The sequence below is a fragment of the Neobacillus niacini genome, assembly GCF_030817695.1.
GTDB classification, from domain to species: domain Bacteria; phylum Bacillota; class Bacilli; order Bacillales; family Cytobacillaceae; genus Neobacillus; species Neobacillus niacini_F.
In genome coordinates, this window is the sequence record NZ_JAUSZQ010000002.1 from 4,348,550 (window position 1) to 4,463,892 (window position 115,343).

Here is a 115,343-nt window from a genome sequence, read left to right on the forward strand (position 1 = left end):
TAACCGTGTCTGACAGTCCGTTTTCTAAGAAGTCATCTATTACATCTGCATTAAATCCAATAACACGTTTATTTTCTCTATCCTTCCTGCCACGTTCAACTTCATACTTTGACCACACTTCATAATCATCTAAATTTTCATTTCTTCCTTCCCAATCATGCCATTTGTTAAGGACATAATCAGATATGTTATCCAACCCTTTAGCAAGATACGTTTCCTCATAACGAGGATGTTTTTTCTTTTTATCTCCATTTTGCTTTCTGAAAACTGGACTACTTATGTATTCGAAAATTGACTCAATATTAATATCCTGATATTCATCTTCAGTATAGGTAACAACAAACTCATATGTAGTGTAGTCGAATTCTACTTTAACACCATTTTCCAATAATTTATTGACCAGTTCCATTCTCTCTTTAACTGATAAATCATTGTTCAAGTGTGACTGAATTTCCTTAAGCGCTTCTTTATAATTTAAATTTGACATTACAACATTCCTCCATTTTGATTAATTGATTACCTTGATTATGTAAAATTGAAACAATAACAAATTATGTAAATATTAAACTTTTCTACATGGTGTAGATTAGCTGATACAGAACAACAAACAAAACAAGTAAATTTATCCCAATGAGCAAACGGGTTTGCGAATTGTAAATACTGTATATTAATTATGTATCTAATAATGTATATATAATGTATATAACTGTTTCTCTTATTAGGGTTCAGATTATCTAGGATAGTTTTTTTATTATCTTGGATTTTTACTATCGTTATCTTGGATGAATTTTATTTATCTTGGATGAATTGAACTTAGATTAAATTACTAATTTACTGCCATTTTTCTCAGGGAATTCATCGATATTATCGTACAGTGGCGTATAGTGATTATTGTATTTGGTAAAAATTATCATCTGCCTGTCACCGACCCTTTTATATTCGTTGTTATGAGAAAGTTCGTGTGATTCAATCTTTAATAATTTGTGCTTCTTTAATTTTTTATTGTATTCAATCACTGTTGTTTTACTTATGCCTAAATCTTTTGCTATTAATTCTTCAGCTGGATGTGCGTATTGTTTCTTAGTGTCTTTTTCATTTATATAACTTTTGTAATAGTAAAGTAATCTGACCCCAATATACCCAACAGCAGATATTACCGACTTATCTAATACGTTTTTTGTAAGTTGAGTAAAGATACTTCCATCATTTAATTCTGGGATGATCTGAGGATTTATTTCGATATCTATCCCCCCTTTTCTAGGTAGATTAGTAATTTGGTTTAATACGTAACCTTGCTCATGCAATGTCTTGAGTGCTTCTTTTAACGTTTTATTGTCTTTGATATTTAAAAAATTCATTAATACTTTGTGATCAAGTCTATATACTTCATTACATCCAGATATGTAGTAGCCTTGTATCAATTTTGCAAGTGAGACAAACTCAGTTGCATTTATAGTACTGCTCCTCACAATTTCGGTAGGTATTTGAACCTTAAATTCATTGCTCATTTATCATTTCTCCTTTGTATAGTTGGTTATCTGTTTAATGGTATTTGCTTAATTGTTATTAACATGTTCCTTCATAATTTGCTCAATCTCTGTTGTTCTCGGATAAAGCCAAAACTTACGATCTGCTAAACTGATTGCAGATGTTAGCAACTCGTGTCCGGCTCTTTGAATCTTCCTATGTAATAGAACATCATAGACAAATAATAAGTCCTTTTTAGTTACATTCATTTTTATTCCACCTCCTCTCAATTTCATCTAATAAAATCAGTCTTTTAATTGAAGATAATCACCCCTTTCAAGGAACACGTTGTTAATATATTTTTGATTAAAATGAATCATCGTTCACGAATTACCGATAGAATAAAATTATATAAGCAATTCATGTTGACATTGATTTTTGTGCATGATATTATGTTATCAAGGAACAGTAGACTAGTAGTTTGATAAGTGACTATAAAAAAAAAGAAAAACTAGACATGCCAATTTACTGAAATAGTAAATAAGCACGTCTTATTTGCGTTAAGACGGTTCACTCTTCATTATAGCATGATTGTAGAATAAGAGAAATGGATATAATGAAATATTTTAATAATTTAATAACTTTTTATCTAACATAACCTTCCCTTTTGATCCAATCATGCATTTCTCTCTTCAGATTCATGATTTGATCCTGCTGCTCTTTACTACAACCAATCGAATTAGCAACAACAGAGCAATAACCGGCTATTGCTTCAGGTAATGTTTTGAATGACTTGATATCTGGAATCCTTAACTGATTTCCTTCCGTTTTAATTCCCACAAGAAATTCTTCCTTTTCTTTTTCAAACTTCTCCACAGATTTTTTATTCAACTTTTCAACTTTCCCTTTGTAAAAAGCCTAAAGTGTTATTGCCTTCTCCAAATGACCGAAAGTTGACGGTATTGCCTGTCCAGAATTTGACGATTATAATGTCAGTATACAATTCGAAACATTTCGACATTTTATAATTCTGGAGAAAGGAAAAGACGCCTCCCATAATGTATATCTGCGCCAACAGATATACGGGAGACGTCCTCTAAAAGAAACTATATGATTATTGTATCAGATTATAAATTAATTGAAAACAATGGAGTTTTTTGTTAGGGGTGCAGGGTTGATTCCTTCTCCCTGTTGCGGGAAAAGTATGAGCGTTATTGGTACTAGAAATAGAAAATCTAGAGAAAGGTCTGGAGAGACAAAATTATATAATATTCGGCGAATGCGTTGTGATCAATGTGGCCGGATTCATCATGAATTACCAGATTTCTTAGTTCCATATAAGAGGTATGAGGCTGAATGCATTGAGTCGGTTCTTACGAACCCTTCTACACATGATGTTCCAGCCGATGAATCTACACTATTTCGTTGGTTTGAATGGTTTAATCATTTCGTGGATTATTGGGCTAATTGCCTCATATCTATTGTGCTTCGAACGAAACAGGTGAAGGTCCCTTTGAATTTGACGTCCGCAAATTCAGAGACTGCACTTCATAGAATAGGACGACTGGTGGGGAATGCCTCGAGATGGCTACAAAGAATTGTCCGTCCAATAGTAAATATTAATTTGTGGCTACATACCCGTTCTGCATTCTTGTCCGGAGATAGCTGATTTACACTCATGATAATCACATATGTAGAGGAGTGTTATCATGAAAGATCAGAAAAAGGCAGAAGAAATTGCAGTTCAACGGTTCCAGCTGATCGCCCCTCTTTTGGAGGAAGGTTTAGATGCTGGAAAAGCAAAAGACTTAAAAAACCAATTATGTAGGACCAGCGGTCTTTCTGAAAGGACAATTAGACGTTACCTTGAAAAGTACCGTAATGAAGGGTTCGGAGGATTAAAACCAAAAGGAATATCGGAAAAAGGGAAAAAAGAGGCTATCCCTCCCCATTTATTAGAACAGGCGATACTCCTTAGGAAAGAAGCTCCTACTAGAAGTGTTGCACAAATTATTCAAATTCTTGAGTGGGAGGGGTTGGCCCAACCAGGGCAGATTAAACGTTCTACTCTTCAAGAAAAGTTAACCGAAAGAGGATACAGTACTCGTCAAATGAAGCTTTACTCTCAAACAGGAGTAGCTGCTAGACGATTTCAAAAGCGTCATCGTAATCAGCTGTGGCAATCGGATATTAAATTTGGACCATATTTGCCCATAGGGACAAATGGCACAAAAAAACAGGTTTATTTAGTCGCTATAATTGATGATGCAACTCGATTTATTTTACATGGAGCGTTCTATCCAACATTGGATTCTAGGATTATTGAGGATGCCTTTCGAAATGCGATTCAAAAATATGGATTACCTGAAGCTGTTTACTTTGATAATGGAAAACAGTATCGGACCAAATGGATGTCTCGTACCTGTTCCAAATTAGGGACAAGACTGATTTTTGCCAAACCGTATGCGGCAGAATCTAAAGGCAAGGTTGAACGTTTTAATAGAATCGTAGATTCGTTCTTAGGAGAAATAGCCCTGGAAAAGCCTAATTCTTTAGATCGGTTAAATGAGCTTTTTCAAGTATGGTTATCAGAGTGTTATCAAAATAAACCACACTCGGGTCTTGACAATATTAGTCCTGAAGCTGCGTTTCGAAGTGATAAAAAGGCCCTTCGCTTTATAGATTCAGATAAACTGGCTAATGCTTTCTTACATTGTGAAACAAGAAAAGTTGATAAATCGGGATGTATTAGTTTTATGGATCAGAAATATGAAGTGGGACTTTCCTTTATTGGGCGCAAAGTTGATGTTGTATATGATCCTGCGGATCTTGAAGAATTAACAATTGAATATGAAGGACATTCTCCGTGGAAGGCTAAAAAGCTAGTAATAGGTGAAAAGGCTGGAAAACGGCCAACATTGCCTTCGCATCTACAAGCACATAAAGCGGATTCATCTAGACTACTAAAAGCAGCTGAACAAAAACATGAAGACCGAAAAGTTGCACAAGCTCCGGCTGTGTCTTTCCGTGCTGTCTGGAAGGAGGATGGCGAGGATGTTTGAATCTTTTTACGGAATGAGGCAAACTCCTTTCACCAGGGATGTACCTACTGCTCAACTGTATGATTCCTTTACGATGCAGGAAGTATTAGGTCGTTTAAAGTATACAGCAGAAAGGCAGTTATTTGCAGTTTTAACAGGGGATTGTGGTACAGGTAAAACTACCACGATTCGGAAATTTGTCGATGGACTTGATCATGGGAAATTCCAAGTGCTTTATTTATCTGATTCCAAACTGACACCTAGGCATTTTTATAAAGGATTGTTAGAACAGCTAGGATCCGAATCAAAGTTTTATAGAGGAGATGCCAAACGACAGCTTCATCGAGAAATTGAGTTAATGAGGGGTATTCATGGAATCCAGCCAGTCGTTGTGGTCGATGAGTCACATCTTCTAGACCGTGAGATGCTTGAGGAAGTACGGTTCTTACTCAATTTTAAGATGGATGCACAAAGCCCAATGGCCCTTATCCTTGTAGGACAAAGTGAATTATGGGATCGTCTCCGTCTTCAATCATACGCAGCCATACGCCAAAGAATTGATATTCAGTTCAAATTAAGTCACTATGATCGATCACAAGTCGATCAGTATGTCTCTCGACATCTAGAATATGCCGGAGTTGACCAACAAATCTTTTCAGACGGTGCCTTAGAAGAAATACATCGTTTTTCTGGTGGCACCCCGAGACTTATTAATAAGGTTTGTACACATAGCCTCCTTTACGGAGCACAAAACGGACGTCGAATAATTGATGACCATATGATTAAGCATGTCATTCAGGGTGAACTGACATGAAAAAACGATGGAGAAACATGGTATACAATGATTTTCTTGATTGTTGGATGATCTTTTGGGACGAAGGTAAGAGTGATTACAAGATTCGACGCGGCGATTCGTTCGAACTGCATCTTGGCAATGGGGTACACCTTTTGTGCAGAATGGAACTCGGTAGTGACTGGTACATTCTTGTTGGAAAAAATGCGAAGTTTTATCTAAAACCAAATGAAATCTAGCAGGTTAATATTTAGTATAAGGGGAAGCCAGTGCGTGCTTCCCCTTTCTATTGGCCAACATTTCCGTCAGAATTTGGACAAATAAGCACGTCAATTTCTTGTCATAACAGGGTGTCAGTAACACTAAAGGACTATATGAGTGAATAGAAATAAGGTACACGTCTATTTTGTGTTTTGATGAATAATCAATTCACAGTAAACCTACTAGCAAAATTGAGAATTAGGTAACATCATTTTAAAAATATTTTTTCATGATACATTTTAAAATGAAACATCGGATAAATCTGTATCCTCAAAATTGCAAATGAAATCAAAAATTGTATAAATAGGTATAAAGTAATTCGTCTAATTCCCTTCATAATTTCATTTATTATCCAAATTTTATATTAATTGTTATATACTCAAATAGAGACATGTAAATTGTTAAGGAGGGTAATAATGGAGTTTGTAAATGAGCTTAAAAAACTATCCGATCAAGTTGGACAAAGGAAACAGTATATTACTAACGAAGAGGCTACAAAACAGTCACTTATAATTCCCTTTTTAAATGCTCTTGGATATGATGTGTTTAACCCCTATGAAGTTGAGCCAGAATACGGTGCTGATTTTGGTAGTAAAAAAGGGGAAAAGGTTGATTATGCTATTAAAAAAGATGGTATCCCTATAATATTTATTGAAGCAAAATCAATTCATGAAAAACTAGACAATCACAACGGACAACTATACAGATACTTTAACTCAAATCCGAATGTAAAATTTTCTATTTTAACGAATGGTGATTATTTTCATTTTTATACTGACCTAGATCAGGATAACATCATGGATAAGACTCCATTTTTCAGTTTTAGACTTTCAACAATATCAAATGTAGAGATTGAAACTCTTCAAAGATTTACTAAAGACAATTTTGAGAATGAAAGACTCGTAGAGTACGCTCAGGAACTTGTTTATATGACAAACATAAATATTACACTGAAGGAATTATTTAAAAATCCATCTGATGAATTTTTACGATTTCTAATTAAAGACTTTACAAACACAAGAATTACTAATAATGTTTTAGAGCGTTTTAGACCCATTATCAAAAAAGCAATAAACCAAACTATGTTAGGTATTATTTCTGATGGGTTATTCAAAGAAGAAAAAGTAACAGAAATATTCCAACAAGAAATTGCCACAAAAGAAGCAGCTGTTACTAACGAAAATCTAGTAGTGGAAGATATTGAAGATGAATTAGAAGAAGATAATATTAATCCAAACATTATTACAACCGTGGAAGAATTACGATCATTTGATATTGTTCGTGAAATTCTTTTAAAAGCTGATCGTGATGTTAGTGAGATAAGGTATAAGGATACAGTTCGATATTTCGGCATCCTAAATAAAGTCTCAACACGTTGGTTTATACGCATAAACTATGATGCTAAAATCCCTCATTTTAATTTAAGAATAGACAGCGAAACATGTAAGTCCATATTGCAGAATTGTAATCCAGATGTTCCAAGTAAAAAAGAGGGGCTTAGCAGAATCTATTTTGAAAAACCAGAGGATATATATCAATATGAAGCATTAATTGTGGCTTCTTTTGATTCCGTTTTTTAAAATAGGTAAAGCAATTTAGAATATACCTTAGTAAGTAAAAAGACGATGCTGTTAAATGCACCGTCTTTTTTATTTATACAGAACAGTTAAGAGCATTATTTTCGTGGTCACATTTTAGCTAGATTTGTGACCAAAAACCATTAAGCCAGTCGAAATACTATTCCATGTCCGCCTTTTGGATATTCCCATTTAATATTTTGATACGGGCAGCCAATACGGCAGCTGCCGCATTCGTGACAGCCTTCATAACCAACCTGCATCCGTAACCCTTCCCATTTGTACACTTCCGCAGGGCAGAAAATGGTGCAAATCTTATCAGGGCATTTTGTCATACAGATATCATTGTCCATAACAGTTAGATGGGATTTCGTATCAGCTTTAAAACGAAGAAGGTACTGTTTTTCCTCGATATTCTTCGTTGACATTATTTCACCGCCTTCCAAGCACGATAAATATCTTGTATCACCTTAAACGTTCCTCTTTCCGCCGTTACACTCTTCATAATTTCTTTTTGCTTATCACGTTTTGGTGTTCCATCTACTGTAAAGAATTTGCTCATAGCTTTGTTCATCATTGGAACATATTCTTTAAAATATTGTGGATTGTTTTCAAATGTGTGTGTAGCGTCTTTATATTTCTCTAAGTCCTTGATTATGAAGCTATCATAAAGCTTTTGGCGGTAAAGATTTAAACTAGACTCAGAGAAATCTCCACGGTACTTCGCCTCAATGACCGTTTCTGCAGCCAGTAAACCAGAGTGCATCGCCATGTTCGAACCTTCACGATGGATTGCGTTAACAAGCTGTGCGGCGTCTCCAACTACCACTACACCGTTCCCTGCTACCTTTGGTACTGAACGATATCCTCCCTCAGGAATGAGATGGGCAAGATACTCTGCTGATTCGCCGCCTGCGAGCATTGGCTTAACCATTGGATGTGTTTTTAGATAGTCTAAGAGATCATAAGGCTTCATTTTTGATTTAATCATACTTGATAGAGTGGTTCCCACCCCGATATTCAAACTATCCTTATTCGTATATAAAAATGCTGTTCCAAGATTCCCTTTGGTTGAATCACCAAAAATTTCTATTGTACAGCCTTGATTATCTTCTAAGTTAAATCGATCATTGATTTTTTCTTTTGGTAAATTAATAACTTCCATCACGGTTAATGCGACTTCATCAGGACGGAATTCTTTATGGAAGCCTAACTGCTTTGAAAGCAGGGAATTTACCCCATCTGCCAGAACAACAACATCAGCATAAACTTCCCCATTTGGGCGGTCAGTACGTACACCAATTACCTTACCGTTTTTAACGATACATTCCGTTACAACCGTTTCATTGATTAACAGAGCCCCTGCTTCAACCGCTTTTTTTGCAAACCACTGGTCGAATTGCGCCCGTAATACCGTAAAGTTGTTATATGGCTCTACTCCCCATTCGAGGCCTTTGTAGCCGAATTGAACCACTGACTCCTTATCCATCATCCAAAAACGCTGTTCGATAACGGGTCTTTCTAGCGGAGCTTCTTTCCAAAATTCAGGAATTAACTCTTCCATTTGCTTCCGATACAACACACCGCCCATTACGTTTTTGCTTCCAGGATATTCGCCTCTTTCGATAAGCAATACGTTTAAGCCTTTTTGAGCACATACAAGTGCACAAGAAGTTCCTGCTGGTCCTGCCCCAACAACAATAACATCAAATTTTTCTGGCATAGCTCATTTCACCGCCTTTTTCGTTTCGCAGCTGTTTAAATTGCTGTATTAATTTAGGGACAATTTCCAATGCGTCTCCTACAATTCCGTATGTGGCTACATCAAATATCGGTGCATTTGGATCCTTATTAATAGCGATGATTAAATCTGAATTTTTCATACCTACTACATGCTGGATAGCTCCGGATAGAGCAATCGCAAAATATATTTTTGGAGTTACAGTTTCACCAGTTTGACCAATCTGCAGTTCATGCGGTAACCATCCTGCCTCTACTACATCCCTTGTACCGCCGACCGTTGCACCAATCGTATCAGCTAGCTCATAAAGAATTTGGAAGTTTTGTACATCCCCCATTCCTTTTCCACCACAGACAATAACATGAGCGTCAGCTAAATTTGCCTTTTTTGTTACGTCATTCACAATTTGCAGCACTTTTGTGCGCATATCTTCTTCTCTTAGTGTAATGCTTTCCTCAATAATTTTCCCCGTTCTTCCTGTATCTGGAGGAAGAGCCTTCATTACCTTAGGTCTAACAGTTGCCATTTGCGGCCGATGCTTTTTACAGAGAATTGTTGCCATAATATTACCGCCAAATGCAGGTCGACTCGCTTCAAGCAAACGGTTATCTACGTCAACATCAAGCATGGTAGTATCAGCAGTCAGACCTGTAACTAAATCAGTTGCCACAGCGCTTGCTAAATCTTTTCCATTTGGTGTTGCTCCGTAAAGAATAATTTCAGGCTTATATTTTGGTACAAGCTGCATAACACCCTTCATATAGGATTCTGTCCGATAATCTTTCAGAACCAGGTGGTCAACAAGATATACTTCATCTGCACCATAGGCAATTACTTGATTAGCTAGTGATTTTATTCCACTCCCAAGTAAAAACCCGGCCAATGGAACTTGTAATTTATCAGCAAGCTTACGGCCAGCTCCAAGCAGTTCGAGTGAAACTCCTTCAATTTTACCGCCATTTTGTTCAATGAAGACCCAAACGCCACGGTAATCATCCAAATTCATGTAAACCCCTCCTCTGCAAAAAATAATCTTTATTGTTTAGATGACTGTAATGTTAAAACGTCTTTTTGCTCCAGCAAGATATCCAAAAGTTGTTTTACCTGTTCATCTGGGGAACCTTCAATTTTTTTCCCGCCTTCAGGACGTGGAGGAGTAAACATTTTTCCAACAATCGTTGGCGAACCCTTGAGTCCGAGCTGTACACGGTCAACATTTTCAAGATCACTAACAGCCCAGATGATTGGTTCATATCTAGCAGCTTTAATCATATTTGGCATAGGCGAATATTCAATCTGATTAATTTCTTTTTCAACTGTTAGAAGACATGGCATTTCTGCCTGAATAAGTTCATAGCCGCTGGATAACTTTCTTTTAATTAAGACAGTTTTTTCTTCTAAGTTTACTTCAGCAACCTCAATGACATTGGTTACTGGTGGAATATCAAGCCTTCTGGCAATACCAGGTCCTACCTGACCAGTGTCTCCATCAATGGCATGCTTGCCGCAAATAATCATATCAACAGGAATTTCCTTGTTGATTTTTTCTAATGCTTTGAATAAGGCATAGCTGGTGGCCAGTGTATCAGCCCCTGCGAAGGCACGATCAGTAATCAAATATCCCCGGTCTGCACCTATCTCAATACTTTTTTTAATAACTGCTGTTGCTTGTGGTGGTCCCATCGACAAAACTGAAATTGTACCGCCAGTTTTTTCACGAATGCTTACGGCCTCTTGTACAGCATGAGCATCATAAGGATTTAATATGGCTGGTGCGCTTCGTCGGTCGAGTGTGTTAGTTTTGGGATTGATTTTAATGATTTTTGTATCTGGTACTTGTTTTACACATACGACAATGTGCATGTAGTACTTTCCCTCCCCCATTTTTGCTATGTTTGTTTTGAAAGCGTTTGCCTTCCTTGGTTATAAAAAATGCCATATTACGATATATGTATCGCAACACAAGCATAGTACCAAACAATGATAGATTTCTTTTTCAAAATTGATAAATTTAACGGTTGAGGTAAAGTCTAGGAGTATAAGATTAGCTGATTTTCATAAGGTGAATAATATTAAAAATAGCACTAATTTAACTATAAGAAATATTCAGATATAAACAATGATAAAAATCACAGTTTCTGTCTAAATATGTAGTTAATTTCTTTTTTCACTATTTTTAATAGATGAAAGGTTTGAGGCGGGCATGATGGAAATGTTTGTAGGAAGTGTTCTTTCTGCTTTATCAACGGGTGCAGGTGCTCTAATCATTCTTTTTATAAATCAATCCCTGACACACCGCTGGATGGATATACTCTTGGCTTTTAGCGCTGGGATTATGATGGCAGCCTCAACAATAGGGCTTATTCCTGAAGCATTGAAGCTGGGTGGTTTTATTTCACTTTCAATTGGAGTATTCTTTGGGGTTTTAGCATTAACAACTCTCGAAAAAAAAATTCCGCATATTGACCTTGAACATAATCAGTATGGAATTCAATTTGATGAGAAGGCATTGTTAATCATTGCAGCAATTACACTACATAATATTCCAGAAGGTTTGTCGGTTGGTGTCAGCTATGCTTCGCAAACAGAGGATACGGGCAATTTAATTGCTTTGGCGATTGGGTTTCAGAATGCACCAGAAGGCCTTCTCGTTGCGCTGTTTTTAATCAATCAAAAAATAAGCAAATTCAAGGCCTTTTTACTGGCAACTCTAACGGGTGCAATTGAAATTGTTACATCCTTAATTGGGTTTTATTTAACCTCATTTGTTCAAGGGCTTGTCCCCTATGGTCTTTCATTTGCGGCTGGAGCGATGCTGTTTATTATTTATAAAGAGTTAATACCAGAAAGCCACGGAGATGGCAATGAACGAGTTTCAACTTATGCATTTATTACAGGTCTCTTAGTAATGGTGTTTTTAATAGACATTTTTTAAGACTTTTGTAAATCTTAAACAAATATTTTCGGCCAAATCATAATCATTTGATTAAATGCAAATTTCACTTCCTCGTTTGGCCGTGGAAATTGCTGAGAGGCTTTCTGATACTCATTTATTAAAACATCTAATTCTTGGCTGTATTTGATCGTTTCTTCACTGGTGAATCCTTTTTTATTAGCACAATTTATCATCATTGCGCGTTTAACTTTTATTGCATCAAGCATCTCAGAAGGGTTATTACTATCCATGTACAATTTCTCCACCTACTCCTTACTCATATACAAATAATTACTAAATAATTTGTTTACTTGATGAATTATGACAAGATTTCAGATAAAAGTAAACACTTTCGCAAAAGTAGACAAAACAAGCATTTTATTGCATTTTTCGACAAAATCCAAGTGTATTTTTTCGCTTTTGTGACAATTTTCATGCTCTTTTCGATAATGGTTAGTAATTAGATTTACTAAACGACACACAAAAACTGGCTGTCCAGCAGCCAGTTTTTGTGACGTTTTGATGAATTTTTTTCAAGGTGATATACTATATTTTACTTATCCCATTTTATTTTTTTTATCATTTTTAAAAATTTCTAACTGACTAATTCTTTTAACAACTTCCTCTAAACGTTCCTCACTTGTGAGCAGACCAACTCGGACATATCCTTCACCAAGTTCACCAAATGCAATCCCAGGTGCCACAGCGATATGTGCTTGTTCCAGGAGGATATTGGTAAATTCAGTGGAAGTAAGCCCTTTTGGTACCTTTAGCCAAGCAAAAAATGATCCCTTTGGTGCTGTCACATTCCAGCCAAGTGAACGAAGCCCATCTATTAAAACATTTCGTCTACCCTCATAGAGGTTATTCAATTCTCGAACACAATCCTGCGGACCAGTTAAAGCTTCGGCTGCTGCTTCCTGAATGCCGCCAAATATGCTGCAATATAGATGGTCTTGTAAAAGCTCAATTGCTGAAATAACACTGCTATTGCCTACAGCAAACCCGATTCGCCATCCGGCCATATTGTAGGTTTTCGAAAGAGTATATATTTCAATGCCTACTTCTTTTGCCCCATCAATTTGTAAAAAGCTTATTGGCTTTTCTCCATCGAAGCCTATTGCCCCATAAGCAAAATCGTGAACTACACAAATCTCATTAAGGCTTGCAAGTTTGACTGTTTCCTGAAAAAATTCCTTCGTTGCTTGGGCTCCTGTTGGATTGTTCGGATAATTAAGGAACATTAATTTGGCTCTCTCAATCTCCTCAGATGGCAACTCGTTATAATCTGGCAGAAAATGATTTTTTTCCCGTAACGGCATTCTTACCATTTCCGCATTCGCTAGTGCTACCCCAGATAAGTAATCGGGGTAACCTGGATCAGGAACAAGCACTGTGTCACCTTGATTTAATAGGCATTGTGGAATTTCCACTAACCCTGCCTTACCTCCAAATAAAATGGCTACTTCCTTATCAGGATCAATGGTTACATCATATTCTCTTTTGTAAAAATCTGCGGCGGCCTGCTTTAAATAACGATGTCCTTGAAAAGGAGAATACTTATGGTTCGCAGGATCAGCCGCAGCTTCCTGCATTTTTTTAACGATATGCGTTGGTGTAGGCTGATCAGGATTACCCTGTCCTAAATTGATTACATCATAGCCTGCCTCAATGTATTTACCTACCTTTTTTACTAAAGAAGCAAAGAACTGTTTCGGGAGATTATTTAAAGTATCGGAAGTTGAAAATTGTTTCATTTTTTCACCTGCTTTAATTCATTCATTTTATTGTTGAATTCTAGTCACAAATGATATAACTTTTAAGACAGCTTGTAAAGAAAAAATTCTGAAATTTCAAATGAGGTGAATAGTGTGAAATTTAAAGTAACTTGTTTGCAAATGGATATTGCTTTTGGGGATCCAATTAAAAACTACCAACACGCAGAAAAACTAATCGAAACAGCAATGAAAGATAATCCTGATATCATTGTTTTACCGGAGTTATGGACAACAGGGTATGATTTGACAAGACTTGATACCATTGCAGATAAGAATGCAGAAACAACAATTGAATTTTTAAAGAAAGCTGCGAAAAAACATCAAGTCCATTTTGTCGGAGGTTCGGTGGCAAATCGGGTTGAACAAGGAGTTAAAAATACCCTACTAATCATCAATAATGAAGGAAAGCTTGTTCAAAAATATAGTAAACTACATCTTTTTAAATTGATGGATGAACATCTTTACCTAGAGGCTGGGGAAAAGACAGGGTTATTTGAATTGGAAAATCGGAATTTTGGCGGAGTAATTTGTTATGATATTCGTTTCCCAGAATGGATTCGTGCACATACCGTAAGCGGAGCGGAAGCATTATTCGTTGTAGCAGAATGGCCTGCTCCCCGCTTATCGCACTGGAGATCTTTGCTAATTGCAAGAGCAATTGAAAATCAATGTTTCGTCATTGCTTGCAACCGCTCGGGATCTGATCCAAATAATGAATTTGCCGGACACTCGATGATTATTGACCCATGGGGAGAGGTAATTGCTGAAGCTGGAGCAAATGAAGAAATATTGTCTGCAGAAATTAAGTTAGACCTCGTAAAAGAAATCCGAAAACAAATTCCAATTTTTGAAGATAGAAGACCAGATTTGTACTAATCTAAAAAAACCACTTCCGTATCGGCAGTGGTTTTCTCACTTTTTAGTTAAATGATTTAAGGGTATCCTAATCTTAAATAAAGTTCCTATTCCCTCTTCACTTTCGACTTCCATACTTCCATTATGTTCCTCAATAATCCGATAACTGACCATTAATCCAAGCCCGGTACCTTTTTCTTTTGTCGTATAGAACGGTTCACCAAGTTTTTTTATTTTATCCTTAGGAATCCCCGTTCCTTCATCACGAATTGATATCACAATATATTGGTCTTTAATAGAATTAATCGCAATGGTAATTTCTCCGCCGTTCGGCATGACTTCAATTGCGTTTTTAATAAGATTTATGAAGACTTTTTTTAATTGATTGGGTTCACAATAAACGTACGGTAATTGATCTTCATAATGAGTATGGAATTGAACGTTATAAAGCACTGCTTGAGGGCTTAATAACTCAACTGTTTCCCTCATTATTTGACAAATGTCTTTCTCTTGAAATTTCGTTTCTTGAGGTTTTGCTAGAATTAAGAATTCATTAATAATAGAGTCCATTCTTGCTAACTCAGAGGTAATGACATCATAATACATAGAGTGCTGTGCTTTAATACTTGGCTCAAGTAATTGAATAAAACCTTTTAATGCGGTCATTGGATTTCTAATTTCATGAGCGATTCCAGCAGCAAGCTCGCCAATAAGATTCAGCCGGTCTGATTTTCTTAGCTGTTCCTGCATCTCAGCCTTTTCAGTTACATCGATAATAACCGTTAAATTCAGACCATCAATGATTCCTCGCGTGGTTGAGTAATCAAAATGTCTTACCTTCCCGTCAATCATTTTAATGGCCATTGAGGAACATTGCCTGTCTATATCCGTTACTTGTTTGATATGATTTAAAAATTCTTGTTGTTTTTTCTCATCTACAGTATTAAATAAATCTAGCAGGGACTGTCCTATCATTCTACCTTTTGAAAGACCAAAGATTCTTTGAGCAGAATAATTGATATCCACAATTTGTAGCTGGTTATTCCATAAGATTAGTCCGTCCATTGAGTCCTCAAATATTTTTCGGAATTTTTGTTCGCTTTTAAGCAATTCAATTTCCATTAAAACACCAGCCCCATGAAACCCAAAATAAGGTAATATCATTAATCCTATATTCTACATTATAATCTAAAATCCTTTTTACTTGACAAAAAAATGTTAACAATATGGTAATTCTGTTTAAGAAAAATAGAAAAAAGGTAAAGCGCTTATTTCCCGCTTTACCTTTTTTCTTTAGGCTGTGATAAATATGGCTGTTGATTTGTGCTCCACTAAGGAATGCTTCTTCGAATCATCATCGCAGTGACAGGCTCTCTCAGCCTGTCACGAGGTGCTTCGCTTTCCGCAGGCGGTTCGGGAAGCCTGTCTAGCTACAGCGCCTAGCCCCTCGAGTCGCTTCGGTCCTGACGATGAAGTCAAAGAGCGACTTCAACGCCAGGCCCTCCAGCGCTTGTCGGGGCTGGACAAGGCGCTTCCGCTTTTCCTTCTCCTCGGCGCTAAAGCGCCTGCGGGGTCTCCCCTGTCCCGTCCTCCTGCAGGAGTCTCGCACCTTCCGCACAAATCAACAGGTTCTGAAATCAATATTTACCTTTAACACAGCCTTTTTTTTAAAGGAATGGATTATCGTGCTTTGCTTTTAGACGCTGCCATCTTTTTTCTACTTCTGCTTCAAATTCTTCTAAAATTGATTTATTTTCTTCTTTTAGAAGATGTTTTGTTTTACCCATGTATCTTAGCCATTCAGAAATAGGGATACGTTTGTTTTTATCTTCTGGGTTGTACGTAATGCTGGTAACGCCCTGTTCGATCTCATACAGTGGGAAGAAGCAGGAATTTACTGCTTGCTCTAATATTGTTGCCCCATAACGATCTTCCGATTTCCAGTTAAGCGGACAGGTAATAAGGATTTTCCCATAAACCGTTCCTACGTTTTGTGCGTACCATTGTGCTTTCGTACCCTTTTTAATTAAGTCCTGTGGGAAGCTTTCAGCGCCTGTAAAAACGTAGGGAATATTGGTTGCCGCCATAATCTGCGCTGTATCCTTATGATGGAATCCTTTTCCCTTCTGTGCCTTACCAACTCCAGATGTGCTTGTCATATGACCAATTGGTGTAGAGTAAGACATTTGTGAGCCTGTATTCATATAACCTTCATTATCATATTCAAGCATAATAAGTTTATGCCCCCGAAGTGCTGTACCTATAGCAGAACCCATACCGATGTCCATACCGCCATCACCGGTAATCATAACAAACGTCGCCTCATCAGAGATCTCAATTTCACCGCGGCGTTTTAATTCAAGGAATGCTTCTAACGTTCCCGATAACGTAGCAGCACCATTTTGGAATAGGTTATGGATCATCGTTTGTTTGTGAGAACTGTGTGGGTATGAAGTTGTGGTTACATATGCACATCCTGTTTGGAATAATGTGACAATATCACCCTCAATACCTTTAAAGAATAGTTCCAAACCTGCAAATATTCCACAGCCTGGACAAGCTCCATGACCGGAAGCAATACGCTTAGGCTTACCAGTCAGCGCACGAAGCGGCGGGATTTTCACCTTTAGCTTATTACTTGCTTCGTCCATTTTCACATCGATTAGACCGGATTTATACACATCACCATGCTGTGGTGTAATGATAGGATTGAGCATTTTTTCCGGGCTACCAGGGACATGACCATAATAATCAAATGGCTTTTCAGCAGCCCCTTTTTCCATCGCTTCCAGAGTCATTTCGAAGAACTTTTCGGCGTCACTTGCGTAGAAATCTTTACCTCCCAGACCAAAAACACGGCTTAGGACAATAGTTTGATTATTTCGATCTTCTTGAAGAGCAGATTTGACTTCATGGGTTAAATTCGGCCCATTAGCACCATATGAATCAGCTCGTTCACCAACTAATAATGCTTTAACGTTTTTAAGTGCTCCACGAATTTCCTTTGCCGGGAAAGGACGAATAATATTCGGACTGATTACACCAGCCTTAATACCTTTTGCACGTAATTGATCAACAACATCTTTTGCTGATTCAGCTGCAGAATTTAATAAGAATAACGCAACTTCTGCGTCTTCCATTTTATATAAATCTAATACTGGATATTCACGCCCTGAAATACGTGCATATTCAGCCGCAGCCTCTTTAAATACTTTACCCGCAGCATAAATGGCTTCAGACTGTTGGAAATGGTTATTGATTAGGTCATCACCATTCATATGTGCACCAATCGTAACTGGTTTTTTTGGATCCCTAGCAAAATGATAATCTGTTGGACACTCACCTACAAATTGTTGAACAACTTTTCTATCTTTAAAGTATTCTACTCGACGCTTCTGGTGTGAAGTAAAGAATCCATCATAAGCCACAATAACTGGCAAACGAACTTTAGAGTGCTCAGCGATTTTAAGTGCCATAATGTTCATATCATAGACAGCCTGTGGTGTTCTTGCTGTTAATATCACCCAGCCTGTATTTAAAGCATAGTAAAGGTCAGAGTGATCTCCTCTTATATCAAGAGGACCGCTGACTGCACGCGTTACAAGGTTCATTACCATTGGAAAACGAGTCCCTGCTTGTACAGGAAGCTGTTCAATCATATATAGGAGTCCATTTGCACTAGTTGCATTAAATACCCTTGCACCCGCAGCAGATGCACCATAACAAATACCTGCAGAACCATGTTCACCATCCGCTGGGATCAGCTTAATATCATGCTCACCGCGGGATTTCATTTGATCTAAAAATTGTGCTACTTCCGTAGATGGCGTAATTGGGAAGTACCCCATAATATGATAATTAATTTGTGCCGCTGCCATTGCAGCCATTTCATTTCCTGATTCAAAGGTTGAAAGCTGTTCAGCTATTGTCTGTTTAGTAATTTGATCCTCTACCATTGCCATTATGAAATCCCCCCTGCTAGATACGGAAAGTTCTGTTTAACGCGGTTAGCTTCTGCGTAGCCAATCATCTCGCGAAGATCGCCTAAAGCGTCAGTTGGACATGCCTCCACACATTTTAAACAGCCCTTACAATATTGATAATCAATACCCTTTAGGAACATTTGCTTTCTGCCCTTCTTATCCTCGCCCGCTGCCCAGACAAAGCAATAATCAGGACAGACATTATCACAAGCAGCACAGTTGATACATTTATCCTGTTGGAACTGTGGAAGGAATCCTTGTCGAGACCCGCTTAAATCTTTTAGAATACTATTTGCCTGCGTGGTCATGACCCCGCCAAGTTCTTGTGTCAAGTACCCTAATTGTGGCAGTGGACGAGTGAAACTTTTGCCCTCTGCTCCGGCAGGGACTTCATAGGTTTTAAATTGAACTTCATTAAACCCGCGATCAAATGTACGTATATTAGGTTCAACTAAATGTGGATATTTCTTTTCAAATGTTTTTCGAATGACGTTCCTCATTGAATCAGGATCAAGGAAATCACAAATACGATACAAAGCACCCAGCATTGCGGTATTAACTTTCGTTTTTTCCTCAACCGCTATGGTTAAAGCATCAACTATCGCAAGTGTTCCATATTTTAATTTTAAATCTCTTCTGACTTCATCAAACTCTCTTGCAGTATTTACAAGAGCGATTCCATCCGCATTCAAACCGCTAACAACATCTACTGTTTTATATAGTGCTTCATGAAAAACAGCAACAATATGCGGCTGCTCAATGGGGCTATGATCTCTTATTTCAACTCCTGGTTCACAGTAACGAATAAAGCTTTTAACAGGTGACCCTTTCTTTTCAGAGCCATATGATGAAAAGTTAGACCCATTCAAACCAAGACCTAGTACTCCTGCTTCAGCCAGCATTTTTCCGGCTAAGTTTGCTCCAAGACCCCCAATTGATTCAAGGCGAATCTCAAAGAACCCAAGCTCATTTTTCTTCGGTAATATAGACATAATGTCCCTCCCCTTCCTTGTTCAAATAGACTGAAAATACATATAATATAATTTCCCCTCATTCATTGTAGGACATATGTTTTTTTCTTGCTGTGACAAATATCAAACATCTTCAAAAAAATTCTATAACACTTTTTAATTTCTTAAAAAACACGGCAATTTATATGGAACTATTGATGAAGAATTATAATATAACAGCAGTGCCACTGTAGTATAACAGTTGTATCACACCACTTCGATTATCGTTTTTTTCAAAAATGGGATATAATATACTATTGTTTTAATTTTGTCGAAGGAGTTTTATTATGAACGTTATTTGCAGTACCTTAAACGCTAAATACATACATACAAATTTAGCAATTCGCTACCTAAAGGCTTTTGCAGCTCCGGAATTCAATATCCAGCTGAAGGAATATACAATAAAAGATCCTGCTATGAACATCGTATCGGACCTCTATCAGCAAAAACCAACGATCATTGGATTTAGTTGTTACATTTGGAACATTGAAGAAACGATTAAAGTGGTCAATATGCTGAAAAAGATTGACCCTTCTATCCAAATTGTTTTAGGTGGACCTGAAGTTACTTACGATACTGTAGATTGGATGGAAAAACTTCCAAGTGTGGACTTTATTATTATTGGCGAAGGAGAGCATTCATTTAAACAGTTACTCACTGAAATGAATGGCGAAGGAGAGTATAGAAACGTCCACGGAATCGCCTACCGTGAAAATGGAAAAGTAAGAGTTACCCCTCAGATGAATAAACTCGACCTAAAAGAACTTCCTTCTCCATACAGATTTCCTGAAGATGTGGCTCATCTAGGTAAGCGTGTTACTTATATTGAGACAAGCAGAGGATGTCCATTTAACTGTCAATTTTGTCTTTCTTCCATTGAAATCGGAGTACGCTATTTCGACAGAGAAAAAATAAAGGCAGATATACGATATTTAATGGCAAACGGGGCAAAAACCATTAAATTTGTTGATCGTACCTTTAATATAAGCAGAAGCTATGCGATGGAAATGTTCCGCTTTCTAATAGATGAACATCTGCCTGGAACGGTTTTTCAATTTGAGATTACGGCTGACATCATGAGACCTGAGGTTATCGAATTCTTGAATAATGAAGCACCAAAAGGGCTGTTCCGTTTTGAAATTGGTGTACAATCAACTAATGATTATACAAATGAGCTTGTGATGAGGAAACAAAATTTTGAAAAACTGACGCGAACGGTCACGATGGTGAAAGATGGCGGAAAAATTGACCAGCATTTGGATTTAATCGCCGGGCTTCCCGAGGAAGATTATTCTTCGTTTCGTAAAACGTTTAATGATGTTTTTGAACTTCGCCCAGAAGAACTGCAGTTAGGGTTTTTAAAAATGTTAAGAGGGACTGGACTTAGACTTCGAGCTGCTGACCATGATTATATTTATATGGATCAATCGCCTTATGAAATTTTGGGCAATAATGTCCTGCCATTTAATGATATTCTCAGAATTAAACAGGTGGAGGATGTTTTAGAAAAATATTGGAATGACCATCGAATGAATCATACGATTGAGTATTTAGTAACGAAGGTGTTTCCTTCACCATTTGACTTTTTTCAGGAATTTGGAAGCTTTTGGGATGATCAGGGCTGGTCAAGAATCGGTCATCAATTAGAAGATTTATTCCGAAGATTATACTCTTTTTTAGAATCGAAATCCGTAAGCGAAATTGACATCATTGCTGGTCTTATGAAATATGATTATTTAATAAATCATAAGTACAAACCTCGTAAGCCTTGGTGGGAACAAAGCTCTAATAAACAGACAAGGACGGAAATTTATAAACAAATCCTAGAAAATCCATCACTTCTAGGACAAACTTATTTGGATCTGGCACTTGATGAGAAAGATTTATATAAACATACGATGATTGAAGACCTATCTTTTGATTTGTCCGCTTACTTATCAACAGGCAGCATTTTAAGAATGCCTTCAAGTTTATTAGCATATTTTGATCCAGCAAATAAAGGAACGATTATTTTTCCAGTTAATATTTAAAGAAAAATAAGCCGGCTGAATCAGCCGGCTTATTTTTCTTTTTTTGAAGACTTCTTATTGCTATCTCTGGCCTGAAGTATTTCATATAGCTTTATTCCATTTACGTCACCGAATTCAATGCTGAATTCCTCACGTGTGTTTTGCACACTTTTTTTATCTTTCATTAACTTCTACCTTTTTTTCCAAGCTTGGAATTACGGTTTTGAACCTTAATTGCGTCTTCTGTACCAGCGTATTCTGCGGAAAATTCACTTTCCTGAACATTTTTATGAGGAGTTTTTGAATACTTATTTACAGCGTCATGTTCTGCTTTACGTTTAGCCATTTTTTCATCCTCCCATTTTTGTGTTACATCATTAGTTTTAACAAAAGCGTAAATTCAATCACTTCCTTATTTTTCATAAATAAAATTGTCCATCAAGCGAAAAATAAAGAAAAATAGGAGTGAGGATAATGACCAAAGAAAATAAAGAGACAGATGAAAATTTAACAATCAATGAAACCATGCCGCATCAGATAAATGCACCGAGTTTTGAGGGTACAGGAATCGAAATGCAGCCGCCATTTGTAAATGAGCATGGTGTTGTAATTGGCGACAGCCACTATTCCTCTCCAAATTCACCATTAGAGAATTGGACAGAAAATACAGATCCTGAAATTATGGCTGGAGATGAATGGGTCCACCCCACAAACGATATCGGCTGGAATACAGCAGAAAATCGGGAGCTGCTTGAAAGCAAAAAGAAACCCAAAGCCTATCCCTTCATGCATCCAACAATCGATGTCAGCAAAGGCACCGATTAATAACCTGAAATATGGTGATTAATTAATTTTGGCACTCTGTTGATTGGAGCGGAAGGCACGAAGACTCCTGCAGGAGTACGGAGCAGGTGAGACCCCACAGGCGCTAGCGCCGAGGAGGCTCACCGCAACGCCTGCGGAAAGCGAAGTGCCTGGAGAGGAAATCAACAGACCTATTATAAGTATCCATCTCCGCAAAACATTACCACTTATTAAAATTTTTATTTGAATCATAATAAAAATACAGAGATATAAATCTCTGTAGAGATATTAAGGAGTTGACAATAATGGCTAACAGCAGCAATAAATTATTAGTTCCAGGAATAGAGCAATATCTTGATCAAGTTAAATATGAAATTGCCCAAGAGTTCGGAGTTAATTTAGGCTCTGATACAGTGTCCCGTGCAAATGGTTCTGTTGGCGGCGAAATCACGAAAAGATTAGTAAAACAAGCACAAGCTCAAATGGCAGGACAACAACAATAATTTAACTTAATAAACATGGAAAAGTCCGGCATTTTAGCCGGACTTATTTTTTACCATTTTTATCTAGTTTACTTGGTTTATTTTGATTATTGGTCTTTGGTATTTCTTGCTTGTAGTTCTCTCTATTTTGATTACCTTTGTCATTAGTTTCTTTGATTAACCCAGGTGGAATTTGATTCCCATTTCCTTCCTCTGTTGGTATAGGATGATTATTTTGAATATTTTCACCTTGGTTTTGGTATATCTGTTGGTTATTATTTGCATTGTTGTTCTCTGGTTCTTGTTTCTTGTGCTGTCCGGGAGGCAGTACTGTATTTGAAGAAGACTCTGATGGAATATTGTCTGTTTGCTTGATTTTTTCTTGTGTATTCTTTTTCTGTGCGGAGTTAGTTTTATTTCTATGATATACTCCGACTGGTACACCTTTGTCTTGGGCTTTTTCTACTTCTGCCTCAGTACTTGTATACATGTTTACTTCTACAAGATCTTTATCCACTGTTTGTTTGATTTTATCGATATTCTCCTGCAGTTTCGCGGTCCCACTCTCTTTTAACTCATCAGTTTTCACTGTTGAAATAACAACTGGCTCAGCTTGGGTTATAAGACCATCTTCTTTTAACTCTGTTAATAAAATTGAAGTTAACTTAGCAGCGTCCATTTTCCTCCAATTATCCAACTGAGAAATAATACTTTCTGCTCCTTTATTATATCCCTTTAATTCAACTACCTGCATATCTTTATTTAAACCCATTTCAATACTAGTGCTGCCATCAATAGACATATAAGCATAAGCTTTATTACTTTGATAAACTGGAATAATAGACCCTAAAGTTATTACAAGAACAGCCATCGTCATCCAAACTGTTTTTAAAGAAAGAAAGTTTTTTCTTTTTCTGGATAAATAATCAGTAACAGGAAAAAAGTCTATTTCTTCCCCTATAGAATAAACTCTATCCATTTTACGGGCACGCATGAACTCTCCTTCAGAAGTTAATAATGTCACATAAGGATCATTAACTTCCATTACTACTCCCCTTCTCATGTCTCTAGCACCCCCTTTAAATAATCATTTAAATACACATAGTCACTAGATAATATAAGTGCAATTGCGATTATATATTTCCGGTTTCGTTCAATCGTCTTTCTACTGACATTCACCATTTTTTCTAGCTGCTTAATTGGAAGACGCTTTTTCTCATATAAAGATTCTCTTAATTCCGTATTTTCAACTAATAGCTTTGCAACCTTTATGGCGTTCTCCCTTGCATCGGCATGCTTTGGGGAATTCTCAACTAAATCGCTGAAGCTTAAATCAAATAATGTTAGTAATGTTTGAAATTGAATAATTTCATCTTTTCTAACTTCCTCATCAGATTTTTTCTTATATTCCTCGAGTGATATCTCATTTACAATAACCGCACCTGCAGATTCTTCATCATATGAAGAATATGTTAAGTCAATGCTGACATGCGGGTATTTTGTTTGCTTACGAATATAATCAATTACCCTCCGTTTAATGATTACTTCCGCAAAACTCAGCAGGGAACTTCCCTTCTCTGCAGAGTATTTTTCAATTGCCTCATTAAATGCAATAAGACCAATACTAAATTCATCGTCGGTTTCATAAATATACCGTTTACATACGGAAGACACGTTTTTTGCAATAAATGGTTTATAAGCCTCTATAATTTCATTAAGTAAAGAGTGGTCACCTTGTTGAATTAACCGTACCGACTCTTCTAAAGTCCGCTTTTTATTTTTCGTTAAAAACAATAAACTCAGCATTGCCTCACCTCTCTATGAACCAATTATATCATACGGCTGACACATTGAATTTTATGAGGGTAATAGCATACTGATAAAATAGCCCCAAGAAAGGCTATGTTTTCCTGTTTATTGTTTCTATGATTCTATTAATTCCCTTTACTCTCTTGTTTCAATTCCTTAACAGCTTGCTTCATTTCTGCCTTTTTCTCTGTTCCTACAGACTTTGCTTCTTTCGTTTCTTGTTGTATTTCCTGTCTTGCTGATTTTTTCTCTTGCACTGCTGTTTGTTGGGTATCTTTCTTTGAAGGTTGTGGTGTTACGGGCAAGGTAACTTCAGGTGTTGCTACTCCTTCTTCTACTTCAGGAGTACTGGTCTCCATTTTAGGGTCTATATCTGCTGCATTTTCAGCACTATACTCAGTTATCTTTTGTTGTTTCTTTTCCCGTTTTTCCATTTTCTTAGCAAACTTGGCATAGCTTTTTTGGATATTCTTTTGTAATGAAGTTTTTGCAACGGGATTTTTCACCTTTTCCATAGCAGCAGTGAGTGCGATAATATTTTGGGATACAGCATCCTTTGCTTGATTTAATTCAGTTTCATTTTCAACTATTTCCCCTGAAGCGCTCTCTTCAAGATTAGTGACGTGGTCATCTGCTATTTCAATATTATCAATTGCTTTTTTCATTGTTTCTAATGCTGCTTCTTCATTTCCATCAGCAAACAACGCTTCAGCCTCTGAAAGCCGCTCCGCTGCATATTCTGCAATTAAATTTGCTTCCTTCACATCATCAATTGTTAGAGCAAGTCGAATTTTCTCTACTAATATCTTCGAAAAATAGAAGAAGTCCCCTGGTAATAGTGAGGGTATTTGCTCTTTATCACCATCAGAGTGAGAATCTGCTTGAAGATCTATGATTGGTGTCTCACTGGTTGTTTCATCAGCGAAAACATTTGTAGCAGGAAATACCACTGCACTTGCAATAATCATTGCTATAGCACCTTTTGTTAGTTTGTTTAATGACTTTTGATTAGTCTGATTCTCCAATTCCTTCACCTCATTGTTTTTAACCGCCGTTTTTTCACTAAAGAGGTACGTTCAATTTACTCCCTTTTATGGGGGCAATAAAAAAATTCTCAACAAAAAAAGCTACAAATCAGTGTCTGACTTGTAACTAATTTTGTGATTTCAACAACGATTTTATCAAAAAACCAATGAGTAATCCTGGGATGAGAAATGACATTGGCAAAAAAACAGGTCCTGGATGAACATTAAACACTGTGACCTTTGGTGAAATCATTAATCCTACTGTGACAAAATAGGCGGAAAATACAAATGGTAAATAAGAGTACTTTTCCTCATCCGGCATTGCTGAACGATAGCCATCCCACATCGCAAACATATAAACACATGGGTAAAACATTAGCCATTGATAATTTAGTACTGATTCAGCTTTCTTAATTTCACCTAAAAAACTGTACATAATTGCACCATTAAAATGACTGTTTACGTTTATTACAAATTCTAAGATAACAAAGAAAATACCTTTGATGTATCGACCACTTAAAAGCTGGCTGAATCCCGGAAAGGCTATACTCCATAATACTGCTTCTAATTTACTCACTTTTTTCATTTCTCTATCTCACTTCTACTGTAAGTTACTTCCAAATTAGTTTTACCAGTAACGGTCCGAATAAACGAGGTATATTAGAAATATTTTTAAACAGTATTCTTGTTAAATTCATACAATGGTATTTTATTGAAACAAACCATTTACAAACTGAAAATGGGAGGGTGTCCATTGGTCCTCACCAGGTCATTAGTCTGAATTTTACCAATATTTATTATAAAAAAAATGACGGGATTAATCCCGTCAATCTTACTCGTGCTGATCCATAGGGTTATAAAGCTTCACGTCTGGATTTTTTTCTTGGAACCAACGAAGCGCAAAATCATTTTCAAATAGAAATACATAATGATCAAAGCGATCCCTTACAAGCAGACTTCTAGAACTCGAGAGATTTTCATCCACGACATCCCCTTCTATCCATCTGCCTATTTTAGAACCTATACGTTCCATCAATACCTCAGCATTGTATTCATTTCTCATCCGATGTTCAAAAACCTCGAATTGCAGTTGTCCAACAGCACCTAACAAGTAATCATCCGTTTTGACTGTTTTGTAGAGTTGAATCGCACCTTCCTGAACAAGCTGCTGGATTCCTTTATAAAATGATTTTTGTTTCATTACATTCTTTGCCGAAACCCTAACAAAAAGCTCCGGTGTAAATTGCGGCAGTCTTTCAAATTGGAAGTTGTCTTTACCCGCGGTAATGGTATCACCAATTTGGTAAGTACCAGTATCGTAAAGACCAATAATATCCCCGCTGACAGCCTCATCAACCGTATTTCTTTCCTCAGCCATAAAAGAAGTGGATTGAGAAAGCTTAATTTGTTTACCTAAGCGAGGTATATTAACGGTCATTCCTCGTTCAAATTTTCCTGAACAAATACGAACGAAAGCAATCCGGTCACGATGGGCAGGGTTCATGTTTGCCTGAATTTTAAAGACAAATCCTGAAAACTGTTCAGCAAGTGGATTAATTTCTCCTATCGATGAATTTCGCGCCATTGGTGCCGGAGCAAATTGAAGATATGTCTCTAGGAAGGTTTGGACCCCAAAAGTAGTTAATGCACTTCCAAAGAATACTGGGGTAATTTTTCCTTCCGCTACTTTTTCAGGAGAGAAATCATTTCCAGCTTCGTTTAACAGCATAATTTCTTCGAGCGTTTGGTCATACAGTCCAGAAGCCTTTAAAGGATGGTCACCTTCTATTTCTCCATCACTATTTAAAGAAATGAAACGATCTTCTTCATTTACTCTAAATTGTTCGATTCGATTATAATATCGGTCGTAAATCCCCAGAAACTCTTTACCCATCCCTATTGGCCAATTCATTGGATATGACTCAATTCCAAGAACCTCTTCTAATTCAGCAAGAAGCTCTAAGGGCGCTTTCCCCTGACGGTCAAGCTTATTAATAAAAGTAAAGATAGGAATTCCGCGCATCCGGCATACTTTGAATAGTTTTAATGTTTGTTCCTCAATACCTTTAGCAGAATCGATAATCATAACCGCACTATCAACAGCCATTAAAGTACGATACGTATCCTCACTGAAATCCTGGTGTCCCGGAGTGTCCAAAATATTGACACGAAAATCATTATAATCAAATTGCATAACGCTGGAAGTAACAGAGATTCCACGTTGCTTTTCAATTTCCATCCAGTCACTCGTCGCAAACTTACCTGTTTTTTTAGCTTTTACCGTACCAGCGTCACGAATTGCGCCGCCGAATAATAATAATTTTTCTGTTAATGTTGTTTTCCCGGCATCCGGGTGAGAAATTATCGCAAAGGTTCTGCGCGATAATACTTCTTCTTTAAAATTGTTACCCATTTCTAATTCCTCTCTTTTGACAATCCAAAAATTTTTCTCGTATCCTTAATCTTATAGTCTGGCGGTCAAATTTGCAATCCTTTAATAACAATCCAATTGGAAATCTATTTCCACCCATTCCCACATCGCCTTTTGCCATTTTCCTTTTATAATAGAGTAAGACTCTGTTTAAGGAGATGACGATAATTGAATCAAAGTAAAAAACTAGTCTCAAAGATTATTCCGCTCATCGCAGCATTATTAATATTACTGGCAGCGATAACTTGGTTTATCCAAACAACCAATAATAAAATTAAGATTCCTTTCTCATCAGTGGAAGAAACCATTCAAAAACAAAATGGTAAACCAATAGCACTGACAGAGCATTCTGACGGCAGCATTCTTCTGGAAATTGACGGTCTCAAATACGAATCACATGTTCCGCCGAATAGTCAAATGATTGACAAACTCGTTGAAAAATATAATATTCATTACTCTTTTTCTAATAGCAGCCGTTTTGGAAAGTGGATCTCGGCAGGTATACTACTCGCCCTTGTTGGAACTGCTTTCGTACTTCAAAAAACAAAAGGCGGGTTTGGTCTTTCAAATTCAATGAAGAATAGTGTTTCTCAAGTAAGACCTCTTCCATCCATTAGTTTAGATGATGTTGGCGGGATTGGTGAAGAAATGAAGGAAGAAATTCTTCAGACACTTTCAACACTGAAAGAACCGGAGAGAGCCATTAAAATGGGGATTAAGCCGCCAAAAGGTATCCTTTTATATGGACCTCCAGGTACAGGAAAAACATTATTAGCTCAGGCGATCGCCCGGGAATTAAATGCATCCTTCTTTTCAGCCAGTGGGTCGGCGTTTAATGAATTATTTGTAGGTGTTGGGGCCAGCAGGGTCCGCTCTTTATTCCAGACTGCAAGAAAACAAGGTCCTGCAGTAATCTTTATTGATGAAGTAGACGCCTTGGCCGGAAGAAGAAAGGCCCATGGCGGTGAAGAAGCTGAAAAAACATTAACCGAACTCCTTGTCCAGCTTGATGGGGGGCATTCAAATGATGGAATATTGTTTATTGCCGCTACGAACAGAAAAGATATGCTTGACGAAGCGTTCCTCCGACCTGGTAGAATTGACTTTTCGTTCCATGTTCCGCTTCCTGATACAAAAGGGAGAAGAGAAATTATTACTATTCATACAAAAGGGAAAGCACTTAGTAAAGAAGTCGCAGCCTCTTTAGATGATTTAGCTGAAAGTACCTCCGGCTTTTCAGGAGCAGAGCTGCAATCATTGTTTGAAACAGCCAGCAGACGGGCAGTACGTAATGGACAGGATGTACTAACAAAAGCTGATCTTGATTATGCGCTTGATCGGACAATATTAGGAAGTACTTCACGTTCTTTACAAGATCTTGACACGAAGCGCCGTGTTGCCATTCATGAAGCAGGGCATGCCATTGTAGCATCATTAACGAAGCCGGGATCTGTAAGAAAAGCGACCATTATCCCACGTGGTGAGGCACTGGGATATGTTGCACCTATTCCAAAAGAGCTTCATTTATCAACGACAAGTGATTTACTTGATCGAGTCGCAATGGTGTTAGCCGGTGGTGTTGCCGAAAGAATGCTGCTTGGTGAACATAGCATAGGTGTCAGTGGAGATGTACAGCAAGCTAAGCAGATTATCGAACAAATGGTAGATACTGGTATGCTTCAGGAAGGGTTTACCCTTACCTTTAACAAACAGGACAAAGAAGGAAAAATGCAAGAACTGTTTGAAAAAGGCTTAGAAAAGGCAGAGAATCTAATAAAAAGCCATCAACATCAGTATAAGCAATTAGTCGATAGCTTATTAAAGAAAGAAACACTTGAAGGCTGTGAGGTAGAAGAAATTGTCCGGGGACAGGCTCCTGATGTTTCTGCATAAATGAAATGAATGTTCCTGAGGCACACTAACTTTATATATCCTTAAGGAAGTGTATGCAAATGGTTGACCCACAAATTTATTTTGAAGCAAAGAAACATCGTGAAGGTGCTAAAGGGTATATCGATAATCCCAAAAAGACCGAAGGCTTATTGAAGAAGGCAATCCTCAAGGCAAGAATTAACAAAGGCACTTTAGGAGATGCATGGGAAAAGCTGCAATTATTTTTTGATTTAGTCCAGGCATATTCAAAAGGCGAATATCGAAACGTTGCACCTACTACCATCTTAACCATTATTGGTGCAATCCTATATTTTGTTTCTCCTTTGGACGTGGTCCCCGATTTTCTCGTCGGATTAGGGATAGTTGATGATGCCGCCGTCATAAGCTTTACGCTTAAAAAATTATCAGTTGAAATCAATGAATTTAAAAAGTGGAAACTTTCAACAACAAAAGGAAACCCTCTTGATTAATCAAGAGGGTTTCCTTAAAGCTTTTTTGTTTAGCTGCTGCGCCTATGCGCTTTTGCTTTTCTTATTATCTAAAGCAAGCTGCACCTACAATAATCAATAGGATAAATAAAACGACGATTAATGCAAAGCCGCCGCCAAATCCAGTACCGCAGCCCCCATAACCAAAGCCGCCACCGTAACCGTATCCATATGGCATATTTATAACCCCCTCTTTAATTTAATAGTATGCTCAGCACCAAGAAGCCCCGATAATAATTAACAAAATGAACAATACAACTAGAAGAGCAAAGCCTGCGCCGTACCCGCCATGTGAACCAGACATTTACATTACCTCCTTTTTATAATTCCATATATCCTATTCATGCTGATAAAAATGTGCGATAGACACATATCCAAATAACCCACTTTTCAAAAAAAAGAATAAGCCCAATCTAATTGGACTTATTAATCATTTAGGATCTACGATTGGAAGGAGCCGGTCTACTAATCTAGGTGACAGCGGCTGTAGTGAAGTAAAACAGCTGAGGTCTACAACTAAACAATTCGAAGTTGTTCTCAATGAAAAAACATCGCATAAATCAACTGGATAGCCATCTATATCCACTGGTACAAGTAGTGATATTGTTGCGCAGCATCTCCTTACATCTACTGCTTCCACTCTAAAGACATTTGTTGTGAAAAAGTCACCATTATTTGTCCAACCAAAAGCTTCAAATTGACATTTTCCTGATGAAAGTATAAAAGGAATAGTGTCATATCCAAAATCCTCACTTATAAAACGAAATTCATCAAAGGATAACTTTTTTTGTTCTTCTAAAAGTTGCTGCAGGTCCTGACATATACAAACTTTCTTATGTTTTTCCCCCATAATCAAACCTCCTTTCATTTTTCTAAACAGGCTGGACGTAAAATTTAATTTGCTGTGCGCCATTCATGGCACTTTCTCTTGCTTGATCCTTTGAATCAGCTGCAGCTAATACATAACCATATCGTTGTCCCATTGAACGAGGTGGAGTTACAAGTTGACCATATTCTGCCTTTGTGTATACTTCTAAAACACCAGCTTGTTGTTTGGCTGAATCCCAACCAGTTACTTTAAGTAACGTCCCGACCGATTTAGCAATTAAATAATGGGTATAAATAGCCTTATTTTGTTTTTTTCTTAAATCTGGTTCTAACCCTGTGTACATTCTTATTGTCTGTTCTGCGAGGTTAAAACCAAACGCTTCCTCAATCATCCGATTCATAGCTCCCCCAGCCATCCTCGGATTAATCTCAATTAGCTTCCAGCCTTTATTAGTTAATTTTATTTCTAAATGGCAAGTACCATTTCTTAACTGAAAATCCTCTATAATAGACGAAACAGTTTCCTTTAGCCCCGACAGTCGTTCTAAGTACAACTCTGGACAAACAGAATAACCTGTGATTATAAACCGTTCACCCTTTGTTACTTCCTGCTCCACAATCGCTGCAACTGTGATGGTGGAATCATAGACAACGATTTCAATCAAATATTGTGGTCCCTCTAAATATTCCTCGACTAATATAGGAGATTCAGGGTTTCTTCGGTGAAGTTGTTTCACCCCATTTTTACATTCCCTAGCATTTTCAACCAGTATTACATCTTTTGAACCATTGGATTGTGGAGATTTGATAATTACAGGAAATTGGTCCTTCAACTCATTTATCTCATCCTCAATTGTTTCAGTAGAACTTAAAACTTTAAAAAATGGAGTGTAATGTTTCCCAGCTAAATACCTTCTGGTCAAAATTTTGTCGGTCATAATTTGCAACGGTTCATATGTGAGTGGGATATCGCAAAGCGTATTGGTAAGCAAGGCCGCCAAATAAACATATTCATCTAAAAAGCTTATAAAACAAACAACCTTTTTCCCCTCTTCAATTAGGTTAGTTATCTCTGTGAGTATTTCATCTGTATCTGACATATTTAACAGGCGTACATCATCTATTTCGTTATATTCCTCCCTTTCTTCAACAAAAATGGTGCGATTCGTAAAAAGAATTATCTCGTAGCCTAGTCTTTTTGCGGCCTTAATTCCTTCATAGCTTGATCCTGTTTTATTTGTACCTAAGAAAACAATTGATTTCATTTTTTGCACCCACCAAATGTCATCACCTTTTTGTGATAGTTTTTCCTGTTACAATAAAATATTCTTTTTCCGGCAGTTGGTATAGGCATGTTCATTATGTACGAACAGTTATTTGACCATTAAATTTAAAGTGTGACAGGTGCCTGCAATAAAAATAATGGACAAGTGTTTAGAAAAAACCATATCCTAGGTTTTAAACCGTTAAAGGATATGGTTCACCACGATTTTAATGCCCACTTGGATGTGGTAAGCAAAAAACCAACAACTTTTTGTTGTTGGTTTTTTGTAACAATATCCCTAGGCTCCTGCCTTTTAAAAATTAAAAGTAAACAAAAAAAATGATTAACGCTAATAGGATTCGGTAAATCGCAAAGGGAACAAGTTTAATTTTATCAATTAGTTTTAAGAAAAAGCGGATTGAGATTAAAGCAAAAACAAAGGCACTAATAAATCCTGCAATAAAAAAGGGAAGTGCGTCTATCGTCATATACTGCCAATTTTTTAATAAGGAAAGGAAGCTGGCACCCGCCATAATAGGTACTGCCATAATAAAAGTAAAATCAGCAGCTGCACGGTGACTCAAGCCAATTAGAACGCCACCAGATAGAGTTGAACCGGAACGAGAGAAACCCGGCCACAATGATAAACATTGAATGAGACCAATAGTAAGTGCTTGTTTATACGTAATTTGATCTACGGTTTTTATCTTTGGTGTTTTTGGACCAAAGCGATCAGCAATAATCATGAAAATAGCACCAATCACTAAACCGATTAAAACAGTCTCAGTCGAAAATAAGTATTCATCTATATAGTCTTCTAGTAAAACCCCAAAGATTCCAGCAGGAATTAATCCGACTAATACGTGAGTTAATTTTAAACGACTACCTCTTGGGGCAGATAGCTTATTTTTCATTCTACCCATTCCTAAAAGGTCAATAATCCTGTCTTTGAAGGTGACGACAACAGCTAAAATAGAACCAAGCTGGATGACTACTTTAAAAGTATTCGCTCCATATTTCCCCAAAAAATCTTCTGATTGAAGCCACATATCATCAACAATGATCATATGACCTGTTGATGATACTGGGGCAAATTCTGTTAGACCTTCAACTAATCCTAAAATGATTGCTTTAATAATCAATAATAAATCCATGGTTATGTAACTACTCCTAACTATTTCTTATGTTTTATAATTTCAAAGATATGGAATAACCTATTAATTGTACTCAATATCCATTGCCATAAGCAAATATTTTTTTCATAATAAGATAGCGAGGCTATGCAGCCTCGCTACTTTATTGTGATATTATGCGATTAACACGCCCATTAAATTTCTCAAACCAATAACCATTTGTCATATCAGCTATTGCCACACCTGTTGAACTTTGTGAGCCTAAGAATTTTCCAGCACCGAGGTAAATGCCGACGTGTCCGTCTTTTTTATAGGTATCAAAAAACACAAGGTCTCCAGGCAGCATTTCTCCTACACTAACAGGTGTTCCTGTGTTTTTCAATACTTCTGTGCTGGCACCTATTTTGATATCAACCTGAGTAAACGCCCAACTGACAAAGGCTGAACAATCAAACCTTCCATTTGTAATATCATATTCATTCCGACCGCCGCCGAATACATAAACCGAGTTGCCTACATACTTTAATCCTTCAGATATAAGACTTTTAACGGTCTCATTCGTTAACAACATAGAATCATTCGGAATTAGTTTTGGGTCTAGATCAGTTAAATCATACATAGCTGTAAGTGCAGCATCCTGTTGCATTAAGCCTACCTGTTCGGCAAGTGTAACTTGCTCTTTTTTCTTTGCCTCTGCTCTTAACCATTCATTTTGTTGCTTTTGTTCTAAAATTAGCGATTGCATTCCTTCTAATTCCACTTTCATAGCCTGAAGCTCTACTAATTTATCTTCTACTTGAGCTTGCTTTTTCTTAGTCTCCTCTTTATCAGCTTCATGTTGTTTAATAATATCTTGGTCTGCCTCGACAAATGAGGCTACGGCACCCACCCGATCTACAAAGTCCTTAAAATTTGAGGAACCAAGTAGTACATCAAGATAGTTGACCTTACCTCCATTTTCTTGAAATGTAAGTACGCGCCTTTTTAAAATTTCATTACGCTTACTAACTTTTTCATTTAGCCTTAATATTTCTGCTTCCAGCTTCTGTATCTCTAATTCAGAATCGCTTATTTTGTTCTCAGTTTCAAGAATGATTTGATTATTATCATTGATCGCTTGCTCTACCCGTTTGATTTGTTCATTAATTTTTTCAATTTCCTCTTTTACTAGGATAAGCTCACCATTTCCTTTTAATAGTTCTAATTGGATTTTTGAACGCTGCTCATCAATTATATGCTGGTTATTATTTTCTTCTGCTTCTACTTGAAGTAATACAGTTGGACTTCCGAACGTGATTAATGTACAAAATGCCATAATCTTCTTTTTCAAGTTTATTTCCCTGCTTCCTTCATCGCAAATAGCAATAATATTTGGTATCTATGTAACTTCTGCAATTAGCAGTTTATTACTTAGCAAAAATAATCCTTTATACCCACTTTTATCCTATTCAATTGCAAGTAGAAGTATAGCATGAAATGTTGTCAGTTTAATAATAGTAATATTAAATTTTTGTTTCAAGTTACTACTATAAATATGTTCATTGATTAACATGAAAAAGCAGGCCAATCGGATGTATTGGCCTGCAAATTTATTCTTATTCTTATTACCTTGCTTTTAGAAGTTCTTTAACGCTATTTTTTCCGCGATTTACAATTTCAATATGTGTATTTCTAGCCAGTTTAAGATATTCGTTTGTAACCTGCTGCCATGCATTTTGGCGTTCGCGACCATATGCAATGTTGGCTTCTGTACTCTTTTCAAAATTATCCTCTAACTGGTCAATAATTTGGAAAACAGATTTGATTGGAGTAAGAGCAAGGTTTTCTAATTGATGAGATACCTCTTTAAGCTGCTCTTTAAGCTCCTCCCTTTCATTCTTCAATTCCGCTTCGAATCTTTCTTCGTCTTTCATTAGTTGTTCCCTGCGTGCATTCATTTGCTGCATGAAACCAGAAACAACTTCTTTGTTCGTTTTTTTACTTTGTTCAAACAGATTAGCTATTGATTTTCTATATTGTTTATTAAACTTGATGACTTCTCTTATTGCATTCACATATGCATCTTCACTGCTTTCCCGCAGTTGTCTTGCCCGCTCAATTGATTGCTCATACTGATTCCAGAGTGTATCAACAAATAAACCTTCATTATTAGTTTCTTCTGCTGCGGGAATCATCTTTACTTCAACAGCTTGAATATTTTCATTCTTTTTCTGTGCCATCGTCCTTCCTCCTCTTTTTACTGTTTTCTTTCTCTATCGGATCCCTCGTTTGAAATGAAGGAATATAGAGTTCAAGGAAACTTGAATACATGTTGAAGAATTGGTCTAGCATCGATTGGTACGATTCTAGTTGATTGGCATAGCCTTTTAAGTATGTAATACCAGCTTTTGTAATGGAATATCTTCTTTTGGCAGGTCCACTGCCGTTTGTATCCCACTCAGATGATACTAGTTCTTCCTTTTCGAGTTGTCTTAACAGTCTGTAGAGATTACCCTGGTCAATCGTTTTAAAACCAAATCCTTGTAATTTCTGGCTTAGCTCATATCCGTGAAGAGACATTCTGCTAAGAAGCAATAGAATAAATGGCAGAACAAAATTTTTTGAAGGATTGACAGACTGATTGTCTTGATTTACCATTTCAAATCACCCCACCTATATGTATTTTACACCTATCAGTAATATTTTGTCAACTTTACAAATACATGTTATTATATGGTGTGACATCACGTTTACAATATTCGTAACTTGGTAATAAAATAATTTGCACCCCACTTAGTTCGTTCTCTCATGTTGATTAGTACATTCCACTTTTTCCCTAAAAAACTCAGAAAGCCGTTACTGGAATTTAAGAAAGTTAGACTGGGTGTCGCAGCAACAGATGACGCCTTAAAAGAAAAAGCTGCTCATATGAGCCTATATTCTTGGTCAGAGGAAAATATGTATCATTTCAAGCGCTATTTCCAACCGAAGCGTCACTCTTTTTAAATTTTTTAAAAGCATGTTTCCAAGTTAATAATATTTCTTTATTACCAACGATTAAAGTTCCAACACTAATTATTGGATGTCAATATGACTCGGTTTTACCAGTATGGATTCAATACTGTATGCACAAGCTCATACCACATTCAGAATTTATCATTATGAGAAATTCGGGGCATTTAGCAAAATGGGAAGCAACAGACCGGTTTAATCTTCTGCTAAGAAAGTTCTTAAACCGGCATAAGGCTGTTGCTTGATTTATATAAGTAGGAAGGATGGGGGTCCTTTCCGCTTTTATCCTGTTTCACTTAAATACTTATCCTTTTTGGTTGGAATATTCAATATACCAGCCCACATCTCATTAATTTGTTTAAAGCCTTGGTATGGATCATATATATTTTCTTTTGACATTTTTCATCATCCTCAGGAGTTATGACTTTGTGACTTCTTCTGCTTTTTCCATATATTTATTTAAAGGGAACATGAACGTTTTTAATTGGCCAGTAAGAAGACCAACAAACCCTTTTTGACTCTCATAGATTAGGCTTGCCGCTTGTTTTAATGTTGTAATATATTGCTTCCTTCCATTCTTTCGAACAGCAATATATTTTTCAATCATGTTGAGATATTGATCCATCATTTGATTATTCATAACCATTTGTAATGGTGTACTTAAAATAGAAGCGGTTCTTTTTTGAATTTGGTCAATTTGCTGATTAATATCTTCATACGATCTTTTTGGGAAAATATGCTGTAGGACTGTGGTAGACATTAAAAATTCCTCTCTCGCTGTTCTTTCCCAAATTGTAAATTCTTTATTGAACTGTTTCCCGATAGATTTAATATTCTCTTGATTTCTTTTAATACTTTCAGCAAAACACATGGCTTCTTTCAAAAACATATCATCACGAAAATCAGCGTTCTTCTCCCACTGGTCAAACTCACTAAAGGCGTGCTTCCAAAGAATGTCTAAGCTTGAAAACTGTTCTTGATCTCTTAATTCTGTTGTTTCAGGTAGTTTTGCTTCTTTAATATTATCAAAGTCATTTTGACTTATCCCTGTTTCTTGAATACTCATTGGCATTTCTAATTTTTCCGCCGTACTCAAGTGTTTCTTCAGCAATAAGCGGTCCTTCGGCTAAACTATTTACTTTATAGCAGGCTAGAATAGGGCTCAATTTAAAACTAGTTTCACACCATATACTGAAAAAACGCTCCTCACCTATAAGGGAGAGGAGCGTTTTTTCGAATCAGCCAGTATTTCGTAAACCAGCTGAAATTCCACTAATAGTTAGTAGTACCTCAGTTAATAATTCTTCCGATGGTTCGTCTTGGTTTCTTAATTCCTTAATTAATTCTACCTGTAAAAAGTTTAGTGGATCCACATAAGGATTTCTACGATAGACTGAGTCTTTAATGTTTGGGGTATGATCGAGTAATTCATCATCCCCAGTGATTTTGAGAAGAATAGCTTTCGTTCTTTCATATTCTTCAAGGATATTCGAGAAAATTCGCTCAGCAATCTTCTGGTCTTCTACTAGTGATAAATATTCTTTAGCAGTGGTAATATCTGCTTTCATCAGCGCCATTTGAAGATTATCGATGATGGATCGGAAAAATGGCCAGTTTTCATACATTTGCTGTAATTGTTGTAAATTTTGTTCGCTTTTTATAACATAACTTTCTAATCCAGTTCCTGCCGCATACCAAGCTGGAAGGAGCTGCCTGCTTTGTGTCCAAGCAAAAACCCATGGAATTGCTCTTAAATCCTCGAATCGGCCGCGATTTTTTCTGCTCATTGGTCTTGAACCGATATTTAAGTCACCAAGTTCCCTTAACGGGGTTGCTTCATTAAAGTAGGTTAAAAAATCTTCATCCCCAAAAACGAGTGATTGGTATTTTTTAAGTGCTGCATTAGAAATCTCTTCAATGGCAGACTCCCAATATTCATCCCTCAAATTCCCAGGCTCTGCCTCTTTAGATACATGTGCTGTTGCGAGCATGAGAGTGGAAGTTGCCTGTTCTAAGCTTCGATAAGCGATGTCTTCAAGCAAATAGCGGGAAGATAGGACTTCACCCTGCTCCGTAATTTTCACTCCATCACCAATCGTTTCGGCCGGTTGTGAAAGCAGGCTTTTGTTTAACGGACCGCCTCCGCGCCCAAGAGAACCGCCACGACCATGGAAAAACTTTAACCCTATGTGGTACTTGTTTGCCATTTCATGGATTTCAAGCTGAGCCTTATAAAGCTTCCAGTTAGCCGTTAACGTACCACCATCTTTACTGCCGTCTGAATATCCAAGCATAATTTCCTGCTGGTCATTCATTACTTTTAGGTGATTGCGATATACAGGCATTTGGAACAAAGTTTCCATAATTTTAGGACCCGCCGTCAAATCATCAATCGTTTCTAATAGTGGGGCAACATTTAATTGACTTTCGACACTTCCATCAGCATGGAGTCTATAAATACCAGCCTCTTTCGCAAGAACGAGTATTTCAAGTAAATCACTTGCAGACTTTGTCATACTTACAAGATAAACAGAAATTGATCGTTTTCCAAATTCTTTATGGGCATTTCTAATCATCTGAAACACCTGAATCATTTGCTGTGTTTCCGGTGTATAATCTTCGTTTAATAATAAAAGCGGACGTGGGTCCTTTAAGATATTTTCTAGTATTTTTACCTTTTCGTCCTCTGAGAGCTGAGCATAATCATCTGTTATTTGCACTTTTCGTAAAATCTCTGTAATAGCTGCCTCATGTTCACCGCTATGATTACGAATATCAAGTGTTGCCAAATGAAAACCAAAGAGTTGTACCTGACGGATTAGCTTTTGAATCGTTTTTAATTCATGGGCTGCAGGATGATGGTTATTTAAACTTCTTTTCACTACATATAAATCTTCTAATAATTCTTCAGAAGAATGATAACCTAAATCTGATTTACCCACTTGTTTCAAACGTTCGATAATAATAGCAAATTTACGGCGATAAACCTCCCCTTTAACTGGCCATTTCTTATCTTCTGTTAAAAACTTGTCCTCATCCTTCTCCAAGGATTGTACTAATTCATCACTTACATCTACCCGGGTTGTGGAATGACTATAACGTTTCATAAGATCAACCAAGACATTTTTATATTTCTTCAAGACAAGCTTACGCTGCTTATGTAATGTCTCCCACGTAACCTCCGGAGTTACGTTCGGGTTGCCATCACGGTCTCCGCCTATCCATGATCCGAATCTAAGGAAATTTGGAACATCCCATTTTGCAGCGGAATAATTCTTTTCTAAGCAAATTTCTACTTCTCGATGGATCTCTGGAAGCACTTCAAATAAGGTCTGATCAAAATAATACAGCCCGTTCCGGACTTCATCCAGTACAGTTGGCTTATTATGGCGAAGTTCATCTGTCTGCCATAAAATCGTTACTTCATTAAACAGACTTTCTTCAAGCTTTCTTCGCTCCCTTTTTGTTAATAAAGGATAGTCAAGTTTTTTCAATATTACAGCAATACGTTGTTGTATTTCTAAGATGGAACGTTTAGCTGCCTCTGTTGGGTGTGCAGTAATGACCAGTTCAAGAGATAATTTGTTTAATACCTCTTGAATCATATTTTCATTAATATTGTTTTCCTTTAATGAGAGAATCGCACTTTCGATTGAATCTGGCTGAACGATTGAATCATCCTCTAGCTGATATTGTCGTCTTCTTCGAATACGATGATTTTGTTCGGCGATATTTATCAAATGGAAATACATTGAAAATGCACGAATAACCTGCTTTCTCATTGGGCTCTTGAGGCTTGTAATTACTTCCTTTAATTCGGAATAAATTTCGGTATCAAAATGAGTTCTTAATGTTTTACACATAAGACGAATTTTTTCCACTTTATCGAATAGTTCAGTTCCGCCATGGCTTACTAGGATTTCCCCTAGAATTTGACCTAGTAATTTTACATCGCGGCGAAGTGGAAGACTGCTGTCATTCACCTTTAATTCTGTACTCATGCTTTCACCCTCCTGTACTAGTAAATTTACTAAATTTTTTATTTATTAATATAACATAACTTTGGTCTCATGTTAAAAAATTTTTTAATTATTAAAAAAAAAACAATCCGAATTGACCATCGGATTGCCAGACTTTACCTTTAACTTCGATTAAATTCTTCCAGTTTAGTCGAGATGGCCGCTGCCACTTCTTCTGTTGATTTTGGAATTGCATTTTTAAAAAGTGAATTAGCCAATGAACCTAATGCCCCGCTTGCATTAATTTCGAGAAACCCAGTCAGCAATGTTTTATTCTGATTAACGGCACGTGCTTCGAAATAACCTTCACCGATATATTTTTCATTGGTTCGCCTTAATTCAAAGCTTACCCTGGTTGGTTCGTTCCATTCTTTAATATCTATAACCAAACTTACCTTTTTTTTCATTATTCCAAGGTCACTTTTAAATTCCCATGTTATTATACTGGTATTAATTTGCTCATGCTGTATATAACCAGGCACAAGTGGTGCCCAATTATTTGCATCCCTGATGAAGTCCCAAATCACATTTATCGGGATAGCTAATTCTATTTGTTGTTTTTCACTAGGCATTTTGTATCCCTCTTTCATATTAAATGTAAAAGACCTTCAATGTTAGTTGAAGGTCTTTTTATTATTTATATGATTCATAGTTTCTTTATAGAAGGATGAAATTGCCGATGTTTTAGTGATTATATTTGGCCAGGAATTCATGTATTCGTGCTGCTGCTTCTGAGAGTCTCTCTGCCGGCTGTACTAATGCAATCCGAACATATCCTTCTCCTTGTTTTCCGAATGCGTCACCGGGGATTACAGCTACGCCAGCTTGATTAATTAATTCAAAGGCGAATTGTCTTGATCTCCATCCGTCCGGGATTTTGGCCCAAAGAAACATCGTTGCAGGGGACTTAGCCAACTGCCAGCCGCTTTTTTCTAGTCCAGCCATAAGGGTATCTCTGCGAAACTCGTACTCTTTTACCTGCTCTTTTAGAAGTGTGTATTCTGATGTAAGTGCAGCAACAGCTGCTTTTTGAATAGGATAAAATACCCCATAATCAATTTGTGATTTAAAGGTTCCCAGGATATTTAATGCTTGTTCATTGCCGACAGCGTATCCAATCCGGCAGCCTGCTAAATTAAAGGTCTTTGATAAAGAATTAAATTCAATCCCAACCTCTTTCGCACCTGGAACCGACATGAAGCTTATTTGTGGATGGTTGTCAAAGATTAATTCTGAGTAAGCAAAATCATGAACGACTAAAATATTATGACGTTTTGCAAAATCAATTACTTTTTCAAAAAAGCTTTTATCAGCCAGTGCTGTTACAGGATTACCAGGATAACTAAGGATCATCATTTTGGTATTTTCCAAGATATGAAGCGGAATATCATCTAGAATAGGCAAAAAGTTATTTTCTGCTAATAAGGCAAAAGGATACAGGGCACCGCCCGCAATGGTAACACTCGCTTCGTAAATAGGATAACCTGGGTCCGGTACTAATACATAATCCCCCGGGTTAATGATGGCTGTTGCTAAATGTGCAAGGCCATCCTGTGATCCCATTAATTGGAGCACTTCTTTTTTTGGATCAATGTCTACAGCATACCGCTGCTGATAAAAGGAAGATACAGCCTCATGAAATTCTGGTATTCCCTTTAAGGTGTATCCGTAATTCGCTGTGTCACTCGCATATTTTACAAGTTCTTCTACTACAAATGCAGGAGGCGGTAAATCAGGGCTTCCCACACTTAAATCAATAACATCAAGCCCCCTGTTTAGTGCTAGCCGTTTTAAATCAGCTACCTCTTGAAATATACTAGCTGTTAATTTTTGAACTTTTTTAGAAGCAACAAGATTCATAGATTTATCCCCTCAATTATGTAATTAACCCAATTTATTGATTCATTTTAACAAATTTAATCTATTTATAAAATTCTTTCTACTCCAATATTCTAAAAAGGATTGATTATCAAATCGACTTCTTTTAAGATGTAGGTTAATTGACAGTTTATAAATTGGAGGTAACGTGCAGGTGAAAGTGATTCAGTATGTAATATTTTTATTGGGATTGACCTTCTTTGGCTTAGGTAATGCAATAGCCGTAAAGGTTAAGCATGTTGGTTTACACCCCTGGGAAGTTTTAAATGTGGCTTTATATCAACATTTCGGACTTACTATTGGGACTTGGGGAGTAATCTGCGGGTTATTACTGATTATCATCTCTTTTTTTACAGCAAGAGAGTATATTAAAATCGGAACTTTCCTAAATGCCCTTTTAATTGGACCCATTATGGACTTTTTCCTATGGTTAGATTTTTTACCTGAGCCAACAAATTCTTGGGTAGATTATCTTATATTATTCTTTGCCATTGTCATTGCGGGTATTGGCGGGGGGATGTATGTTGCGGCCGGTCTAGGCGCCGGACCACGAGATGGCTTTATGCTATCAATTTCGATTAAAACAAAATTATCCGTTAGTCAAGCACGTATCCTTGTTGAAAGTTTTATCTTGATCATTGGTTTTATATTAGGAGGACCTGTATTTATTGCCACGTTCCTCTATACATTTATCCAAAGTCCAGTATTCCAAAGGTCCATGAGCCTTTTTAATAGCCTAATTGAAGTGTTTAAAAATAAGAATAAACAAATAAGAGAAGACGTGTATTTATAAAGACACTTCTTCTCTTATTTTAACTAGATAACTTCTATTCTATCAGTACTAAAATCGTGATAATATTTTTGATGAGATAAATCGTTTATATCATGTTCATTTGCCTCTTCAAAATAGGATGATAATTTTCCTTCATAGACTAATTCTAAAGAATTAGATTCTTTTATATCATCTGGTGTAACAAGTGAAAGCGGCTTTTGTTTATTGATTTTCACTCCTGATTCCTCTAGAAGGGCGGCAACAAAATGCGAACAAAAAAATGCATTTTTTCGATCCAGCTCCAAGTTAAACATGACAGCGAATAGACCTAAAAGATTATAGCGATAATCCCCTTTATTTTTTTCAATTTCTTTAATTTTTTGACAAATTGTATCATACTGCTTTTCTGATATTGTACAGCAATAAATAGCACAATCAGCATTGCGAAAGATACCGCCACGGATATTTTCTCTGACAAAACCAGCTAGGAAAGGATTACGAGGTCTTTTTCTTCCAAAACTATAGACATCCCAGAATTGGTCATCTAATGCGATGGAAGCATGATTATGAGGCTTCTTCGTATATAGTTTAATAATTTTCGTTAAAACCGTCCCAGTATCAGTAAGAAGTACATAAATCTTCCTCATCCTATATTCCCCCTTCATTTTACTATAGGAAGGGACTTCTCTCGTTATATCCCTTAATGAATTCAATCATTTATTTTATTTTAACGTGTCTACCTTTAGGCTCACACAATCTCGAGCATGATTTTAAACTAAGACTTAAGACTTACTGGGTTAACGGGACTCTCTTATGCTCTTATATTATAATTTACTAAATTAAATTCCTCATAGAAACACATTTTTCCTGTTTTTTTTATAAAATTTACCCATTTTTAACAATTCAAGCATAAAATAATACATTCATGAATGTTAGGGGTGTAATAAATGGGATTATATATTAACAATGGCAAACATCCTAAAGTTTATAAAAATAAAAAGAAGATATCTGAACCAAACCAAAAGGTGGTGAGAAGAGATTATCTTTCAGAAGTTATAGACGAGCAGCATCAAGCAAATGTTTCACTAATTAATGCCATCAATGAAATAAAACACCGGTTTTTAAACCAAGAGGTTGTACAGGCAAATAATTTGGATAAAATAGTCAATCAGTTAAATGAAATTAGCACTAGTAACCAAAAGCATACTGAGTATGAAGAATTAATCATCCATTTGTTGAAAACACAAGAGGAACTGCAAAAACAGCTATCCGAAAAAATCAATAAACAAGAAGAGTTTCAAACGGGTGTATTAACTCGGTTAGACAAACAAGAAGCATTGACAGAGAAAATCTTTCGGCAATTAAATCATATTCGCTCCATCCTTTTTGAACGGACTAACTATCTTGCGGAAAAAATCGACGAAGGATATAAAATTACTTCATCCTATGTTTATAATCTAATGACTGGTTCGGATCAGCCGTTAACATTTTATTTAATGAACAATAAAAAAGGGGAAAAACAGAAATAGACTGAGGTGCCATAAAACAATGGCACCGTGTTATTTTAAGGCGACTTTTTGATAGCATTGAATAAAGTTTTTTAATATCTCTTTTCCACATGAGGTTAATATCGATTCAGGGTGAAACTGTACACCTTCAAGAGGAAGTTCTGAATGCCGAATTGCCATGATTTCACCATTCTTGGTCCACGCAGATACCTCCAAACAGGCTGGCAGCGTCTCCCTTTTTACAATCAATGAGTGATACCTCGTTGCCGGAAATGGATTTGGAAGTCCTTTAAAAATTGTTTTACCATCATGGTATATATCGGAGGTTTTTCCATGCATTAATTGCGAAGCAGGAACAACATCACCTTCATAAGCTTGAGCAATAGACTGGTGTCCAAGACAAACTCCCAAAATGGGAATCACTCCTGAAAATGTCTTTATAACCTCTAGGCTTATTCCTGCCTCACTAGGATTACCTGGACCTGGGGAAATCATTAAAAAATCAGGATCCAATGTTCTAATATCATCTAAGGTGGTTTGGTCGTTCCGCTGTATAACTATGTCCTCCCCCGACTCCCTTAGGTATTGAACTAAGTTATAGGTAAAAGAATCATAATTATCTACCATGAAAATCATTTCTGCTCACCTATTTCCCTTCAAACAATTCATTTTCTTCTAACTATCAGCTTGTTTCATCATACATGAATATCAAAAACAAAAGAAGCCCTTTCTACTATGAAAAGGGCTTCCAATATGAATTAAGTCTGTTAGGTAATTTTGCTATGAGATTTTCTTTAATTCCTCAGATAACTTGAGGAATGTTTCTTTATTTCTTTCTTGTAGGGAGAGGTCGATTTCCTTTCGGAGCACTTCTCTTCTAAATTCAATCAAGGCGTGGTTTAAAAACATCTCTGCAATTACAGAATCGTTGTTCTCATCAGTTTGTTGTGGTGAATTTAATAATCTCTTTTCCATGGAAATCAACTCCTTGAGCTTTTTTTAATTATACTGTTAATTATCTAAAAATTCAAACATTTTATTCGATATTATCAAAAGAAATTTTTTCCTGCTCTTTTTCTACGTTTAACTTGTCTGTTGATTTCCTCCTTAATTTAAGAAAAATTTAATAGTTTATTTAGATTGCTTTTATAACTCCCGATTACACTGAGTTTGTAACATTATAATGATTGGAGGAAATGTGTATGAATAAGAAGCTTTTGGCGGTTATTGGGATAAGCGGGACGCTTATGTTAGGAAGTGTTTATTCGATTTCAGCGAATACATCTGGTTACGATCTTTACAAGGAAGCCTTAAAGAAAACTCATTCGGCTGATAGTGCGACGTTGGAATTTAACCTTAACATTGAGGACAACAAAAAGTCTATATTAACATCCCATTCCATTTTCAAATCAGATTCTGTTAATCAACTAAATTCCATCTCTACTCGGTTAGCCAATGAATTAGAAACAAGCAATATGAACTTGTACAAGCAGGATGGGAACTGGTATGTGATCAAGGAAGGGCTTGATACCGTCTACAAAATGGATACATCAACAAATCCACATCACAGTAATACAGCTGAATTAAAGGATGATCTAGAGAATCTTATCGATGTTATCACCAAAAATCTTCAACAACAAATTACTGTAGCAGAAAAGAAAGACGGTAATCACCTGATTGAGCTCGATTTAACCGGAAAGGAAATTCCTCTTTCTGCAAATGCATTGAGTACATTAATGATTAAACACGCTGTCATGATTCAAGACAATAACAAAACCGAAAGCTCGGATTTTCACGTTAAGGCGCAGCTACCTGAATTGGATCACGAAATAACCGTTAAGCAAGTTAAACTTACTGCACGAGTGAATAAGGAAAATTACATTCAACACCAGACTGTTAAGGTAATCGTAACAGGCAAAGATAAACAGGAAACTAGTCATGAATTAGTTTTAAATATTGATTTAAGTGCAACTGACTATAATTCAACTACGGTAACCCCTGTTGAGATACCTGCTGAAAAGATAGTCGAATTCAACCACGGTAGAAAGTAATCTTTAATGAGTAAACAATAGAGGTGACAATTATGGAAAAAGCAGTGGTTATTACAGGTATGACGAAGCAATACTCAAATGGCAGAGGAATACAGAATATTGATTTAACCATTAACCAAGGGGAAATAATAGGGATTCTTGGTCCAAATGGGGCCGGTAAAACAACCTTATTAAAATGCCTCACCGGTCTAGCCTCTCCAGATAGAGGAAAAGTTGAGTTATTTGGCGTCGACCTTCAAAGTAATTACAAGGAAGCGATAGCTCCTGTGGGTGCCTTAATTGGACCTGCTGTTGCTTATGAAAAAATGTCACCCTATAAGAATCTAAAAATGATTTCCCGCTTGTATTCTGGCATTATCGATGGTGATATTGAAATGGTATTAAAGCAGACTGGTTTAGCCCCTTATAAAAACGAGAAAATAGCCTCATTTTCAATGGGCATGAAGCAGCGTTTTGGAATTGCCTCAGCACTTATTTCCAAACCGCGCTTGATTGTTTTGGATGAACCGACGAATGGTTTAGACATTGATGGTTTGCTTTTGTTAAGAAAAACAATCCAGGAAGTTTCAAAACATTCCGGGGTAACTTTTGTCATTTCCAGTCACCATATATCAGAATTAGAAAAATTATGTGATCGATTTTGTTTTCTCATCAATGGGGAAGTTTCATTTTATGAAGATGGTAACGAGTCATTAGAGGATGTTTATGTCAGGAAGGTTGGGGTGGCAGTAAGATGAACACAATCAAAGCTAATACTTTAAATGAAATACAAAAGCTCCTGACAAAAAAGGTTACCAAGCTTTTTGTGCTCGCTGCGGTGCTTATTCCTGTGCTGACGAAGCTTCTTTTAAATAATCTATTTTTAACAGATTGGATGGCTTTACCGTCTGAAAATATAAATTTTACCTTGTTAGATTTATTTGTAACTATTTTAATACCTTTATTTATCTTTATAGCAGCCACAGATTTATTTACTGGTGAAGGTGAACGCGGAACCTTATTACAAGTAAGACCTATCAGTCGAATGGAACTATATTTATCCAAAGTAATCGCGATTAGTATTTTTAGCTTAATTTTACTTTTATTAGAATGGCTAGCTGTGATGATTAGCAGCGCTGTTTTTGATAAAGTTTTCGACATGGCTGCTATTTCTTCCAGTCTAGGGGCCTTTATTGTCTCATGGTTTCCAATTATCGTTCTTACCTCATTTGCTGTTATACTGGCACTCATGGTCCATTCTAGTGTGCTCGCTATTTCTGGCATGATTGTCCTATATTTATTTATGATGTTTATTCCTTATGTTCTGCCTCATTCTTTATACTTACTGCCATCTGCTTATTTGGATTGGTATATGCAGTGGCTTAGCGATGTGTCGTTTCGGTGGATGATACAAACTGTCACCTATTTGTGCTCTTCTTTCGCATTGTTTTTTTCAATAGGCTATTATATGTTTAATAGAAAAGAAGCCTAACTGAAGGGTGTTTTTCAATGTCTATTAAACTTCGGCTTATACTTTCATATATAGCGATGATTACAGTACCAATTATTTTGTTTATCATTACCTCTTTTCTTTTAATCATTGTTTTTCTCGGCGATATCCGTGAAATGGCTAATTTCTTACCAGAAAGCCACAATTACCATAAAACAAAACAAGAGGATACATTATTTTTCCTCGAACTAAAAGAAAAGTCTGCAGTAAATCCTCTTGAATTAATGAGTAAGGAGTATTTGGAGTCGCTGAACAATGAACTTAGTAAAATCGACTCCGGATTAATAGTCCGTAAAAACGATGAAATATTCTACGTGACAGAAGATCTTGAAACAGTCCGTACAGAAGAACTCCCGGAATTTGGAACAGAAAGAAGCTTTCGCAGCTTAGAAGAAATTGGTCAGCAGACTTTCGCCATAAAGCAGCATGATTTCTACTTACAAGATGGCAGTGAAGTTTCATTATTCTTAATGAGAGATGCAAGCCCATGGAATCAGTTTGTTCGCACCTTTTTCCCAATTTTATTCGGTTTATGTTTATTGATTTTAATTATTACAAATGGACTTTTAACCTATTTTGTATCAAAAAGTATTATCAAACCAATTAATCAATTAAAAAAGGCCGCTCATTTTATAAAAACTGGAGACCTCGAGCATTCGATTACAGCAGTGAGGAATGATGAGATTGGCCAATTAACACAGGCATTTGAAGAAATGAGGATCCAATTAAAGGAGTCACATGAGATTCAAAAACAATATGAGGATAACCGAAAGGAATTAATTGCCCATATTTCTCATGATTTAAAAACACCGATTACTTCGATTAAAGGCTATATTGAAGGCATCCGTGATGGAGTAGCAGACACACCTGAAAAGAGAGCACGATATATCCAAACCATTTACACAAAGGCTGTGGATATGGACCATTTAATTGATGAATTATTCCTATTCTCGAAGCTGGATTTAGGCAAAATTCCCTTTGAATTTGAACGAATAGATATAAAAGATTATTTAACGGATTATTTCGAGGAATTGAGCTTCGATCTTAGAAAACAGAATGTTGATCTGCATTTCCAATTTGCCCCTCAGGGTCATTATCATGTTTTAGCGGATCGAGAAAAATTTAAACGGGTTCTAGCAAATATTATTAACAATAGCTTAAAGTACATGGATAAGGCTAAAAAGGAATTAATCATTTCCATGCAGTCTACTGACGAAAACGTAGAAATTTCGATTGCAGATAATGGACCGGGTATTCCAGAAGAGTCCATTCCCTTTATCTTTAATCAGTTTTATCGGGCAGAGCAATCCAGAAATAAATTAACCGGCGGCAGCGGATTAGGACTTTCCATCGCAAAAATGATTATTGAGGAACATAACGGTGTGATAAAATTGGATAGTACTTTAAGTGTAGGAACAAAAATTACCATTTGTTTGCCGTACGATACCTGCCCCGGGGAGACACTATCATGAAAAAAATATTAATCATAGAAGATGAAAAAAGCATCGCGGAATTAGAACAGGATTATTTAGAAATCAACGGCTTTCATACAGAAATGGTCCATACAGGAGATATCGGTCTTCAGAAGGCACTAACACAGGATTATGATTTAATACTGCTTGATGTCATGCTGCCAAACATTGACGGTTTTGAAATCTGTAAGAAAATAAGAAGTATCAAGGATATTCCCATCATTATGGTGACGGCAAAAAAAGAAGAAATCGATAAGATTAGAGGTCTTGGACTAGGTGCCGATGATTACTTAGTTAAGCCGTTCAGTCCGAATGAAATGGTTGCGAGAGTGAAAGCACATTTATCTCGATATGAAAGATTATCGATGAAACAACCTGCTGAATCCCAAGGAATATATATCCGTGGTTTATTCATTGACCGCTCTTCACGACGTGTTTTTGTTAATAACAAAGAAATTACCTTAACAACAAAAGAATTCGATGTTCTTACCTTTCTGGCATTAAACCCAGATCAAGTTTTCAGCAAAGATCATCTATTTGAAAGAATCTGGGGCTACGACAGCAATGGAGATGTCTCCACCGTCACCGTCCACATCCGTAAAATACGAGAAAAAATTGAAAACGACCCCTCCAACCCCGAGTACATAGAAACTGTTTGGGGATCTGGCTATCGTTTTCATTGACTTGGTGAACACCTTTTAGGTGTGACCTTGGTGACAGGCACCACAAAAAGACAGTGTCCACCCCAGGTGGACATTTTCTTTTTATGTTAGTGGATTTGGCTTTGAAACAATGTGTTTCGGTTACTAAATTTAGTGACCAGTTTTATTAGGAATAGGTTGCCTATTAGTAAAACAGCTCCTATTAAGAATAAAGTTACTGGGCTTAAGAAGAACATTCCACTAGCTTGGCTAATGATGATTCCAACGATTGGCAGCACCAGTATTCCACCAAATTGCTGAGCTTCTTGGAACGTTTTGACCTTAGCTGAAATTAAGACATTTAAGATGATATTAAATAGGACTAATATTGGGATTACCCAAAACATCAAAATCATCCAGGTAGAGTTAAAATATAAGATTACTTTAAAATACGGATAGGTTATTATATTAACAATAATTGAACTAACGATAAAGCCTGCAAACGAAATACCTAAGGTTGGAATTAACGACGCTAGCACTTTACCAAGAAACAAGTCTTTAATGAAGATAGGGGCAAACAATAATGTTTCTAACGTATTTCTTTCCTTCTCCCCTACAAAACTATTTGATGAAGTCACCATAGAGTTAATAATGGCTACCATTAAGAAAAAGGGAATCATCATAAAGGTTAAGAAAAAATAAACAAATTTGTACCCAAGAGTCGGCAAAGCAATAAGAGTATTTCTCATTTCCTCATTAGGAAAATTATCAATAAATGCCTCAATCGGTTTTTCAATATCGTTCGGAGAGGCCCCCACTAAATCAAAGTGAATTCCGAAGTAGGCCATACCGGATGGAACGACAATACACAGGATTAATGCCAAGATGATCATCGGTACCCAAACCTTTTTGGATGAAAAAGCAGCTTTCATATCTTTTCTTGCAATTGTTAATATCGTCTGTTTATTCAATTCCTCTTCCCCCCCTAATAGTAAAATATATCGCCTCGAGACTCCTGTTCGTTATCTCACAATTATGAACCCATGATTCATTAAGAATGTCTGCTAATAAAGGAGTAATCTGATCTTTTGAAGCCAGCAAAAATTCCAATTGATTTGTCCCTCTTCTACTGTACCTGTAACCCTTGTAAATTTGGCTATTAAGGGGCTTAAGACCTGTTTCTACTAATAACTTAATTTCTTTTAGGTATTTATCCTCTAATTCCGTTATCGTACCGTTTTCTACAATTCTGCCATCTATTAAAAACAAATAGGAATCACAGATGGTTTCAAGCTGATGTAATACATGGGAGCAAATTAAGATGGTTACCCCCTCTTCTTGATTTACTTTACGTAAATAATGGATTACCTCATTAATTCCTTCAGGGTCCAGCCCATTCGTGGGTTCATCTAGAAATAAAAGATTTGGATTATGCAATAAAGCTTTTGCCAGTGCGATTCTTTTTTTCATTCCTGTAGAAAAGCTCCCAACTAATTGATCCTTAAAATCGAGCATATCGAACTGCTCTAGTAAATGTGTAATTCGCTTCGTATCAGAATGACCATATATTTTTGAAAAGAAGACAAGATTATCCCAGGCAGTCATATCATGATAAAGACTGGCACTTTCTGTAACAATTCCAACCCTTTTCCTAATTTCATCGCCTTGTAACTTTGGATCAAAATTCATTACCTTCATCATTCCAGTATTCGCTTCAATTACTCCATTTAATAAACGAATAATCGTTGTTTTCCCTGCCCCGTTTGGCCCAAGGAGTCCATTGATACTTCCTTTCTTTATTGTAAAAGACACATCCTTTAATATTTCACGTTGATGATACTGCTTGCTGACTTTTTCAACCTCGATAATATTTGTCAATTTTATCCCCCCAAAACCTTCATCCTTCTTTATAACGGTTAAGGATGGGAAATCGTTCATATAATTTTAATAATTTAATGATAATCTTTTTAATAAGAATGACCATATGTTCGAAAGGTTTTTGTATTTACACTGCCGAATAGAATGTAGAAATAAGAGATGAGGAGAATTTAAATGTCAACAAAAAAAGGGAGTATTCTGGTAGTTGAGGATGAAGAAAAGATTGCAAGAGTATTGGAGCTTGAACTGGAATACGAGGGATATAAAGTAACAAAGGTACTCGACGGTCTTGAAGCTCTAGCAGCCTATCGAAATGGCAGTTGGGATTTAATATTATTGGATGTCATGCTGCCAGGGTTAAGCGGGATTGAACTTCTGCGGCGAATTAGAAAAAATGATCTCCTTACTCCGGTCATCCTATTAACAGCAAAAAGCTCTGTTGAAGACAAAGTATCCGGCCTTGACTTGGGGGCCAATGATTATATTACTAAGCCCTTTCAAATTGAAGAGCTGTTAGCAAGAATACGTGCTTCCTTAAGAATCAAACGTGCTGAAGAACAACAACCTCAAAATGAAAACGATGACCTTCTGCGATTTGCTGATTTATCGATAAATCAAAAATCTAGAGAAGTTATTCGAGGCGACGCGGATTCCATTGATTTGACTCCAAGGGAATATGACTTATTAGTCTATCTAATGGTGAATAAACGACAGGTGTTGAGCAGGGAACAAATACTCGAGGCTGTATGGGGGTATGACTTTTTCGGAGATACAAATGTTGTGGACGTTTATATTCGTTATGTTAGAAAGAAAATTGACCTCCCACATCTTCCCTCGTTAATTCATACGGTTCGCGGCGTTGGTTATGTGATGAAGGATTCCAAATGAAACTGAGAAATAAAATTAACCTTTATACGGCTTTTTTATTTGCGATATTGCTCCTCATCATAAATATTACAATTTATTATTCATTCAACAAATTAATCCTCGACAGCGAACTTAGTACTGCGCATATTGAAATGGAAAAAATATCTGAGAATATTGGAAAATCACTTGGAACGATATCCGAAGATACTCTTTTAAGATCCTATGTCCCTATAAACGGGATGATTCAAATTGTTACGAAGGATAATAATGACTCCTCTCCGTATACTAGCCCTGGCGCACATGACTTAAGTAAGAGGAAGTCAGTATTTTATGGTAGTGAAGTCAGTAAAACAATAGAATACCAGGACCGGCTATTTAGCTTTGAATCCATGCCAATCATCATGCAAGACGGAAGCATCGCCAATTTGCAGATAACGAAAAGTATGGAAACGGCTACGAATAATCTATCCACCCTTCGCCTAGTCTTAATCATGGTTACCCTTATTGCGTTGATTCCTGTTTTAATTTCCAGCCGGATTCTCAGCAACCTGATTACAAAGCCAGTTACGACGATGACAGGAACCATGACGGAAATAAGACAAAGCGGAGCTTTTAAACGTCTTAAGCTTGAAGGTAACTCGAAAGATGAACTCTTTCAAATGGGCCAAACCTTTAACCATATGATTGATTTATTGGAAGTAAACTTTGATAAACAGAAACAATTTGTCTCCAATGCGTCACATGAACTTAAAACCCCTTTAACCATAATTGAAAGTTACGCGAGTCTTTTAAAACGAAGAGGTTTAAACGAACCTAAGTTATTCTCTGAATCAATTGAAGCCATTCACTCTGAGGCAATCCGAATGAAGGAAATGACAGAACAGTTGTTAATGTTAGCAAGGCACCATGAACAATGGAATATTGAGTATAACCAGTTAAACATTAGCAATTTAATAAACCAAACCGTCAAAGCATTTAAAAATGCATATCATCGTGAAATTGATTTTGTAGAGGTGAATGATACTCCTCTATTCATTGAAACCGATGAAAAAAAGCTCAAGCAGCTGTTGTTTATTTTTTTGGATAATGCAAGGAAATATAGTGATGAAACCATTTCGGTAGAACTGGGCAAAGACAACGATGAAGTTTATATTAAAATTATTGACACCGGAATTGGTATTCATGAATGCGACCTCCCAAAGGTGTTTGACAGGTTCTATCGGGTAGATAAAGCCAGAAGCAGAAAACAGGGCGGCTCAGGTCTTGGGTTGGCGCTTGCCAAGGAAATCGCCGATGCCATTGGTGTTCGAATAAATTTAGATAGTGTACTTGGTGCAGGAACTACTGTTACGATTCTGAATAAAAATATTGAAAAATAATAGCATTTTCTCATCACTTTCTCATTTTTATATAAGAAAATTAATGGTACTAAGGTGGTGATAAAAAGTGAAAAGATTATCTTGGTTTTGGGTAACCATGTGCTCAATCATAATTGTTATTGTATTGGTAAGCTGGCAGCAATTTGGAAAGCTTTCTCCCTCTGCTGAAATGTTAACAGAACAGGAAGCTCAGAAACTTGTTCAAGAGCGGTACCAAGGAGAGGTGACATTATTAAAACTAGCGGACCAGCAATACCAAATAGAACTTCAAAAACAGAATAAACTTTACGTCATCAAACTCGATGCAAAAAGTGGAAAAATAATATCCTTTGATGAAAGTAATGAATCAACCGCACCACAACCTGACCCACCTTCTAAATCAGAGCTGCCGGAAGAGGAACTAAAACAAATTGTACTCAATGCAGTAAATGGATCGCTTGTATCTTTTGAGAAAATTGATACGAATCAACAACCTTCTTATAAAGCAATTGTGAATGAAGCTGATAAACAAACCACGATTATTGTGGACGCCACTTCAGCTGCTTTCCTGTCCACAACTTCTTCTGTAATCAATCAACCTCCTAAGCGATTAACAGAAAATGAGGCAATAATAATAGCGAAATCTCAGGTACAGGGTGAGGTAGAGGAGATTTGGCTGGATATAGAGGGTGATCAAACCTTTTACCTTGTTAAAATCGAAACAATTGATGACCGTGAAGCAACTGTCCAAATTCATGCCATTACAGGGGACGTATTGTCAGTATCTTGGGATGACCATACCAGTGATAAAAAAGAAGATGACGATGATGATTAAAAAAACTATTATCATAAACAAGCTTTTCTCATGAATTTCTAATGTTTCTTTCCTTTTACTCTCATATTCGGTGGATATACTGAAATTGTAGAAAGGTAATAGAAAAAAGGAGGAAAAAATAATGAAAAATAAAGTTTTAATAGGTGTAGTGTCATCGGTACTGGTTTTAGGTGGAGCTATTGCAGTAGGTGCTTCAAAGAATGATTCACGCCCAGATGATTCCATTCATCTAGATGACAAATCGTCAGTAATAAATCTTGATACCCAAAGCTTGCCTGAAATCAAAGAAGGTCAGGAAATTGAGCTAGAAACAGAGCACGGCCAAACATTTTACAAGATAGAATCCGATGATGACAGCAGTAAATCAACTGCTTCTCAATCGAACACTTCGGCAATATCGGTTGAAGAAGCAGCAAAAATTGCTGTGAATGAGGTAAACGGAAATATTACCAAAGTTGAACAAGAAATGGAACATGGCAGACTAGAATATAAATTTGAGATGCAGTCGGATCAAGGTGAAGTTGACGTTCGGGTAGATGCTGAAACAGGCAAAGTCACCCGAGTAAAGTTTGATGATGACAGCAATGATAATCGAGATGACGATGATGATGACCAGGATTGATGGATAATGATCATTAAAGAACAATCGTTTAATCGATTGTTTTCTTTTTGTCCCATATATGTAATTTACACCTATTAGTAATAATAAAACAAAAATGTATATATAATATGTTAATTACATTAATATCCCTGTTTACACTATCCGAATAATGGGTAAAACGATTACTATTATCAACCTTAGGAGGTAGTTTAATTGGGTAATTTGTTAGCTGGAATCCCCTATTTACGAATGGGTGCTGGAGAACCTCTGGTTTTTATCCATGGTCTTGGAGAAATCAAGGAAGGCTGGTCCAATCAGTTTGAATTTGCACAACAGTATGACCTGATTATTCCAGATTTACGTGGACATGGAGAGTATATTACAGATGAAAAAATTTCAATCAAAAACTTTGCATTGGATATTATCAATTTGTTAAAAGGTCTGGAGCTTGATAGCGCCCACATTTGTGGATTATCAATGGGCGGAATGGTTGCACAAGAAATCTATCGTCAAGCACCAGACATGTGCCGGTCCCTTACGCTCGTAAGCACGTTTCATTATGCACCAAAACAATTTGGACAGCTATTTTTAAAATATCGGAAGTTAAAATCAGAATCAATTTCCCTTGAGGAGCAAAAAAAATTTGCTGCACGTGTTTGCCTTTATTCCTGGACTGAGGAAAACTTTGAGAATTTCTATAAATTCTATCAGCCTAATCGTGACTATTATCTTCCTTCAATGAAAGCATGCCTTGAGGTGAATAATCTATGCCTGCTTCCAATGATAAAAGTTCCTACGTTAATTATTGGCGGTCAGTACGATTCTGTAACCCCTCCTTGGATACAATTATTCATGCATAAACAAGTTAGAAATTCTGAATTTGTCATCTTTAGAAATACAGGACATATTGCTAAGCTCGAGGCTAAAGAGGCATTTAACAAGGTCCTGCGAAACTTTTTAAACAAACATAAAAAAGCAAGTTAAGGGAAGGAACACCTTCCCTTTCTTCCCTTAACCATTATATAACCTTGTACTCCTGTTTATTACACCAATTTAGAGTGGATTTGAACGAGTGGAAGCCCATTCATTTACAACAGCAGCGAACAATCCGGTTAATGCTAAGGAAACATGACCTGCCTCAACCAGCTTGTAAGTTTTATCCTCACTAGAAACCAAATCCATAATTGGCAAGCTCTGTGATTCTGGCACTAAATTATCGTTTGATGAGGAAATAACTAACAAATTCGATTTAATATTTTTTAAATCTACATGTTTATTGCCCATCATCAATTCGCCTTTAACAAGCTTGTTCTCTTTAAAAAGATTATTCGCTAATTGTCTAAATGCCTCGCCTGCAAATGGGACCTGATCAGTTGTCCATTTATTCATTCGGCGCCATTTATCCACATATTTAGCCTCATGGGCTCGATGCAACAGCGTCGTATAGTTACTAAAATAAATTGGAGACGATACTGCACGAAACATTGCTTCCACATAGGTTGACGGAATGTTTCCATAAACATCAATTAGACGATCGATATTTATATCCCCTTTCCTAAAACCCTCCATCCATTTATCTGGACCAGCAAATTCAGTAAAATCAATGGGCACAGTTGCAACAATCAAATTTTTAATCGGTTCTTCCGCGATTGAAGCGTAAATAGAGGCAATCGTCCCACCTAGGCAATAACCCACAACTGTTATCTCTTCAGCTCCAGAATGGCGAATTGCACGTTTAACTGCCGTTCTCAAATACTTTTCAATGTATGTATCCAGTCCGATATTTTTATCTTCATATCCCGGAGTGCCCCAATCTAATAAATACACGTCAAATCCACGGTTTGTAAGCCCCTCAATTACGCTTGCCTTAGGAGCAAAATCAAGGATATATGGTTTATTAAATAAGGAATAGACGAAAAATAAAGGGATTCCATACTTTTTTTGTTTTACCGGGTAATGCCATAATACGGATTTATTTTTTCTCCATACCTCAGTCCTAGGAGTTTGCCCAATTTTCGGTTCCGGCTCATTTAGCACTTGAAAAAGGTGCTTCCAGCGTTTCATATCTTTTTCTGAATCTATTTCCAACGGCGGAAATAAATCTTTAAAAGGTATATCTACTGCCACTTCTTTTCCCCCCTTTACTAGTTATTTTGTTGACCCAGAGCCTGGTAAGACCGGTTCTTTAGGGTGGTCATTTTTTTTAATCTGACTTTTAAGTATCTCAATATCCTCTTTAAAGTTATTTAATTTATTCAGCTCAAACTTAATTTCTTGCAGTTCACTTTGTAAATTCTTAGAATCTGCAAGTTCCTTTTTCGTTTTAACTAACTCTGTTTTTAGTTGTTTCGTTAGTTTAATAATTTCCTTGGATATCTCTACAACACTTTCGATATCCTTACTTTGTGATTTCAATGAATCCTGTAAATTCCAAATTTGTTCTTCAAGGGATTCTATTTTTTCTTCCGTTTGAATGGTTAAAGAAGTAACATTCGCCAAGTCATTTTTAGTTGGAATATTGAGCACACCTGCGAGTGCCTCTTGATTCTTTTTAAAAGCTTCAAAGTAACGGGAGTGTGCGCCAGTCCCTGCATTTGACATTTTGACAAATTCATTGTTATTGGACAAAATAAAAATAAAATCATTTATTTGTTTTTCCCAAACTTCACTATACTTTTTAAATGAATCATATGGATCATACGGTCTTTTAGTCGACATCTGGTTCACCTCATGTAAAGTTATGATTTTGACTCAGAAGCATTCTTCAAATATTGCTGAAACGGTAAAAGTGCAGACTTTACTTGTTTTTCAAATAGATTTACGAATATTTTTTGATTTTCATATAAAATATTCGTTGTACCCTTTACGGCTTCAATATACTTCTCTCTACTTCTCTTTCTAAAAGAAAGATATTGCTCAACACTGTCTAGGTACTTATCAAGTGCTTGTCCAGTGGTTAAAGCACGTATTGGCGTGGTTAATAAAGATGTCGTTTTATTTTGAATGTCATCAACTACTTGATTGATCTCTTCATAAGACTTTACAGGGGAAAAATGTTGTATTGCAGTTGTAGTCATGAGTAATTCTTCACGAGCATATTTCTCCCATTCAAGAAGCTCTCTCTTAAATTGCTCTGTAATGGCTTGGCTATTTTCCTGATTTCTTTTAATACTCTCAACAAATTTTTTAGTAGCATTTAAGAATATTTCATCACGATGGTTCAAACGCCCTGCCCATTCGTCCACTTCCTCATAAGCAGCTCTCCACATTAATTCAAAACTTGAGAGCTGATTTTCCCTAATTTCTTGATTTTCGATTGCTGATTCATTTTTATTAACCATTGTTTTCTCCTCCATTTGGTTAGTCGTCAAATAATCTCTTCAATTCTTCAAGTTCATTCTTCAACGACTTTATTTTGATTTCCTTTAAATCCTGCACTTCATTCTTAATAAAACAAAGCATTCTACTTAAAGACGTATTAAGTTTTTTCAACTGTGAATGATTGTTTTTTAAGCCAACGTTTAGCATATACAGTTTTTCTTCAAGATTATCCAGCTTTTCCTCACAATCTACTTTTCTTTCGGCGAGCTGGGCAAAATCATCTTTCTTAGGAATACCCAATACAGTTAACCAGTTGTTAATTACCTTTTGTTGAATCACTACATGGTCTAAGTGATTTTCGACTGATTTTCCAATAGAATGTGTAAAAGTAAGGCAATTGGTAGATGCATGGATTTGTTTGTTCCATTCTTTCTCCAAGTTTTTGTAAAAATTCACAGGGTCTTGTTGTTTTGATTCCATAAAAGCCTCTTAATCTAACTGGTTGGTATGTTACTTTAGTAAAAAAATTATGATTCTAGTAAATCTAACATGAATATTACTATAATTCAAATTATTATAATAAATGAATCATTTGTAAACCTTCGTCGTTCGACAAATTTCTTAGAATTCGTCATTTGAATTTTTTCAGCAAAAATGCCCAATCGCTTTTGAATTTTTTCAGCAAAAATGCCCAATCGCTTTTGAATGGGCATTTTTATATTATTGAACGCTGGCACTTGTACCGCCATCAACAACAAGAATATGATGTTTATTATTTTATCGTATAATCTATAGTTTTATAGGCTATGAAGAAAGTTGCTAAAGAAACTACTGCCTCCTTCAAGCCAAATATAAAAATAGCGCTGCTGAATATAAAGAAGTTAAAGAACATCACAATTTGGCCGATTGAAAAAGATGACCGTCTGCTAAATAAAATCGCTAAGATTTCTGTACCATCTAAAGATCCTCCAAAGCGAATAACAGTCCCTACACCAAAACCTAATAATCCTCCTCCTAAAAAAATTACAATCAAGGGATTTTGTGTTATCGAAGGAACTGGTTCAAGAAGATGGGTAAAGAATGATAGAATAAAGATCGCAAATAGACTTAATAGAATAAATCTTTTGCCAAGATAAGAATAGCCTATAAAGAAAAAAGGAGTATTTATTAATAAGAGAAAGAAACCAACTTCAATGCTAGTCATATGGGAGAGAATAATGCTGACTCCAACAATCCCACCGTCAATTACATTATTCTTCATCAATAATAACTGTAACGCTATAGCTGTAAGCATTGCACCACAAAATACGAATAGCAATCTTTTTAGCAACGATGTATAGTCTGTTCTTTTATTAATAGCATAATATTTCACTCTGTCCCTATACATGTACAGCCCCTTTTGTTAATTTATTGGGATGATATAGCTCATTATATTCTCTTAAACATTCAAAAATGCCCGACCTTTTGGTCAGGCACCGAAAACATTTTAAAATCTTCCTGATAGAATATAAAAGTAAGAGGAACATTTTAATATATTTATCCTCGAATCAAGATTCTCATATTTTCTTCAATTTACAAGGTCATTCTGCAATGTTCGCTTAAATAACAAAAAGACGCGTCGTTATCCGACACGCCTAGTCACAAACTATTACTTTTTTAACATATTAAATACTTGCTCTACATCTTTGTCGCCACGACCTGATAGATTTACGACCAGGACATCATCTTTCGTTAAATCTTTTGCTAGTTTTATAGCATAGGCAACGGCGTGGGAGCTCTCTAACGCCGGAATGATCCCTTCCGTTTTACTTAGCAGCAAAAATGCTTCTAATGCTTCCTGCCCAGTAACCGTAACATATTCAGCTCTACCGCTTGTTTTCAAGTGGCTATGTTCTGGTCCAACACCTGGATAATCCAATCCTGCAGCAATCGAATAGGTAGGCTGGGGATTGCCATCTTCATCTAAAAGCGTCAAACATTTAAAGCCGTGGATGATGGCTGGGGTTCCTTTTGTTAAGGTAGGTGCTTCTTGTGGCTCTACGCCAATTAAACGGACATATTTTTCATCGATATAATGAGCAAACGCACCAATTGCATTACTGCCGCCTCCTGCACAGGCAATAACAGCAGTTGGCAGCCTTCCTTCTTTTTCAATGATTTGGCGCTTTGATTCTTCACTAATAATGCTTTGGAAATGTTTAACCATAGATGGGTATGGATGTGGTCCAACAGCTGAACCCAATAAATAAAAGGTATTTTGATAGTTTTGAACTAGGTCTGCTAAGGCTTCATCCACGGCATCCTTTAATCTGCCTTGTCCTTTCTCAACCGGGATGACCTTTGCCCCTAATAATTCCATTCTAAAAACGTTTAACGCCTGACGCTCGGTATCGAGCTTTCCCATGTAAATAATACATTCCATACCAAACATGGCACATGCAGCAGCTGTGGCTACACCATGCTGACCTGCCCCAGTTTCAGCGATTATTCGCTTTGCACCCATTCGTTTTGCTAATAATATTTGACCAATTGCATTATTTATTTTGTGTGCACCTGTATGATTTAAATCTTCTCGTTTTAGATAGATTTTTGCTCCGCCCATTTGTTTTGTTAAATTTTCTGCAAATGTCAGTGGGTTTTCACGCCCAACATATTCTTTGAGGTAATAGTTGAATTCCTCGATGAAATCCGGATCATCTTTATACTTTAAATATTGTGCTTCTAAGCCGTTCAGCACAAGCTGCAGTTCTTCAGGAACAAAACTTCCCCCGAACTCACCAAAATAGCCTCTACTTTCTACACTAACCTTTTCCATCCTCCGCTCGTCTCCTTTTAACAATTATTTACTCAAGAATATGAGTTTTAAATCATTATAAATTAATATAATTGAATATTCAAACATCATTCATATTAAAAAAGGAGTTTTGTCAAAATTCATCCAATACTTTGAAAATGAAATATCTTCATAAAAGTGATACGATTAATTCTGACATGAAAGGAGAGATATTCGTGAAAATTGCAGTACTTGTGGGTAGTAATCGGAAGGAATCACTTAATAAAAAACTAGCGGTATATATGCAAAACAGGTATCAAAAAACGGCAGAGATTGAGATTTTGCCGATTGAAAAACTTCCAATGTATAATCAAGATGATGAGCTGACACCGCCGGAAATCGTAACAGAGATTAAGAAAAAGGTCGCTGAAAGTGACGGTGTTCTTTTTGTTACACCTGAGTACAACCACTCTATTCCTGCCTTTTTAAAAAATGCAATTGATTGGTTTTCTCGTGTCGATAAAGTCTTGGCAGGTAAACCTGTCATGATCGTCGGCAGTTCCCCAGGCGTATTGGGAACCGCCCGAGCGCAGATGCACTTACGACAGATTTTAAACTCTCCTGGGATATCTGCACTAACACTTCCGGGAAATGAAGTATTCATTGGTGCCGTTCATGAAAAGCTCAACGAATCTGGAAACCTTGTTCATGAGCCAACCATTCAGTTCATTGATACTGTCATTGAAAACTACATAAATTGGATAAAAAAAACAAAGTAAATAATTGTAAAACGCATGGACAATATCCATGCGTTTTATAGTTTTTTATTTCAACTCCTTATAAGTGACCACTTCTGCTTTTATATTGTTTATAGTAGTCCTTACTGGATGTAGAATTAGTTAGTGCCGAGGGAAATCGAAATGTATCTTCCCATGAATCGAGGTGTTTTTTCTGCTATTATTTTAGGTAAAAATCTTCATTAAGAAATACATAGATCCGCTAAAAAAAACAAGTATTACAAAGAAAGTAGCAATTCCATTTACTTCTTCCCTTTTTTGCAGTTTTTTGTACTCTTTATAAGTAATTTCCCCACTTGCAAACCTTACCCCATTTGGATTAGGTTCAACGATATATAGAGTTCCGTCCTTATCTTCTAGGACTATTCTGGTAATTAATGCTGACCCATTTCTTATGTTATTAACTTGTGAATAAGACACTTGATTGCTGCCTTCAGAATAATCTACCCTTATCAAATTGTATACAGAATTTTTCTGTATCTTTTCGTACATTTCAAAGGCTTGTTGTTCAATAAAACTATTAGGAGCACACACACTTATCACCTCATTCGATTAATTAAAGGCGAGTTGTAAATAAATTAATGTATTTATGTCCAATTTTTCCTTTAACCTAATAAATTTACTTAGACCAACTTTTAATTTATTGTATGGGTATCATTTCATTTTGACAACAAAATTTTAAAGACAAAAAAGAAGAACCATTGTGGTTCCTCTTCATAAAATGATGATTTTGTTCAAGATAGACCGCTTTTATTATACTCTATGACTCATTGGAAGTGAGAATAAGTAAATATTCGCAACTGCTAGCGCAAACATCAGTACATAATATGGCAGCATAGCTTTAAATGATTCCTTTTTGCCCATTCTGTAAACTACATAAGTTGTACCAACTAAACCTACTAAAATAATGATATACTGAATCATTTGTACCATTGGAGTAGAGGCAAGACTTAGGCTTGTTGGATTTGATTTTACCCCAAATAAACCAATAGAGTTATACCAGACAGCCTTCCCTTCAGTAAAAATATGGAATAAATTATGCCCTAAATGACCTGCTAAATCTAAAGGAATAATCGCATATCCAAAACGGGTGAAGTTCTTCTTCACTGTACCTTCCATTCCAAAAAATGATGCAATCTTTGCAGTCCCTAACAATAGAAGAATAGGAATTGCCATTGCAATAATAAAGGCTACAGTAAAGTTTACAACATAGCCATCCGTTCTCGTAACAGTTCCAATAGCATTTAATATAGATTGCCATGGTTCAAGCATCGTAATGTTCTGTACAAACACAATCCCCATGATTACAGCAGCTAATGAAGCATGCTCAAGTTTTGGATTCTTTAAGCCCCACAATTCTTTTGTAGGAATCCTGGTAGTGATCTTTATGGAATCATTCGGACAGTTCTTAACACAGTTAGCACAAATATTACATTCTGCGCTTGACTCCATTGTTCTTGGGAATTGGAACATTGGACATCCTTCTACTTTTTCTGTTCCTTTATAGCATGATTGGACTTTACATGTTTTACAAATATCCGGTGTTGCCTGTACTTTTACTGCTCCAGATCGTGCATAGTTACCTGCAAGACCTCCAAGGAAACAGAGTGTTTTACAAAATGTTCTTCTTTCATAAAAAACAGAAGTTGCTACAACCATTGTAACTAGTAAAAGGAGTAAGTAACCAGATCCTCGCGGCGATTCTACGATTCCCCATACATGATCACTATATGTGATCGCAATAAAGAATAAATCAATTAGCCAAATTCCATACTTCCTTAGAAACTTAGGCATTGGGCGATTAGCACCAATCGTTTTACGGACGATGTCACTTAACTTACCGAACGGACATATCGCACACCAGAAACGGCCGGCTACTAGAAATAGAATAGGTATTATTGGCCACCATAACACCCAAGTCATTGTGGTTCCAAAGTTTTTACTAGGATTAACCGTTCCCATTACTAACTCAAAGACGATGATGGAAAACACAGTAATTACAATCCATTGAAAAATTCCCGGATACCATTTACTTTTTACAAACTTTTTAGCCAACGGAATCGATAAGAGGTCATAAGGTTCCTTTTCTGTTTTTACGTTTTTCTCAGGCATTGCCATTATTTATTCCCCTTCCTTCTGAACCATTTATTCCATACACCTATTAAGATAAATGATAGATTAACTGCTCCGTATGTCCCTAAAACTTTATAGTTTGGCGGTGTTTCCACTACAGGTCCATGATGGTCATCAGCTTCTGCTTCATCTCCATGATCTTCTTCCTCTTCAGAATGAGCACCTATCTCTTTATCGTGAGTGTCCTCATCTTCACCGTGTGCATCTACTGCATCAGAATGAGCATCGGCAGCTTCCGAATGAGCTTCGGCCTCATTATCATGAGCCTCCTCCTCTTCTGAATGGGAATCTGCTTCTTCCGAATGAGAAACTGCTTTTTCTAAATGAGTATCTGCTTCTTCACTATGTTCGCCATTAGTGCCGTTTTTAAAATTTTCTGTTGCCTGTTTTACATTCTCGTCATGTCCTTCGTCTGCCAATACTGATAGATTAAAAGAAAAAATAAATGCTACTACGAAAAAAGATATAAACCCCTTTTTCAATTATTCCACCTCCAAAAAGTTAATTACAAATAAAACATTTCTTTTGATTACAACTATAATTTAATAGGTAAATTTGCAGTTTTTATGCATTTTTAATGGAGATAATATGACACGACACTTTTATTTAAGAGTTGTTCATACTTTTGTAATAAACAAAAATTCACAAGTTGAAAATTCATAAAATCAACATGATATTTCCATTTTTTCTGCAAATTTTTGAATTAAAATGAAGGTAATAAAAGAAAGGAGTTGTAAGAGGTGAAAAAATGGGCAGTAGGAATTTTAAATGAAAAGGCCAAAACTCGTCGCCGGAAAGCAGTAATAGATGATGAGAACGAAGAAAATACACATTCCGAAATGCAGTTTCATCTTGCCCGTTTAGGGAATTCATTAGGATATAAAGTTTGGATTGCACGTAATGACCATGTAAAACAGAGATATAAACGTATGTTTCAAAGATATCAAGTGGTCGTGGCCGGGGCCCTGCAATATTTATTCCATTCTCATCATAACTTCGAGCATGGAATGGGCATGAATAGTGCTGATTTCATTATGAAGAATTACTATAACATTGAAAAAGCCGTTGCTTTACCTAGCAACAGCTTTACCGATTCTTTTACATATTTGTCTGGTGATGTTTTACTGTAATTTCCCCTCTGCTACGACAAGCTTCCAAGTTTCCGCACCATCAGTTGTTTGATAGATGCTTCCATTAAAAGAAACAAACGTCATTTCTTCTTCATTCTGGGGATTTACCGCAAAATACAGAACAGCATCCTGCTTCATTTCTGGAAGAGCAACTTCCTCTTCAGACTCGTCATTTAATGACCGCTTTACGAGTTTTGGTGTTCCACTATAACTTCCATACCATAGACTATCTTCTATAAAAAATACTGAAGTACCCTGCATCTTTTTTGTGATAAGTTCGAAACTTTCTCCTTTATTCTTTGACAAATAAATACCATTCTTTCCTGCGGCGGCTACTATAGCAGCATTATCTGGATGTAAAGCAACACTTAAGATTTCATCCTTTAACCCATTAACGTTTGCTTCACTCCATGTCTCACCGCCATCTTCACTCCTATAAAATTTGTTTGATTCCATTAACGAGTTTTTCTCTGGATTTAAAACAAAAATTGCATTGTTTCTATACCCAACACCCATTACATGAAAATCAGTCTCACCCTCGAGTGCAATATCTTCTATCGTTTCTCCACTATCAGTACTTTTTTTGATTCCTATCGGATTTGGAAGCTTTGAATCTACACCAGGATGCCCACTTGAATAGAATCCCTGCTCTGTAGCATTAAACCCCATATAGTCATTATTTTCTTTTTTCGTCTTATACCATTTACCAAATTCATAAATCTTTAGACCATCATGTGCAGCAAAAAAGACAGCATTTTGATTGCCTGCATAACCAATTCCGTGGATATGGTCAATGTTTCCCTTGAATGGTTCAAAAAAACTGTTTGATGAAATAGCTCCTTTTTCATCATTGTTAACAGCAGAATCCCCACCATTCTGTGATTGTTTTTCAGGTGTCGTTGCTGGAGTCTCCTTAGCTTCCTGACTACATGCAGCTAAGCTAAATATAATAATCATCTGGCCAATAGTACTTAATATCTTTTTCAATTCATTTCACTCCCAAATATCGTTGTGACACTCTATGCTGCTTATAATACTTACGCCATCCGTACGGGGTCATCCCCTTAGGTTTGTATACAGAAAGCGTTGTAGCTACTATCAAAGCCAACAGGGCTGCGCCAGAGGTAGCCACGAGTTGAATTTGCAAACGGTGATTAATACTGGACGACATTGACTCTGCCGTTACTGTAGCCATGTAGCTTATTGGCTGCATATGCACTAGCAAACCGATAGTTGAAATAATCGTTATCAAGAATTTTATTAATATCCAATAGTGGCAAAATAAACCCCATTTGGTACCGAGTGACTGGACAAGCCCTGTTAACAGTGAAGCGAGACATAAAGGTACTATTATGTACTGTGTGATTAACTCCATTGATAGATAGGTTGCACGCACCATTTGTCCATCGTGGCTGGTGAGACCCGCGATAGCGAGTGCTAGGAAGCATGCGACAGATCCTACCCAGCCAACCGAGGAAATAACATGGGCTGTAAGTGCAAACTTATGGAATCGGGGTGTCATAGTCATGGCAGTTGTTCTCCTTGTTCATTGACACTAGATGGCGGTTGATGGAGACCAGGACCAAAACTATTCCCAGTAAGATGGAGAATGACAAACAACAGCACGAGTATAATGCCTATGATCCCAAACACCTTCACCCAAAGAGGGGTCTTAATGTTGGATTCTTGGTCTGGTAAGTTCGTTTGGTCGTCTTCTACATGTCGTGACAATGATTTTTTCATGGTGAAATCCTCCTCTTTGTATGGGATTGTTTATTTCAGTATAGCAAATTTTTTGGAAATGAAGTTTAACAAAAAGGCATTTTCGTAACTCTGAACCCAATAAATCAAAAAAAGTTAGCCCCCTTTTTCCCTAGTAAAAGAGCTTATCATTTAAATGGATAAGCTCTTAAGTGTTATAACATATACTGTTTAATTTTTATTTAGTTGGTGATAATTCACTTTCTGTTACCCATTTATGATTTGTAACTTCTTCTCCGTCGGTGGTAGTGAAGTCAACCATATATACGGTTGTTGCTTCTGCTGAATCAATTTCTGCTGTTACTCCATCCATACCTTCCATATGCTCTGCATTTATCGTTACTTCTGATCCAGGTTTAAAAGGTTCGTCCCCAGCATCTTGTATCTCCTCGTGAATAACCCATTTATGGTTTTCCACTCTTTCCCCTCCATCTGTAGGAGTGTAAGAAATAGTATAGACAGTAGTGTCATAGGCACCCACAATCGTTGCCACAGCTCCCTTCATACCTTCCATGTGATCTGATTCAATAATTGCTTGACTACCTACTTCATATTTTGGATTATCAGATACCTTCATGCCTTCAGGGACCTCACTTGAACCAGAATGGTTCATATTAGAGTGAGCACCGTGTGTGCTTTCGTTTGATTCAGTACCTTGTTTTTTTTCTCCGGTTTCATCATTAGCATTTGAACAGGCTCCTAAAATCAAGAAAAGAGCTGTCAATAATAGGAAAACTGGTTTTTTAAAACTTTTTTTTAACATCTAATAACTACTCCTTTACCTTTTATTTAAACCTTTTATAGATTAGCACAAAAATATGCAGAAATTATGGAAATTGATTAAATACCGTTTGAATTATCACTATACTCATTTTGTTTATCCTTTCCGTAATAAACACAATTTAAAAATATAATTATATATTTAAAATCTGCAAAGATTCTTCATATTTTTCTTATATTATTAGATATAAACAGTTTTTAAGGTGGTGGAATTATGGTAACTATTTTACTTGTTGATGATGAAACCCGAATGCTGAACCTTTTAGGTCTATATTTAGAACCCCATGGCTTTAAATGTATAAAGTCGGAATCCGGTAAAGATGCCTTGAATTTATTAGAAGAAGAAAAAATTGATATAGTGATTCTTGATGTTATGATGCCCGAAATGGATGGCTGGACGACTTGCAAAAAAATAAGGGAGTTTTCCAATGTTCCGATTATTATGCTAACTGCTAGAAGTGAGACTGTGGATGTCATTAAAGGATTAAAATTTGGAGCAGATGATTATGTGACGAAGCCTTTCAACGAAGATGAATTATTAGCACGAATTGAAGCCTTATTAAGAAGAACAAGTGATTTAAAAGAAAAACTACTGGTTTTTAAAGGTTTAGAATGGAAAGAAGAATCTGTTGAATTAAAATATCAAAGCCAAGTTATTCAAGTAACTCCTAAAGAATTTGCATTAATTGGCTTATTTTTAAAGAATCCTCACAAAGTATTTTCTCGTGACCATTTATTGTCAATCATATGGGGATTAAATTCCCATATTGATGATCGAACCATTGATTCCCATATTAGAAATCTACGAGAAAAATTGCGAAATGCAGGATTTCCTGTAGATAACCATCTTTTTACGGTTTGGGGCGTCGGATATAAGTGGGTAAATGAAGACCCTGAAACATCTAGTTAATAAATTATTATTATTTCCCTGATAGCACAAGCAGTGTATTCTAATATACGAGTTTTGAAGAAAAAATCAAAAAATCGTTTCCTATTGGAAGCGATTTTTGAAATTTGATAGATATTTAATGGCACTGACACTTTTCTCCACTGCAAGAACGATCGTATTTTTCTTCTTTAATGTTGATTTTGATTCCTTCTCCATTTGTCGAAGTCTAAACTTCATTAGGTGCTCATTATTCATTTTGCTCCTCCTTAAATCTCCTAGAATGTGAAGAAAAGGTATTAATTAATTTTGAGTTTATATAAGAATTGTGCAGAAACTAACAAGATTTTGTAGCAATTTTTCAAACTATAATTTGACCATCTGCATACTTTCTTCACATTATTTTAATAAAATAACTTTATTAATACTATGAGGTGTTTACGTATGAAAATTTCCATAAAATTAGGGTTATGGTTCTCTGTATGTATTTTGTTAATAGAAATTGTTTCTATGACATTTTTACATAGAAATTTAGTACATTCACGGGTTCATCAAGAATTTGAACTACTTCAAGCAACAGGAAATAGTCAACGGGATATATTAGAAATTAATTCTGACTCCCATACTCTAAGTCATATTAAATTATTGGGAGCACACTCAGATACCCAGGTCGTGGTCACAAATACAAAGGGAGAGATAATCCTTACCTCTGTTAAGATAAATAGCAGCATTAATGACATATTAAAAATTCCTATTTCTAACTCTAACCTTCCTAGAAACGGAAAAATCATACAATCTGACTGGAAAAGTGAAAAGTATATAGCTACCGTAACAGCTTTTAATAAGAACGGTAAAGAATCTGGTTATGTATATATGTTTAAGTACACCACTAATGTCCAAAAGCTCATTTCCCAATTAAATAAACATTTGTTTGTTGCATCACTATTAATCCTATTCTCTGTTCTAATTTTCATTTTCTTTTTATCAAAAGCTTTGACAAAGCCATTGATTACTATGAAAGAAGCAACCAAAAAATTAAGCAAAGGCGATTTTACTGTTACGCTTCCAAAACCTTCTAATGATGAATTAGGTGAGCTTTCACATAGTATCCAAACGCTTGCGAATGACTTAAATTACCTAAAACAGGAAAGGAATGAATTTTTAGCTAGTATTTCTCACGAACTTCGTACTCCATTAACCTATATTAATGGATATGCAGATATAGCTAGACGAACAAACCTTAATGAAAATGATAGAGTACAATATCTTGAAATTATCAAGGAAGAATCCCAACGTGTAAGCAGTTTACTAAAAGAATTATTTGACCTGGCAAAATTGGATCAAAATGCTTTTTCAATAAAGAAAGAACAAGTCAATTTCTTCAGCTATTTTCATTCAATCTATGAGCGGGTTTTGCCAGCCTTTAAGAATAAGGGCATACAATTAATGTTTGATTGTCCAGACAACATATTTATTAATATAGACCCAGTTCGATTTGAACAGGTTTTAATAAACCTGCTAGATAATTGTCTTAAATATTCAAAAGAATCTAGTACCACGTCTATAAGCGCAATTGAAGAAAATGGAATAATTCAAATAACTATTAAGGACCAAGGAGTAGGTATTCCAGTTGAAGATCTTCCACACATATTTGACCGCCTTTATAGAGTAGATAAATCTCGTTCAAGGGCCACTGGTGGATTCGGCCTGGGCCTTGCTATTGTAAAGCAATTAGTTGAATCCCATGGAGGAGAGATTACAGTTAAAAGTCAAGTTGGTGAAGGAACTTGCTTTACTATCATTTTAAAAAGATGATAGTAGTAGGATAATATTTGTTCATAGATTGCTTAATGATTCCCTTATTGATTTAGCTTTTACTTAAAATATTTCCTGCAAGTCTATTTGAAAAAATAAAAAAACCTTGCATAGATGTGCAAGATCTTTTGTATCTAAGGGTAATCTGCTATCAGTTTATAGAATTTATATCCATCCTCTAAACCTTGATGCTTCAGACATTTTTCGAACACCTACCATATAAGCGGCTAAACGCATGTTAATATTCTGTCGTTCGGATGTATCATAAACATTATTAAACGATTGGACGAGCACCTTACGAAGTTTTTCATTAACTTCTTCGTCACTCCAATAGTAGCCTTGGTTATTTTGAACCCATTCAAAATAAGAAACTGTTACTCCACCTGAACTCGCTAAAACATCGGGCACTAACAGGATGCCCCTATCAGAAAGTACTTTAGTCCCTTCTAGGGTTGTTGGGCCGTTAGCTGCCTCTACAACAATCGAAGCTTTGATATTCTGTGCATTATCTGCGGTAATCTGGTTAGAAATTGCCGCTGGTACTAGAATGTCACAGTCAAGCTCGAGTAACTCCTTATTTGTAATCGTGTTTTCAAACAAATTTGTTACCGTTCCAAAGCTATCTCTACGATCTAATAAGTAATCAATATCCAAACCATCTGGAGCATAAAGGGCACCATAAGCATCGGATATCCCAATGACCTTTGCTCCGGCATCATACATAAATTTTGCTAAATAGCTCCCTGCATTACCAAACCCTTGAACGACCACCCTAGCTCCATTGATAGCAATTGCACGTTTTTTTGCAGCTTCCTCGATGCATATAACAACTCCTTGTGCGGTAGCCTTTTCACGGCCATGCGAGCCGCCAAGTACAAGTGGTTTCCCTGTAATGAATCCAGGCGAATCATACTCACGAAGCCTGCTGTATTCATCCATCATCCACGCCATAATTTGTGAATTTGTGTAAACATCTGGAGCAGGTATGTCCTTTGTAGGTCCTACAATTTGGCTGATTGCCCGAACATAAGCCCTGCTAAGCCGCTCTAGTTCTCCCATTGACATCGTTCTTGGGTCGCAAATAATACCGCCTTTTCCGCCTCCATATGGTAGGTCGACGATGCCGCATTTTAAACTCATCCACATCGACAATGCCTTAACTTCGTCCTCGTCCACTTCTGGATGAAAACGAACTCCGCCTTTTGTCGGTCCAACAGCATCATTATGCTGCGCGCGATATCCAGTGAATATTTTAGTCGACCCGTCATCCATTCTAACAGGCATACGAACAGTGAGCATTCTCAATGGTTCTTTTAATAGTTGGTACATCTCATCTGTATAACCTAATTTATCTAAGGCTTCTTTTATCACAATCTGTGTTGATGTTAAAAGGTTCATAGACTCATCTGACTTTTGTTCTATATTGCGCTCTGTTACTCCTACTTCTCCCATTTGGCACCCCTACTGTGTTAATTGGAAATCTAAAACAACACTTTTTAATTCGTTCAATCGGCCAAATTAATTCCAGTTGGCAAATCATGATTGGCGGAGCAAAACGAATCACGGTATCTCTATTTAGATGACATCTCATCAAAAGAACATTCCTTTAGTGGAACGACCTTCGTTTTATGAACGAGTTTATACCCAAGCCATAATGCCAAAAAGATTGGTAAACCAATATAGGACACGGCTACTCCATACCAATCAATCTCACTAGTTAACAAAGCTTGATAATTTTGACCAAAAATGACAATAACACACATCGCAAAAGCGAGAATAGGACCAAGCGGGAACCATTTCGCTTTAAATTTCAAATCATTTATGTCCCTGCCCTGGGCCAAATATGCTTTTCTAAAACGATAGTGGCTGACTGCAATTCCAAGCCATGCAATAAATCCAGTTAAGCCTGACGCATTTAATAACCATGTATACACTTGATCTCCAAAAATGGACGTTAAAAAGGCCAATCCTCCGATAATCGTCGTTATGACAAGGGCATTCATCGGAATCCCTCGATCATTTACATTTTGTAAAAATTTAGGTGCCTGACCGTCCTTTGCCATGGACCAAAGCATGCGTGTCGATGCATATAAACCAGAAGTACCTGCCGATAAGACCGATGTCAAAATGACAGCATTCATCACAGATGCCGCAAATGCAATGCCCACTTTCTCAAATACAAGGGTAAAAGGGCTGACAGCGATGTTGTCGACATCCCTGCCCAACAGGTCAGGACTTGTATAAGGAATAATTAGACCAATGACAGCAATTGCAACGATATAGAATAGTAGAATCCGCCAAAATACTTGTCGAATCGCCTTTGGTACGTTTTTCTCTGGCGCTTCACTTTCTCCTGCAGCAATCCCCACGAGCTCCGTTCCTTGAAATGAAAAACCTGCAATTAAAAAAATACTTAAAACGGACAAAAGGCCGCCATTAACAGGAGCATGTCCTACTGTAAAGTTTTTAAACCCGATAAACGGTCCGCCTAGAATACCGAAAATGGTGAGCAAACCGACTCCAATGAAAACGATGATTGTCACTACTTTTATTAAGGAGAACCAATACTCGGATTCTCCGTAACTTTTAACCGACAGTGCATTCAATAAAAAGATTAGACCTAAAAACAGTGTACTCCACACGATGCTCGGTACATCTGGAAACCAGAACTTCATAATAATAGCTGATGCAACTATTTCAACCGCAAGTGTAACAGCCCAGTTGAACCAATAGTTCCAACCGAGCGCAAAACCAAATGCCGGATCGACAAAACGGCTGCCATATGTTGAAAAGGATCCCGAAACCGGCATTAAGGTAGCCATTTCTCCGAGACTTGTCATCAAAAAGTAGACCATGATGCCGATAACTCCATAAGCTATTAGCGCTCCACCAGGTCCAGCTGTTTGAATGGATGACCCTGTCGATAAAAATAAACCTGTTCCGATTGACCCTCCAATAGCAATCATCGTCATGTGACGTGCCTTTAGATTGCGTTTAACATGTCCTTTGCCTTCTCCATTTTTCTGAACCTTCTGATTATTTTGGTCGTTTTTATAGCTTTTGAGTGCTTCCATTCTTGTCCTCCTTCATTTTTGTACGATAAGCATCTATCTAACTTTTTAGAAAGCATTATCCATCTGCTTTTTCGATGTAGGTACTTAGCTGACAAGAAAACGCATGCAAATAATCATAATAAATAAACCTCAATCAGTTGAATTACGTTATCCCTACTGATTGATTGCTAAACTTCTATTTCTTATGGGCAATTTATCCCTTCATGAGGATGATCGGGATAAATTGTCCATACGAATAAAATTCATCTCTCGCTTAATATCGAAAAACGAGAGACGGCTTGCGAATTATTTTGAAAAATCAAAGTAGTTTCGCTTCAATAAGCGTGGAGCGGCCATAAGTGTATCATACTTCATACTTTTTTCGAGCTTTGAGCAATCGATTAAAAAAAGATGATCCTCAATTTCTTTCACCGTATTATCTGTTTGATAGCTCATACCGCATTCCAGGCAATGAATGGATGGCGTGTCTTTAATTTCGATCGCATTTGTTCCATCTGGAAGTTCCCAATACACTGTATTACTCGTTTCACGTGCCGTGTCAGATTCGCACCATTGACAAATCAAAATTATTCCTCCTTTGCTCCCACTGTTTCATATTTCTTCATTTGCGATTGGAATTTTTTCTCTTTTAACTCGTCACGTTTGTCACGTTTATCTTTTAATGAACTATGCTCAGTATTTTCCTTATACGTTTTGCGGCGATCTAACCGTTTTAATCCTTCAGGTGTAAGGTTAAATTTCGTATCATCAATAATGGAGAGAACACCATTACTTTCAAACTTTTCAAACACTTCTGGATATACCTTTTTGTAGTAATCCTCTGCACTGCCTGACTGATAATTTGCTGGTTCTGGATAAGATGTAATGACACCTTCAAAGTTACGTAATACGACTTTATTAGAACTTTGAGAAATGATATAGTTCGGCTGCAATGGAATTTTGCCTCCTCCACCCGGGGCATCAACAATAAATGTCGGAACGGCATAACCCGATGTATGACCGCGAAGTCCTTCCATAATTTCCAATCCTTTGCTGATTGGTGCACGGAAATGGCCAATCCCTTCTGATAAGTCACATTGGTAAATATAATATGGACGAACGCGGATTTTAACAAGGTCATGCATAAGCTGTTTCATGATCGGTACACTGTCGTTAATGCCTGCCAAAATAACAGACTGATTACCAACAGGTACACCAACATTTGCAAGCATTTCGCATGCACGCTTCGATTCTTCCGTAATTTCAATAGATGTATTAAAATGTGTATTCAACCAAACTGGATGATACTTTTTCAAGATATTACAAAGATTTTCGGTAATACGCTGTGGGAATACGACAGGTGCTCTTGTACCGATACGAATAATTTCTACATGCGGAATCTCACGTAAATTCTTTAAAATATATTCTAAAATATTGTCATTAATAAGGAGCCCGTCTCCTCCGGAAATTAACACATCTCGAATCTGTGAGTTAGATGCGATATAATTAATCGCTGTGTCTAACTGTTTCTTTGGTACACCCATTCCGATTTGTCCGGAGAAGCGTCTTCTTGTGCAGTAACGGCAGTACATGGAGCATTGATTTGTTACTAGGAACAACACGCGATCCGGATAACGATGTGTTAACCCAGGTACTGGTGAGTCTTCATCTTCGTGGAGGGGATCTTCTAAATCATATCTTGTTTTATTCAATTCCGCAGAAATCGGAACAGATTGCATTCGAACCGGACATCTTGAATCATCAGGATCCATAAGCCATGCATAATATGGCGTGATGTTTAATGGGATTGTTTTTGTTGAGATTAAAACCCCTTCCTCTTCTTCTGGTGTTAAGTTAACTACTTTCTTTAAGTCTTCTAAATTTTTGATAGTATTCGTGAGTTGCCAAACCCAATCGTTCCATTGCTCCTCTGTAACTTCCTTCCAAAGCTCGATTTCTTTCCAATGTCTTTTTGGTTTGAATAAAGTGTTTCTCATCATAAACTCCTCCTAAAAATTAGCCTATTTTTTTGGGCCATTTTTGATGATTTCTCCTCTGAACATAACTATTTTAAGAAATGAGGTATTCCATATAATAGCGATTTTCCCCTTCGCCAAATTCATCTAATCTTGTCTCTTTTATCACAAACCCTAATTTTTCATATAACTTGACGGCTGCCTTGTTTTTAGTACTGACCGTTAAGCAAACCTTACGAAAACCATCTTGCTTTAGAATCGGATAAATTTCCTCTAAAAATAATTTCCCGATTCCTTTCCCTTGCTGGTCGGAGCGGACATAAAACCCAAAAATGTAGGCTTTATGAATATCATTGTAAGCTCTCATCACTTCGCAAATCGCAATCGGCCTTGGATCATTTTGTTGCCGGTATTGAATAAGTTTCCCGTAGCGTGTAAGCGGGACAAGGGCTTGTTCATCTACTGCTCCTAATCCCGGAAACGCATCTTGTTCAAGCTCCATCATCATTTTTAGCTGTTCTGGATTCAATGAAGGTGGTACTTCGACATAATAGGTTTTGTTCAATGTTTCCATTTTTCTTTCCCCCTTAGTTCTACTTCATATTCGATATCATCCAGTGGCCAAATTGGCTTAGGAATGTAACGATACGTAAAAGTTGTTAATCGATTGGATGCAACACCAGGTGCATCCACATAAATGATACGGCCAACAATCGGCTCAAACGCTGCCCGGAAATGATTTTTAGCCTTTAGCGCAAGAATTCTCTTTGCCTGCGGCTCGAGACCAATATGACGAAACATTTCTGGGTCATTCGCAGACATCGGCCTTCCAATGAGGAGTATATCCATCCTGCCAACGCGAATGTGAGCAGCCCCCTTTAAATCGACTCTTAAATGCTGATTGAACGGTCCAGAATTGTGAAACACACCGTCTGATAATGCCACTACTTTTGCTTCGACCTGTACGGACTCCCCAAATTCAGGCGATACTTTCCCTCCAAGGGACAAAAATACCTTATTTCCAGCTCCCTTCTTGCGGCAAGCCTCAATGGATTCTGGATCGTAGAGTCCTCCAAATAGCGTGTCAGGGATGTTCAACTTCACCATCTCCCGAAGCAGATCTGTTGTATCCCCGCTCCCGCAGCTTAAAGGATTATCCGAGATGTCCGCCAGCACGACCGGTTTGTCATCTTCAATCGACATCGCCAAATCGAGCCCTTCTTTTACACCGGGCAAATCCATGATAAATTCTTCTCTTACACTCCAGAACAAGGAAGCCATCTTTTGGGCTGTCTCTTTTCCTTTTTGCGGATTGAGCGAAACAACCAGTACACTTGCACCGACCATGGGAACATCCGAGTAAGGAAAGCCACCAAATACGGACACATTATAAATTTCTTCTTCCTCTTCGGCTTGTTTCGCCCACTCTATCATTTTGTGCATCGGCCCTTCTGCAGTTCTCATATTGATAGAGGGAGGCATCATGGGCAATTTTTCAAAAGAAGCATAATAATGCACACCTTCCTTTAATTGCTTCAATAAAGCCGTTGAAGCATGAACCCCTTGTTCATACATATCAACATGTGGATATGTTTTAAATCCAAAATGAAGTGGTGTGTAATGAATCATTTTTTCACTTAAATTTGCGTGCATATCTAGTGTTGTCGCCATTGGGACACTCGGTCCGATAAGCTCACGAATTTTTCCTAGTAAATGCTCTTCCGGATCAAATAGGTCCTCCACGACCATTGCCCCATGCAGTGCCAGCAATAAACCGTCCAGCCTTCCCGCCTGCTGGATGGACTCCAGCATTTGTTTTTCTATGATGGAGTACGCTTCTGTTGATACCAACCCCGAGGGAATCGCAGCCGCACAAAGCAACGGTACGATTTCTACATCCCTTTCTTGTTTCAATACATCCAAAAACCCGCCCACTTCCGTTTTCGTTCCAATATAGGCATCATAAATTTCATCGCCGATAAAATAGCCTTCGTTTCGAAACTGTTCGATTTCGGTTTTCATCGGGCTGAAACTGTGGGATTCATGGTAAAAGAATGCAATTCCAATACGGTGTTTTCTCATATTCTCCCACCTTCTAATAGATATGGCCCGTTTATTAATAGTTTGTATAAATTGACTTCCACTCTGTCATGACATCGAATGCATGATGGGAAACTTCACGGTGTCCATTTCCGGACATTTTCATGCCTCCAAATGCCACACCCATTTCGGCATTGGACGTTCCGTTATTAATATAGACAAGTCCGCTTACCGCTTCCTTTGCAGCTCGGTTCGCATAGTGGAGGCTATCAGTATAAATGGAAGTCGATAGCCCATAAATTGTCCCGTTATTTACCTCCATAGCTTCCTCATATGAATCTACTTCAATGATGGCAAGAACAGGACCAAATATTTCTTCCTGTGAAATGGTATCATTCGGTTTCACATTCTCAATGATTGTCGGTTCATAATAATAGCCACCCAATTCTTTGACACGCTGCCCACCTGACACAATTTTCCCACCTTCTTCAATCGCTGTTTTTACATATTTTTCAACTGTAAGAAGCTGGTCTTCATTTACAAGAGGGCCTACTTGTTTCCCTTCTTCAAGTCCATTTCCTATTTTCATAGACTTTGCTAGTTCTACTACTTTTTGTACGAGCAGTTCCTTTACTGGACGCTCGACGATTACTCGGCTTGCCGCTGTACAGCGTTGACCAGTTGTTGTAAACGCTGATTTTACGATTCCGTCTGCCGCCTTGTCCAAGTCCGCATCCTTCAAGACGATCACTGCATTTTTTCCACCCAATTCCAATGAAATACGTTTTAATGTTTTACTGCTCATTTCAGCCAGCTTTTGTCCGACTTCTGTTGAGCCCGTAAATGAAATGACTTTAACATCCGAATGCTCTGCGAGTGTTTGCCCGACTGTTCTTCCTGAACCGGTAATTAAGTTCACAACCCCTGCTGGCAACCCGGCTTCATCTAACACTTCTACAAAAGTCTTTGCCGATAGCGCAACCTCTGAAGCGGGCTTCCATACGACGGTATTACCAGCAATCAGAGCTGAAAAGATTTTGTAGGAAGCGAGTGCAACTGGGAAGTTCCAGGGGGTAATGCACGCTGCAACTCCAAGAGGTTCACGAACCATTCTTATGTTCCGGTCTAGGAAGCCGGCAGGGACCGTTTCTCCAAAGAGGCGTCGTCCCTCGCCTGCCATATATTGAGCAGTCGAGATGACCACTCCAACTTCGCCTAAAGACTCAGGTAGTACTTTGCCCATCTCCATTGTCATGACACTAGCAAGTTCCTCTTTTCGAATTTCAAACAATTGGGCTGCTTTCGTTAAATAAGCCGCTCGTTCTGGAATGGGGGTGTTCTTCCATTGTGAATACGCTTCATCCGCTTTTGCGACAGCCTCATCCACTTGCTCCGTTGTTGCGGCCGCACATATGCCGACAAGTTCCCCCGTTGCCGGATTTAAGCTTTCAAAGTAGGACTGATTCGGGGGCACTTACCCATTTTCCATTTATATAAAGATCTCCCTGAAGAATATCTGTTTTGATTTGACTAGACATAAACTAGACCTCCTTTTTCGTGGTATTCCGAGGAATTGAACATTAGTTTCCTGAAATTGTTTCTGTTATCACATCTTCTAAAATGGTTAATCCGATATCAAGCACATCTTCTTGAATATTAAGAGGCAGCATTAATCGGATCGTTTGCCCGCTTACACCGCAGTTCATAATGAGCAATCGATTTTCCAGTGCTTTCGATTTAATTTTCGGTACAAAGACAGCAGCAGATTGCGAATCGAATTCAATACCAATCATCATGCCGACTCCTCGGACTTCAACAATGCCCGGCAAATGTCCTACCGAATTATGAAGTCGGCCGACAATCTTGGCACCGAGTTTAGCACTGCGTTCTACTAACTTCTCTTCCTCAATGACCTCAATGTTTGCCAATGCCGCAGCACAAGAAACTGGATTTCCTCCAAATGTCGAACCATGACCAGCCGTCGGCCATTTTTCATGAAGCTCACGACTTGCTACTATGGCACCAAGAGGCATACCGCCGGAAAGGGCTTTTGCCAGTACTAAAATATCAGGAGTCACATTCGCATGCTCTGCCGCGAACATTTTACCTGTACGGCCAAATCCTGTTTGTACTTCGTCAAAGATAAGTAAAATGCCGTGTTCCTCTGTCATCTTTCTTAACTCCTGCAAAAAGCTTGGCGGTGCCGGATAATAGCCGCCTTCACCCATTACTGGTTCAATGATGATAGCCGCTACACGTGATGGATCCACGCGTAGATCGAACAATTTTTGAAGCTGATTCAAGCAATACTCTTCAACTTCTTCTTCTCTAATGTTTTTCAGTTGGCTGGGATACGGATATGGAACGTGATATACCTCGCCTAAAATCGGTTCATAATAACGGCGGTATTTAGAGCTTGATGCCGTTATGGCTGTTGCTCCTAATGTACGGCCATGAAACGATCCTTCAAATGCAATAATCGCTGGTCTCCCTGTGGCCGCCTTTGCCAATTTAAGTGCACCATCAATAGCTTCAGCTCCCGAATTGGAGAAAAAGACAGTGTCTAGATTTCCTGGTGTGATTTCAGCAAGCTTTTCCGCCAAATTCGCTGCCGTTTCATAATAACCATAGTTCAATCCAAGATGAATCAAGGCTTCAGCCTGCTTTTTAATGGCTTCCACCATTTTCTCGTTCGTATGCCCGACTGCATTGACAGCCACTCCTGAAACGAAATCGATATACTCCTTTCCGTCTGTCGTCCAAAATTTTGCGCCATGCGCTTTTTCAATGACTAGTTCGGTCACTCTTGTCATGACAGGAGATAGATGCTTTCGTGCTTTTTCTTGAATTTCGTTTGTTTTACTTTGCAATTTCATATGCCTCATCCTTTCTTAATTGACCCTCGAATATCGATAATGATTCATCTAATATTCTCACAATCTCATCAATCTCTTTTTTCGTGATATTTAAAGGAGGGCTGATAATGAGGTGCTCCCCCTTTGTGCCGTCAATTGAACCGGAACCGGGATAAAAAACCGCACCAAGTTCCATCGCAATTCCATTCAATCTTTCAGCAGCTTTTTCAGATGGATCGAACAACAGGTCCTGCCCAGGATCCTTCACAAGCTCCATACCTATTAAAAGCCCTCTGCCCCGAACATCAGATATATAAGAATGTTTTTGCTTAAGCTCCATAAGATGTTTGACAAGGTAGGTACCTTGTATTTTTACATTTTCCAGCACCATATCTCGCTCATATATGTCCAATGCAGCAAGACCGGCTGCAACAGCGACAGGATGCCCACTATATGTGTAACCGTGAATGAATTTCCCGTCGCTGTTTTGAATGAGCCCATCGATTAACCGATCATGAACAATCATTCCGGCAAGCGGAGCATATCCCGCTGATACCCCTTTTCCGAATGTGATTATATCAGGCTTGATCCCTATCTGTTCTGTCGCGAAGTTGGTACCAGTACGGCCGAATCCAGTCATCACTTCATCGATAATTAATACAATTTCGTAACAGTCACACAGCTCTCGAACCTTCTCAAAATATCCCGGCGGCGGTGGAACAGCACCTTGCTGGCTTCCGACAATTGGTTCGGCGATAAATGCCGACACGTTCTCAGGGCCAAGCTCTAAAATGGTTCTTTCAATATCCGTTACACACGTCCAGTTTTGTTTGGAGAGACAATCATCTTTTTGACGATCGTATGGACATCGGTGGCAGTACGGAGAATAGACATGGGCATAGTTTAAAAGATTAGGAGTGTATGCATGCCTTCTTTTAACGTCTCCTCCTGCTGATAAAGAACCGATGGTGTTACCGTGATACGATTGCCATCGCCCGATCACAATGTGTTTTTGGGGTCGGCCGGCATCCCGATGATATTGCCTCGCCAGCTTCAAAGCACTTTCATTTGCTTCGGAGCCTCCGGTTGTAAAATACACTTTATTTAAATGATCTGGAGCCATTTTTCCGATTGTTTCAGCCAGTTCATGCAACGGTTTCGTCTCGAAACGCATTGTATGGACGAAAGCTGCTCTTTTTGCTTGTTCTGCCATCGCCTCTCCAATAGAAGGAATCCCATGGCCCAAGTTGGCTGCAACCGCTCCCGAGCAGGCATCCAAATATTTTTTCCCGTTCTCATCTATGAGATAGACCCCTGTACCGTGGGTAATAATCGGGTACTCCTTTTTTAGATCACGATGAAACACATAGTCTTTTTTTATTCCATCCATCTTTCCACCACCATTGCCATTCCTAATCCCCCCGCCACACAAATCGTCGCAAGGCCATATTGCCGCTTTTGTTTTTCAAGCTCATGACATAATGTAGTGACAATTCTCGCACCGGAGCACCCAAGTGGATGGCCTAAGGCAATCGCCCCTCCGTTTACATTCAAATTGTCTCCTTTTATGCCCCATTCTTTTAAACAAGCAAGACTTTGAGCAGCGAATGCTTCATTTAATTCAATCAAATCGATATCTTCCAAACGAAGTCCCGCTTTTTTCAACGCAATTTGGGATGCAGGAACCGGACCGATTCCCATATCTTTTGGTGAAACGCCCGCTGCAGCAAAGGAACGAATTCTTGCCATCGGGACCACTCCAAGTTGTTTCGCTTTTTCTTCCGACATTAACAGCAGCATCGAGGCTCCATCATTTCTGCCGGACGAGTTTCCGGCTGTTACCGTACCATCCTTTTGAAACACAGGACTTAGTGTTCCTAACTTTTCAATGTCCGTCAATCTTGGGTACTCATCTATCGCAAAGTGTCTAATCCCCTTTTTTCCTTCCTTTACCGGAACAGGAATGATTTCTTCTTCAAAATGGCCCATTTCAATTGCACGTTTCGCTTTCTGCTGACTCGTGAAGGCAAATTCGTCTTGTTCACGGCGGCTAATATTATATTTTTCAGCCAGCCACTCAGCTGTTTGCCCCATTGTGAAACGACCATATATCTCCTCCGGCTGCGATTTTGGCTGACTCTCCGTATTTGAATCATACAGCGTCATATCTCCCATCTTATGGCCGAATCGGGTATCAACCGTATAATGAGGCGCTCGTGACATGTTTTCGACTCCTCCTGCTAAAACGACGTCCGCCTGACCAGTCAAAATGGACATCGCCCCGTTAATGACGGCCTGCATGCCCGAACCGCACTGACGATGAACAGTATAAGCAGGAATCGATTCTGGAAAATGGGCAAGTAATGCCGCGACTCTTGCAATATTCGGAGCATGCGCACTTTGCTTTGTTTGTCCGACGATGACTTCATCGATAATATTGGCACCGTAACCGGAAGCAGAAAGATTATTTTTCATGATGAGGGATACGAGCACTTCCGGAGGCAAATCTGCCAGTGATCCACCGAAGCTTCCAATAGCAGTCCGAAATGCATTTACAATTACAACCACTATGCAGTCACCTCTTTGCCTTTAGTGAAAGATTCAGCAATTTGGAAGGGGGCGTCCGTTTTTTGTTGAATTTCCTTAAGGGAAACTCCAGGGGACAGCTCAATAAGATGAAGTCCATCTTCCTTTACTGCGAACACTGCCAAATCGGTAATAATTAAATCCACTATTCGCTCCGATGTGATAGGATAAGATAATTCCTTGACGATTTTTGAATTTCCTTGGTTAGAAGTATGCATCGTTGTTACGATTACCTTTTTGGAGCCTTCCAATAAATCCATCGCCCCGCCTACACCAAGTACACTTTTTCCCGGTACGGCCCAGTTGGCAATCCGCCCAATTGCATCAATTTGCAATACGCCAAGGATTGAAACGCTAACATGCCCTCCGCGAATCATCGCAAAAGAGGAAGCACTATCAAAAAAGGATGATCCTTCCAATACTGTGACAGGCAGTTTCCCTGCATTGACAAGATTTTGGTCAATATGCTCTTGATCAGGTGTAGGACCTACTCCAAGAATGCCGTTTTCCGAGTGTAAAAAAACTTTAACATCTGATGGAATATAATCAGCCACCAGTGTTGGAATCCCTATCCCCAAATTGACGATATCGCCATCCTTCAATTCCTTTGCCGCTCTTTGTGCAATGTATTGTTTCATATTCAAGCTAGTTCACGCCCTTCACAACTATATAATCAACGTATAAATGAGGGGTCACAATTTCTTCAGGAGAAATTTGCCCTACCTCCACAATCTCGTCCACCTCTGCAATAACTACATCCGCAGCTGTTGCCATCATCGGATTAAAGTTTCTTGCCGATTTGTTGTATATGAGATTTCCTAATTGATCCGCCTTTTTCGCTTTAATTAAAGAAAAATTGGCTTTAAGAGGCTCTTGGAACACATATTTTTTACCGTTAAGGGTACGCTCTTCTTTGTTTTCAGCGATTTTCGTTCCTACGCTGACGGGTGTATAAAACCCTCCTAATCCCGCACCGCCCGCTCGAATAGCTTCAGACATCGTTCCTTGCGGGAGAAGCTCCACTTCTAATTCTTTATCCTGATAGGCTTTAACCACCTCCGGGTTGCTTGTAAAATACGAACCTATTGCTTTTTTTACTTGCTTTTGCCGTACTAAAACTCCAAGACCTCTGCCTGGTTCACCAAGGTTATTACTAATAATCTCTAAGTCTTTCACTTCCGACTGAGCCAAAGCGGCTATTAAACTAAGCGGACTGCCTACAAGTCCAAATCCACCTACCATAATTCGAGAGCCGCTTTTAACCTTTTTTACAGCTTCTTCGCATGTAATCAGCTTGCTCATAGTTTTTATCCCTGCCTCTCCATCGACTTTTGTGGGTGTTAACCGTTTGGTAAAATAAAAAACCGAGCAAAACATAAATCTCTATAAAGAATGTCGTTTCAACGAACATTCCTTACACAGAGTTCATGTTTGCCCGGTTTTAATAAGACCATGGGAAGAGGTCATCTTCCCACTTTATTATAACCAAACGTTATGTATTCATTTGCTTCACATTATCCCAGTAACGTTGAACTGCAGCTTGAAGAGCCACAATGATCGCTTGCTGAGATGGAGCAAAATAAAAGCTTTGAATTCGTTTAATCAGCTGCTCAACACCGTCTTGAAGACAGTAGCCTATCAGCAGTTTTTGAAAATAATTTTTTGTTAGTTCAGTTACGAATGTGAATTCAGCTCCGATAATCTTATGATCTCTCAGATCCACTTCGAGGACAATTCCCGCATGCTTATACATTTCATACATGGAAGTTCCCTGTGGAGCTTTTGCATATCCTGTAACAATCACCGTTTCCAGTGCTTGCATACCCTAATCCACCCTTCAAAAACCCACTGAACATGTTTCTAACACGAGTATACGGTTCAGAATAAATAATGTCAATGAGAATATTTTAAATTTTCAAATATATTAAAGCGCTTTCACTAACAAGAAAGGGCTTACGACTATTTTTTACACCTATACACAATAAATAGATTATTCTCCCTTATATATTAAAATCCTTCTAGAAAGGTTTGAATTTTTTACCAACCACGTTCCTGCATACGCGCTTCAGGAGACAGAGTTGAAATCTCAATACCTTTCATTGCAATTCCAAGATTTTTTGAAATCTCTGCAATTAGTTGATAATCCTGGTAGTGGGTTGTTGCTTCCACGATAGCTCTAGCGAATTTTGCTGGGTTATCAGATTTGAAGATGCCAGAACCAACAAATACTCCATCAGCACCTAACTGCATCATAAGTGCAGCATCTGCAGGCGTTGCTACTCCACCAGCTGCAAAGTTTACTACAGGCAGGCGTCCATTACGCTTAATCTCTAGAAGAAGTTCATATGGAGCTCCAAGTACCTTAGCCTCTGTCATCAATTCATCTTCACTCATTGTAGCGACTTTACGAACTTGTGCATTTACCTTACGGATATGACGGACAGCTTCTACGATATTACCAGTTCCCGGCTCTCCTTTTGTACGAAGCATGGAGGCACCTTCACCAATACGGCGAGCTGCTTCTCCTAAATCACGGCAACCACAAACAAATGGAACAGTGTAAACTTTTTTATTTAGATGGTACTCTTCATCAGCCGGTGTTAAAACTTCGCTCTCATCAATATAATCAACGCCCATTGCTTCAAGAATCCGGGCTTCAACGATGTGTCCGATACGTGCTTTTGCCATAACCGGAATGGAAACCGCCTTCATAACTTCTTCTGTAATTCGTGGATCTGCCATTCTTGCTACTCCGCCAGCTGCACGGATATCAGAAGGAACGCGCTCCAAAGCCATTACAGCTACCGCTCCTGCGTCCTCAGCTATTTTTGCTTGCTCAGCATTCACAACATCCATTATGACGCCGCCCTTTTGCATTTCAGCCATGCCTCTTTTTACACGATCCGTACCTGTTTTCACTGGTAATCCCCCTTTGATGATTATGAACGTATTTATTTCTTTTAAAAGGAAAATCTCATGTAGTTCATTTGTTATGTTCTTTTATGCAATTCTAGAATTTTCCCTTTCACCCCCATCAAAAAATGGATATAATACATATTTATCCAAATTTAATTTTCACTTATAAACTTGCAATTACTGTGCCAATAATAAAAACGCCTATTTGTGAACTATTTGTGAAAACAATATGCAAAATTTATTGGCACTATCATTAATTTTTTTGCACTTAAACCGCAAAAATTATATTCCCAATAGAATAGAAAGGGCTTTTTGATTTTATGAAAGATCCTTTATTACAACTGGCCTCTTAGGAGGAATTTTTTTAAAAAATACTAATTAGGTTAGAAAAAAGAGTTGAGATGAAGCAGTCATTGAGGGAGTTGAAGAAGGGGTTATTATGATTATGTTGAATTTAGAGGTAATAGATTTTGCCAATAAATCAGCTGTATTACTAAACTAAATTTCCTGTTATATAGGAAAAAACTTGATAACACAATTGTTACCAAGGTTCTGTATGAATGACCTGTGAGGGGTTCGAACCCCCGACCTCAACCCTGTCAAGGTTGCGCTCTCCCAGCTGAGCTAACAGATCTCTTATTAAGCTACAAATATAATTATAGTAAAAACTCGTTAAAAGTCAATAGTTTTTAAAAAGAACATACGCTCTAAAATCATTTGAATAAGGAACGAATGTTCGAATATAATAATAGTATAAAACATCAGGAAAGGCGGGATTATAATGGATGGACTTTTGTTACGTTCTATAGAAGAAAATATTCCGTTAGAGATGATTTATCTATCACAAGACCAACGGATTTCACAACGTAAATTACTTGTGAAGGAAGTGAATAGTGAATACATTCGCGCTTATTGTCTGCTCCGCAAACAGATTCGTATTTTCCGCCGGGAAAATATTTTATCCTTAATGCCAAATACTCGCCCCAATGACCGCTTCCTACACTAATCCAACACTCCTACTCCCTTCTGTCTCTTTGAGCATTTCGACCATAGTTATGATAAAATGCAGTTGTATCTATCGAACGTTGGGGGAATTGTTGCATGGAGATACCAAAAGGCACGATAAAAGAACATACTATTAAAAGCAATGAGCTTGGAGAAGAAATCCTCCTTCTCATCTATTTGCCCGCAAATTTTTCACCATTATATAAGTACTCACTGTTAATTGCTCAAGATGGCCGAGATTATTTTCAACTTGGAAAAATAAGTCGATTAGCAGATGAGTATCTTTTTAACCGAGAAATTGAAAATTTAATCATTGTTGGGATACCCTATAAAGATGTAGATGATCGCCGCCGGAAATACCACCCAGATGGTGATCAACATCAACAGTACATTCGTTTTTTAGCACACGAATTAGTTCCGTTCCTAGATCATGAATTTCCAACCTACCATATGGGCTCTACAAGAGCGCTAATCGGTGACTCATTAGGAGCAACTGTATCTTTAATGACCGCTCTCCAGTATCCGTACAGTTTCGGAAAAGTTCTTTTACAATCACCATATGTAAACGAAAAGGTCATGGAAATGGTTAACAACTTCACAGAAACTGAACTTTTAGAGATATATCACATTGTGGGAAATCTAGAAACAGAGGTCCAAACCACTAATGGCGAAACAAGTGACTTCCTTAGCCTAAATCGGAAACTTTCATCTATCTTTACTGACAAGTCGTTTACATACTTCTACGATGAATTTAATGGCGACCATACATGGACATATTGGCAGCCAGATTTAAAGAGAGCCCTTAAGTTGATGTTTTAAAGGTGATTTCATATTTTTTGAATATTTGCTATAATATCAGGAAGGTCAATGACTACACCGATTTATCACAGAAATTACTGGAGGTTAGACATATGAAATTTGGGGTTGTTATTTTTCCATCAAAAAAACTGCAAGATTTAGCGAATTCCTATCGTAAGCGTTATGACCCGCATTATTCACTAATTACTCCACACTTAACCTTGAAAAATGCTTTTGAAGCAACTGAACAAGATGTAGTACCATTTGCGGAAAAATTAAGGAAAATTGCTAGTAATACAAATGCCTTTACCTTAAAGACAACAAAAATCAGCTCTTTTCAGCCTGTAAATAATGTGATTTACTTTAAAGTGGAGCCAACTGAAGAGTTAACCAAATTGCACAATGAAATTAATCAAGAATTTAGTGAGCAAAATTTAGAATATGCTTTTGTTCCACATATTACGATTGGTCAAAAGCTATCGAATGATGAGCATTCAGATGTATATGGCTCATTAAGAATGAAAAGATTTGACCATGAAGAGACTATTGACCGCTTCCATTTACTATATCAATTAGAAAATGGTTCTTGGACGGTTTATGAAACATTTCGCCTAGGAAAGGAATAATCAGCTGTGAATGTAAAAGTTTGTGAAAATGAAAAAGAAATACAAGATGCTTTCTCTGTCAGAAGAACCGTTTTTGTCGACGAACAAAATGTCCCTGAAGAAGAAGAAATTGATCAGTTTGAGGAAGATGCTGTACATTTCGTTTCTTACCAGGAAGGCGCACCTGTTGCAGCTGGCCGCTTGCGTGTTGTGGATGGTTTCGGTAAAGTAGAACGAATTTGTGTGTTAAAGGAAGCTAGGAATACTGGAGCTGGAAAAGCAATAATGAGAGAGATTGAAGTTTACGCGCAAAAAAAAGCGCTACATAAACTAAAGTTAAATGCTCAAACCCATGCTATCCCTTTCTACGCTAACCTTGGATATGAGGTAGTTTCAGAGGAGTTTTTAGACGCAGGAATCCCACATAAGACAATGATAAAAAAAATATAATTCCAAGCACTGCCCTTCTAGCGGCAGTGCTTTTTTTCATTTCTTAAATATAAGGGCACTTTTCGATATCGGCTAGTTTTGTTATCATAGAGTTTGTCGTATTTTTGAAAAAAGAGGCTAAAAAATGAAAATTGCTATGCACCAAAACCAAAGGATTATTCTTGACCAATTAGCGAGAGAACAATATCAACTGCTATATATACATGGAAAAAATGGCGAATTGTTCTGTCCGGTTTGCCATGAAAAGGTCCGGTTATTTCTTGGCATCCATGAAGAACCCTATTTTTATCACATAAAATCTCCGGAACATAAATGCCCCGAACCAACAATCGAAGAAGATTTAGCACCGATCATGGTAGAACGGAATGGATTTCGTATCCCCCAAGGGAGAACGATAACTGAGACACCTAAAAATTCAGGCTTATTTCGTCCCGCAAAGACAATTGAATGTCCAAGCCCATTCAAAAAAACTGAAGTTGTAACCCATCTTGAACATGACTCCTATTTAAGAGAACTCGCAGCAAATGGAGTCATCCTTGATAAAAGTCAAACGGCAGCTGTTGTGGAAACAGAAGGTTCATTATTAGTTCTTGCAGGTGCAGGCAGCGGCAAAACACGAGTACTTACAGCACGTACTGCTTATATGCTCGACGTTAAAAAAATTGACCCGAGCAGCATCATGCTCGTTACCTTTACCTCAAAAGCTGCTGGTGAAATGAAAAATCGTCTGGCCGCCTATCCTCAGATTAAAAAGGAACAAATAGGAAAGTTAGTGACAGGCACCTTCCACAGTATTTTTTATCGGATTCTTATGTTTCACGATGGGAATAATTGGTCCTCAGAGCGGCTGTTGAAGAAAGAATGGCAGCGCGAAAAAATTTTTAAAGAGGCTGGCAGGGAAATTGATTTATCAGAAAAGGATTTTGCTTATGATTTAGCACTTCAACAAATTGGTTTATGGAAGAATTCACTTGTTTTTCCTCATGAAGTAAAGCCGCTTACAGATTGGGAAGAAAAAGCTGCCTACCTTTATAAGAAATATGAGGAGTATAAATCACAAAAATGCTTATTTGATTTTGATGACATGTTAATTGGCTGCTTTCAACTGCTGCGCTCGAATCCATTAATTCTGGAACAGTATCAAAATCGCTTTCATTACTTTCTTATCGATGAATTTCAGGATGTAAATAAGGTTCAATATGAACTCATCAAACTGCTTTCCGGTAAACATAAAAATGTTTGTGCGGTTGGTGATGATGACCAAGCAATCTACTCCTTCCGGGGAAGTGATCCAAGTTATCTGTTAGCATTTGAAAAAGACTTTCCTTATGCAAAATTAGTTTCGCTTGAAGAAAACTACCGCTCCTCTCATGAAATCGTCTCTTGTGCCAATGTAATGATTTCAAGGAATAAAGTTAGAAGAGTCAAGAGAATGAGGGCGCAATTTGAATCTGGTACTTCTCCAATCCTCTTTTTCCCTTATGATGAAGAGGAAGAAGCAACAATGATTGTAAACGACATCCAAGAAAAAATCGTACAAGGAGCAAAACCATCAGATTTTGCGATTTTATATAGGACGAATGCAGGTTCTCGGGCTGTATTTGAACGGTTGGCAAGTTCGAACCTACCCTTTAGAATAGATTTGGATTCAGAGGCTTTTTATGAGCGGCACATTGTTAAAAGCGTTCTTTCATTTCTGAAAATAAGCTTGGATGAAGATGACAATCAGGCATTGGCTGATATTTTACCTAGTCTATTTTTGAGTCAAACCGTGCTTAAGGATTTAAAGGCCGAAAGCATACTAAAGGATTGTACCTATTTAGAAGCCCTATCCTACTTAAAAACAAAACATGCTTTTCAAGAAAAGAAATTAAAAAAGGCAGTACAGATTATTCGCTCGTTGAAATTTGGCTCGCCGTTAAAGTCAATTGAAAGTATTGAAAAGGACCTGGGTTTTCTTGACTATATGAAAAAACGCGGCAATGAATCAAATCAGCAAGATAAAGGTTCTGATGATTTAAAGGATTTAAAAGTTGCAGCAAAAAGCTTTACAAGTATTCAAGCTTTCTTGTCTCATGCTGAACATATGTCTGCCATGAACAAGGAAATTAAAAATTTAAGCAAGCATTTTCCTGACGCCATTAGTCTAAGTACCATCCACCGGGCAAAGGGATTAGAATATAAGAGTGTCTATATCATTGGAGCAGTAGATGGAAGTCTGCCGCATGATTACGCACTAGACAGCTCTAGGCATGGCGATTTTGCTGCCCTTGAAGAGGAAAGAAGACTTTTTTATGTAGCAATGACACGAGCAAAGCAAGATCTTCTAATGTCTGTTCCCCAGAATCGAAGAGGCAAAAAAACGAATCCTTCGCGGTTTTTATCACCTCTAATAGCACGAAAGAAAAAATAACAAAAAGACCTGTTTCCATCAAGGAAAGAGGTCTTTTACCTTTTGTTTGCTCAGTTTTTTGTGTGGTTTTTTCAAATATTGTCTAAATGTACAAAACCCCCGACAAAGTGTACAAAACTCCATGAAAAATGTACAAAACTTTTGCAACCTAAAAATATTCAAGATAATCTTTCTAGAATCACTTATTTCTTATTGATCATCTTTGATATCGTATTAAAATCAAGCTGTTTTCCATCGTTAATAATCGACTGTACAATTTTATCTTCTGTTGCCTTATCTACCGGTTTGTTGGCAATTTGTGATACACGGCGGATCACATTACGAACCGTTTTTTCATCTTTAAAGTTGGCATTCTGTAAGGAATTCGCTAAATCAAAAATATCTTTCATATTTACGCCAGTTTTCTTTTCTACATTTTTAAAAAAACCATTATCCATGATAAAGATCACGCTCCTTCATAGGCTACTGATAGTGTATGAAGGAAGGGCGAAAATGTGAAGAAAATGGAAAAGAAAAGGCTGGCCTACTGATATGGCCAACCTCTTCTTTGTCTGCACGTTTATGCAGTTTTTTAATAAAAGCTTGCACCGACAATGATTAAAAGAATGAATAATACGACGATTAAAACAAAAGTTGAACCGCCGCCATATCCACCGCCGTAGCCATAGCCGCCATATCCACAGAACATAGAGTGTCACCTCACTTTGTAGTCTCATTAATAACATATGAGATATAGATACAAAGTGTACTGGGCACCCCTCTACAGACAACCTTTGAAATTTTTAACCCTTAGGTTTAAAGATTAATGCGCCGATAAATCCAAAAATAATCGCCGCTGAAATTCCGGAACTGGTGACTTGGAACATACCAGTCAAAACCCCAATCAGACCATGCTTTTCTGCATCCTGCAGTGCACCGTGCACCAATGAATTGCCGAAGCTAGTTATTGGAATGGTGGCTCCAGCACCAGCAAAGTTAATGAGTGGCTCATAGAGACCGAAGCCATCTAAAATGGCTCCTATTACGACGAGTAAGCTTAGGGTATGTCCAGGTGTAAGCTTAGCGACATCAAATAACAGCTGTCCGATAACGCAAATTAAGCCACCAACCACAAATGCCCAAAAATACATTGCTAACATAAAAATTACCCTCCCACTTCATTCATTTCTATGCTCACTGCATGTGCAATACATGGAATCGATTCTTTTTGTTGAAAACTAAGCGGCGATAACAATGCACCTGTCGCAACCACTAATATCCGCTTATATACTCCCTTTTTCATCTGATTTAACAAATGACCATACAAAACAACAGCTGAGCAACCTGCACCGCTCGCACCTGCTTGAACAGGCTGGTCATCTTTATATAGTAATAGTCCACAATCTTGAAATTGTTTCCGTTCTATATTAAGACCGTTTTTCGTTAGTAATTCGAAGGTTGTTTCCTGGCCAATTCTTCCTAAGTCGCCGGTAATAATCAAATCATAGTGGGAAGGATCTAGTTCCATATCACGAAAATGTGCGGTGATAGTATCCGCGGCCGCAGGTGCCATAGCACCTCCCATGTTATAAGGATCAGATAATCCCATATCAATGACTTTTCCAATTGTTGCTGATGTGGTAACAGGGTGCTGTTTTCCTGGGACATTTTGAGTAACTAGAGCGATCCCTGCTCCTGTAACCGTCCATTGCGCTGTAGGCGGCTTCTGTCCCCCATATTCAGTTGGATAGCGGAATTGTTTCTCAGTTGCAGCATTATGGCTTGAGGCACCTGTTAACACATTGCGTGCCCCTTTGTAATTGACCACAAATGACGCTAACGCCAACCCTTCCATCGAAGTTGAACAGGCACCAAACAGTCCGAAATATGGAATTTGCACAGTCCGTGCTGCAAAGCTAGATGGAGTGATTTGGTTGATTAAATCTCCAGCAAATAGAAATTCTATTTGCTCCTTGTCCATTTTTGCTTTTTCTAATGTCGTGGTTATAGCCTCTTCTAACAAAACTGTTTGTGCTTTTTCGTAAGAATCCATTCCCATCCATAAATCTTCATGCAAAATATCAAAGTCGTCTGCTAATTTGCCATTTGCCTCAAAGGGTCCGCCGGAGACACCCGATGCCAAGATCATTGGTCTATTTGGAAAGACCCAAGACTGTTGCCCTTTTAACAATTACAAAACCCCCCACATTCCAAGTAACGTTTTTATCAGTGCAACAACAAAAGCAGAGAACACCCCGAATAGAATAACTGATCCAGCCAGTTTAAACATATTTCCACCAACCCCTAAAACAAATCCTTCTGTTCTGTGCTCGATGGCCGCCGATATCACAGCATTTCCAAAGCCAGTTACAGGAACAGCACTGCCTGCCCCAGCAAATTGTCCTAGACGGTCATAAACACCGAATCCCGTTAGCAGCATAGATAAAAACACCATTGTTGCAACGGTTGGATTACCAACATTCTGTTCAGTGAAGTGGAAAAAATATATATAGAAATAACTTATTGCTTGACCAATAGCACAAATCAGTCCGCCGACCCAAAACGCCTTAATACAATTCTTTATTACAGGTCTTTTTAGTTCATGCTTCTGTTGCAGCTGCTGATACTTTTGCTGTTGAGGCGTCATCTTTTTCTGTTTGCTCGCCATATGCTGTCCATCCCTTCCTTACTTCATATCTGATGTCATTTTTACAATTTCGTTTAACCGTTTCTCAGCCTGCTTGTCTGTGAGGCTTCCATTATCTTTTCTTTCAACAAGCCGTACTGCCTCTAAAAAAATCTTATAGTCACTCGAAACTGTGAATTTTTCCTTCGGGTATTTCTCCTCCAGCTTTTTGTTTAAATCCTTTTCTATTTGCTTCATTCTAAAACGCTGCATATGCTTCACTTTATATACAACCAGTGTTGCTTTTTTCCCTTTCACTACAGCCACATCGTAAATCTCATCAATACTCTCAACTTCCCGCTCAATGCTTTCAGCTTTGTCCTGGCCGTTATTTTTTTCAGTAACAGTCGGGTTAGGATTGGTCGTTTTCATGAGAGCCAATTGGCTTTTCTGTTCAGTTTGCTCCTGACTGCAAGAGACCAATAATGTAACGCATACTATTAAAATTACTCGAATTATGTAGACCATTTCTTTCCCTTCCCTTATTCAAATTATAGAAATCACTACATAGTAGTTTTTTCGAGTTGACCGGAAATTATGACAAGGTTGGGATAATTTTTTGTATTTAGTTCCTACTAGGCAAAAAAAAAACTGCCGTCATAAAACTGGCAGTTTAATGATTATCTTTTAGTTTTTTTGCCGCAGCCACAGCCTTTTTTCTTTGTAGATTTTTTGGTTTGAGACTTTTTTGTTGATTGCGATTTCTTGTTATCTTGATTCATTGTTCACCACTCCCATACTTAGTCCTATTGATAAGATATGAAAGAAATCAAGAACTTGTCTCGGGCGGACAACTATTTTGCTTATTTATCTTAAATCCATAGTTGAACAATGGATTCTACGATTGCAGCTAAACCTGCAACGGCAAACACGAGAATAATTGGCGCTAAAACAACAGGTACAAGCAGGTATCCACCGACCACTGCCGCTGAAACCCAAACTCCTGTGCACCAATAACAGCTAAGCATTTCCCCAATAAATTTTTTTATTGCTGTTTCCTTAGGAAGGTAATATACCTCTATTTTCCCCTCTTCATTTTCTTCTTCAATCTCATCAAAGAAAGGATCACGGAGAAACTCTGTGATTTTATCAAATACAATAAGCCTGGTTAATCGGAAGCAGGCCAATGCCAATATAGTAAAATTCAATAAATCAATGTTCATCTTTTCCGTCCTTTCCCTATAATTAGCCTAATTTTCTTCAAAAAGGCGTTTGTCCGTTACCCAAAAGGTCCTGTTTAAATATGTTAGTAATGTAAGATAAATATCACGGATTAAGGAGGAGTAATTAATGGGTTGTGGCAGAAATAGTGACTCACGCAGTAATAGCGGCTGCGTCTGCGATGTAGTACGTGCAATTAAAGACATCCAAGATAATGCAGTATTAGATGATGAGTGTGTAGATTGTCCAAGTTGTTTCTTAGAACCGCTTGGTTCATTAGTGTCACCAGCAAGAAGGGATCGTGCTGATACTCGTGTATTTGTATTAAAAAACGCTGATGGCTCTCCATTCCACGCGTTCTTTAACGGCGAAAACAATGCTTGCGTTTCAATCTTCTTCCGCGTCGAGGATGTATTCGATAACTGTTGTGCAACACTGCGTGTCCTGATTCCAGGACGCAGCGACAACGGAGGTTTTATGCCGGTTAATCTCGTTGCTGGCGGAGACAGGTGCTGTATTAACCTTGAAAGAGTCTGTCAGGTTAATCGCTTCAGAGCAAGCAATGACTGTATTACAGTTGATTTAAATTGTTTCTGTGCGATACAATGTATTGCCGATGTAGATCTTGGTCTTTGTGACTAATACTTGGTAATAAAATGAGCCAGTCGATTAACCCGGCTGGCTTTTTGTATTTAACGCTTTATTCCAATCATCATGACATTTTTCAAACTCTCGAAAGGTATAGTTTCAGTTGTTTGATCTGGAAATCGAATGGTTACATCTTGTTTGTTGTACTCTACTAAATAGCCTTGGTAATTCTTTTCTTCTGTATAAAAAACGCATGGAACAGGTGGCAATGCTTTGGGGAAATTGTTCAAGTACTCTAACCGCTCCATAAGATCCATTTCCTTGAAGCCTTTGACGCGATTAAATGTACGTTTTTTTTCTTGATTACTTTGGGTTTTATTCTCCTGCTTTACTTCTTTAACTTTAGACTCTTTAGGCAAGTTAGTCTTAGCCAGTGAAACCTCAAAGACTTTCTTGCTGCTTTCCTCCTCTAACTGTGGTTCTTCAATCGGCAGCTGCACCTCCTGCCGGTTTGTAAAAATTTCCTGCATGTTTTTTACAGGTGTATTTAAAAAAGTCTGTGAGACGTAAAGTAACGGTCCACGTTTTGTCTTTTTCTCCATCCAATTCACCTCCATTTACCTAGCCCTACACTCTATATGTATGCAAATTGCCTATACTCGTTCTTAAAAAATATACATAGTAAAAGCCCGCTATTTAGATAGCGGGCTAATGACAATTATAAAATGTGAAAACCAGAATCGACGTGAATGTTTTCTCCCGTAATACCACGAGACAGATCACTGAATAGGAATAGTGCGGTATCACCGACTTCTTCAGGTGTTGTGGTTCTACGTAGAGGCGCTCTTTCTTCAATAACCTTTGTAATCGAATTAAAATCACTAATGCCTTTAGCTGACAGAGTTCTGATTGGCCCAGCCGAGATTGAATTGACACGAATCCCTTCTTTTCCAAGGTCTTCAGCCAAATAACGAACGCTGGCATCTAGAGAAGCCTTTGCAACACCCATGACATTATAATTCTGAATGACTCTTTCTCCGCCTAAATAGGTTAATGTGACAATACTGCCGCCTTCTGTCATTAACCCTCTAGCCTCTTTTGCCACAGCAGTTAAAGAATAAGAGCTAATATTATGCGCCAACAAGAAGCCTTCTCTTGTTGTATTCAAATACTCACCACTTAATTCTTCTTTATTAGCAAAGGCAATACAGTGTGCAACACCGTGGATGGTACCTACGGCTTCCTTAATTTCAGCAAAGCACTTAGCTACTTCTTCATCCTTAGTTACATCACATGGCAGTACAAGTGTACCTTCTGCTTCTAATGATTCCGCCAATTCTCTTACACTGCTTTCAAGTCTTTCACCTGCATAGGTAAAGATTAATCGAGCTCCTGCATTGTTCAGCGAACGCGCAATTCCCCATGCAATACTACGTTTATTTGCAACACCCATTACAACATATGTTTTTCCTTCTAAAGAAAGATTCATATAGCAATAGTCCCCCTACTTAAACATTTATATTAGTTATTAGTACTTGGTACTAATATTACACTATTTACTAAAAAATGAAAAGTTAATAACATCTAGAACTCGAGCTCCCTCTTTAATTCATCCACATATTCCTTTGATCCAGTAACGATCAGACGGTCATTTAAGAGCAATTCAGTGTCCCCATGAGGAACAATGGAGTCTTTGCCCCGGAAAATTCGTACAAAGATTACATCACCTGTAAACGGGAATCTCCTTAATGTCATACCATCAAACTGTTCATTTTGCATTCTTATTTCATGGAGTGATGTTTCTTGGTTTGTTAAAATGTTAATAACACTAGGAGTTTCAATTAAGGCCCGGAGCAATGTTTTGGTTGACATGAAAGATGAGAAAACCTCAATATCCTTTTCTCTCAGGCTTTGCTCAAGTTCGGGACTTTCAATACGCGCTATTACCCTGGATACACCCAATTCCTTCGCTTTTATAGCTAAATCAGCATTTGTCTGATCATGACCGGTAGATATAACGATGATTTCATTTTGAAAAATTTTATTTTTCTCGATTGTTTCCAACGAATAATCAAATATCTCGACTATATCAAATAAAGAATTCGAAACCATTTTATCAGATTTTTCCGTTTTAGTATGATATAAGATCGGTTCGTATAGACCCGATTTAAGTTCCCTTGATACAGGCAATGTTACTTGGTTTGCTCCTAAAAAGGCAATTCTTACTTTTGGGGCAGCCGCCACTTCTAATGGGAATAATTTTTTAAAAGCAATCGGTGTAAAAATAGAAGTTATCACGGCAACAAGAATCAGTGTTCCACTCATCTCCGGAGTAATTACCTCCATACGCTCCCCAATGGTAGCTGCAGCAATTACTAAGGATAGGGTTGATGTGAGTAAAAAACCCGAAGCCAGCACGGTCTTTGTATCGTACCAGATTTTCAGTAAATAAACCGGGACAACCTTTGAAAGTAAAAGTCCTAACAATAATAACGGAATTAATAATAATAACTTTTTATCTGCAAAAAGTGACCAAATATCTAGTTCTACACCAATCATTACAAAAAAGATTGGTATTAAAAAACCATATCCGAAGGAATCTAGTTTATGGACCAGTTCTTGGTTTGGTGATAAAAGAGAAACCAATACCCCTGCAAGGAAGGCACCCAAAATATTTTCTGCCCCTACCGTTTCTGAAAGCCCAACTAATACGATAATGAGCATAAATACAGCACGAGTCCCAATTTGTACGGTCCCTTTTGACAGTGATTCTAGTAAAGGGCGATTTTTAAACACTTTACCCACAAAATACAAAACCACTCCGGCTGCAAACAAAATCAGTAACAGCCATGTATTACCCTGCCCCGGGTCATATATAGACACAAAGACGGCCATGAGAATCATGGTTACCAAATCTGCTACAACAGCAACCAATAAGATAATTTGACCAATATTTGTCTTCATTAGGTGTGCTTCTTTTAAGGTTGGGACGACCACCCCTAAAGAAATCGTTGAGATGATGAGTGTCATTAAGAAGGCATTTTCGATAAAACCAGCAATGACAAATAAATAGGATAAACCTAATGAAAAAATAAATATACCCACAAAAATGATACCTGAAACCATGAAGGTATTTGGTTCTTTTTTTCCATTAGGCAGCGTGATAGGTTTCTTACTCCCTCTAAAAGCAGTAAAATCAATCTCTAATCCACTAAGGAACATCAAGAAAATAAATCCTAGAGTAGAAAGTGTTGATAACCACATATCTTCGTGCACTACGTTAAAACCGCTTTTTCCAATCACTAGCCCCATAATGATTTCGGCGACCACCACAGGAATATAATTTAATCGTAACCTGTGGAGTAGAATAGGTGTAACAAAGGCAACTGTCACGACCACTAATAAAGAGATTACAGAAGCATGCTGTTCCATAAGTCGTCCTCCTTCGTTTCTTTTATAAAAATTACTAAATCAACAAAAAATAAAGATAAAGGGGGCATCATTTCAATGAAAATTGATATCATCGGTGATATACATGGGTGTTTACCAGAATTTGAAGCTTTAACAAAAAAATGTGGATACCACTGGAAGGACGGAATCCCAGCACACCCAGACAACAGAACTCTTGCCTTTGTTGGGGATTTAACGGACCGTGGTCCAGCTTCCTTAAAAGTTGCAGAAATAGTCTGGCGTCTTGTAATTGAACAGAAACAGGCATTTTATACACCAGGTAATCATTGCAATAAGCTTTATCGATATTTCATAGGGAATAAGGTCCAGGAAACACATGGACTTGAAACGACGGTGGCCGAATATAAGTCATTACCTAAAAAAGATCAGCAATCGATTCGAAATAAATTTATCGACCTATATGAAAATTCACCGCTTCATTTAGTATTAGATCAAAATAGGTTAGTTATCGCTCACGCTGGAATAAAAGAAGAATTTATCGGCAAAACAAACTCTAAGGTTAAGACATTTGTCCTTTATGGAGATATAACTGGTGAGAAACACCCTGATGGTTCTCCTGTTAGAAGAGATTGGGCAAAACAATACACAGGTAATGCATTAATCGTATACGGCCATACCCCAGTAAAAGAACCAAGAGTAATCAATAATACATATAATATTGATACTGGAGCTGTTTTTGGTGGTAAGTTAACGGCGCTTCGATATCCTGAGTTGGAAATCGTTTCTGTCGATTCTACTATGCCATATATTAAAGAGAAGTTTAAAGACTTTACTTAAAAATAGGGAAAATACTCCCAAGAATATCGACAAATTTCCTAGGAAATCACCAAAAAACGCAAAAGGCTGACCTTTTTAATAGTAAAGTTTTCCGTTTTTGGGTGAATTTTTTATTAAAAGACACAAAAATTGACGTGTGAATTGGCATAGGTCTTTTTCTTTATTTATCAAGCTTTCTACGAAGTACCAATTTATTAACTTTATGAGTTGGTCGATAAAAAGCTGCTGATTCCCACTTCTATATTCAATAGGGTCTGCACTTATTCGGTTGGGGGATCAGGTTAAGCACCTGAGCTGATAAATAGGCGGAAAAATTCCGCTTATTTAGGAATTAGTATAAAAAAACAGCTTAAATAGACGGAGAGATTCCGTCTATTTACTCAAAAAATTCGAAAATGGGAGATTTTTCTTTGATTAAGCGGAAAACCTCCGCTTATTTACCCCGAAACGAGCTTTATTCTGCATTTAACCGGAAAATTTCCGCTTATTTTACTTTTGCCGGTTACTCAATTAAAGTACAAGACATCTTTTTTATTCTTAATAAAGAAACTCGCCAAGCTTGGCGAGTTTTACTTTTTTATATAATAACGATGTCAATCCGACTATCATTTCGGCACATATTTTAAGAAAAGCACCCCTAAACGGAACCCTTTAGTTTAAAAGGCAGCCTTTATGATTTCATCCATATCTAAGGGAAGTGGTGCTGTGAAATTCAATTCCATGCCGTTAAAAGGGTGTAAGAAATGGATTTGTTTACAATGTAACGCTTGTCGCTCAATTTTCAAAAGATTTCCACCATATAAATCATCTCCCAGTAACGGATGGCCAATAAAAGACATATGAACCCGTATTTGATGAGTTCTGCCAGTCTCTAGCTGTAGTTCAACATGGGTGAATTCTTTATACCTTTTTAGCACTTTGTAATGGGTACATGCATACTGCCCATCACTGCGTACTTCTCTTTCTATAATACTGTCAGCCTTCCTGCCAATGTGTTCTTCAATCGAGCCACTATCACGCCTTAAACTACCCTCAGCAAATGCTTCATACGTTCTTTTAACATGGCCGTTTTGCTGCTGCTTACTAAATAAATGATGTACATGCCGATGCTTTGCAATTAAAACAATCCCTGAGGTATCCCGGTCTAAACGAGTAACAATATGGGAGGTGGCCCTAATACCAATTTCTTCGTAGTACCCCACCAAGGCATTTGCCAAACTTCCTCTAGGATGTTCCCTTGATGGAATGGTACTCATCCCCGCTGGTTTATTAACCACCAGAATAAATGGATCTTCAAAAAGGATTTCTAATTTGATTTTTTCCCCTTTGACAGCATCACTTGGGTATTCAGGAGGAAAGATAACGGTAACGATATCATCTGCTTTTAACACATAGCGGACATTCACTTCCGTGTTATTAACCAGAATTTTACCACCTTTAAATTTTATATCCGTAAGAGCAACTCTAGAGATTTCCTTTTCTTTGAGGAATTCTTTGATCATTAGGCCCTCATGATGTTCACTAATAATCCACTGCAATTCAAAGTTTGGATTCATGATGTGCCCTCCAACAGTATGATTAGTCTGAATCTGATATAAAGGAGTCATGAACCCTCTTCCAAAAAGGAAATGGCCGGAAACGAGCAAAGCGAATTTTTTCATCTGGTACCCTGAATTGAATCGATTTTACATCCTTATGAAGCAATGTTAGATGATCAACGGTTACTTGAAAATCCGGCCGATTAACTGGTTTTAGCATACAGGTATGATGGGACGGCAGAATGAGCGGTGAGCCCACTGTCCGAAAGACACGGTTATTAATCGATGCCATCTCTGCAACCTGCAATGCAGATATCGAAGGATGGATAATCGCCCCGCCCAGCGCTTTATTGTAAGCCGTACTGCCGGAGGGTGTCGAAACACAAAGACCATCACCCCGAAAACGTTCAAAGTGCTGTCCACGGATTTCTACATCCATAACCAATGTGCCCTCGACACTTTTGACGGTTGATTCATTAAGTGCCAAATATCGAGATTCCTTTCCAGCATGCTGATACCGAATGATGACTTCTATTAAAGGATATTCAACAACCTGATATGGGGTTTTGGCAATGGCAATTACAAGTTTTTCTATTTCATCAGGTGTCCAGTCTGCATAAAAGCCGAGATGGCCAGTATGTATTCCGACAAAGGCAGTTTTATCTAAGCGGCTGCTGTAACGGTGAAAAGCATATAGAAGTGTCCCGTCTCCGCCAATCGAAACGACAATATCCGGTTGATCCTCATCATATATAAGATCAAAATCAAGTAAATAAGTACGCATTTTATGCATTAAGATATTCGATTTTTGATCTCCTTTGGAGGTAATCGCAAATTTCATAATGTTTTCTCCCTTGTACTGAAATGCTTACAATGCCTGATCAGCTTTTCTCCTCTTGCTTAAACTCCTTATTTCTTGTAAAAAATGCTTGGGCCTCTTGAATCTCACCACGAATTAAGGACATTTCCTCATCAAGACGAAACGCTGCCTCTGCAGCACTTTGCAGCCTCATTTTAATATCAGCTGGGAAAATACCTTTGTATTTATAATTTAACGTGTGTTCTATTGTCGCCCAGAAGTTCATTGCCAATGTCCTTATTTGAATTTCAGCCAGTATATTCTTTTCCCCGTGTATCGTTTGGACAGGATAACGTATCACTACATGGTAGGAACGGTATCCGCTCGTTTTTTTATGTGATATATAATCCCTTTCCTCGACGATTTCCAGGTCATTTCGGTTTCTTAATAAGCCCACAACATGATGAATGTCATCGACGAATTGGCACATGATACGCATACCGGCAATGTCCTGCATTTCCTCTTCCAATTTATCTAGTGGAATACCTTTTTGATTAGCCTTATCAAGGATACTTGCAATTGGCTTAACTCGGCCAGTGACAAATTCAATCGGTGAATGACTGGAGTCTAGCTCAAATTGTCCTCTCATGCCCTTTAATTTTATTTTCAGTTCTGATACTGCTTGTTTATATGGAGCTAAGAATTGGTCCCAATGCTTCATGATTCCACCTCAATAACAAACTATAATTTGTTCAAAATACCCCTTCTACTTTTGTGACCATCTCTTCACCATAATTGCTATTTCCTCTTATGTTGTTAATAACTTCGACTAATTCCTCATTAAAATTAGTTAACTCCATTTCTTCCTCATTAAAATGGATCCATACTGGAATTTGTTTTGTTAATGACTCTTTTAATAATGGCCAAATGGGTTCAGGAATTTCGATATATGTATACCCCTCTTGATTCTCCATTAAATAGATAAAAGAAAATTGCTTAGAGTCAACGAGAATTTGTTCTGCCTGGGTTAACCCGGTAATCGGCTCATTTGCTTGTAATCGTAACTTTTTATTTGAAATGTTCGCCTTCGTAATTAATAGTTTTTTATTCATTATTTTTACCTCCACCTTCCTACTATTTTAGCATAATCTATCCATTTCTCCCAAGAATTGCGGTTCGATCAAATACTAAGATAAAATAAAAGGATGAACAGAAAGGGATGGGACTAACGATGTCAGAGACCATTGAAATCGAATTTAAAAACCTGCTTACAAAAGTAGAATATGAAAAACTGCTTAAAGCATTTAAAGTAAAGGATGAACAAATCATCAGCCAAACAAATCATTATTTTGACACATCTAATTTTAAACTAAAGGAATTAGGTTCTGCTTTAAGGACCAGGGGAAAAAAGGATCAATATGAAATGACATTAAAGCAGCCAGCTGACGTTGGTCTGTTAGAAACAACACAAACTTTATCTGAAAATGAATTCCTTGCTGCGATTAATAATGGAATACTCCCTAAGGGAATCGTTCAGGAGCGATTGGAACAATTAAATATATCGTTAACCGATTTAGAATATTTCGGTTCTCTCACAACAAAAAGGGCTGAATTTCCTTACAAGGCAGGGCTCCTAGTATTGGATCATAGCTTATATCTCAATACTGAAGACTACGAGGTTGAATACGAAGTGGTGGATTTTCAACGTGGTCAGCTTACATTCAAAGAGCTGCTCGAACAATATAATATACCATTAAGGGTAACCCTAAATAAGATTGCTCGGTTTTATCAGCAAAAAATATAAGCGGTTTATTTGAGATATGAAAAATGCATTGATAAAATAATAATACAAACATATTTAAAGGAGTTGTCAACATGTATGAGAAAAAGCCTACTCCATACGAAGCACTTGGCGAAGATACCTTACACCGCCTAGTGGATACTTTTTATGGTCTAGTTGCACAACATCCTGATCTTGCACCTATCTTTCCAAATGAATTTTCCGAAATTGCCCGGAAACAAAAGCAATTTTTAACACAATATTTGGGGGGACCAGCGTTGTATACTGAAGAGCATGGTCATCCGATGATGCGTGCACGTCATTTGCCTTTTCCCATTACTCCTACCCGTGCAAAAGCATGGTTATCTTGCATGAAACAAGCGATGGACAAGACTGGATTAGAGGGTCCAATAAGGGATGAATTTTATTCTAGGCTCTATCTTACTGCTCAACACATGATTAATAAGCAAGATGACAGTGAGATAACAGGTGAAGATTCGTGAGTAACCCTTGGTTCACTTCCAAGCAGCAAGATTACAATTACGATAAGAAGCCACTTGAAATATATATGTTCATCGATCCTTTATGCCCAGAGTGCTGGGCACTCGAGCCAATCTTAAAAAAACTGCACATTGAATATGGCCGTTATTTTTCCATTAAACACGTATTAAGCGGGCGTATCGCAAATTTAAATGTAAGTAAAAAGAAAAATTATGAAGTGATTGCAGAATTATGGGAAAAGACAGCCAGCAGATCAGGAATGTCCTGTGATGGGAGCCTATGGTTAGAAAATCCTGTTGCTTCCCCGTATATTGCTTCTGTTGCAATAAAGGCAGCGGAACTGCAAGGCAGACGAGCGGGGATACGGTTCCTTCGCAAAGTACAAGAAAAGCTCTTTATCGAAAAACAAAACATTTCCCATTTTGAAGTATTAAAATCTTGTGCAGTAAGTGCAGGATTAGATGTCGAGGAATTTATTTCTGATTTTCATTCTGAAAGTTCGGCTAAAGCTTTTCAGTGTGACTTAAAAATCACGACTGAAATGGAGGTACAAGAAATTCCCACTCTTGTATTTTTTAACGAAAATGCAGAAGATGAAGGAATCAAAATTACTGGTTCTTACCCGTATGAAGTCTATGTGCAGATTCTTGAAGAAATGCTTTCTGAACAGCCTGTAAAAAATCAGCCGCCGCCATTAGAGACATTTTTGAAGTATTTTAAACTAGTGGCCTCTAAGGAAATTTCAGTAGTTTATAACATGTCCATCTCGCAGGTGGAACGGGAAATGAAAAAATTGCTATTACTTCAAAAGGTTGAACAGCTTCCAGCTAAATATGGTACATTTTGGCGGTACGTTGAAGAATAGCCTATTCTTGAACATGAAAAGACCTTGCAGCAAATAACTGCAAGGTCTTTTTCTATTAATACGAACAAAGGGGATGGGAGAAATTTTTCACGGTCAAACAAAGGGGTATATGTTTGTTGTGATTAACTTCACGTATAGAATATACCATGTGAGTAAGCCAATTGACAATGTGATTGTGCGTTATTTCACATAATTGTCAAAATATCATATTATTCTATTTTGGACAATACACTATTACTAGTTGATACCAAGAATAAGGTGGCATGTTCAATGAAGAATCTACCAGTTATTTTAATGATTATCTTTCTTATTTTCGGATTTTCTCTTCATATTCTTGCATTAATGAAGGTCTTTCCTTTGATCATTAGTATTCCACTTTTTTTTATTGGAATTTTTATGTTTCTTTTTTACCTGAATGATAGGAAAAGATTCAAAGGGTTTTAAAGGGAGAGTACAATTGGTACTCTCCCTTTAATTATTTGGCTGTGTAATCAGGTCTGTTGATTTCCGCTCCACTAAGGAAAGCTTCTTCGAATAATCACCGCAGGGACAGACGGTTTCTGCCTGTCACGAGGCACTTCGCTTTCCGCGGGCGGTCCGGGGAGCCTCCTCGGCGCTTAAGCGCCTGCGGGGTCTCCCCTGCCCCGTCCTCCCGCAGGACATTGATTTTTCATCGGCGAATCCGCCCACGCACGAAGAAAATGCGATAGCATTTTCGAGGAGTCTTCGTGCCTTCCGCTCCAATCAACAGAGTGCTAATATCGGAAATTAGCTTCACACATCCCTTTAAGATAATAATTGCTCTAGTTCATTTAGTTTCTCTTCAAATACTTTACATGCGTCTCTGATTGGGTCTGCGCTTGTCATATCTACTCCGGCTTTCTTTAGTACTTCAATTGGGTAATCAGAGCTACCAGAGCTTAAGAAATCGATATAGCGTTTAACCGCTGGCTCGCCTTCTTCTAGAATCTGTTTGCTTAACGCAGTTGCTGCACTAAAGCCGGTAGCATATTGATATACATAATAATTGTAATAAAAATGTGGAATTCTAGCCCATTCTAAGCCGATTTCCTCATCGATTACGATATCCTCTTCACCAAAATACTTCTTATTTAGAGCATAATATTCACTGGTCAATGAGTCTGCTGTTAGGGCCTCATTATTTTGAGCCTTTTGATGAATTAAATGTTCATATTCAGCAAACATCGTTTGACGGAATACAGTGCCTCTGAAGCCTTCTAAATAATGATTTAACAAATAAATTCTTTTTTGCTCGTCGTCAATCGTTTTTAATAAATAATCGTTTAATAGTGCTTCATTACATGTTGAGGCTACTTCCGCTACGAAAATAGAATAGTTTCCGTAAGGATATGGCTGATTTTTTCTTGTATAGTAGCTATGGACGGAATGGCCAAATTCATGGGCCAGCGTAAATAAGTTATTCACATTATCCTGCCAATTCATCAAAATATATGGATTTGTCCCATATGCTCCAGAAGAATATGCTCCGCTTCGCTTTCCTTTATTTTCGTGTACGTCTACCCAGCGGTTCTCAAAGCCCTCTTTTAGAATCTGTGAATACTCCTCCCCTAATGGAGCAAGCCCTTTTATCACAAGCTCTTCTGCTTGTTTATAAGGGATTTCCATTTTGACATCTTTTACAAGAGGAGTGTAAAGATCGTACATATGCAGTTCGTCTACCCCTAAAACCTTTTTACGGAGTTTCACGTAACGGTGTAATAAGTATAAGTGATCATTTACCGTATTTACTAAATTATCATACACGCTTTCAGGAATATTATTTGCAGACAGTGCTGCATGCCTGGCAGAATCATATTTTCTGATTCTTGCATTAAAATTATCTTTTTTCACATTCCCGCTGATAGTGCTGGCAAAGGTATTGCGGAACTTTCCATATGTTTCGTAAACTGCTTTAAAGGCATCACGGCGAACTCTTTGGTCGGCACTTTCGAGAAAACGGATATATCGGCCGTGTGTAATCTCAACCTCTTCACCATTTTCATCTTTTACGGAAGGGAACTTTAAATCTGCATTATTTAACATCCCGAAGGTGTTGCTGGAAGCGTCCATTACTTCGCCAGCTTCTGCTAATAATGCCTCCATCTCTGCTGACAAAACGTGTGGTCTTTGAAGATTGATCTCTTCAATCGCATGCTCATAAAGCTTTAATTCAGGTTTTTCATTTAAAAACCCATTCACTTTACTTTCCTCTAGCGAAAGAATTTCAGGAACAATAAAAGCTAATTGACTGCCAGCTTGCGAATATAGATTTTTCATCCTGTCATCTAATCCCTGGTAAAAGGAATTCGTTGTATCCTGGTCATAACGCATATGGGCGTATGTATAAAGCTTGCCAATTCTTTCAAGCAGCTTATCTTGAAATTGGAGAGCATTATAAAGAGTATTGGCACTTTCCCCAAGTTTCCCTTCAAACTCTTTGATTCCAGATATTTGGCTTTTCACATCTCGAAATTCATTTTCCCATTCTTTATCACTAGCAAAGATATCTTCCAATCTCCATGTATCTTCAACAGGAATTTCACTTCTTGAAGGCAGCGCCTTTACTGCAGCTTCGTTTGCCATATTTCATCCTCCATTCAAGAATATTCGGATTACGAAAAAAATTTTTAACCCTGTTAATTATTCTCCTTTTTTTGTTGTTTTTCCTTTAACTTTTTTAGCTTTACCCAATATATTATGCCCTAAAGTTATATTTCATTTATATACTTGCAAGGATGAACTTATTTTTTTGACAAAATTCATTCCTGCGTTCTTCCTTTTCCCGATTTGATTTTGGGATGAAGATTTTAGTTTGGAGTTGAAAAACAGTCTCGCTTTTGTTTGTGAGTATTCCAAGTCTTTCTAGTTGCAGAAAATACTCCTTCACTGCATTAAAGGATATTACATTTGGCAGTTGAGGCATATTCCTGTTAATAATCTCGGTTTTCATTATTCTCTTATTGTAATGTCTTTCTACTACCCTCAAGTCTATTAGGTCATTAGGTGATTTATCTTGCAGAACATCTAAGTACAAATAGGTTTGCCAAATAATTGGAGGTGTTTGAATGAATAGCGATTGGCTGCCGGGTAAACCGATTTCAGGGGGAAGTAAATATAAGTTGAGGTTATGCATATAGATTTCGCGAAGAAATCGATTTAGTTCAGGATTTGGATGGAGTGACCAGTTCCATATAAATTTCTCCATTTCCATTGTCCATTTGGCAAAACTGAAATGATTGGTTGGTTTTGGTGCTAAAATTTCTTCTATAACCGTTTTTTGGAGAGGGTAATGGGTAACGTATGCGAGTGCATTTTTTATGGAATAATGTTGGATTGAACTGAGGATTTTAAACTGTTGTTCTTCGGGGCAATAAGAAGGAAGGATCAAATGGTTATCCTTTGTTTTTCTTAAAAAGAAATAATCAAAGCCCGACAAAGAAAAGATATTTTTCCTTTTTGCTTTCATATGTTTACTGCCCATGATCCAAAGAGGAATGTAATTTTGTTGGTAATAAGCTGCTGTTCGCTTGATAAATATATCTTCTGAAATCGGCGAACACTGGTATTCCAATGCATATTTGTTTCCACCATATTGGAATACGATATCAGGGCGTTGTTTAATAATAGAATCATAAAATTCTAATGCTGCAGGAATTCCTTGTCTTTCTAGCCACTGATATAGTTGAAGTTTACCTTTCATATGATAAAGCGTTTCACTCTCATGAAAATCCCTGCAAACCGTACCGCTTCGATGGGCAAAATGAAAAATTCGTTGATTCCCCAATTTAAGAGAAACTCGCTCCCCACAAGCTGGACAAAAAAATTCTTCATTTTTGCGTATTATAAGCAGCATCTCTTTCTTATACTCCGTGCCTAAGCTAAATATGGTACCAGATTTCATTTGTGCCGTCAGCAATGGTTATCTACCTCCTTTTCTTTTCTTACATTCGTGTTTTCTTATACAAAATCCTTTTTTAAAATTTTAAAATAAAAAGAAAACCCGCCATTATGACGGGTTTGTGAACTTAAAGAAGCGGTGATAGTAACCTTGCTGTAGACTCAATTAACCGTAAGCCAATATGTCTCTTCCCAAAAGAGGTTAATTCAAGCTGTTTCGCATATTCTAGATCATTAATATACTCCGCTACTAGTTTTTGAGTACTTTTTGTACGAAATAAAAAAGCATTTACCTCAAAATTCAAATGAAAACTGCGCATATCCATGTTTGAAGTTCCAATTGAAGCAAGTTCATGATCGACAATCACAATTTTACTATGCATAAACCCGCGTTCATATTCATAGACCTTTACACCAGCTTCCAAAAGCTCAGGAAAATAGGATCTAGAAGCATGAAAGACAATTCGTTTATCTGGGCGGTTAGGTACAAGTAATCTTACATCAATGCCGCTAAGAGCAGCCACTTTTATCGCTGAAAATATATCTTCATCAGGGATAAAGTATGGTGAGGCAATCCAAACAGACTCCTTTGCTGATGTAATCATCGAGAAAAAGATATTCTTAATAACACTCCATTCATTGTCGGGACCACCGGCAATTAATTGAACACCGCCATGATTTTTTTCATCGATCTGCGGTGACAAATATTCTGCTGTTAAAAAGCTATGGTTCGTCATATAATACCAATCTTGTAAAAAAATTAACTGCAGCGACCTTACAGCCTCTCCACGTAACATTAAGTGGGTGTCTCGCCAAAAGCCATATGTGTGATTTCTTCCTAAATATTCATCACCTATATTTAGGCCGCCCACAAACCCTATCATCCCATCAATGACAATAATTTTGCGGTGATTTCTAAAATTAAATTTATTATTTAAAAATGGCAGCTTAACAGGACCGAAACAAACCGTTTCTACGCCAGCGTTTTTTAGGTCGTTGATATACTTTTTGGATAACTTCCAGGAACCTACTGCGTCATATAGGAATCGGACTTTAACCCCTTGTGAAGCCTTATCAATTAATATCTCTTTAATTTCTTGTCCAATCCTATCATCGCGGACAATATAATACTCGATATGGATGTGATGCCTAGCTCTATTCAATTGCTCAAGTATATGATGAAAGGTTTCTTCCCCGTTGGTTAGTACCTTTGTAGCTGTATCAAAGGAAATCGGACTGTTACCCAATTTTTGTGCCAAAGTAAATAGCCTTGCTTGGTGCTCGGCCATAAGTCCAAGTTTCTCTTCACTTCGCGGGTCATTTTCACCCTCCACTGTCAAAAAGGCTTGTTTATCAAGAAAATATTTCTTCCGATACATTTTTTCCTTACGATAATTTCTTCCGAAAAGTAAATAGAAAAAGAAACCCACTAGTGGAAAGCTCCCCAAAACAACCAGCCAGGTTATGGTTTGTGTTGGATGCCGGTTCTCTAAAAAAATAACGAATCCAATAAAAATAACAGACAACGTTATTAAAAGGCTGAGAAAACCAAAGATTCCATCATTTAAATACTCTTTAAAGAAAAACATAAGTATGGATAGAACCAGTAAAAACAAGACAACCCTTACTGTGTTTTTCAGTCTCATCACCCTCAAACAGAGTTTAACCTATGTAAAAAATACCGATTTCAAAAATCGAAATCGGCACGTTTATTTAAAATGTTTTCTTATTTCAGCAAAAACATTCTCAGAAATTATCTTTTTACCATACTCCTGAATTCGATGGATGGTTAACTGCGTTTCATAACCATATTCGAGCAGGATACTTAGGATATCATCAATTTCGTCCTCTTCAAACAAATCCTCAGGAAACTCAGTATATAAATAATATTTATTATCAAAGTTGTACAACACAGTGATTAAATCATCTAATCCGCCCCGATTTGACAACATAATAACATCTTCAAAATCTTTGAAAGCAATTAAAAACTCTAAAGACTCCTCTTCAAGTAAAAGGTCATCATCATCGCGATGTCCAGGATTGAAATGGTGATCCAAGATATCTTCAATATTGCCATCAACTGGCAGATCCTTTAATTTTTCATTTGGAATTGGCAGCTCAAACTTTTGTCCATCCTTTGAGACCTGTGCTTTTGTTACAAGAATTTCTAGCCCTTTCTCTAACGCCTGCACTTGAATCCACAGCGGACCTTCGACTACAAACTCTTCCTCTTGATGAACTTCATCCATCATTTCCCAGAAAAGCTCCTCACTTCGCTCCCGATTGTACCAAATTTCTTCTCGATCAAAGCCTCGTTCTTCTATATCACCATAAGAGATGTAAAACTTTACTGTATTCTCATTAATTCGTTCGATTTCCATCGTTACCTCTCCCTTCCGTTTCCTTATTGAAGGGACAATATACCCCCAGCAGACAATGCTTTTTAGCAATTACCCAAGTAGAAAGGATTTATTAATGTAATGAAAAAAAGAATATAATCCTTGTACTTTCATTTTATGTCAAAAGTATCAAATTGGGAAATAAAATTACCCATAATTGCAAAAACCATTAATTTGCCTATTAATTAGATATTCCTTATATTGTAACAAAATTACACTGAAATCTCAAACTAAAAGGGGTGCAAAAAAAGCCTTCAGTTTGAAGGCTTAGTCTTATTAGTTTAATTTACCATACGCTGCGCTTCTCTTAATTGGAAGGTACGTACTCTTCTCGGTAAAAACCGTCGAATTTCGTCCTCATTATATCCAACCTGCAGACGCTTCTCGTCAATAATAATCGGGCGGCGTAATAATCCAGGATTTGCTTTAATTAATTCAAATAAATCCTGAAGCGGCATAGTATCTAAATTAACATCTAATTTTTGAAAAGTCTTTGATCTTGTAGAAATAATCTCATCCGTACCATCCTCAGTCATACGAAGAATTTCTTTGATTTCTTCGATTGATAATGGCTCAGAAAAAATATTTCTTTCAGTATATGGAATTTCATGTTCTTCTAACCATGATTTTGCTTTCCGACATGATGTACAACTTGGTGAAGTGTATAATGTTACCATTCTTCTCCACACTCCTCTTTTAATTACTATCCAATTCTATAGTAAATCTATCAAAATTTATGTTTCTTGATTAAAATTATTATAAATAAGTAATTTATATCATTAATTATACACCACTGTTTCTAAAAAAGGTATCCCTTTTTCAAAATTTATTGAATGTCAAACTTTTAGCCTATTTTTTTCTTTTCATTATATTAGACGAAAAAATAACGAAAAAGTTTCATCCTTTCTATACCCGGAAATATTCTCAATTAAACCTCACTTAATGAAAACGCCTTCATTTTTTTGCAACTTTTAATGTTTTTCTTGCTTTACCTCTTTTAATACGGCTCAAGTTCTTTTAAAATATAAATAAGGTGAAATAAACAATACAAACAGTTGAATATAACTTTTTATTTGAATATGGAGGTATTTTCATGGCCGGGTACATAGCTGATTTATTGATGGTTGCGATTTTAATTATTGGAATTACTGCATTTATGGGTGTAATGACAAATGGTTTCGGTGAAAAGGTTTTCGGAGGAAAAAAACGCTCTGAATTCGTTGACCAAAGCGCCAGATTCCAAACAGGATGGAAAGGCGTTGGCGGGAAGAAGAAGTAATCTTTTGTTGACTTGATTCCCATTATACAATTATCTATAATAAGAATAAATAAATAAATTATTTGCTTTGGCGATGACAAAGAGTAGTACGTATTTTGAACCGATTCAGAGAGTTTGTGGCTGGTGAAAACAAACACGGAAAAATACCGAATGGACTTTTGAGCTTCTTTCTGAACTTCTTAATGATCAGTAGGAAAAGACGTTTACCTTGCGTTAAAAGGATACCAAGCTATCCATTAAAGATAGTTCTGGAATTGAGTGACTCTTTTGAGTAATTTAGGGTGGTACCGCGAACCATTCGTCCCTATCGTTTTTGGGGACGAATGGTTTTTTTATTTATATATATAATTTAGGAGGATTTCGCTCATGAAGACAATTTTTTCAGGAATTCAGCCAAGTGGCACCATTACACTTGGAAACTATATTGGGGCAATGATGCAATTTGTTGAACTGCAAAATGATTTTAATTGCTACTTTTGCATCGTCGACCAACATGCGATAACGGTCCCGCAGGATCGGTTAGAGCTTCGAAAGAATATCCGCAGTTTAGCAGCCCTTTACTTGGCTGTTGGGATTGATCCAGAGAAAGCAACCTTGTTTATCCAGTCAGAAGTTCCAGCTCATGCCCAAGCAGGATGGATGATGCAATGTATTTCATATATTGGTGAATTGGAAAGGATGACTCAATTTAAGGATAAGTCAGCTGGTAAAGACGCGGTTTCCGCAAGTTTATTAACCTACCCTCCATTAATGGCCGCAGACATTCTTTTATATAATACCGATCTTGTTCCAGTTGGAGAAGATCAGAAGCAGCATATGGAATTAACGCGTGATTTAGCTGATAGATTTAATAAAAAATATGGGGAAGTTTTAACTATCCCAGATATTCGCATTCCTGAAGTAGGCGCAAGGATTATGTCATTGCAGGAACCTACAAAGAAAATGAGCAAATCTGACCCAAACAATAAAGCGTTTATTACACCTTTAGATGAGCCAAAACAAATTGTGAAGAAAATAAAAAGTGCGGTTACAGATTCTGAAGGGATTGTTAAATTTGATAAAATCAACAAGCCTGGAATCTCTAACTTGCTATCCATTTATTCCATTCTCAGCAATAAAACCATTCCAGAGATTGAAGAAATGTATCAAGGCAAAGGATATGGCGATTTCAAAGGCGATTTAGCACAAGTAGTAGTAGATGTATTTGAGCCAATCCAAGAAAAATATAATAACCTAATGGAATCAACAGAACTAGACAGAATCTTGGACAAAGGCGCTGAAAAAGCAAACCAAGTAGCAAGCAAAACCCTCAAGAAAATGGAAAATGCAATGGGATTAGGAAGAAAAAGACGCTAAAAAACAGGTCACGGAGGTTATTAACCTTTCCGTGACCTGTTTTTTAATTTACTTTAGGACCGTGCTCCATTTCCCATAACTTTTCAAAAAATGGCTGACCTTTTATTAGATTCTCACAAAATGTTTCATGCCGTTTAGACCATCCGTATTTTGTTTCCTCAAACAACTGTTGCCAAGCATTCTCAA

The 115,343-nt window shown here is 37.4% G+C and carries 125 protein-coding genes, 1 tRNA gene, 1 pseudogene and 1 other annotated feature (2 of these 128 running past the window's edge); of the genes and pseudogenes, 41 read left to right on the forward strand and 86 right to left on the reverse strand.

Annotation, left to right across the window (positions count from 1 at the left end):
• The 4 genes from QFZ28_RS21920 to QFZ28_RS21935 all read right to left on the reverse strand — a co-directional run.
• Positions 1-487: the 5' portion of a hypothetical protein gene (locus QFZ28_RS21920; RefSeq protein ID WP_307196616.1), read on the reverse strand. It extends 971 nt beyond the left edge of the window; the window shows 487 of its 1,458 coding nt (coding positions 1-487); the start codon lies at positions 485-487; the stop codon falls past the left edge of the window.
• A gap of 331 nt (positions 488-818) precedes the next feature.
• Entirely contained in the window at positions 819-1,508 is a 690-nt protein-coding gene (locus tag QFZ28_RS21925; protein WP_307196617.1) for a hypothetical protein, read from the reverse strand.
• Between the two features lie 48 nt (positions 1,509-1,556).
• The gene (locus QFZ28_RS21930; protein ID WP_307196618.1) at positions 1,557-1,736 is read right to left on the reverse strand and encodes a hypothetical protein; all 180 of its coding nucleotides are present in this window, start codon (positions 1,734-1,736) and stop codon (positions 1,557-1,559) included.
• Positions 1,737-2,112: 376 nt separating this feature from the next.
• A complete protein-coding gene (locus QFZ28_RS21935) occupies positions 2,113-2,343 on the reverse strand; it encodes a hypothetical protein (protein ID WP_307196619.1) in 231 nt (76 codons plus the stop codon).
• A gap of 271 nt (positions 2,344-2,614) precedes the next feature.
• On the opposite strand from QFZ28_RS21935, the gene QFZ28_RS21940 reads away from it, so the two are divergent.
• The 5 genes from QFZ28_RS21940 to QFZ28_RS21960 all read left to right on the forward strand — a co-directional run bounded on the left by QFZ28_RS21940 (position 2,615) and on the right by QFZ28_RS21960 (position 7,142).
• Positions 2,615-3,136: a DUF6431 domain-containing protein gene (locus tag QFZ28_RS21940; RefSeq protein WP_307197095.1), complete on the forward strand. Its 522-nt coding sequence runs from the start codon at positions 2,615-2,617 to the stop codon at positions 3,134-3,136.
• A 40-nt stretch (positions 3,137-3,176) separates the two neighbouring features.
• Positions 3,177-4,529 (forward strand): DDE-type integrase/transposase/recombinase, encoded by a 1,353-nt coding sequence (locus QFZ28_RS21945; RefSeq protein ID WP_307196620.1) that lies wholly within the window; start codon positions 3,177-3,179, stop codon positions 4,527-4,529.
• Positions 4,522-5,322 (forward strand): ExeA family protein, encoded by an 801-nt coding sequence (locus tag QFZ28_RS21950; protein WP_307196621.1) that lies wholly within the window; start codon positions 4,522-4,524, stop codon positions 5,320-5,322. Before QFZ28_RS21945 ends, QFZ28_RS21950 begins: the two co-directional genes overlap by 8 nt.
• On the forward strand, positions 5,319-5,540 hold the full coding sequence (locus QFZ28_RS21955; RefSeq protein ID WP_307196622.1) for a DUF5348 domain-containing protein: 222 nt from the start codon (positions 5,319-5,321) through the stop codon (positions 5,538-5,540). The genes QFZ28_RS21950 and QFZ28_RS21955 overlap by 4 nt, the downstream gene beginning before the upstream one ends.
• 438 nt (positions 5,541-5,978) lie before the next feature.
• Positions 5,979-7,142, forward strand: a complete 1,164-nt coding sequence (locus QFZ28_RS21960; RefSeq protein ID WP_307196623.1) for a type I restriction endonuclease — start codon at positions 5,979-5,981, stop codon at positions 7,140-7,142.
• A gap of 140 nt (positions 7,143-7,282) precedes the next feature.
• On the opposite strand, the gene QFZ28_RS21965 is transcribed toward QFZ28_RS21960, so the two are convergent.
• From QFZ28_RS21965 to QFZ28_RS21980, 4 genes are read right to left on the reverse strand one after another with little or no spacing between them, the layout of a single operon-like run.
• Positions 7,283-7,567, reverse strand: coding sequence for a ferredoxin family protein (locus QFZ28_RS21965; RefSeq protein ID WP_063251520.1), 285 nt, complete (start codon positions 7,565-7,567; stop codon positions 7,283-7,285).
• Entirely contained in the window at positions 7,567-8,862 is a 1,296-nt protein-coding gene (locus QFZ28_RS21970) for an FAD-dependent oxidoreductase (RefSeq protein ID WP_307196624.1), read from the reverse strand. The genes QFZ28_RS21965 and QFZ28_RS21970 overlap by 1 nt, the downstream gene beginning before the upstream one ends.
• On the reverse strand, positions 8,846-9,886 hold the full coding sequence (locus QFZ28_RS21975; RefSeq protein ID WP_307196625.1) for an electron transfer flavoprotein subunit alpha/FixB family protein: 1,041 nt from the start codon (positions 9,884-9,886) through the stop codon (positions 8,846-8,848). The genes QFZ28_RS21970 and QFZ28_RS21975 overlap by 17 nt, the downstream gene beginning before the upstream one ends.
• A 29-nt stretch (positions 9,887-9,915) precedes the next feature.
• A complete protein-coding gene (locus tag QFZ28_RS21980) occupies positions 9,916-10,743 on the reverse strand; it encodes an electron transfer flavoprotein subunit beta/FixA family protein (RefSeq protein ID WP_307196626.1) in 828 nt (275 codons plus the stop codon).
• A 340-nt stretch (positions 10,744-11,083) separates the two neighbouring features.
• Between QFZ28_RS21980 and QFZ28_RS21985 the strand changes: the two genes are divergently transcribed.
• Entirely contained in the window at positions 11,084-11,815 is a 732-nt protein-coding gene (locus QFZ28_RS21985) for a ZIP family metal transporter (protein WP_307196627.1), read from the forward strand.
• A gap of 14 nt (positions 11,816-11,829) precedes the next feature.
• Here the strand turns inward: QFZ28_RS21985 and QFZ28_RS21990 are convergent, their stop codons facing one another.
• Positions 11,830-12,066: an aspartyl-phosphate phosphatase Spo0E family protein gene (locus tag QFZ28_RS21990; RefSeq protein WP_307196628.1), complete on the reverse strand. Its 237-nt coding sequence runs from the start codon at positions 12,064-12,066 to the stop codon at positions 11,830-11,832.
• A 306-nt stretch (positions 12,067-12,372) separates the two neighbouring features.
• Entirely contained in the window at positions 12,373-13,572 is a 1,200-nt protein-coding gene (locus QFZ28_RS21995) for a pyridoxal phosphate-dependent aminotransferase (protein ID WP_307196629.1), read from the reverse strand.
• A gap of 114 nt (positions 13,573-13,686) precedes the next feature.
• Here QFZ28_RS21995 and QFZ28_RS22000 point away from each other — a divergent pair, with 114 nt between their 5' ends.
• Positions 13,687-14,469, forward strand: coding sequence for a carbon-nitrogen family hydrolase (locus QFZ28_RS22000; protein WP_307196630.1), 783 nt, complete (start codon positions 13,687-13,689; stop codon positions 14,467-14,469).
• Positions 14,470-14,505: 36 nt separating this feature from the next.
• Here the strand turns inward: QFZ28_RS22000 and QFZ28_RS22005 are convergent, their stop codons facing one another.
• The 3 genes from QFZ28_RS22005 to QFZ28_RS22015 all read right to left on the reverse strand — a co-directional run bounded on the left by QFZ28_RS22005 (position 14,506) and on the right by QFZ28_RS22015 (position 19,423).
• Positions 14,506-15,612, reverse strand: a complete 1,107-nt coding sequence (locus tag QFZ28_RS22005; protein WP_307196631.1) for a PAS domain-containing sensor histidine kinase — start codon at positions 15,610-15,612, stop codon at positions 14,506-14,508.
• A 503-nt stretch (positions 15,613-16,115) separates the two neighbouring features.
• Positions 16,116-18,410 carry a thiamine pyrophosphate-dependent enzyme gene (locus QFZ28_RS22010; RefSeq protein ID WP_307196632.1) on the reverse strand — a complete coding sequence of 765 codons (2,295 nt, stop codon included), beginning with the start codon at positions 18,408-18,410 and terminating at the stop codon, positions 16,116-16,118.
• Positions 18,410-19,423, reverse strand: a complete 1,014-nt coding sequence (locus tag QFZ28_RS22015) for a 2-oxoacid:acceptor oxidoreductase family protein (protein ID WP_307196633.1) — start codon at positions 19,421-19,423, stop codon at positions 18,410-18,412. Before QFZ28_RS22015 ends, QFZ28_RS22010 begins: the two co-directional genes overlap by 1 nt.
• Positions 19,424-19,728: 305 nt before the next feature.
• On the opposite strand from QFZ28_RS22015, the gene QFZ28_RS22020 reads away from it, so the two are divergent.
• Complete coding sequence (locus QFZ28_RS22020) at positions 19,729-21,471, forward strand: B12-binding domain-containing radical SAM protein (RefSeq protein WP_307196634.1); 1,743 nt, start codon at positions 19,729-19,731, stop codon at positions 21,469-21,471.
• A 29-nt stretch (positions 21,472-21,500) separates the two neighbouring features.
• Here the strand turns inward: QFZ28_RS22020 and QFZ28_RS22025 are convergent, their stop codons facing one another.
• Positions 21,501-21,635 carry a hypothetical protein gene (locus QFZ28_RS22025; protein ID WP_307196635.1) on the reverse strand — a complete coding sequence of 45 codons (135 nt, stop codon included), beginning with the start codon at positions 21,633-21,635 and terminating at the stop codon, positions 21,501-21,503.
• Complete coding sequence (locus QFZ28_RS22030) at positions 21,635-21,796, reverse strand: hypothetical protein (protein ID WP_169803640.1); 162 nt, start codon at positions 21,794-21,796, stop codon at positions 21,635-21,637. The genes QFZ28_RS22025 and QFZ28_RS22030 overlap by 1 nt, the downstream gene beginning before the upstream one ends.
• 128 nt (positions 21,797-21,924) lie before the next feature.
• Between QFZ28_RS22030 and QFZ28_RS22035 the strand changes: the two genes are divergently transcribed.
• Both QFZ28_RS22035 and QFZ28_RS22040 read left to right on the forward strand, forming a co-directional pair.
• On the forward strand, positions 21,925-22,275 hold the full coding sequence (locus QFZ28_RS22035; RefSeq protein WP_307196636.1) for a DUF3905 domain-containing protein: 351 nt from the start codon (positions 21,925-21,927) through the stop codon (positions 22,273-22,275).
• A gap of 284 nt (positions 22,276-22,559) precedes the next feature.
• Positions 22,560-22,757: an alpha/beta-type small acid-soluble spore protein gene (locus QFZ28_RS22040; RefSeq protein ID WP_090763659.1), complete on the forward strand. Its 198-nt coding sequence runs from the start codon at positions 22,560-22,562 to the stop codon at positions 22,755-22,757.
• 43 nt (positions 22,758-22,800) lie between these two features.
• Here the strand turns inward: QFZ28_RS22040 and QFZ28_RS22045 are convergent, their stop codons facing one another.
• The 5 genes from QFZ28_RS22045 to QFZ28_RS22065 form a co-directional block, all read right to left on the reverse strand.
• Complete coding sequence (locus QFZ28_RS22045) at positions 22,801-23,781, reverse strand: anti-sigma factor domain-containing protein (protein ID WP_307196637.1); 981 nt, start codon at positions 23,779-23,781, stop codon at positions 22,801-22,803.
• Between the two features lie 14 nt (positions 23,782-23,795).
• Complete coding sequence (gene sigI, locus QFZ28_RS22050; protein WP_307196638.1) at positions 23,796-24,542, reverse strand: RNA polymerase sigma factor SigI; 747 nt, start codon at positions 24,540-24,542, stop codon at positions 23,796-23,798.
• A 128-nt stretch (positions 24,543-24,670) separates the two neighbouring features.
• Positions 24,671-25,570 carry a DUF5667 domain-containing protein gene (locus tag QFZ28_RS22055; protein ID WP_307196639.1) on the reverse strand — a complete coding sequence of 300 codons (900 nt, stop codon included), beginning with the start codon at positions 25,568-25,570 and terminating at the stop codon, positions 24,671-24,673.
• A gap of 127 nt (positions 25,571-25,697) precedes the next feature.
• Positions 25,698-26,156 carry a hypothetical protein gene (locus QFZ28_RS22060; protein WP_307196640.1) on the reverse strand — a complete coding sequence of 153 codons (459 nt, stop codon included), beginning with the start codon at positions 26,154-26,156 and terminating at the stop codon, positions 25,698-25,700.
• 246 nt (positions 26,157-26,402) lie between these two features.
• Positions 26,403-27,983: a peptide chain release factor 3 gene (locus tag QFZ28_RS22065; RefSeq protein WP_307196641.1), complete on the reverse strand. Its 1,581-nt coding sequence runs from the start codon at positions 27,981-27,983 to the stop codon at positions 26,403-26,405.
• A 186-nt stretch (positions 27,984-28,169) separates the two neighbouring features.
• Here QFZ28_RS22065 and QFZ28_RS22070 point away from each other — a divergent pair, with 186 nt between their 5' ends.
• Together QFZ28_RS22070 and QFZ28_RS22075 are read left to right on the forward strand one after the other, a co-directional pair.
• Positions 28,170-29,894, forward strand: coding sequence for an AAA family ATPase (locus QFZ28_RS22070; RefSeq protein WP_307196642.1), 1,725 nt, complete (start codon positions 28,170-28,172; stop codon positions 29,892-29,894).
• A gap of 59 nt (positions 29,895-29,953) precedes the next feature.
• A complete protein-coding gene (locus QFZ28_RS22075; protein WP_307196643.1) occupies positions 29,954-30,364 on the forward strand; it encodes a YkvA family protein in 411 nt (136 codons plus the stop codon).
• Between the two features lie 64 nt (positions 30,365-30,428).
• Here the strand turns inward: QFZ28_RS22075 and QFZ28_RS22080 are convergent, their stop codons facing one another.
• The 8 genes from QFZ28_RS22080 to phaQ form a co-directional block, all read right to left on the reverse strand.
• Positions 30,429-30,560, reverse strand: a complete 132-nt coding sequence (locus QFZ28_RS22080; RefSeq protein WP_221820539.1) for a YjcZ family sporulation protein — start codon at positions 30,558-30,560, stop codon at positions 30,429-30,431.
• 33 nt (positions 30,561-30,593) lie between these two features.
• Positions 30,594-30,686, reverse strand: coding sequence for a YjcZ family sporulation protein (locus QFZ28_RS22085; RefSeq protein WP_307196644.1), 93 nt, complete (start codon positions 30,684-30,686; stop codon positions 30,594-30,596).
• Positions 30,687-30,812: 126 nt separating this feature from the next.
• A complete protein-coding gene (locus tag QFZ28_RS22090; protein WP_307196645.1) occupies positions 30,813-31,232 on the reverse strand; it encodes a CotY/CotZ family spore coat protein in 420 nt (139 codons plus the stop codon).
• A 22-nt stretch (positions 31,233-31,254) separates the two neighbouring features.
• Entirely contained in the window at positions 31,255-32,475 is a 1,221-nt protein-coding gene (locus QFZ28_RS22095) for an ATP-grasp domain-containing protein (RefSeq protein ID WP_307196646.1), read from the reverse strand.
• Between the two features lie 319 nt (positions 32,476-32,794).
• A complete protein-coding gene (locus QFZ28_RS22100) occupies positions 32,795-33,628 on the reverse strand; it encodes an undecaprenyl-diphosphate phosphatase (RefSeq protein WP_307196647.1) in 834 nt (277 codons plus the stop codon).
• Between the two features lie 142 nt (positions 33,629-33,770).
• On the reverse strand, positions 33,771-34,937 hold the full coding sequence (locus tag QFZ28_RS22105; RefSeq protein ID WP_307196648.1) for a C40 family peptidase: 1,167 nt from the start codon (positions 34,935-34,937) through the stop codon (positions 33,771-33,773).
• A 274-nt stretch (positions 34,938-35,211) separates the two neighbouring features.
• The gene (locus tag QFZ28_RS22110; protein WP_307196649.1) at positions 35,212-35,826 is read right to left on the reverse strand and encodes a hypothetical protein; all 615 of its coding nucleotides are present in this window, start codon (positions 35,824-35,826) and stop codon (positions 35,212-35,214) included.
• Entirely contained in the window at positions 35,807-36,244 is a 438-nt protein-coding gene (gene phaQ, locus QFZ28_RS22115) for a poly-beta-hydroxybutyrate-responsive repressor (protein WP_307196650.1), read from the reverse strand. The genes QFZ28_RS22110 and phaQ overlap by 20 nt, the downstream gene beginning before the upstream one ends.
• 150 nt (positions 36,245-36,394) lie before the next feature.
• Here phaQ and QFZ28_RS22120 point away from each other — a divergent pair, with 150 nt between their 5' ends.
• Positions 36,395-36,592 (forward strand): hypothetical protein, encoded by a 198-nt coding sequence (locus QFZ28_RS22120; RefSeq protein ID WP_307196651.1) that lies wholly within the window; start codon positions 36,395-36,397, stop codon positions 36,590-36,592.
• A gap of 424 nt (positions 36,593-37,016) precedes the next feature.
• Here the strand turns inward: QFZ28_RS22120 and QFZ28_RS22125 are convergent, their stop codons facing one another.
• The 4 genes from QFZ28_RS22125 to QFZ28_RS22140 all read right to left on the reverse strand — a co-directional run bounded on the left by QFZ28_RS22125 (position 37,017) and on the right by QFZ28_RS22140 (position 42,477).
• Positions 37,017-37,709 carry a hypothetical protein gene (locus QFZ28_RS22125; protein ID WP_307196652.1) on the reverse strand — a complete coding sequence of 231 codons (693 nt, stop codon included), beginning with the start codon at positions 37,707-37,709 and terminating at the stop codon, positions 37,017-37,019.
• A gap of 127 nt (positions 37,710-37,836) precedes the next feature.
• On the reverse strand, positions 37,837-40,599 hold the full coding sequence (ppc, locus tag QFZ28_RS22130; RefSeq protein WP_307196653.1) for a phosphoenolpyruvate carboxylase: 2,763 nt from the start codon (positions 40,597-40,599) through the stop codon (positions 37,837-37,839).
• Positions 40,600-40,739: 140 nt separating this feature from the next.
• Complete coding sequence (locus QFZ28_RS22135) at positions 40,740-41,189, reverse strand: CoxG family protein (protein WP_307196654.1); 450 nt, start codon at positions 41,187-41,189, stop codon at positions 40,740-40,742.
• Positions 41,190-41,301: 112 nt separating this feature from the next.
• Positions 41,302-42,477, reverse strand: a complete 1,176-nt coding sequence (locus QFZ28_RS22140; protein WP_307196655.1) for an LL-diaminopimelate aminotransferase — start codon at positions 42,475-42,477, stop codon at positions 41,302-41,304.
• A 166-nt stretch (positions 42,478-42,643) separates the two neighbouring features.
• Here QFZ28_RS22140 and QFZ28_RS22145 point away from each other — a divergent pair, with 166 nt between their 5' ends.
• Entirely contained in the window at positions 42,644-43,288 is a 645-nt protein-coding gene (locus QFZ28_RS22145; RefSeq protein WP_307196656.1) for a YczE/YyaS/YitT family protein, read from the forward strand.
• Positions 43,289-43,311: 23 nt separating this feature from the next.
• On the opposite strand, the gene QFZ28_RS22150 is transcribed toward QFZ28_RS22145, so the two are convergent.
• Positions 43,312-43,914, reverse strand: coding sequence for a hypothetical protein (locus QFZ28_RS22150; RefSeq protein WP_307196657.1), 603 nt, complete (start codon positions 43,912-43,914; stop codon positions 43,312-43,314).
• Positions 43,915-44,214: 300 nt separating this feature from the next.
• On the opposite strand from QFZ28_RS22150, the gene QFZ28_RS22155 reads away from it, so the two are divergent.
• Positions 44,215-44,796 carry a hypothetical protein gene (locus QFZ28_RS22155; protein ID WP_307196658.1) on the forward strand — a complete coding sequence of 194 codons (582 nt, stop codon included), beginning with the start codon at positions 44,215-44,217 and terminating at the stop codon, positions 44,794-44,796.
• A gap of 30 nt (positions 44,797-44,826) precedes the next feature.
• Here the strand turns inward: QFZ28_RS22155 and pabA are convergent, their stop codons facing one another.
• Together pabA and QFZ28_RS22165 are read right to left on the reverse strand one after the other, a co-directional pair.
• Positions 44,827-45,411 carry an aminodeoxychorismate/anthranilate synthase component II gene (gene pabA / locus QFZ28_RS22160; protein ID WP_307196659.1) on the reverse strand — a complete coding sequence of 195 codons (585 nt, stop codon included), beginning with the start codon at positions 45,409-45,411 and terminating at the stop codon, positions 44,827-44,829.
• Between the two features lie 144 nt (positions 45,412-45,555).
• A complete protein-coding gene (locus tag QFZ28_RS22165) occupies positions 45,556-45,750 on the reverse strand; it encodes an IDEAL domain-containing protein (RefSeq protein ID WP_307196660.1) in 195 nt (64 codons plus the stop codon).
• A gap of 227 nt (positions 45,751-45,977) precedes the next feature.
• Between QFZ28_RS22165 and QFZ28_RS22170 the strand changes: the two genes are divergently transcribed.
• Genes QFZ28_RS22170 through QFZ28_RS22190 form a run of 5 tightly spaced genes read left to right on the forward strand, consistent with a single transcriptional unit; the run spans position 45,978 to position 50,470 of the window.
• Positions 45,978-46,826, forward strand: coding sequence for a hypothetical protein (locus QFZ28_RS22170; RefSeq protein WP_307196661.1), 849 nt, complete (start codon positions 45,978-45,980; stop codon positions 46,824-46,826).
• Positions 46,827-46,858: 32 nt separating this feature from the next.
• Positions 46,859-47,563: an ABC transporter ATP-binding protein gene (locus tag QFZ28_RS22175; protein ID WP_307196662.1), complete on the forward strand. Its 705-nt coding sequence runs from the start codon at positions 46,859-46,861 to the stop codon at positions 47,561-47,563.
• The gene (locus tag QFZ28_RS22180; protein WP_307196663.1) at positions 47,560-48,297 is read left to right on the forward strand and encodes an ABC transporter permease subunit; all 738 of its coding nucleotides are present in this window, start codon (positions 47,560-47,562) and stop codon (positions 48,295-48,297) included. Before QFZ28_RS22175 ends, QFZ28_RS22180 begins: the two co-directional genes overlap by 4 nt.
• Before the next feature lie 17 nt (positions 48,298-48,314).
• Positions 48,315-49,787: a sensor histidine kinase gene (locus QFZ28_RS22185; protein WP_307196664.1), complete on the forward strand. Its 1,473-nt coding sequence runs from the start codon at positions 48,315-48,317 to the stop codon at positions 49,785-49,787.
• Positions 49,784-50,470 (forward strand): response regulator transcription factor, encoded by a 687-nt coding sequence (locus tag QFZ28_RS22190; protein ID WP_307196665.1) that lies wholly within the window; start codon positions 49,784-49,786, stop codon positions 50,468-50,470. Before QFZ28_RS22185 ends, QFZ28_RS22190 begins: the two co-directional genes overlap by 4 nt.
• A gap of 86 nt (positions 50,471-50,556) precedes the next feature.
• Here QFZ28_RS22190 and QFZ28_RS22195 read toward each other — a convergent pair whose 3' ends face one another.
• Together QFZ28_RS22195 and QFZ28_RS22200 are read right to left on the reverse strand one after the other, a co-directional pair.
• The gene (locus QFZ28_RS22195) at positions 50,557-51,399 is read right to left on the reverse strand and encodes an ABC transporter permease subunit (RefSeq protein ID WP_307196666.1); all 843 of its coding nucleotides are present in this window, start codon (positions 51,397-51,399) and stop codon (positions 50,557-50,559) included.
• Entirely contained in the window at positions 51,392-52,306 is a 915-nt protein-coding gene (locus QFZ28_RS22200; RefSeq protein ID WP_307196667.1) for an ABC transporter ATP-binding protein, read from the reverse strand. Before QFZ28_RS22200 ends, QFZ28_RS22195 begins: the two co-directional genes overlap by 8 nt.
• 174 nt (positions 52,307-52,480) lie before the next feature.
• On the opposite strand from QFZ28_RS22200, the gene QFZ28_RS22205 reads away from it, so the two are divergent.
• The 5 genes from QFZ28_RS22205 to QFZ28_RS22225 all read left to right on the forward strand — a co-directional run bounded on the left by QFZ28_RS22205 (position 52,481) and on the right by QFZ28_RS22225 (position 56,951).
• Positions 52,481-53,194, forward strand: coding sequence for a response regulator transcription factor (locus QFZ28_RS22205; protein WP_307196668.1), 714 nt, complete (start codon positions 52,481-52,483; stop codon positions 53,192-53,194).
• Positions 53,191-54,552: a sensor histidine kinase gene (locus QFZ28_RS22210; protein WP_307196669.1), complete on the forward strand. Its 1,362-nt coding sequence runs from the start codon at positions 53,191-53,193 to the stop codon at positions 54,550-54,552. Before QFZ28_RS22205 ends, QFZ28_RS22210 begins: the two co-directional genes overlap by 4 nt.
• Before the next feature lie 67 nt (positions 54,553-54,619).
• Positions 54,620-55,366, forward strand: coding sequence for a PepSY domain-containing protein (locus QFZ28_RS22215; protein WP_307196670.1), 747 nt, complete (start codon positions 54,620-54,622; stop codon positions 55,364-55,366).
• 148 nt (positions 55,367-55,514) lie between these two features.
• Positions 55,515-55,988: a PepSY domain-containing protein gene (locus QFZ28_RS22220; RefSeq protein WP_307196671.1), complete on the forward strand. Its 474-nt coding sequence runs from the start codon at positions 55,515-55,517 to the stop codon at positions 55,986-55,988.
• A gap of 192 nt (positions 55,989-56,180) precedes the next feature.
• Positions 56,181-56,951 (forward strand): alpha/beta fold hydrolase, encoded by a 771-nt coding sequence (locus QFZ28_RS22225; protein WP_307196672.1) that lies wholly within the window; start codon positions 56,181-56,183, stop codon positions 56,949-56,951.
• Positions 56,952-57,020: 69 nt separating this feature from the next.
• Here the strand turns inward: QFZ28_RS22225 and QFZ28_RS22230 are convergent, their stop codons facing one another.
• From QFZ28_RS22230 to trpB, 6 genes are all read right to left on the reverse strand, one after another.
• Positions 57,021-58,094 carry an alpha/beta fold hydrolase gene (locus tag QFZ28_RS22230; RefSeq protein WP_307196673.1) on the reverse strand — a complete coding sequence of 358 codons (1,074 nt, stop codon included), beginning with the start codon at positions 58,092-58,094 and terminating at the stop codon, positions 57,021-57,023.
• Between the two features lie 21 nt (positions 58,095-58,115).
• Entirely contained in the window at positions 58,116-58,685 is a 570-nt protein-coding gene (locus tag QFZ28_RS22235; protein WP_307196674.1) for a polyhydroxyalkanoate biosynthesis repressor PhaR, read from the reverse strand.
• Between the two features lie 20 nt (positions 58,686-58,705).
• Positions 58,706-59,308 (reverse strand): hypothetical protein, encoded by a 603-nt coding sequence (locus tag QFZ28_RS22240; protein ID WP_307196675.1) that lies wholly within the window; start codon positions 59,306-59,308, stop codon positions 58,706-58,708.
• Between the two features lie 19 nt (positions 59,309-59,327).
• Positions 59,328-59,768, reverse strand: a complete 441-nt coding sequence (locus QFZ28_RS22245; RefSeq protein ID WP_307196676.1) for a hypothetical protein — start codon at positions 59,766-59,768, stop codon at positions 59,328-59,330.
• Positions 59,769-60,060: 292 nt separating this feature from the next.
• Complete coding sequence (locus tag QFZ28_RS22250) at positions 60,061-60,675, reverse strand: YitT family protein (protein ID WP_307196677.1); 615 nt, start codon at positions 60,673-60,675, stop codon at positions 60,061-60,063.
• Positions 60,676-60,936: 261 nt separating this feature from the next.
• Positions 60,937-62,103, reverse strand: coding sequence for a tryptophan synthase subunit beta (trpB, locus tag QFZ28_RS22255; RefSeq protein ID WP_307196678.1), 1,167 nt, complete (start codon positions 62,101-62,103; stop codon positions 60,937-60,939).
• 194 nt (positions 62,104-62,297) lie between these two features.
• Between trpB and QFZ28_RS22260 the strand changes: the two genes are divergently transcribed.
• Entirely contained in the window at positions 62,298-62,840 is a 543-nt protein-coding gene (locus tag QFZ28_RS22260; protein WP_307196679.1) for an NADPH-dependent FMN reductase, read from the forward strand.
• Positions 62,841-63,023: 183 nt separating this feature from the next.
• Here the strand turns inward: QFZ28_RS22260 and QFZ28_RS22265 are convergent, their stop codons facing one another.
• The 3 genes from QFZ28_RS22265 to QFZ28_RS22275 form a co-directional block, all read right to left on the reverse strand.
• Entirely contained in the window at positions 63,024-63,392 is a 369-nt protein-coding gene (locus QFZ28_RS22265) for a hypothetical protein (RefSeq protein WP_307196680.1), read from the reverse strand.
• A gap of 219 nt (positions 63,393-63,611) precedes the next feature.
• Positions 63,612-64,976, reverse strand: coding sequence for a 4Fe-4S binding protein (locus tag QFZ28_RS22270; RefSeq protein ID WP_307196681.1), 1,365 nt, complete (start codon positions 64,974-64,976; stop codon positions 63,612-63,614).
• A complete protein-coding gene (locus QFZ28_RS22275; RefSeq protein ID WP_307196682.1) occupies positions 64,976-65,473 on the reverse strand; it encodes a hypothetical protein in 498 nt (165 codons plus the stop codon). The genes QFZ28_RS22270 and QFZ28_RS22275 overlap by 1 nt, the downstream gene beginning before the upstream one ends.
• A 258-nt stretch (positions 65,474-65,731) precedes the next feature.
• Between QFZ28_RS22275 and QFZ28_RS22280 the strand changes: the two genes are divergently transcribed.
• Positions 65,732-66,121, forward strand: coding sequence for a hypothetical protein (locus QFZ28_RS22280; RefSeq protein ID WP_307196683.1), 390 nt, complete (start codon positions 65,732-65,734; stop codon positions 66,119-66,121).
• Here QFZ28_RS22280 and QFZ28_RS22285 read toward each other — a convergent pair.
• The 4 genes from QFZ28_RS22285 to QFZ28_RS22300 form a co-directional block, all read right to left on the reverse strand.
• On the reverse strand, positions 66,113-67,108 hold the full coding sequence (locus tag QFZ28_RS22285; RefSeq protein ID WP_307196684.1) for a F510_1955 family glycosylhydrolase: 996 nt from the start codon (positions 67,106-67,108) through the stop codon (positions 66,113-66,115). The genes QFZ28_RS22280 and QFZ28_RS22285 overlap by 9 nt on opposite strands.
• A gap of 1 nt (position 67,109) precedes the next feature.
• Positions 67,110-67,649: a DUF2269 domain-containing protein gene (locus QFZ28_RS22290; RefSeq protein WP_307196685.1), complete on the reverse strand. Its 540-nt coding sequence runs from the start codon at positions 67,647-67,649 to the stop codon at positions 67,110-67,112.
• Entirely contained in the window at positions 67,646-67,864 is a 219-nt protein-coding gene (locus tag QFZ28_RS22295) for a hypothetical protein (protein ID WP_307196686.1), read from the reverse strand. Before QFZ28_RS22295 ends, QFZ28_RS22290 begins: the two co-directional genes overlap by 4 nt.
• Before the next feature lie 196 nt (positions 67,865-68,060).
• A complete protein-coding gene (locus QFZ28_RS22300) occupies positions 68,061-68,645 on the reverse strand; it encodes a YdhK family protein (protein ID WP_307196687.1) in 585 nt (194 codons plus the stop codon).
• Positions 68,646-68,876: 231 nt separating this feature from the next.
• On the opposite strand from QFZ28_RS22300, the gene QFZ28_RS22305 reads away from it, so the two are divergent.
• Positions 68,877-69,572: a response regulator transcription factor gene (locus tag QFZ28_RS22305; protein WP_307196688.1), complete on the forward strand. Its 696-nt coding sequence runs from the start codon at positions 68,877-68,879 to the stop codon at positions 69,570-69,572.
• Between the two features lie 81 nt (positions 69,573-69,653).
• On the opposite strand, the gene QFZ28_RS22310 is transcribed toward QFZ28_RS22305, so the two are convergent.
• Positions 69,654-69,806, reverse strand: a complete 153-nt coding sequence (locus QFZ28_RS22310; RefSeq protein ID WP_307196689.1) for a hypothetical protein — start codon at positions 69,804-69,806, stop codon at positions 69,654-69,656.
• A 186-nt stretch (positions 69,807-69,992) separates the two neighbouring features.
• Between QFZ28_RS22310 and QFZ28_RS22315 the strand changes: the two genes are divergently transcribed.
• The gene (locus QFZ28_RS22315) at positions 69,993-71,363 is read left to right on the forward strand and encodes a sensor histidine kinase (RefSeq protein ID WP_307196690.1); all 1,371 of its coding nucleotides are present in this window, start codon (positions 69,993-69,995) and stop codon (positions 71,361-71,363) included.
• 165 nt (positions 71,364-71,528) lie between these two features.
• Here the strand turns inward: QFZ28_RS22315 and QFZ28_RS22320 are convergent, their stop codons facing one another.
• The 15 genes and pseudogenes from QFZ28_RS22320 to QFZ28_RS22390 all read right to left on the reverse strand — a co-directional run bounded on the left by QFZ28_RS22320 (position 71,529) and on the right by QFZ28_RS22390 (position 87,423).
• The gene (locus QFZ28_RS22320; protein WP_307196691.1) at positions 71,529-72,815 is read right to left on the reverse strand and encodes a Glu/Leu/Phe/Val family dehydrogenase; all 1,287 of its coding nucleotides are present in this window, start codon (positions 72,813-72,815) and stop codon (positions 71,529-71,531) included.
• A 119-nt stretch (positions 72,816-72,934) separates the two neighbouring features.
• Positions 72,935-74,335 (reverse strand): amino acid permease, encoded by a 1,401-nt coding sequence (locus QFZ28_RS22325; RefSeq protein ID WP_373428155.1) that lies wholly within the window; start codon positions 74,333-74,335, stop codon positions 72,935-72,937.
• A gap of 387 nt (positions 74,336-74,722) precedes the next feature.
• Positions 74,723-75,001, reverse strand: coding sequence for a YokU family protein (locus QFZ28_RS22330; protein WP_307196693.1), 279 nt, complete (start codon positions 74,999-75,001; stop codon positions 74,723-74,725).
• A gap of 2 nt (positions 75,002-75,003) precedes the next feature.
• Positions 75,004-76,413 carry a lysine 2,3-aminomutase gene (gene ablA / locus QFZ28_RS22335; RefSeq protein WP_307196694.1) on the reverse strand — a complete coding sequence of 470 codons (1,410 nt, stop codon included), beginning with the start codon at positions 76,411-76,413 and terminating at the stop codon, positions 75,004-75,006.
• Positions 76,414-76,486: 73 nt separating this feature from the next.
• A complete protein-coding gene (locus QFZ28_RS22340; protein WP_307196695.1) occupies positions 76,487-76,966 on the reverse strand; it encodes a GNAT family N-acetyltransferase in 480 nt (159 codons plus the stop codon).
• Positions 76,954-78,474: a M81 family metallopeptidase gene (locus tag QFZ28_RS22345; RefSeq protein WP_307196696.1), complete on the reverse strand. Its 1,521-nt coding sequence runs from the start codon at positions 78,472-78,474 to the stop codon at positions 76,954-76,956. The genes QFZ28_RS22340 and QFZ28_RS22345 overlap by 13 nt, the downstream gene beginning before the upstream one ends.
• A 34-nt stretch (positions 78,475-78,508) precedes the next feature.
• Positions 78,509-79,970 (reverse strand): annotated as a pseudogene (locus QFZ28_RS22350) (aldehyde dehydrogenase family protein).
• A gap of 42 nt (positions 79,971-80,012) precedes the next feature.
• Positions 80,013-81,308, reverse strand: coding sequence for an aspartate aminotransferase family protein (locus QFZ28_RS22355; RefSeq protein WP_307196698.1), 1,296 nt, complete (start codon positions 81,306-81,308; stop codon positions 80,013-80,015).
• Complete coding sequence (locus QFZ28_RS22360) at positions 81,292-82,677, reverse strand: aminotransferase family protein (RefSeq protein ID WP_307196699.1); 1,386 nt, start codon at positions 82,675-82,677, stop codon at positions 81,292-81,294. The genes QFZ28_RS22355 and QFZ28_RS22360 overlap by 17 nt, the downstream gene beginning before the upstream one ends.
• Positions 82,665-83,855, reverse strand: coding sequence for a thiolase family protein (locus QFZ28_RS22365; protein WP_307196700.1), 1,191 nt, complete (start codon positions 83,853-83,855; stop codon positions 82,665-82,667). Before QFZ28_RS22365 ends, QFZ28_RS22360 begins: the two co-directional genes overlap by 13 nt.
• Positions 83,855-84,517 (reverse strand): 3-oxoacid CoA-transferase subunit B, encoded by a 663-nt coding sequence (locus QFZ28_RS22370; RefSeq protein ID WP_307196701.1) that lies wholly within the window; start codon positions 84,515-84,517, stop codon positions 83,855-83,857. Before QFZ28_RS22370 ends, QFZ28_RS22365 begins: the two co-directional genes overlap by 1 nt.
• A 1-nt stretch (position 84,518) precedes the next feature.
• Positions 84,519-85,175, reverse strand: coding sequence for a CoA transferase subunit A (locus QFZ28_RS22375; protein ID WP_307196702.1), 657 nt, complete (start codon positions 85,173-85,175; stop codon positions 84,519-84,521).
• A 190-nt stretch (positions 85,176-85,365) separates the two neighbouring features.
• Positions 85,366-85,695 carry a DUF3870 domain-containing protein gene (locus QFZ28_RS22380; RefSeq protein WP_307196703.1) on the reverse strand — a complete coding sequence of 110 codons (330 nt, stop codon included), beginning with the start codon at positions 85,693-85,695 and terminating at the stop codon, positions 85,366-85,368.
• 215 nt (positions 85,696-85,910) lie between these two features.
• Positions 85,911-86,792 carry a pyridoxal 5'-phosphate synthase lyase subunit PdxS gene (gene pdxS / locus QFZ28_RS22385; RefSeq protein ID WP_307196704.1) on the reverse strand — a complete coding sequence of 294 codons (882 nt, stop codon included), beginning with the start codon at positions 86,790-86,792 and terminating at the stop codon, positions 85,911-85,913.
• A gap of 558 nt (positions 86,793-87,350) precedes the next feature.
• Positions 87,351-87,423: transfer RNA gene (locus QFZ28_RS22390), tRNA-Val, on the reverse strand.
• Between the two features lie 147 nt (positions 87,424-87,570).
• Between QFZ28_RS22390 and QFZ28_RS22395 the strand changes: the two genes are divergently transcribed.
• The 5 genes from QFZ28_RS22395 (at position 87,571) to QFZ28_RS22415 (ending at position 92,060) form a co-directional block, all read left to right on the forward strand.
• Positions 87,571-87,795, forward strand: coding sequence for a hypothetical protein (locus QFZ28_RS22395; RefSeq protein WP_307196705.1), 225 nt, complete (start codon positions 87,571-87,573; stop codon positions 87,793-87,795).
• Between the two features lie 95 nt (positions 87,796-87,890).
• Positions 87,891-88,613, forward strand: coding sequence for an alpha/beta hydrolase (locus QFZ28_RS22400; protein WP_307196706.1), 723 nt, complete (start codon positions 87,891-87,893; stop codon positions 88,611-88,613).
• A gap of 17 nt (positions 88,614-88,630) precedes the next feature.
• The gene (locus tag QFZ28_RS22405; RefSeq protein WP_373428099.1) at positions 88,631-89,218 is read left to right on the forward strand and encodes a YjcG family protein; all 588 of its coding nucleotides are present in this window, start codon (positions 88,631-88,633) and stop codon (positions 89,216-89,218) included.
• 6 nt (positions 89,219-89,224) lie between these two features.
• The gene (locus QFZ28_RS22410; protein ID WP_307196708.1) at positions 89,225-89,647 is read left to right on the forward strand and encodes a GNAT family N-acetyltransferase; all 423 of its coding nucleotides are present in this window, start codon (positions 89,225-89,227) and stop codon (positions 89,645-89,647) included.
• A gap of 124 nt (positions 89,648-89,771) precedes the next feature.
• The gene (locus QFZ28_RS22415; RefSeq protein ID WP_307196709.1) at positions 89,772-92,060 is read left to right on the forward strand and encodes a UvrD-helicase domain-containing protein; all 2,289 of its coding nucleotides are present in this window, start codon (positions 89,772-89,774) and stop codon (positions 92,058-92,060) included.
• A gap of 182 nt (positions 92,061-92,242) precedes the next feature.
• On the opposite strand, the gene QFZ28_RS22420 is transcribed toward QFZ28_RS22415, so the two are convergent.
• From QFZ28_RS22420 to QFZ28_RS22450, 7 genes are all read right to left on the reverse strand, one after another.
• Complete coding sequence (locus QFZ28_RS22420; RefSeq protein ID WP_283864247.1) at positions 92,243-92,497, reverse strand: stage VI sporulation protein F; 255 nt, start codon at positions 92,495-92,497, stop codon at positions 92,243-92,245.
• A gap of 134 nt (positions 92,498-92,631) precedes the next feature.
• On the reverse strand, positions 92,632-92,748 hold the full coding sequence (locus QFZ28_RS22425; protein WP_082799360.1) for a YjcZ family sporulation protein: 117 nt from the start codon (positions 92,746-92,748) through the stop codon (positions 92,632-92,634).
• Positions 92,749-92,842: 94 nt separating this feature from the next.
• A complete protein-coding gene (gene spoVAE / locus QFZ28_RS22430; RefSeq protein WP_307196710.1) occupies positions 92,843-93,199 on the reverse strand; it encodes a stage V sporulation protein AE in 357 nt (118 codons plus the stop codon).
• Between the two features lie 5 nt (positions 93,200-93,204).
• Entirely contained in the window at positions 93,205-94,230 is a 1,026-nt protein-coding gene (gene spoVAD, locus QFZ28_RS22435) for a stage V sporulation protein AD (RefSeq protein WP_307196711.1), read from the reverse strand.
• Positions 94,231-94,707: a stage V sporulation protein AC gene (spoVAC, locus tag QFZ28_RS22440; RefSeq protein ID WP_307196712.1), complete on the reverse strand. Its 477-nt coding sequence runs from the start codon at positions 94,705-94,707 to the stop codon at positions 94,231-94,233.
• 18 nt (positions 94,708-94,725) lie between these two features.
• Positions 94,726-95,193: a YhcN/YlaJ family sporulation lipoprotein gene (locus QFZ28_RS22445; protein ID WP_307196713.1), complete on the reverse strand. Its 468-nt coding sequence runs from the start codon at positions 95,191-95,193 to the stop codon at positions 94,726-94,728.
• Between the two features lie 344 nt (positions 95,194-95,537).
• Positions 95,538-95,888: a DUF1360 domain-containing protein gene (locus QFZ28_RS22450; protein WP_307196714.1), complete on the reverse strand. Its 351-nt coding sequence runs from the start codon at positions 95,886-95,888 to the stop codon at positions 95,538-95,540.
• Between the two features lie 127 nt (positions 95,889-96,015).
• Between QFZ28_RS22450 and QFZ28_RS22455 the strand changes: the two genes are divergently transcribed.
• The gene (locus tag QFZ28_RS22455; RefSeq protein WP_307196715.1) at positions 96,016-96,528 is read left to right on the forward strand and encodes a CotY/CotZ family spore coat protein; all 513 of its coding nucleotides are present in this window, start codon (positions 96,016-96,018) and stop codon (positions 96,526-96,528) included.
• 50 nt (positions 96,529-96,578) lie between these two features.
• Here QFZ28_RS22455 and QFZ28_RS22460 read toward each other — a convergent pair whose 3' ends face one another.
• From QFZ28_RS22460 to QFZ28_RS22470, 3 genes are all read right to left on the reverse strand, one after another.
• Complete coding sequence (locus QFZ28_RS22460) at positions 96,579-97,076, reverse strand: CotO family spore coat protein (protein WP_307196716.1); 498 nt, start codon at positions 97,074-97,076, stop codon at positions 96,579-96,581.
• 116 nt (positions 97,077-97,192) lie between these two features.
• The gene (gene fabI / locus QFZ28_RS22465) at positions 97,193-97,963 is read right to left on the reverse strand and encodes an enoyl-ACP reductase FabI (protein ID WP_307196717.1); all 771 of its coding nucleotides are present in this window, start codon (positions 97,961-97,963) and stop codon (positions 97,193-97,195) included.
• A 95-nt stretch (positions 97,964-98,058) separates the two neighbouring features.
• On the reverse strand, positions 98,059-99,906 hold the full coding sequence (locus tag QFZ28_RS22470; protein WP_307196718.1) for a monovalent cation:proton antiporter family protein: 1,848 nt from the start codon (positions 99,904-99,906) through the stop codon (positions 98,059-98,061).
• A 75-nt stretch (positions 99,907-99,981) separates the two neighbouring features.
• Between QFZ28_RS22470 and prpE the strand changes: the two genes are divergently transcribed.
• Positions 99,982-100,722, forward strand: a complete 741-nt coding sequence (prpE, locus tag QFZ28_RS22475) for a bis(5'-nucleosyl)-tetraphosphatase PrpE (RefSeq protein ID WP_307196719.1) — start codon at positions 99,982-99,984, stop codon at positions 100,720-100,722.
• Positions 100,723-101,378: 656 nt separating this feature from the next.
• Here prpE and QFZ28_RS22480 read toward each other — a convergent pair.
• From QFZ28_RS22480 to QFZ28_RS22495, 4 genes are read right to left on the reverse strand one after another with little or no spacing between them, the layout of a single operon-like run.
• Positions 101,379-102,278 carry an RluA family pseudouridine synthase gene (locus QFZ28_RS22480; RefSeq protein WP_307196720.1) on the reverse strand — a complete coding sequence of 300 codons (900 nt, stop codon included), beginning with the start codon at positions 102,276-102,278 and terminating at the stop codon, positions 101,379-101,381.
• 22 nt (positions 102,279-102,300) lie between these two features.
• On the reverse strand, positions 102,301-103,101 hold the full coding sequence (locus QFZ28_RS22485) for an NAD kinase (protein WP_307196721.1): 801 nt from the start codon (positions 103,099-103,101) through the stop codon (positions 102,301-102,303).
• Between the two features lie 40 nt (positions 103,102-103,141).
• The gene (locus QFZ28_RS22490) at positions 103,142-103,780 is read right to left on the reverse strand and encodes a GTP pyrophosphokinase (protein WP_307196722.1); all 639 of its coding nucleotides are present in this window, start codon (positions 103,778-103,780) and stop codon (positions 103,142-103,144) included.
• 31 nt (positions 103,781-103,811) lie between these two features.
• Positions 103,812-104,171 (reverse strand): UPF0738 family protein, encoded by a 360-nt coding sequence (locus tag QFZ28_RS22495; protein ID WP_307196723.1) that lies wholly within the window; start codon positions 104,169-104,171, stop codon positions 103,812-103,814.
• 119 nt (positions 104,172-104,290) lie between these two features.
• Here QFZ28_RS22495 and QFZ28_RS22500 point away from each other — a divergent pair, with 119 nt between their 5' ends.
• The 3 genes from QFZ28_RS22500 (at position 104,291) to QFZ28_RS22510 (ending at position 106,205) form a co-directional block, all read left to right on the forward strand.
• Entirely contained in the window at positions 104,291-104,863 is a 573-nt protein-coding gene (locus QFZ28_RS22500) for a CYTH domain-containing protein (protein ID WP_307196724.1), read from the forward strand.
• Between the two features lie 71 nt (positions 104,864-104,934).
• Positions 104,935-105,342: a globin domain-containing protein gene (locus tag QFZ28_RS22505; RefSeq protein ID WP_307196725.1), complete on the forward strand. Its 408-nt coding sequence runs from the start codon at positions 104,935-104,937 to the stop codon at positions 105,340-105,342.
• On the forward strand, positions 105,339-106,205 hold the full coding sequence (locus QFZ28_RS22510; RefSeq protein WP_307196726.1) for a ClpXP adapter SpxH family protein: 867 nt from the start codon (positions 105,339-105,341) through the stop codon (positions 106,203-106,205). Before QFZ28_RS22505 ends, QFZ28_RS22510 begins: the two co-directional genes overlap by 4 nt.
• 786 nt (positions 106,206-106,991) lie before the next feature.
• Here QFZ28_RS22510 and pepF read toward each other — a convergent pair.
• The 5 genes from pepF to spxA all read right to left on the reverse strand — a co-directional run bounded on the left by pepF (position 106,992) and on the right by spxA (position 113,199).
• Positions 106,992-108,809 (reverse strand): oligoendopeptidase F, encoded by a 1,818-nt coding sequence (gene pepF / locus QFZ28_RS22515; RefSeq protein WP_307196727.1) that lies wholly within the window; start codon positions 108,807-108,809, stop codon positions 106,992-106,994.
• A gap of 136 nt (positions 108,810-108,945) precedes the next feature.
• Positions 108,946-110,142 (reverse strand): competence protein CoiA, encoded by a 1,197-nt coding sequence (locus tag QFZ28_RS22520; RefSeq protein ID WP_307196728.1) that lies wholly within the window; start codon positions 110,140-110,142, stop codon positions 108,946-108,948.
• Positions 110,143-110,251: 109 nt separating this feature from the next.
• A complete protein-coding gene (gene cls / locus QFZ28_RS22525; RefSeq protein ID WP_307197096.1) occupies positions 110,252-111,763 on the reverse strand; it encodes a cardiolipin synthase in 1,512 nt (503 codons plus the stop codon).
• 69 nt (positions 111,764-111,832) lie between these two features.
• A complete protein-coding gene (gene mecA, locus QFZ28_RS22530) occupies positions 111,833-112,504 on the reverse strand; it encodes an adaptor protein MecA (RefSeq protein WP_307196729.1) in 672 nt (223 codons plus the stop codon).
• Positions 112,505-112,803: 299 nt separating this feature from the next.
• A complete protein-coding gene (gene spxA, locus QFZ28_RS22535; RefSeq protein ID WP_045519743.1) occupies positions 112,804-113,199 on the reverse strand; it encodes a transcriptional regulator SpxA in 396 nt (131 codons plus the stop codon).
• A 416-nt stretch (positions 113,200-113,615) separates the two neighbouring features.
• Here spxA and QFZ28_RS22540 point away from each other — a divergent pair, with 416 nt between their 5' ends.
• Positions 113,616-113,801, forward strand: a complete 186-nt coding sequence (locus tag QFZ28_RS22540; protein ID WP_307196730.1) for a hypothetical protein — start codon at positions 113,616-113,618, stop codon at positions 113,799-113,801.
• 64 nt (positions 113,802-113,865) lie between these two features.
• Positions 113,866-114,110, forward strand: a binding site (T-box leader).
• A gap of 57 nt (positions 114,111-114,167) precedes the next feature.
• Positions 114,168-115,157 (forward strand): tryptophan--tRNA ligase, encoded by a 990-nt coding sequence (trpS, locus tag QFZ28_RS22545; protein WP_307196731.1) that lies wholly within the window; start codon positions 114,168-114,170, stop codon positions 115,155-115,157.
• A gap of 43 nt (positions 115,158-115,200) precedes the next feature.
• Here the strand turns inward: trpS and QFZ28_RS22550 are convergent, their stop codons facing one another.
• A protein-coding gene (locus QFZ28_RS22550) for a YjbA family protein (protein WP_307196732.1) crosses the window boundary here: on the reverse strand, positions 115,201-115,343 show its 3' end. The gene runs 604 nt beyond the window's last position; 143 of the gene's 747 nt are visible here — the last part of the coding sequence; its start codon lies beyond the right edge, outside the window; it ends in the stop codon at positions 115,201-115,203.

Coding starts and splice junctions, on each gene's coding strand:
- QFZ28_RS21925 (WP_307196617.1), bottom strand. CDS start 1,508: ATGAGCAATGAATTTAAGGTTCAAATACCTACCGAAATTGTGAGGAGC.
- QFZ28_RS21930 (WP_307196618.1), bottom strand. CDS start 1,736: ATGAATGTAACTAAAAAGGACTTATTATTTGTCTATGATGTTCTATTA.
- QFZ28_RS21940 (WP_307197095.1), top strand. CDS start 2,615: ATGGAGTTTTTTGTTAGGGGTGCAGGGTTGATTCCTTCTCCCTGTTGC.
- QFZ28_RS21945 (WP_307196620.1), top strand. CDS start 3,177: ATGAAAGATCAGAAAAAGGCAGAAGAAATTGCAGTTCAACGGTTCCAG.
- QFZ28_RS21950 (WP_307196621.1), top strand. CDS start 4,522: ATGTTTGAATCTTTTTACGGAATGAGGCAAACTCCTTTCACCAGGGAT.
- QFZ28_RS21955 (WP_307196622.1), top strand. CDS start 5,319: ATGAAAAAACGATGGAGAAACATGGTATACAATGATTTTCTTGATTGT.
- QFZ28_RS21960 (WP_307196623.1), top strand. CDS start 5,979: ATGGAGTTTGTAAATGAGCTTAAAAAACTATCCGATCAAGTTGGACAA.
- QFZ28_RS21965 (WP_063251520.1), bottom strand. CDS start 7,567: ATGTCAACGAAGAATATCGAGGAAAAACAGTACCTTCTTCGTTTTAAA.
- QFZ28_RS21970 (WP_307196624.1), bottom strand. CDS start 8,862: ATGCCAGAAAAATTTGATGTTATTGTTGTTGGGGCAGGACCAGCAGGA.
- QFZ28_RS21975 (WP_307196625.1), bottom strand. CDS start 9,886: ATGAATTTGGATGATTACCGTGGCGTTTGGGTCTTCATTGAACAAAAT.
- QFZ28_RS21980 (WP_307196626.1), bottom strand. CDS start 10,743: ATGCACATTGTCGTATGTGTAAAACAAGTACCAGATACAAAAATCATT.
- QFZ28_RS21985 (WP_307196627.1), top strand. CDS start 11,084: ATGATGGAAATGTTTGTAGGAAGTGTTCTTTCTGCTTTATCAACGGGT.
- QFZ28_RS21990 (WP_307196628.1), bottom strand. CDS start 12,066: ATGGATAGTAATAACCCTTCTGAGATGCTTGATGCAATAAAAGTTAAA.
- QFZ28_RS21995 (WP_307196629.1), bottom strand. CDS start 13,572: ATGAAACAATTTTCAACTTCCGATACTTTAAATAATCTCCCGAAACAG.
- QFZ28_RS22005 (WP_307196631.1), bottom strand. CDS start 15,612: ATGATATTACCTTATTTTGGGTTTCATGGGGCTGGTGTTTTAATGGAA.
- QFZ28_RS22010 (WP_307196632.1), bottom strand. CDS start 18,410: ATGGCAATGGTAGAGGATCAAATTACTAAACAGACAATAGCTGAACAG.
- QFZ28_RS22015 (WP_307196633.1), bottom strand. CDS start 19,423: ATGTCTATATTACCGAAGAAAAATGAGCTTGGGTTCTTTGAGATTCGC.
- QFZ28_RS22020 (WP_307196634.1), top strand. CDS start 19,729: ATGAACGTTATTTGCAGTACCTTAAACGCTAAATACATACATACAAAT.
- QFZ28_RS22025 (WP_307196635.1), bottom strand. CDS start 21,635: ATGAAAGATAAAAAAAGTGTGCAAAACACACGTGAGGAATTCAGCATT.
- QFZ28_RS22030 (WP_169803640.1), bottom strand. CDS start 21,796: ATGGCTAAACGTAAAGCAGAACATGACGCTGTAAATAAGTATTCAAAA.
- QFZ28_RS22035 (WP_307196636.1), top strand. CDS start 21,925: ATGACCAAAGAAAATAAAGAGACAGATGAAAATTTAACAATCAATGAA.
- QFZ28_RS22040 (WP_090763659.1), top strand. CDS start 22,560: ATGGCTAACAGCAGCAATAAATTATTAGTTCCAGGAATAGAGCAATAT.
- QFZ28_RS22045 (WP_307196637.1), bottom strand. CDS start 23,781: ATGGAAGTTAATGATCCTTATGTGACATTATTAACTTCTGAAGGAGAG.
- sigI (WP_307196638.1), bottom strand. CDS start 24,542: ATGCTGAGTTTATTGTTTTTAACGAAAAATAAAAAGCGGACTTTAGAA.
- QFZ28_RS22060 (WP_307196640.1), bottom strand. CDS start 26,156: ATGAAAAAAGTGAGTAAATTAGAAGCAGTATTATGGAGTATAGCCTTT.
- QFZ28_RS22065 (WP_307196641.1), bottom strand. CDS start 27,983: ATGGGTAACAATTTTAAAGAAGAAGTATTATCGCGCAGAACCTTTGCG.
- QFZ28_RS22075 (WP_307196643.1), top strand. CDS start 29,954: ATGGTTGACCCACAAATTTATTTTGAAGCAAAGAAACATCGTGAAGGT.
- QFZ28_RS22080 (WP_221820539.1), bottom strand. CDS start 30,560: ATGCCATATGGATACGGTTACGGTGGCGGCTTTGGTTATGGGGGCTGC.
- QFZ28_RS22085 (WP_307196644.1), bottom strand. CDS start 30,686: ATGTCTGGTTCACATGGCGGGTACGGCGCAGGCTTTGCTCTTCTAGTT.
- QFZ28_RS22090 (WP_307196645.1), bottom strand. CDS start 31,232: ATGGGGGAAAAACATAAGAAAGTTTGTATATGTCAGGACCTGCAGCAA.
- QFZ28_RS22095 (WP_307196646.1), bottom strand. CDS start 32,475: ATGAAATCAATTGTTTTCTTAGGTACAAATAAAACAGGATCAAGCTAT.
- QFZ28_RS22100 (WP_307196647.1), bottom strand. CDS start 33,628: ATGGATTTATTATTGATTATTAAAGCAATCATTTTAGGATTAGTTGAA.
- QFZ28_RS22110 (WP_307196649.1), bottom strand. CDS start 35,826: ATGGCACAGAAAAAGAATGAAAATATTCAAGCTGTTGAAGTAAAGATG.
- phaQ (WP_307196650.1), bottom strand. CDS start 36,244: ATGGTAAATCAAGACAATCAGTCTGTCAATCCTTCAAAAAATTTTGTT.
- QFZ28_RS22120 (WP_307196651.1), top strand. CDS start 36,395: ATGTTGATTAGTACATTCCACTTTTTCCCTAAAAAACTCAGAAAGCCG.
- ppc (WP_307196653.1), bottom strand. CDS start 40,599: ATGAGTACAGAATTAAAGGTGAATGACAGCAGTCTTCCACTTCGCCGC.
- QFZ28_RS22135 (WP_307196654.1), bottom strand. CDS start 41,189: ATGCCTAGTGAAAAACAACAAATAGAATTAGCTATCCCGATAAATGTG.
- QFZ28_RS22140 (WP_307196655.1), bottom strand. CDS start 42,477: ATGAATCTTGTTGCTTCTAAAAAAGTTCAAAAATTAACAGCTAGTATA.
- QFZ28_RS22150 (WP_307196657.1), bottom strand. CDS start 43,914: ATGAGGAAGATTTATGTACTTCTTACTGATACTGGGACGGTTTTAACG.
- QFZ28_RS22155 (WP_307196658.1), top strand. CDS start 44,215: ATGGGATTATATATTAACAATGGCAAACATCCTAAAGTTTATAAAAAT.
- pabA (WP_307196659.1), bottom strand. CDS start 45,411: ATGATTTTCATGGTAGATAATTATGATTCTTTTACCTATAACTTAGTT.
- QFZ28_RS22165 (WP_307196660.1), bottom strand. CDS start 45,750: ATGGAAAAGAGATTATTAAATTCACCACAACAAACTGATGAGAACAAC.
- QFZ28_RS22170 (WP_307196661.1), top strand. CDS start 45,978: ATGAATAAGAAGCTTTTGGCGGTTATTGGGATAAGCGGGACGCTTATG.
- QFZ28_RS22175 (WP_307196662.1), top strand. CDS start 46,859: ATGGAAAAAGCAGTGGTTATTACAGGTATGACGAAGCAATACTCAAAT.
- QFZ28_RS22180 (WP_307196663.1), top strand. CDS start 47,560: ATGAACACAATCAAAGCTAATACTTTAAATGAAATACAAAAGCTCCTG.
- QFZ28_RS22185 (WP_307196664.1), top strand. CDS start 48,315: ATGTCTATTAAACTTCGGCTTATACTTTCATATATAGCGATGATTACA.
- QFZ28_RS22190 (WP_307196665.1), top strand. CDS start 49,784: ATGAAAAAAATATTAATCATAGAAGATGAAAAAAGCATCGCGGAATTA.
- QFZ28_RS22205 (WP_307196668.1), top strand. CDS start 52,481: ATGTCAACAAAAAAAGGGAGTATTCTGGTAGTTGAGGATGAAGAAAAG.
- QFZ28_RS22210 (WP_307196669.1), top strand. CDS start 53,191: ATGAAACTGAGAAATAAAATTAACCTTTATACGGCTTTTTTATTTGCG.
- QFZ28_RS22235 (WP_307196674.1), bottom strand. CDS start 58,685: ATGTCGACTAAAAGACCGTATGATCCATATGATTCATTTAAAAAGTAT.
- QFZ28_RS22240 (WP_307196675.1), bottom strand. CDS start 59,308: ATGGTTAATAAAAATGAATCAGCAATCGAAAATCAAGAAATTAGGGAA.
- QFZ28_RS22245 (WP_307196676.1), bottom strand. CDS start 59,768: ATGGAATCAAAACAACAAGACCCTGTGAATTTTTACAAAAACTTGGAG.
- QFZ28_RS22250 (WP_307196677.1), bottom strand. CDS start 60,675: ATGTATAGGGACAGAGTGAAATATTATGCTATTAATAAAAGAACAGAC.
- trpB (WP_307196678.1), bottom strand. CDS start 62,103: ATGGAAAAGGTTAGTGTAGAAAGTAGAGGCTATTTTGGTGAGTTCGGG.
- QFZ28_RS22270 (WP_307196681.1), bottom strand. CDS start 64,976: ATGGCAATGCCTGAGAAAAACGTAAAAACAGAAAAGGAACCTTATGAC.
- QFZ28_RS22290 (WP_307196685.1), bottom strand. CDS start 67,649: ATGACTATGACACCCCGATTCCATAAGTTTGCACTTACAGCCCATGTT.
- QFZ28_RS22295 (WP_307196686.1), bottom strand. CDS start 67,864: ATGAAAAAATCATTGTCACGACATGTAGAAGACGACCAAACGAACTTA.
- QFZ28_RS22300 (WP_307196687.1), bottom strand. CDS start 68,645: ATGTTAAAAAAAAGTTTTAAAAAACCAGTTTTCCTATTATTGACAGCT.
- QFZ28_RS22305 (WP_307196688.1), top strand. CDS start 68,877: ATGGTAACTATTTTACTTGTTGATGATGAAACCCGAATGCTGAACCTT.
- QFZ28_RS22310 (WP_307196689.1), bottom strand. CDS start 69,806: ATGAATAATGAGCACCTAATGAAGTTTAGACTTCGACAAATGGAGAAG.
- QFZ28_RS22315 (WP_307196690.1), top strand. CDS start 69,993: ATGAAAATTTCCATAAAATTAGGGTTATGGTTCTCTGTATGTATTTTG.
- QFZ28_RS22320 (WP_307196691.1), bottom strand. CDS start 72,815: ATGGGAGAAGTAGGAGTAACAGAGCGCAATATAGAACAAAAGTCAGAT.
- QFZ28_RS22325 (WP_373428155.1), bottom strand. CDS start 74,335: ATGACGATGATTGCTATTGGAGGGTCAATCGGAACAGGTTTATTTTTA.
- ablA (WP_307196694.1), bottom strand. CDS start 76,413: ATGAGAAACACTTTATTCAAACCAAAAAGACATTGGAAAGAAATCGAG.
- QFZ28_RS22340 (WP_307196695.1), bottom strand. CDS start 76,966: ATGGAAACATTGAACAAAACCTATTATGTCGAAGTACCACCTTCATTG.
- QFZ28_RS22345 (WP_307196696.1), bottom strand. CDS start 78,474: ATGAGAAAACACCGTATTGGAATTGCATTCTTTTACCATGAATCCCAC.
- QFZ28_RS22355 (WP_307196698.1), bottom strand. CDS start 81,308: ATGAAATTGCAAAGTAAAACAAACGAAATTCAAGAAAAAGCACGAAAG.
- QFZ28_RS22360 (WP_307196699.1), bottom strand. CDS start 82,677: ATGGATGGAATAAAAAAAGACTATGTGTTTCATCGTGATCTAAAAAAG.
- QFZ28_RS22375 (WP_307196702.1), bottom strand. CDS start 85,175: ATGAGCAAGCTGATTACATGCGAAGAAGCTGTAAAAAAGGTTAAAAGC.
- QFZ28_RS22380 (WP_307196703.1), bottom strand. CDS start 85,695: ATGCAAGCACTGGAAACGGTGATTGTTACAGGATATGCAAAAGCTCCA.
- QFZ28_RS22395 (WP_307196705.1), top strand. CDS start 87,571: ATGGATGGACTTTTGTTACGTTCTATAGAAGAAAATATTCCGTTAGAG.
- QFZ28_RS22400 (WP_307196706.1), top strand. CDS start 87,891: ATGGAGATACCAAAAGGCACGATAAAAGAACATACTATTAAAAGCAAT.
- QFZ28_RS22415 (WP_307196709.1), top strand. CDS start 89,772: ATGAAAATTGCTATGCACCAAAACCAAAGGATTATTCTTGACCAATTA.
- QFZ28_RS22420 (WP_283864247.1), bottom strand. CDS start 92,497: ATGGATAATGGTTTTTTTAAAAATGTAGAAAAGAAAACTGGCGTAAAT.
- QFZ28_RS22425 (WP_082799360.1), bottom strand. CDS start 92,748: ATGTTCTGTGGATATGGCGGCTATGGCTACGGCGGTGGATATGGCGGC.
- spoVAE (WP_307196710.1), bottom strand. CDS start 93,199: ATGTTAGCAATGTATTTTTGGGCATTTGTGGTTGGTGGCTTAATTTGC.
- spoVAC (WP_307196712.1), bottom strand. CDS start 94,707: ATGGCGAGCAAACAGAAAAAGATGACGCCTCAACAGCAAAAGTATCAG.
- QFZ28_RS22445 (WP_307196713.1), bottom strand. CDS start 95,193: ATGGTCTACATAATTCGAGTAATTTTAATAGTATGCGTTACATTATTG.
- QFZ28_RS22450 (WP_307196714.1), bottom strand. CDS start 95,888: ATGAACATTGATTTATTGAATTTTACTATATTGGCATTGGCCTGCTTC.
- QFZ28_RS22455 (WP_307196715.1), top strand. CDS start 96,016: ATGGGTTGTGGCAGAAATAGTGACTCACGCAGTAATAGCGGCTGCGTC.
- QFZ28_RS22460 (WP_307196716.1), bottom strand. CDS start 97,076: ATGGAGAAAAAGACAAAACGTGGACCGTTACTTTACGTCTCACAGACT.
- fabI (WP_307196717.1), bottom strand. CDS start 97,963: ATGAATCTTTCTTTAGAAGGAAAAACATATGTTGTAATGGGTGTTGCA.
- QFZ28_RS22470 (WP_307196718.1), bottom strand. CDS start 99,906: ATGGAACAGCATGCTTCTGTAATCTCTTTATTAGTGGTCGTGACAGTT.
- prpE (WP_307196719.1), top strand. CDS start 99,982: ATGAAAATTGATATCATCGGTGATATACATGGGTGTTTACCAGAATTT.
- QFZ28_RS22480 (WP_307196720.1), bottom strand. CDS start 102,278: ATGAATCCAAACTTTGAATTGCAGTGGATTATTAGTGAACATCATGAG.
- QFZ28_RS22485 (WP_307196721.1), bottom strand. CDS start 103,101: ATGAAATTTGCGATTACCTCCAAAGGAGATCAAAAATCGAATATCTTA.
- QFZ28_RS22490 (WP_307196722.1), bottom strand. CDS start 103,780: ATGAAGCATTGGGACCAATTCTTAGCTCCATATAAACAAGCAGTATCA.
- QFZ28_RS22495 (WP_307196723.1), bottom strand. CDS start 104,171: ATGAATAAAAAACTATTAATTACGAAGGCGAACATTTCAAATAAAAAG.
- QFZ28_RS22500 (WP_307196724.1), top strand. CDS start 104,291: ATGTCAGAGACCATTGAAATCGAATTTAAAAACCTGCTTACAAAAGTA.
- QFZ28_RS22505 (WP_307196725.1), top strand. CDS start 104,935: ATGTATGAGAAAAAGCCTACTCCATACGAAGCACTTGGCGAAGATACC.
- pepF (WP_307196727.1), bottom strand. CDS start 108,809: ATGGCAAACGAAGCTGCAGTAAAGGCGCTGCCTTCAAGAAGTGAAATT.
- mecA (WP_307196729.1), bottom strand. CDS start 112,504: ATGGAAATCGAACGAATTAATGAGAATACAGTAAAGTTTTACATCTCT.
- spxA (WP_045519743.1), bottom strand. CDS start 113,199: ATGGTAACATTATACACTTCACCAAGTTGTACATCATGTCGGAAAGCA.
- QFZ28_RS22540 (WP_307196730.1), top strand. CDS start 113,616: ATGGCCGGGTACATAGCTGATTTATTGATGGTTGCGATTTTAATTATT.
- trpS (WP_307196731.1), top strand. CDS start 114,168: ATGAAGACAATTTTTTCAGGAATTCAGCCAAGTGGCACCATTACACTT.